This is a genomic window from Pseudomonas proteolytica (assembly GCF_007858275.1).
GTDB lineage: Bacteria > Pseudomonadota > Gammaproteobacteria > Pseudomonadales > Pseudomonadaceae > Aquipseudomonas > Aquipseudomonas proteolytica.
The window spans coordinates 1-115,343 of the sequence record NZ_VFEV01000013.1 but is presented as its reverse complement, the minus strand read 5'-3'; the positions used below and the strand labels follow the sequence as shown (position 1 = coordinate 115,343).

Annotated in this window: 97 protein-coding genes, 1 pseudogene and 1 riboswitch (1 of these 99 running past the window's edge); of the genes and pseudogenes, 63 read left to right on the top strand and 35 right to left on the bottom strand. The window is 61.3% G+C overall.

From position 1 onward, the window contains the following. The 7 genes and pseudogenes from aceK to FIV38_RS11815 all read left to right on the top strand — a co-directional run. On the top strand, window positions 1-451 hold the end of the coding sequence (gene aceK, locus FIV38_RS11845) for a bifunctional isocitrate dehydrogenase kinase/phosphatase (RefSeq protein WP_029292355.1). The gene continues 1,283 nt to the left of window position 1, outside the view; 451 of the gene's 1,734 nt are visible here — the last part of the coding sequence; its start codon lies off the left edge, out of view; the stop codon is at window positions 449-451. Window positions 452-650: 199 nt separating this feature from the next. Next, window positions 651-4,562, top strand: a complete 3,912-nt coding sequence (hrpA, locus tag FIV38_RS11840) for an ATP-dependent RNA helicase HrpA (protein ID WP_092234389.1) — start codon at window positions 651-653, stop codon at window positions 4,560-4,562. Window positions 4,563-4,788: 226 nt separating this feature from the next. Beyond that, window positions 4,789-5,910: a beta-ketoacyl-ACP synthase III gene (locus tag FIV38_RS11835; RefSeq protein ID WP_029292357.1), complete on the top strand. Its 1,122-nt coding sequence runs from the start codon at window positions 4,789-4,791 to the stop codon at window positions 5,908-5,910. A 195-nt stretch (window positions 5,911-6,105) separates the two neighbouring features. Continuing rightward, complete coding sequence (locus tag FIV38_RS11830; RefSeq protein WP_029292358.1) at window positions 6,106-6,720, top strand: RNA polymerase sigma factor; 615 nt, start codon at window positions 6,106-6,108, stop codon at window positions 6,718-6,720. Next, window positions 6,714-6,947 (top strand): anti-sigma factor family protein, encoded by a 234-nt coding sequence (locus FIV38_RS11825; RefSeq protein ID WP_029292359.1) that lies wholly within the window; start codon window positions 6,714-6,716, stop codon window positions 6,945-6,947. Before FIV38_RS11830 ends, FIV38_RS11825 begins: the two co-directional genes overlap by 7 nt. Before the next feature lie 331 nt (window positions 6,948-7,278). After that, window positions 7,279-8,613: pseudogene (locus FIV38_RS11820) on the top strand (OprO/OprP family phosphate-selective porin). A 165-nt stretch (window positions 8,614-8,778) separates the two neighbouring features. Then, complete coding sequence (locus FIV38_RS11815; RefSeq protein WP_092234391.1) at window positions 8,779-9,903, top strand: GNAT family N-acetyltransferase; 1,125 nt, start codon at window positions 8,779-8,781, stop codon at window positions 9,901-9,903. A gap of 128 nt (window positions 9,904-10,031) precedes the next feature. Here FIV38_RS11815 and aqpZ read toward each other — a convergent pair whose 3' ends face one another. From aqpZ to FIV38_RS11790, 5 genes are all read right to left on the bottom strand, one after another. After that, window positions 10,032-10,733, bottom strand: coding sequence for an aquaporin Z (gene aqpZ, locus FIV38_RS11810; RefSeq protein ID WP_092234393.1), 702 nt, complete (start codon window positions 10,731-10,733; stop codon window positions 10,032-10,034). Window positions 10,734-10,900: 167 nt separating this feature from the next. Further along, entirely contained in the window at window positions 10,901-12,733 is a 1,833-nt protein-coding gene (locus tag FIV38_RS11805) for an ABC transporter ATP-binding protein (RefSeq protein ID WP_092234396.1), read from the bottom strand. Window positions 12,734-12,816: 83 nt separating this feature from the next. Further along, window positions 12,817-13,380 carry a peptidylprolyl isomerase gene (locus FIV38_RS11800; protein WP_092234399.1) on the bottom strand — a complete coding sequence of 188 codons (564 nt, stop codon included), beginning with the start codon at window positions 13,378-13,380 and terminating at the stop codon, window positions 12,817-12,819. Between the two features lie 3 nt (window positions 13,381-13,383). Further along, the gene (locus tag FIV38_RS11795) at window positions 13,384-14,187 is read right to left on the bottom strand and encodes an alpha/beta fold hydrolase (protein WP_092234402.1); all 804 of its coding nucleotides are present in this window, start codon (window positions 14,185-14,187) and stop codon (window positions 13,384-13,386) included. A 14-nt stretch (window positions 14,188-14,201) separates the two neighbouring features. Then, window positions 14,202-15,125, bottom strand: coding sequence for a PA3225 family LysR-type transcriptional regulator (locus FIV38_RS11790; protein WP_092234405.1), 924 nt, complete (start codon window positions 15,123-15,125; stop codon window positions 14,202-14,204). A gap of 49 nt (window positions 15,126-15,174) precedes the next feature. On the opposite strand from FIV38_RS11790, the gene FIV38_RS11785 reads away from it, so the two are divergent. The 3 genes from FIV38_RS11785 to FIV38_RS11775 all read left to right on the top strand — a co-directional run bounded on the left by FIV38_RS11785 (window position 15,175) and on the right by FIV38_RS11775 (window position 17,316). After that, window positions 15,175-15,489 (top strand): 3-phosphoglycerate kinase, encoded by a 315-nt coding sequence (locus FIV38_RS11785; RefSeq protein WP_070995119.1) that lies wholly within the window; start codon window positions 15,175-15,177, stop codon window positions 15,487-15,489. Between the two features lie 151 nt (window positions 15,490-15,640). Continuing rightward, window positions 15,641-16,240: an FMN-dependent NADH-azoreductase gene (locus FIV38_RS11780; RefSeq protein WP_092234408.1), complete on the top strand. Its 600-nt coding sequence runs from the start codon at window positions 15,641-15,643 to the stop codon at window positions 16,238-16,240. A gap of 203 nt (window positions 16,241-16,443) precedes the next feature. After that, entirely contained in the window at window positions 16,444-17,316 is an 873-nt protein-coding gene (locus FIV38_RS11775; protein ID WP_092237330.1) for a carboxylate/amino acid/amine transporter, read from the top strand. Between the two features lie 153 nt (window positions 17,317-17,469). Here FIV38_RS11775 and FIV38_RS11770 read toward each other — a convergent pair whose 3' ends face one another. Then, window positions 17,470-18,768, bottom strand: a complete 1,299-nt coding sequence (locus FIV38_RS11770; protein WP_092234415.1) for a mechanosensitive ion channel family protein — start codon at window positions 18,766-18,768, stop codon at window positions 17,470-17,472. Window positions 18,769-18,961: 193 nt separating this feature from the next. Between FIV38_RS11770 and FIV38_RS11765 the strand changes: the two genes are divergently transcribed. Beyond that, the gene (locus FIV38_RS11765; RefSeq protein ID WP_092234417.1) at window positions 18,962-20,308 is read left to right on the top strand and encodes a DEAD/DEAH box helicase; all 1,347 of its coding nucleotides are present in this window, start codon (window positions 18,962-18,964) and stop codon (window positions 20,306-20,308) included. 48 nt (window positions 20,309-20,356) lie between these two features. On the opposite strand, the gene FIV38_RS11760 is transcribed toward FIV38_RS11765, so the two are convergent. After that, window positions 20,357-20,632, bottom strand: a complete 276-nt coding sequence (locus tag FIV38_RS11760; RefSeq protein WP_029292372.1) for a hypothetical protein — start codon at window positions 20,630-20,632, stop codon at window positions 20,357-20,359. Between the two features lie 155 nt (window positions 20,633-20,787). On the opposite strand from FIV38_RS11760, the gene FIV38_RS11755 reads away from it, so the two are divergent. From FIV38_RS11755 to FIV38_RS11735, 5 genes are all read left to right on the top strand, one after another. After that, window positions 20,788-21,177, top strand: coding sequence for a hypothetical protein (locus FIV38_RS11755; protein ID WP_029292373.1), 390 nt, complete (start codon window positions 20,788-20,790; stop codon window positions 21,175-21,177). Between the two features lie 98 nt (window positions 21,178-21,275). Beyond that, window positions 21,276-23,051, top strand: a complete 1,776-nt coding sequence (locus FIV38_RS11750; protein WP_092234420.1) for a copper resistance system multicopper oxidase — start codon at window positions 21,276-21,278, stop codon at window positions 23,049-23,051. Between the two features lie 10 nt (window positions 23,052-23,061). Continuing rightward, window positions 23,062-23,904 carry a copper resistance protein B gene (locus FIV38_RS11745; RefSeq protein ID WP_092234424.1) on the top strand — a complete coding sequence of 281 codons (843 nt, stop codon included), beginning with the start codon at window positions 23,062-23,064 and terminating at the stop codon, window positions 23,902-23,904. Between the two features lie 60 nt (window positions 23,905-23,964). Then, entirely contained in the window at window positions 23,965-24,351 is a 387-nt protein-coding gene (gene copC / locus FIV38_RS11740; protein ID WP_029292376.1) for a copper homeostasis periplasmic binding protein CopC, read from the top strand. Further along, window positions 24,348-24,860: a hypothetical protein gene (locus FIV38_RS11735; RefSeq protein WP_092234425.1), complete on the top strand. Its 513-nt coding sequence runs from the start codon at window positions 24,348-24,350 to the stop codon at window positions 24,858-24,860. The genes copC and FIV38_RS11735 overlap by 4 nt, the downstream gene beginning before the upstream one ends. Here the strand turns inward: FIV38_RS11735 and FIV38_RS11730 are convergent. The 3 genes from FIV38_RS11730 to FIV38_RS11720 all read right to left on the bottom strand — a co-directional run bounded on the left by FIV38_RS11730 (window position 24,857) and on the right by FIV38_RS11720 (window position 26,910). Further along, on the bottom strand, window positions 24,857-25,723 hold the full coding sequence (locus FIV38_RS11730) for a DUF6279 family lipoprotein (RefSeq protein ID WP_092234428.1): 867 nt from the start codon (window positions 25,721-25,723) through the stop codon (window positions 24,857-24,859). The two genes, FIV38_RS11735 and FIV38_RS11730, sit on opposite strands and share 4 nt — an antisense overlap. A 66-nt stretch (window positions 25,724-25,789) precedes the next feature. Next, entirely contained in the window at window positions 25,790-26,512 is a 723-nt protein-coding gene (locus FIV38_RS11725; RefSeq protein WP_029292379.1) for a TorF family putative porin, read from the bottom strand. Between the two features lie 218 nt (window positions 26,513-26,730). Next, window positions 26,731-26,910, bottom strand: a complete 180-nt coding sequence (locus tag FIV38_RS11720; protein ID WP_007946007.1) for a hypothetical protein — start codon at window positions 26,908-26,910, stop codon at window positions 26,731-26,733. A 333-nt stretch (window positions 26,911-27,243) separates the two neighbouring features. On the opposite strand from FIV38_RS11720, the gene FIV38_RS11715 reads away from it, so the two are divergent. Both FIV38_RS11715 and FIV38_RS11710 read left to right on the top strand, forming a co-directional pair. After that, entirely contained in the window at window positions 27,244-28,080 is an 837-nt protein-coding gene (locus FIV38_RS11715; protein WP_029292380.1) for a CvfB family protein, read from the top strand. Between the two features lie 66 nt (window positions 28,081-28,146). After that, complete coding sequence (locus tag FIV38_RS11710; protein ID WP_092234431.1) at window positions 28,147-28,554, top strand: DUF2177 family protein; 408 nt, start codon at window positions 28,147-28,149, stop codon at window positions 28,552-28,554. Here FIV38_RS11710 and FIV38_RS11705 read toward each other — a convergent pair. Continuing rightward, window positions 28,544-29,710 (bottom strand): YbfB/YjiJ family MFS transporter, encoded by a 1,167-nt coding sequence (locus FIV38_RS11705; RefSeq protein WP_092234434.1) that lies wholly within the window; start codon window positions 29,708-29,710, stop codon window positions 28,544-28,546. The two genes, FIV38_RS11710 and FIV38_RS11705, sit on opposite strands and share 11 nt — an antisense overlap. 102 nt (window positions 29,711-29,812) lie before the next feature. On the opposite strand from FIV38_RS11705, the gene ptrR reads away from it, so the two are divergent. The 3 genes from ptrR to FIV38_RS11695 all read left to right on the top strand — a co-directional run bounded on the left by ptrR (window position 29,813) and on the right by FIV38_RS11695 (window position 31,827). Continuing rightward, window positions 29,813-30,706, top strand: coding sequence for a putrescine utilization regulator PtrR (ptrR, locus tag FIV38_RS11700; RefSeq protein ID WP_092237333.1), 894 nt, complete (start codon window positions 29,813-29,815; stop codon window positions 30,704-30,706). A 139-nt stretch (window positions 30,707-30,845) separates the two neighbouring features. After that, window positions 30,846-30,968, top strand: a complete 123-nt coding sequence (locus tag FIV38_RS30690; protein WP_003210728.1) for a PA1414 family protein — start codon at window positions 30,846-30,848, stop codon at window positions 30,966-30,968. 256 nt (window positions 30,969-31,224) lie between these two features. Next, complete coding sequence (locus FIV38_RS11695; protein WP_092234438.1) at window positions 31,225-31,827, top strand: peptidoglycan recognition protein family protein; 603 nt, start codon at window positions 31,225-31,227, stop codon at window positions 31,825-31,827. A gap of 427 nt (window positions 31,828-32,254) precedes the next feature. Here FIV38_RS11695 and FIV38_RS11685 read toward each other — a convergent pair whose 3' ends face one another. Both FIV38_RS11685 and speB read right to left on the bottom strand, forming a co-directional pair. Beyond that, window positions 32,255-33,637, bottom strand: coding sequence for a sodium:solute symporter family protein (locus FIV38_RS11685; protein ID WP_092234441.1), 1,383 nt, complete (start codon window positions 33,635-33,637; stop codon window positions 32,255-32,257). 66 nt (window positions 33,638-33,703) lie between these two features. Beyond that, on the bottom strand, window positions 33,704-34,654 hold the full coding sequence (gene speB, locus FIV38_RS11680; protein ID WP_029292385.1) for an agmatinase: 951 nt from the start codon (window positions 34,652-34,654) through the stop codon (window positions 33,704-33,706). A gap of 287 nt (window positions 34,655-34,941) precedes the next feature. Between speB and FIV38_RS11675 the strand changes: the two genes are divergently transcribed. Both FIV38_RS11675 and FIV38_RS11670 read left to right on the top strand, forming a co-directional pair. Next, window positions 34,942-35,835, top strand: coding sequence for a LysR family transcriptional regulator (locus FIV38_RS11675; protein WP_029292386.1), 894 nt, complete (start codon window positions 34,942-34,944; stop codon window positions 35,833-35,835). 2 nt (window positions 35,836-35,837) lie between these two features. Next, a complete protein-coding gene (locus FIV38_RS11670) occupies window positions 35,838-36,434 on the top strand; it encodes a tRNA-uridine aminocarboxypropyltransferase (protein ID WP_092234444.1) in 597 nt (198 codons plus the stop codon). Window positions 36,435-36,693: 259 nt separating this feature from the next. Here the strand turns inward: FIV38_RS11670 and FIV38_RS11665 are convergent, their stop codons facing one another. Genes FIV38_RS11665 through FIV38_RS11655 form a run of 3 tightly spaced genes read right to left on the bottom strand, consistent with a single transcriptional unit; the run spans window position 36,694 to window position 41,601 of the window. After that, a complete protein-coding gene (locus FIV38_RS11665) occupies window positions 36,694-38,049 on the bottom strand; it encodes an HlyD family type I secretion periplasmic adaptor subunit (RefSeq protein WP_092234447.1) in 1,356 nt (451 codons plus the stop codon). A gap of 10 nt (window positions 38,050-38,059) precedes the next feature. Continuing rightward, entirely contained in the window at window positions 38,060-40,219 is a 2,160-nt protein-coding gene (locus tag FIV38_RS11660; protein WP_070995133.1) for a type I secretion system permease/ATPase, read from the bottom strand. A gap of 23 nt (window positions 40,220-40,242) precedes the next feature. Next, window positions 40,243-41,601 carry a TolC family outer membrane protein gene (locus FIV38_RS11655; protein WP_029292390.1) on the bottom strand — a complete coding sequence of 453 codons (1,359 nt, stop codon included), beginning with the start codon at window positions 41,599-41,601 and terminating at the stop codon, window positions 40,243-40,245. A 477-nt stretch (window positions 41,602-42,078) separates the two neighbouring features. On the opposite strand from FIV38_RS11655, the gene FIV38_RS11650 reads away from it, so the two are divergent. The 6 genes from FIV38_RS11650 to FIV38_RS11625 all read left to right on the top strand — a co-directional run bounded on the left by FIV38_RS11650 (window position 42,079) and on the right by FIV38_RS11625 (window position 58,627). Further along, window positions 42,079-52,146 carry a retention module-containing protein gene (locus FIV38_RS11650; RefSeq protein ID WP_092234450.1) on the top strand — a complete coding sequence of 3,356 codons (10,068 nt, stop codon included), beginning with the start codon at window positions 42,079-42,081 and terminating at the stop codon, window positions 52,144-52,146. A gap of 306 nt (window positions 52,147-52,452) precedes the next feature. After that, window positions 52,453-53,355, top strand: a complete 903-nt coding sequence (gene cysM / locus FIV38_RS11645; protein ID WP_029292392.1) for a cysteine synthase CysM — start codon at window positions 52,453-52,455, stop codon at window positions 53,353-53,355. Then, a complete protein-coding gene (rlmD, locus tag FIV38_RS11640) occupies window positions 53,355-54,707 on the top strand; it encodes a 23S rRNA (uracil(1939)-C(5))-methyltransferase RlmD (protein WP_029292393.1) in 1,353 nt (450 codons plus the stop codon). Before cysM ends, rlmD begins: the two co-directional genes overlap by 1 nt. A gap of 120 nt (window positions 54,708-54,827) precedes the next feature. Then, entirely contained in the window at window positions 54,828-57,071 is a 2,244-nt protein-coding gene (gene relA / locus FIV38_RS11635; protein WP_029292394.1) for a GTP diphosphokinase, read from the top strand. A 151-nt stretch (window positions 57,072-57,222) separates the two neighbouring features. Further along, a complete protein-coding gene (mazG, locus tag FIV38_RS11630; RefSeq protein WP_092234452.1) occupies window positions 57,223-58,056 on the top strand; it encodes a nucleoside triphosphate pyrophosphohydrolase in 834 nt (277 codons plus the stop codon). 25 nt (window positions 58,057-58,081) lie between these two features. Next, window positions 58,082-58,627, top strand: coding sequence for a DUF2058 domain-containing protein (locus FIV38_RS11625; protein ID WP_070995894.1), 546 nt, complete (start codon window positions 58,082-58,084; stop codon window positions 58,625-58,627). Between the two features lie 290 nt (window positions 58,628-58,917). Here the strand turns inward: FIV38_RS11625 and FIV38_RS11620 are convergent, their stop codons facing one another. The 4 genes from FIV38_RS11620 to purM form a co-directional block, all read right to left on the bottom strand. Next, window positions 58,918-59,106 (bottom strand): hypothetical protein, encoded by a 189-nt coding sequence (locus FIV38_RS11620; protein ID WP_029292397.1) that lies wholly within the window; start codon window positions 59,104-59,106, stop codon window positions 58,918-58,920. Between the two features lie 311 nt (window positions 59,107-59,417). Beyond that, a complete protein-coding gene (locus FIV38_RS11615; protein ID WP_092234455.1) occupies window positions 59,418-60,131 on the bottom strand; it encodes a DUF3108 domain-containing protein in 714 nt (237 codons plus the stop codon). Between the two features lie 8 nt (window positions 60,132-60,139). Further along, window positions 60,140-60,790, bottom strand: a complete 651-nt coding sequence (gene purN / locus FIV38_RS11610) for a phosphoribosylglycinamide formyltransferase (protein ID WP_070995892.1) — start codon at window positions 60,788-60,790, stop codon at window positions 60,140-60,142. Further along, window positions 60,790-61,848 carry a phosphoribosylformylglycinamidine cyclo-ligase gene (purM, locus tag FIV38_RS11605; protein ID WP_029292400.1) on the bottom strand — a complete coding sequence of 353 codons (1,059 nt, stop codon included), beginning with the start codon at window positions 61,846-61,848 and terminating at the stop codon, window positions 60,790-60,792. The genes purN and purM overlap by 1 nt, the downstream gene beginning before the upstream one ends. A gap of 358 nt (window positions 61,849-62,206) precedes the next feature. Here purM and FIV38_RS11600 point away from each other — a divergent pair, with 358 nt between their 5' ends. From FIV38_RS11600 to FIV38_RS11580, 5 genes are all read left to right on the top strand, one after another. After that, window positions 62,207-63,265, top strand: a complete 1,059-nt coding sequence (locus FIV38_RS11600) for a DUF2066 domain-containing protein (protein ID WP_029292401.1) — start codon at window positions 62,207-62,209, stop codon at window positions 63,263-63,265. A gap of 43 nt (window positions 63,266-63,308) precedes the next feature. Continuing rightward, a complete protein-coding gene (locus FIV38_RS11595) occupies window positions 63,309-64,382 on the top strand; it encodes an AI-2E family transporter (protein WP_029292402.1) in 1,074 nt (357 codons plus the stop codon). A 215-nt stretch (window positions 64,383-64,597) separates the two neighbouring features. Next, the gene (gene hda, locus FIV38_RS11590) at window positions 64,598-65,302 is read left to right on the top strand and encodes a DnaA regulatory inactivator Hda (protein ID WP_029292403.1); all 705 of its coding nucleotides are present in this window, start codon (window positions 64,598-64,600) and stop codon (window positions 65,300-65,302) included. A gap of 213 nt (window positions 65,303-65,515) precedes the next feature. Beyond that, window positions 65,516-66,145: a C40 family peptidase gene (locus FIV38_RS11585; protein ID WP_029292404.1), complete on the top strand. Its 630-nt coding sequence runs from the start codon at window positions 65,516-65,518 to the stop codon at window positions 66,143-66,145. A 144-nt stretch (window positions 66,146-66,289) separates the two neighbouring features. Further along, window positions 66,290-66,829 carry a C40 family peptidase gene (locus FIV38_RS11580; RefSeq protein ID WP_092234458.1) on the top strand — a complete coding sequence of 180 codons (540 nt, stop codon included), beginning with the start codon at window positions 66,290-66,292 and terminating at the stop codon, window positions 66,827-66,829. A gap of 151 nt (window positions 66,830-66,980) precedes the next feature. On the opposite strand, the gene FIV38_RS11575 is transcribed toward FIV38_RS11580, so the two are convergent. Next, window positions 66,981-68,294, bottom strand: coding sequence for a PQQ-dependent sugar dehydrogenase (locus FIV38_RS11575; protein WP_092234460.1), 1,314 nt, complete (start codon window positions 68,292-68,294; stop codon window positions 66,981-66,983). A 99-nt stretch (window positions 68,295-68,393) separates the two neighbouring features. Then, a riboswitch (cobalamin riboswitch) is annotated at window positions 68,394-68,641 on the top strand. An 80-nt stretch (window positions 68,642-68,721) separates the two neighbouring features. Here FIV38_RS11575 and cobO point away from each other — a divergent pair. The 13 genes from cobO to FIV38_RS11510 all read left to right on the top strand — a co-directional run bounded on the left by cobO (window position 68,722) and on the right by FIV38_RS11510 (window position 80,016). Further along, complete coding sequence (gene cobO / locus FIV38_RS11570; RefSeq protein ID WP_092234464.1) at window positions 68,722-69,333, top strand: cob(I)yrinic acid a,c-diamide adenosyltransferase; 612 nt, start codon at window positions 68,722-68,724, stop codon at window positions 69,331-69,333. Next, window positions 69,330-70,739: a cobyrinic acid a,c-diamide synthase CobB gene (locus FIV38_RS11565; RefSeq protein ID WP_092234467.1), complete on the top strand. Its 1,410-nt coding sequence runs from the start codon at window positions 69,330-69,332 to the stop codon at window positions 70,737-70,739. Before cobO ends, FIV38_RS11565 begins: the two co-directional genes overlap by 4 nt. Next, window positions 70,736-71,386, top strand: a complete 651-nt coding sequence (gene bluB / locus FIV38_RS11560; RefSeq protein WP_029292409.1) for a 5,6-dimethylbenzimidazole synthase — start codon at window positions 70,736-70,738, stop codon at window positions 71,384-71,386. Before FIV38_RS11565 ends, bluB begins: the two co-directional genes overlap by 4 nt. Beyond that, on the top strand, window positions 71,383-72,291 hold the full coding sequence (cbiB, locus tag FIV38_RS11555; protein ID WP_070995886.1) for an adenosylcobinamide-phosphate synthase CbiB: 909 nt from the start codon (window positions 71,383-71,385) through the stop codon (window positions 72,289-72,291). The genes bluB and cbiB overlap by 4 nt, the downstream gene beginning before the upstream one ends. Further along, a complete protein-coding gene (cobD, locus tag FIV38_RS11550) occupies window positions 72,284-73,273 on the top strand; it encodes a threonine-phosphate decarboxylase CobD (RefSeq protein ID WP_029292411.1) in 990 nt (329 codons plus the stop codon). Before cbiB ends, cobD begins: the two co-directional genes overlap by 8 nt. After that, complete coding sequence (locus FIV38_RS11545; RefSeq protein ID WP_092234470.1) at window positions 73,270-74,721, top strand: cobyric acid synthase; 1,452 nt, start codon at window positions 73,270-73,272, stop codon at window positions 74,719-74,721. The genes cobD and FIV38_RS11545 overlap by 4 nt, the downstream gene beginning before the upstream one ends. Before the next feature lie 10 nt (window positions 74,722-74,731). After that, window positions 74,732-75,253 carry a bifunctional adenosylcobinamide kinase/adenosylcobinamide-phosphate guanylyltransferase gene (cobU, locus tag FIV38_RS11540; protein ID WP_092234473.1) on the top strand — a complete coding sequence of 174 codons (522 nt, stop codon included), beginning with the start codon at window positions 74,732-74,734 and terminating at the stop codon, window positions 75,251-75,253. Beyond that, window positions 75,250-76,305: a nicotinate-nucleotide--dimethylbenzimidazole phosphoribosyltransferase gene (cobT, locus tag FIV38_RS11535; RefSeq protein ID WP_029292415.1), complete on the top strand. Its 1,056-nt coding sequence runs from the start codon at window positions 75,250-75,252 to the stop codon at window positions 76,303-76,305. The genes cobU and cobT overlap by 4 nt, the downstream gene beginning before the upstream one ends. Then, window positions 76,302-76,877 (top strand): alpha-ribazole phosphatase family protein, encoded by a 576-nt coding sequence (cobC, locus tag FIV38_RS11530; protein WP_092234476.1) that lies wholly within the window; start codon window positions 76,302-76,304, stop codon window positions 76,875-76,877. The genes cobT and cobC overlap by 4 nt, the downstream gene beginning before the upstream one ends. Further along, on the top strand, window positions 76,877-77,605 hold the full coding sequence (locus FIV38_RS11525) for an adenosylcobinamide-GDP ribazoletransferase (RefSeq protein ID WP_029292419.1): 729 nt from the start codon (window positions 76,877-76,879) through the stop codon (window positions 77,603-77,605). The genes cobC and FIV38_RS11525 overlap by 1 nt, the downstream gene beginning before the upstream one ends. A 42-nt stretch (window positions 77,606-77,647) precedes the next feature. Continuing rightward, window positions 77,648-78,052, top strand: a complete 405-nt coding sequence (locus FIV38_RS11520; protein ID WP_029292421.1) for a MarR family winged helix-turn-helix transcriptional regulator — start codon at window positions 77,648-77,650, stop codon at window positions 78,050-78,052. Window positions 78,053-78,114: 62 nt separating this feature from the next. Continuing rightward, window positions 78,115-79,314, top strand: a complete 1,200-nt coding sequence (locus FIV38_RS11515) for an MFS transporter (RefSeq protein WP_167362642.1) — start codon at window positions 78,115-78,117, stop codon at window positions 79,312-79,314. A 150-nt stretch (window positions 79,315-79,464) separates the two neighbouring features. Next, complete coding sequence (locus FIV38_RS11510) at window positions 79,465-80,016, top strand: glutathione peroxidase (protein WP_029292425.1); 552 nt, start codon at window positions 79,465-79,467, stop codon at window positions 80,014-80,016. A 65-nt stretch (window positions 80,017-80,081) separates the two neighbouring features. Here FIV38_RS11510 and FIV38_RS11505 read toward each other — a convergent pair whose 3' ends face one another. The 4 genes from FIV38_RS11505 to FIV38_RS11485 all read right to left on the bottom strand — a co-directional run bounded on the left by FIV38_RS11505 (window position 80,082) and on the right by FIV38_RS11485 (window position 83,269). Next, window positions 80,082-81,356, bottom strand: coding sequence for an OmpP1/FadL family transporter (locus FIV38_RS11505; protein WP_092234482.1), 1,275 nt, complete (start codon window positions 81,354-81,356; stop codon window positions 80,082-80,084). 146 nt (window positions 81,357-81,502) lie between these two features. Next, window positions 81,503-81,985 carry a hypothetical protein gene (locus FIV38_RS11500; RefSeq protein ID WP_092234485.1) on the bottom strand — a complete coding sequence of 161 codons (483 nt, stop codon included), beginning with the start codon at window positions 81,983-81,985 and terminating at the stop codon, window positions 81,503-81,505. Between the two features lie 278 nt (window positions 81,986-82,263). Further along, a complete protein-coding gene (locus FIV38_RS11495) occupies window positions 82,264-82,488 on the bottom strand; it encodes a hypothetical protein (protein ID WP_007898912.1) in 225 nt (74 codons plus the stop codon). 475 nt (window positions 82,489-82,963) lie between these two features. Continuing rightward, on the bottom strand, window positions 82,964-83,269 hold the full coding sequence (locus FIV38_RS11485; protein ID WP_029292434.1) for a hypothetical protein: 306 nt from the start codon (window positions 83,267-83,269) through the stop codon (window positions 82,964-82,966). Window positions 83,270-83,725: 456 nt separating this feature from the next. Between FIV38_RS11485 and FIV38_RS11480 the strand changes: the two genes are divergently transcribed. Then, window positions 83,726-84,049, top strand: a complete 324-nt coding sequence (locus FIV38_RS11480) for an SEL1-like repeat protein (RefSeq protein ID WP_029292437.1) — start codon at window positions 83,726-83,728, stop codon at window positions 84,047-84,049. 175 nt (window positions 84,050-84,224) lie between these two features. Then, window positions 84,225-85,589 (top strand): DNA recombination protein RmuC, encoded by a 1,365-nt coding sequence (locus FIV38_RS11475; RefSeq protein ID WP_167362643.1) that lies wholly within the window; start codon window positions 84,225-84,227, stop codon window positions 85,587-85,589. Between the two features lie 247 nt (window positions 85,590-85,836). Here FIV38_RS11475 and FIV38_RS11470 read toward each other — a convergent pair whose 3' ends face one another. The 3 genes from FIV38_RS11470 to FIV38_RS11460 all read right to left on the bottom strand — a co-directional run bounded on the left by FIV38_RS11470 (window position 85,837) and on the right by FIV38_RS11460 (window position 90,573). Next, entirely contained in the window at window positions 85,837-89,307 is a 3,471-nt protein-coding gene (locus tag FIV38_RS11470) for a hybrid sensor histidine kinase/response regulator (RefSeq protein ID WP_092234488.1), read from the bottom strand. Window positions 89,308-89,575: 268 nt separating this feature from the next. After that, window positions 89,576-89,965, bottom strand: coding sequence for a YbaN family protein (locus FIV38_RS11465; protein ID WP_070995438.1), 390 nt, complete (start codon window positions 89,963-89,965; stop codon window positions 89,576-89,578). 20 nt (window positions 89,966-89,985) lie between these two features. Further along, a complete protein-coding gene (locus tag FIV38_RS11460; RefSeq protein WP_092234491.1) occupies window positions 89,986-90,573 on the bottom strand; it encodes a UPF0149 family protein in 588 nt (195 codons plus the stop codon). Window positions 90,574-90,847: 274 nt separating this feature from the next. Here FIV38_RS11460 and recQ point away from each other — a divergent pair, with 274 nt between their 5' ends. Then, window positions 90,848-92,977 carry a DNA helicase RecQ gene (gene recQ / locus FIV38_RS11455; protein ID WP_029292447.1) on the top strand — a complete coding sequence of 710 codons (2,130 nt, stop codon included), beginning with the start codon at window positions 90,848-90,850 and terminating at the stop codon, window positions 92,975-92,977. Window positions 92,978-93,098: 121 nt separating this feature from the next. Beyond that, window positions 93,099-93,533 carry a MarR family transcriptional regulator gene (locus FIV38_RS11450; protein WP_029292449.1) on the top strand — a complete coding sequence of 145 codons (435 nt, stop codon included), beginning with the start codon at window positions 93,099-93,101 and terminating at the stop codon, window positions 93,531-93,533. 142 nt (window positions 93,534-93,675) lie between these two features. Here the strand turns inward: FIV38_RS11450 and FIV38_RS11445 are convergent, their stop codons facing one another. Next, entirely contained in the window at window positions 93,676-95,865 is a 2,190-nt protein-coding gene (locus tag FIV38_RS11445) for a patatin-like phospholipase family protein (protein ID WP_029292452.1), read from the bottom strand. A gap of 84 nt (window positions 95,866-95,949) precedes the next feature. On the opposite strand from FIV38_RS11445, the gene FIV38_RS11440 reads away from it, so the two are divergent. Continuing rightward, window positions 95,950-96,237, top strand: coding sequence for an Rdx family protein (locus FIV38_RS11440; RefSeq protein WP_092234494.1), 288 nt, complete (start codon window positions 95,950-95,952; stop codon window positions 96,235-96,237). A 38-nt stretch (window positions 96,238-96,275) separates the two neighbouring features. On the opposite strand, the gene FIV38_RS11435 is transcribed toward FIV38_RS11440, so the two are convergent. The 3 genes from FIV38_RS11435 to FIV38_RS11425 form a co-directional block, all read right to left on the bottom strand. Then, window positions 96,276-96,557 (bottom strand): hypothetical protein, encoded by a 282-nt coding sequence (locus tag FIV38_RS11435; RefSeq protein WP_029292456.1) that lies wholly within the window; start codon window positions 96,555-96,557, stop codon window positions 96,276-96,278. 128 nt (window positions 96,558-96,685) lie between these two features. Next, window positions 96,686-97,567, bottom strand: a complete 882-nt coding sequence (locus tag FIV38_RS11430; RefSeq protein WP_092234497.1) for a DMT family transporter — start codon at window positions 97,565-97,567, stop codon at window positions 96,686-96,688. Between the two features lie 93 nt (window positions 97,568-97,660). After that, window positions 97,661-98,419, bottom strand: a complete 759-nt coding sequence (locus tag FIV38_RS11425; RefSeq protein WP_092234501.1) for a helix-turn-helix transcriptional regulator — start codon at window positions 98,417-98,419, stop codon at window positions 97,661-97,663. 134 nt (window positions 98,420-98,553) lie between these two features. Here FIV38_RS11425 and FIV38_RS11420 point away from each other — a divergent pair, with 134 nt between their 5' ends. Beyond that, entirely contained in the window at window positions 98,554-99,363 is an 810-nt protein-coding gene (locus FIV38_RS11420) for a UDP-2,3-diacylglucosamine diphosphatase (protein ID WP_029292463.1), read from the top strand. A 138-nt stretch (window positions 99,364-99,501) separates the two neighbouring features. Here FIV38_RS11420 and FIV38_RS11415 read toward each other — a convergent pair whose 3' ends face one another. From FIV38_RS11415 to phhA, 3 genes are all read right to left on the bottom strand, one after another. Beyond that, window positions 99,502-100,701: an amino acid aminotransferase gene (locus FIV38_RS11415; protein ID WP_166647835.1), complete on the bottom strand. Its 1,200-nt coding sequence runs from the start codon at window positions 100,699-100,701 to the stop codon at window positions 99,502-99,504. Beyond that, window positions 100,698-101,054, bottom strand: a complete 357-nt coding sequence (locus tag FIV38_RS11410) for a 4a-hydroxytetrahydrobiopterin dehydratase (protein ID WP_017134918.1) — start codon at window positions 101,052-101,054, stop codon at window positions 100,698-100,700. Before FIV38_RS11410 ends, FIV38_RS11415 begins: the two co-directional genes overlap by 4 nt. A 105-nt stretch (window positions 101,055-101,159) precedes the next feature. Beyond that, window positions 101,160-101,951: a phenylalanine 4-monooxygenase gene (gene phhA / locus FIV38_RS11405; protein ID WP_092234504.1), complete on the bottom strand. Its 792-nt coding sequence runs from the start codon at window positions 101,949-101,951 to the stop codon at window positions 101,160-101,162. 277 nt (window positions 101,952-102,228) lie between these two features. Between phhA and FIV38_RS11400 the strand changes: the two genes are divergently transcribed. From FIV38_RS11400 to FIV38_RS11355, 10 genes are all read left to right on the top strand, one after another. Next, the gene (locus FIV38_RS11400) at window positions 102,229-103,791 is read left to right on the top strand and encodes a sigma-54-dependent transcriptional regulator (protein ID WP_092234507.1); all 1,563 of its coding nucleotides are present in this window, start codon (window positions 102,229-102,231) and stop codon (window positions 103,789-103,791) included. 297 nt (window positions 103,792-104,088) lie between these two features. Beyond that, a complete protein-coding gene (locus FIV38_RS11395; RefSeq protein ID WP_029292474.1) occupies window positions 104,089-104,829 on the top strand; it encodes a flagellar basal body rod protein FlgF in 741 nt (246 codons plus the stop codon). Window positions 104,830-104,896: 67 nt separating this feature from the next. Beyond that, complete coding sequence (flgG, locus tag FIV38_RS11390) at window positions 104,897-105,682, top strand: flagellar basal-body rod protein FlgG (RefSeq protein WP_057958870.1); 786 nt, start codon at window positions 104,897-104,899, stop codon at window positions 105,680-105,682. 52 nt (window positions 105,683-105,734) lie between these two features. Then, window positions 105,735-106,430 carry a flagellar basal body L-ring protein FlgH gene (flgH, locus tag FIV38_RS11385; protein WP_070995432.1) on the top strand — a complete coding sequence of 232 codons (696 nt, stop codon included), beginning with the start codon at window positions 105,735-105,737 and terminating at the stop codon, window positions 106,428-106,430. 27 nt (window positions 106,431-106,457) lie between these two features. Beyond that, window positions 106,458-107,546 carry a flagellar basal body P-ring protein FlgI gene (locus tag FIV38_RS11380; RefSeq protein WP_029292480.1) on the top strand — a complete coding sequence of 363 codons (1,089 nt, stop codon included), beginning with the start codon at window positions 106,458-106,460 and terminating at the stop codon, window positions 107,544-107,546. Between the two features lie 10 nt (window positions 107,547-107,556). Beyond that, window positions 107,557-108,813, top strand: a complete 1,257-nt coding sequence (gene flgJ / locus FIV38_RS11375) for a flagellar assembly peptidoglycan hydrolase FlgJ (protein WP_092234510.1) — start codon at window positions 107,557-107,559, stop codon at window positions 108,811-108,813. Window positions 108,814-108,823: 10 nt separating this feature from the next. Beyond that, complete coding sequence (gene flgK / locus FIV38_RS11370) at window positions 108,824-110,848, top strand: flagellar hook-associated protein FlgK (RefSeq protein ID WP_029292484.1); 2,025 nt, start codon at window positions 108,824-108,826, stop codon at window positions 110,846-110,848. 14 nt (window positions 110,849-110,862) lie between these two features. After that, complete coding sequence (locus FIV38_RS11365; RefSeq protein ID WP_092234513.1) at window positions 110,863-112,482, top strand: flagellar hook-associated protein 3; 1,620 nt, start codon at window positions 110,863-110,865, stop codon at window positions 112,480-112,482. Between the two features lie 268 nt (window positions 112,483-112,750). Next, window positions 112,751-113,680 (top strand): ketoacyl-ACP synthase III, encoded by a 930-nt coding sequence (locus FIV38_RS11360; protein WP_092234516.1) that lies wholly within the window; start codon window positions 112,751-112,753, stop codon window positions 113,678-113,680. Between the two features lie 183 nt (window positions 113,681-113,863). Continuing rightward, a partial coding sequence (locus tag FIV38_RS11355) for a flagellin N-terminal helical domain-containing protein (protein WP_146492558.1) occupies window positions 113,864-115,343 on the top strand: 1,480 nt, incomplete at its 3' end.

Genomic DNA, 115,343 nt, shown 5'->3' with positions numbered 1-115,343 from the left:
CAACCTCTACCTGGAAAACGCCAATGAGGCCCAGGTGCGCGAAGCCCTCGAAGATTACGGCCTGGCAATCAAACAGCTGGCGGCGGCGAATATCTTTCCCGGCGACATGCTGCTGAAAAACTTTGGCGTTACCCGCCACGGTCGCGTGGTGTTCTACGACTATGACGAGATCTGCTTCCTCACCGAAGCCAACTTCCGCCATATCCCGGCACCCCGAACCCCGGAAGATGAAATGGCCTCCGAGCCGTGGTATTCCATCGGCCCGCTGGACGTATTCCCCGAGGAGTTCCCGCCGTTCCTGTTTGCTGATGCCGGGCAACGGCGCTTGTTCGATGAGTTGCACGGTGAGCTGTACAACGCCGACTACTGGAAAGGCCTGCAAGAGGCGATTCGGGCGGGGAAAGTGATTGATGTGTTCCCGTACCGGCGCAAGGGCCTGGATAACGAATAAGGGCACTAATCCCTGTAGGAGCGGGCTTGCCCGCGATAGCGGTGGGGCAGGCAACATTGATGCAGGCAGTGCCGCCGTCATCGCAGCCTCGCTGGGGCTCGACAGCTCCCACACGTGATTTACGCGGCCTTTAACGTTGCGGGCGCTTTTCTGCCACAATTGCCGGCCGTGCATAAATAGACGACCTGCAAAGTACCTGATGACTGATCAAGCGCCCGCTATCGACCAACTCCTGAAGAACCTCGATCACGCCATGCTCGCCGACCGCCATCGCTTGCGCCGGCAGTTGCTTGAGCTGCGCAAGAAGCCCGATGAGGAGAAGCTGGCGCAGTGGGTGGCGCGCATGCAGGCGTCCTGTGCCCAGGTCACGGCGCGCGCGGCCAGCGTGCCGCAGGTTCGTTACGACGACAGCCTGCCCATCGCCGCCAAGCGCGATGAAATCAAGGCGGCGCTGCAAAAGCACCAGGTGTTGATCATCGCGGGCGAGACCGGCTCGGGTAAAACCACGCAGTTGCCGAAAATCTGCCTGGAACTCGGTCGCGGCCAGTACGGCTTGATCGGCCATACCCAACCCCGGCGTATTGCGGCGCGCAGTGTGGCGAGTCGGGTTGCCGAAGAACTGGCGACGCCTTTGGGCGCGCTGGTCGGCTATCAGGTGCGGTTCGAGGACCAGAGCGACTCCAACACCCTGATCAAGCTGATGACCGACGGCATCCTGCTGGCCGAGACCCAGAACGACCGCTACCTCGAGCGCTACGACACGATCATCGTCGACGAAGCCCACGAGCGCAGCCTGAACATCGACTTCCTGCTCGGCTATCTGAAGACCCTGCTGCCACGTCGCCCGGACCTCAAAGTCATCATCACGTCGGCCACCATCGACCTGGAGCGCTTCTCCAAGCACTTCGACGATGCGCCGATTGTCGAGGTCTCGGGGCGTACGTTCCCGGTGGAAACCTGGTACCGCCCGCTGACCCTGGAACAGGACGAAGAGGGCAACCGCGTCGAAGACGACTTGACCGTGGACCAGGCGATCCTCGCCACCCTCGATGAAATTGCCGCCTTTGAACGCAGCGAGCGCAAGAGCCCGGGCGATGTGCTGGTGTTCCTGCCCGGTGAGCGCGAGATCCGCGATGCCGCCGACATGCTGCGCAAGGCCCAGCTCAAGCACACGGAAATCCTGCCGTTGTACGCGCGCCTGTCGCCGGCCGAACAGCAGCGCATTTTCCAGTCCCATCCGGGGCGGCGCGTGGTGCTGGCGACCAACGTCGCGGAAACCTCGCTGACCGTGCCGGGCATCCGCTACGTGATCGACAGCGGTACCGCCCGCATCAGCCGCTACAGCTACCGCGCCAAGGTCCAGCGCCTGCCAATCGAGGCGGTTTCCCAGGCCAGCGCCAACCAGCGTAAGGGGCGTTGCGGCCGGGTTGAACCGGGCATTTGCGTGCGCCTGTACAGCGAAGAAGATTTTATCGGGCGCCCGGAATTTACCGATCCGGAAATCCTGCGCACCAACCTGGCGGCAGTGATCCTGCAGATGCTGCACCTGCGCCTGGGCGAAATCACCGACTTCCCGTTTATCGAACCACCGGATGGCAAGGCCATCAGCGATGGCTTCAACCTGCTGCAGGAACTCTCGGCGGTGGACCGCAACAGCCAACTGACGCCTCTGGGCCGGCAACTGGCGCGCCTGCCGGTGGACCCGCGCATGGGCCGCATGTTGCTGGAAGCGGCCAAGCTCGGCAGTTTGCAGGAAGTGCTGATCGTCGCCAGTGCCATGTCGATCCAGGACCCGCGCGAGCGCCCGCCGGAGCGCCAGCAAGCGGCCGACCAGGCCCACGCGCAATGGAAGGATCCCGATTCGGACTTCGCCGGTCTGGTCAACCTGTGGCGCGGCTTTGAAGAGCAGCGCCAGGAATTGACCGCCAGCCCGTTGCGCAACTGGTGTCGCAAGAATTTCCTCAACTACCTGCGCCTGCGCGAGTGGCGTGATTCCCACCGCCAGTTGAGCCTGATCTGCCGTGACATGCAGTTGACGGTCAACAAGGAGCCGGCGGATTTCCCGAAACTGCACAAGGCGGTGTTGTCCGGCCTGCTGAGCCAGATCGGCCAGAAGACCGAAGAGGGCGACTATCTGGGTGCCCGTCAGCGGCGCTTCTGGATTCACCCGTCGTCGGGGATCGGCAAGAAGCGCCCGCAATGGTTGATGACCGCCGAGCTGGTGGAAACCACCAAGCTGTATGCGCGCATGGTGGCCAAGATCGATGCCGATTGGATCGAGCCCCTGGCCGGGCACTTGATCAAGAAAAACCACTTCGAGCCCCATTGGGAGAAGAAGCGCGGCCAGGTCGTGGCCTTCGAGCAGATCACCCTGTTCGGCCTGATTGTGGTGGGGCGCCGGCCGGTGCATTACGGGCCTGTGGACCCGGTGGTGTCGCGCGAGCTGTTTATCCGTGAAGGCCTGGTACGTGGCGAGATCCAGTCCCGGGCCAAGTGCCTGGCCGCCAACCAGCAGTTGCTGGAGCAATTGGACGAACTGGAAGCCAAGGCCCGGCGCCGCGATATCCTGGCCGACGAAGAAACCCTGTACGCCTTCTACGATGCGCGCCTGCCGGCGGAGATCCACCAGACGGCGACCTTCGACAGTTGGTACAAGATCACCAGCCAGAAAGACCCGCAACTGCTGATCATGCGCGAAGAAGACGTGCTGGCGCGCGAGGCCAGTGAAGTCACCGCTGCCCATTATCCGGACACGCTGCACTTGGGTGACCTGGCCCTGGCCTTGAGTTATCACTTTGAACCCAATCACCCGCGCGACGGCGTGACCGTGCGGGTGCCCGCGCCATTGTTGCCGGCCTTGCCTGCCGAGCGCCTGGAGTGGCTGGTGCCCGGGCTGATCGAGGCCAAGTGCATTGCCCTGGTGCGCAACCTGCCCAAGGCCCTGCGCAAGAACTTCGTGCCGGTGCCGGATTTCGTCAAGGCTGCGCTGCAACGTATCGAATTTGCCCAGGGCTCGCTGCCCCAGGCGCTGGGGCGCGAGCTGCTGCGCATGACCGGTGCGCGGGTCAGCGATGAAGCCTGGAGCGAAGCCGCGCAGCAGGTGGAAAACCATCTGAAAATGAACCTGGAAGTGGTGGACGCCCAGGGCAAGTTCCTCGGCGAGGGCCGCGACCTGGCCGCGCTGACAGCACGTTTTGTCGAAGCCAGCCAGGCCGCCCTGGCGGTGCCGCAGACTGCCAAAAGCCAGTTGCCGGTGGAGGCCAAGGTCTTTGCCGCCGTGGCCGAGACCACCCAGCAAAAGATCGCCGGGCTGTCGATGACGGTGTATCCGGCGTTGGTGGAGGAAAACGGGACGGTCAAGGAAGGGCGCTTCTCCACCGCTGCCGAAGCCGAGTTCCAGCATCGCCGTGCCTTGCAGCGTCTGTTGATGCAGCAACTGGCCGAGCCGGCAAAATTCCTGCGCGGCAAGTTGCCCGGTCTTACCGAGCTGGGGCTGATGTACCGCGAGCTGGGACGTATCGACGCCCTGGTGGAAGACATTCTGCTGGCCAGCCTCGACAGTTGCGTACTGGAAGGCGAGGCCAGCCTGCCGAGGGATGGCGCTGGTTTGGCGGCCCTGGCCGAGCGCAAACGCGGCAGTTGGACCGAACATGCCGAACGCCTGGCGCGCCTGACCCTGGAAGTATTGAAGCTGTGGCACGGCCTGCAAAAGCGCTTCAAGGGCAAGATCGACCTGGCCCAGGCCGTGGCACTCAACGATATCAAGCAACAACTGAGCAACTTGGTGTACCCAGGCTTTGTGCGCGAAACCCCGGCGCAGTGGTTCAAGGAACTGCCGCGTTATCTCAAGGCCATCGAACTGCGCCTGGAAAAACTGCCCAGCCAGGTGCAGAAGGATCGGGTCTGGAGCGGCGAGTTGAGCGGCCTGTGGAGCCAGTACCAGACGCGGCTGAACAAGCACACTCAGGAAGGCAAGCGCGATCCGCAGTTGGAGCTTTACCGCTGGTGGCTGGAGGAATACCGGGTGTCGCTGTTTGCCCAGCAGTTGGGCACCAAGGTACCGATTTCCGACAAGCGTTTGAGCAAACAGTGGAGCCAGGTCGAGCCTTGACCTGCAATCCCGGGGGCAGGTGCGCGTGTGACAGGCGCCAAACCCCCCGGTTTATGGCAAACTTCGCCGTTATAAATGCCAGGATCGTCTAGATTGGCTGTATCAGCCTCGACGCGCCGGGACAAAGCGTTTCCCCGTTTGATGTCCGCGCGGCGGACTAGAGCGACTTACGGTTTGGTACGAAGGTACCAATCCCTTCTGCCTGAACAGATTTAGAGGAACGACCGTGCATAACGTCGTCATCAGCGGCACAGGCCTGTACACCCCGGCCAACAGCATCTCCAACGAAGAGCTGGTGCAGTCTTTCAATGCTTACGTTCAACAGTTCAATGCCGACAACGCCGTGGCTATCGAGCAGGGTGACGTTCAGGCGTTGACCGAATCCAGCGCCGCCTTTATCGAAAAGGCTTCGGGTATCAAGAGCCGGTTTGTCATGGACAAGGAAGGCATTCTGGACCCCACGCGCATGACCCCGCGCCTGCCCGAGCGCTCCAACGACGAGTGGTCGATCCTCTGCCAGATGGCCGTGGGCGCCGCCGAGCAAGCCCTGCAGCGCGCCGGCAAGACTGCGGCCGATATCGACGGGGTGATCGTTGCCTGCTCCAACCTGCAACGCGCCTATCCGGCCATCGCCATCGAAGTCCAGGAAGCCCTGGGTATCCAGGGGTTCGGTTTTGACATGAACGTGGCCTGTTCTTCGGCGACCTTCGGCATCCAGAACGCCTGCAACAGCATCCAACTGGGCCAGGCCCGGGCGATCCTGATGGTCAACCCGGAGATCTGCACCGGCCACCTGAACTTCCGTGACCGCGACAGCCACTTCATCTTTGGCGATGCGGCCACCGCGGTGATTCTGGAGCGTGCCGACCTGGCCACTTCCGAGCACCAGTTCGACGTTGTCAGCACCAAGTTGCTGACCAAGTTCTCCAATACCATCCGCAACAACTTCGGCTTTCTCAACCGCGCTGCGGAAGAGGGCATTGGTGCACCGGATAAACTTTTCGTACAGGAAGGCCGCAAAGTCTTCCGTGATGTCTGCCCGATGGTTGCAGAGTTGATCGGCCAGCACCTGGTTGAAAACCAGTTGAGCGTGACCGACGTGAAGCGCTTCTGGCTGCACCAGGCCAACCTGAGCATGAACCACCTGATCGTCAAGAAACTGCTGGGCCGTGAAGCCGAGATCGAAGAGGCACCGGTGATCCTCGATACCTACGCCAACACCAGTTCGGCGGGTTCGGTGATTGCGTTCCACACCTACCAGGACGACCTGCCCAAGGGCGCGCTGGCGGTACTCAGCTCGTTTGGCGCCGGGTATTCGATTGGCAGCGTGATCCTGCGCAAGCGCTGAGTGGCCAAGAGGCCTATCGGTGGAGGCTTGTTGTGGCGAGGGGGCTTGTCCCCCGCTGGGCTGCGCAGCAGCCCCAAAACCACCCCCTCGGTCTGCCTGACACTACTCAGTGGGTTTTATGGGGGCTGCTGCGCAGCCCAGCGGGGGACAAGCCCCCTCGCCACAACGGCTCCCCTCAACACAGTGAGATTCTGAATGGCAGCAGCCGACGACGCGCACTTGCTTGAGCGCCTGCTCAAGGGCGAGCAGCAGGCCTATAAGGAGTTAGTCACCCAGTACCAGAGCGCCATGCGTGCGGTGGCCTACGCCATCGTTGGCCAGCGCCACGCTGACGAAGTGGTCCAGGACGCCTGGCTTTCGGTGGTACGCAGCCTCGCCAAGTTCGAAGGGCGCTCCAGCCTCAAGACCTGGCTGCTGACCATCACCGCCAACTCGGCCAAGGGGCGTTACAAACAGAACCGCCGGGAAGTGTTGCTCGACGACTTGCCGTCGCCCCACGGGACCATTGGTGATGAGCGCTTTGCCGCCGGCGACGAGCATTGGCTGATCGCGCCCTTTGCCTGGCATCAGGACACCCCCGAGGCGCTGCTCACCGAAAACGAGCTGCGTGAATGCCTGGAGCACACGCTGCTCAGTCTGTCCGAGCTGCAAAGCAGCGTGCTGCTGCTGCGCGAACGCCAGGGCCTGGAGTTGGAAGAAATTTGTAATCTTCTGGAAATCTCGCTCTCCAATGTGCGTGTACTGCTGCATCGGGCGCGGCTTAAAGTCTTCGCCACGGTGGAGCATTTCGAGGAAACCGGCGAATGTTGACCTGCAAAGAACAAGTGGCACGCTCCAGTGATTATCTCGATGGGCAACTGACCTTTCGCGAGCGCCTGCTGATGCGCCATCACCTGATGTTCTGTGCCAACTGCCGGCGCTTCATTCGCCAGATGCGGCTGATGCAAGCCACCTTGCGCATCCTGCCCGAACCCGAGGTGCCGGATGCACAAGGGTTGGCCGAACGCCTGGCCTCGGAGCTCAAGCGCAACTCCTGACCGCCTTCCGCTGGACCCAACGCCCGCGACGTCGCCATCGCGGGCTTTTTTGTGTCGGCGAAAAGCCCTGCGCTGAAAAACATTGCAGGTTCGTAAGTTTTTTTCACCTTTTTTTCACCTGGCATTTCTCGTACTTTTTTTGCTCAAGCCCGCGCCGGCTCTAGCTTTGCGCTTATTCCCAGTGGTTGTAAGAAAGTTCCCCTGTAATAAAATATTTATCTTGCAGCAACTTGCCTGAAATATCCCCTCGCCAAGATCCCCTCCCAACACCAGCGGGGCAGAACCCGTGTGTTTTCCAACGCAAAAGACCACCGATTAGGGGAATTCTTCGATGATCCGTAAGCACTTCGCCGGTTTCGCGGCCAGCGCCCTGGCCCTGGCCGTTACCGCCCAGGCTTTCGCTGGTACTGTCACTACTGACGGCGCCGATATCGTTGTCAAAACCAAGGGCGGCCTTGAGGTTGCTACTACCGACCAGAACTTCAGCTTCAAGCTGGGTGGTCGCCTGCAAGCCGATTACGGCTCATTTGACGGCTTCTACACCAAGAACGGTGACTCGGGCGACGCCGCTTACTTCCGTCGCGCCTTCCTGGAGCTGGGTGGCACCGTCTACAAGGATTTCAAATACTAGCTCAACTACGACTTCTCCCACAACTCGGGTAACTCCGACGACGGCTACTTCGACGAAGCGTCCATGTCCTATGTGGGCTTCAAGCCAGTAACCATCCGCGTCGGTCGTTTTGACCCGGATTTCGGCCTGGAAAAAGCCACCAGCTCCAAGTGGATCACCGCCATGGAGCGTAACTCCGCCTACGAGGTTGCGGACTGGGTCAACACCCACGAAAACGGCATGGGCATCCAGGTCAGCGGCACTGCGGCGGACATGTTCTACGGCTCCGCCAGCCTGGCCTCCAAGGACATCAACGACGAAGACGGCAAGGGCGTGAAGCAATTCAACGGCCGTATCGTGTTGGCACCGATGAACAAAGGCGGCGACGTCCTGCACTTCGGCTTGAACGTGGCGGCACGTGATCTGAACGATGCAGCCTTCGACTCGCGGATTCGTCCTCGTCTCGGCGCTCGTGGCGTAGCGACCACCGGTGGCAACGATGCCGGCTCCAACGGCAACCGCGCTACTTTCGGCGGTGGTCTGGGCCTGAACGCCAGCAACCTGACCGCAGTGGGCGCCTATGACACCGACACCGTGTTCGGTGGTGAGTTTGCCTTCGCAACCGGCCCATTCTCGGTGCAGGCTGAAGCCCTGAGCCGCAAGATGAAAGCTGACAGCAATGCCTACCAGGACGTGAAAACCAGCGGTTTCTACGGCCAACTGGCCTACACCCTGACCGGCGAGTCCCGTGCCTACAAGCTCGACGGCGGCAAGTTCGACGCGATCAAGCCCGAGAACAAGCAATTCGGCGCCTGGGAAGTGTTCTACCGCTACGACAGCATCAAGGTTGACGACAAGAACATCGTCGTCAGCAGCGCTACCCGCGAAACCGGCGACGCCAAGGCCAACGTGAACACCCTGGGTGTGAACTGGTACGCCAACGAAGCGGTCAAGCTGTCGCTGAACTACAGCAAGGTCAGCACCGACAAGATCACCAACGCCAATGGCGATGACAGCGGTGATTCCATCGTCGGTCGTGTGCAGTACGTGTTCTAAGCAACTGTAATACCGCTCCAACGCGCTCTTTCTTCATCCGTTAAAGCGCGATCCTCTTTTTCACCCCGCCATTTGGCGGGGTTTTTTTTTGCTGCCCGCGCAGGCAGTGGGTTCTGTCAGAATGGCCTGAATATCGTGAGTGAGCGTTTACCGTCGGGGAATGGCATGCCGTTGAAACGTTTGAATAGCCTGTCCGAAATATCGCCTGATGAGTGGAACGTGTTGGTCCCCGAGGATCAGCCGTTTCTGCGCCATGCGTTCCTCAGTGCGCTGGAGGACAGTGCCAGCCTTGGTCGGCATTCTGGCTGGCAGCCCGAGCACTTGCTGCACTACGAGGGTGAGCGGCTGGTCGCGGCGCTGCCCAGCTACCGCAAATGGCACTCCTATGGCGAATACGTGTTTGACCATGGTTGGGCGGACGCCTGCGCGCGCGCCGGCATCGATTACTACCCCAAGTTGCTGACAGCCGTGCCCTTCAGCCCGGTCAGCGGGCCGCGCCTGCTGGCGGCCAATGGTGCGGATGGCCCGGAGCTGCTGCAGAGCTTGCCTGGCTACCTGGAGATCGAAGGGCTTTCCAGCGCCCATATCAACTTCACCGATGCCATGGCCGATGCGGCACTGGGCCAGCAACCCGGTTGGCTTGCGCGTCTGGGTTGCCAGTTCCACTGGCAGAACCGTGGTTATCGCGATTTCCAGGACTTCCTCGACGCCCTGAGTTCGCGCAAGCGCAAGCAGATGCGCAAGGAGCGCGAGCAAGTGGCGGGGCAGGGGATTGAGTTCCAATGGTTGCAAGGCCATGAGTTGAGCGAGGCCCAGTGGGATTTTGTCTACGCCTGTTACGCCAACACCTATGCCGTGCGCCGCCAGTCGCCGTACCTGACGCGGGCGTTTTTCAGCCTGTTGGCCGAGCGCATGCCGCAGGCCATCCGGGTGGTGCTGGCCAAGCAAGGGGCGCGGCCGGTGGCCATGGCGTTCAGCCTGGTGGGTGGCGATAGCCTGTACGGTCGCTATTGGGGCTGCCTGGGTGAGTTCGACCGGCTACATTTCGAAACCTGTTTCTATCAAGGCATGGATTACGCGATCGCCAATGGACTGCAACGTTTCGATGCCGGTGCCCAGGGCGAGCACAAGTTGATCCGGGGGTTTGAGCCGGTGATTACCCGCTCCTGGCATTACTTGCGCCATCCGGGCCTGAAAACCGCCGTGGCAGACTTCCTGGAGCGCGAGCGGGTAGGGATTCTGGCGTATGCCGAAGAGGCGCGGTCGGCGTTGCCGTATCGGCAGGCATAACGCTCAGGGAACTCGACCGGTTCCCCTGTAGGAGCTTGCTCGCGAAGAACTCAAGTACAGCGCGTTCATTCTGGATAAACGCGGCGCCCTCAGGTTTTTCGCGAGCAAGCTCACTCCTACAGGGTGGATCAGGCGTTTTCTTCCTTGCCCAGCCAACGGTAGGTGATGCCACCGATTACCGCGCCAAGGATCGGCGCCAGCCAGAACAGCCACAACTGCTGGATCGCCCAGCCGCCGACAATCAGCGCGGGGCCGGTGCTGCGGGCCGGGTTGACCGAGGTGTTGGTGACCGGGATGGAGATCAGGTGGATCAGCGTCAGCCCCAGGCCGATGGCGATGGGTGCCAGGCCCGCCGGTGCACGACGGTCAGTGGCGCCGAGGATGATCAGCAGGAACATCGCCGTCATCACCAGTTCGGTGACAAACCCCGCCGCCATCGAGTACCCGCCCGGCGAATGTTCGCCGTAACCATTGGAGGCCAGCCCAGAAGCCAGTTCAAAGCCCGGCTTGCCGCTGGCAATGAAATACAACAGGGCCGCCGCGACGACGCCACCTATGACCTGCGCGACGATATACGCTGGCAACTCCTTGACCGGAAACCGGCCGCCGACCACCAGGCCCACGGTGACTGCCGGGTTGAGGTGACAGCCGCTGATATGGCCAATGGCGAACGCCATGGTCAGCACCGTCAGTCCAAATGCCAGGGATACCCCCAGTAGACCAATTCCGACATCGGGGAACGCTGCGGCCAGAACCGCACTCCCGCAACCACCCAACACCAGCCAAAACGTACCTAACCCTTCTGTAACGGAACGTTTGAACAGAGACATGAACGCGTCCTTCTAAATCAACTGGTCGGTGAGGCTTCCCTGCAGTCTGATGTCAGGGCCCTCCCTGGGCCCTGATTGCAGTACAGCAGGATTGTGATACACGGCCAGCGAGTTAGAAAAAACTGTCAGAATTGTTCGGAATTGATAGCGCCGTTAGTAGTCCAGAATCAGTCGATACCGACGAATCCGCCGGTCTGGTGTTGCCACAATCGCGAGTACAGGCCGCCCTGTGCCAGTAGTTGGGCGTGGCTGCCGCTCTCGGCGATCTGGCCTTTTTCCAGGACGACCAACCTGTCCATTCGAGCAATCGTGGACAGACGGTGAGCGATGGCAATCACCGTCTTGCCTTGCATCAGGGTTTCCAGGCTTTCCTGGATGGCCGCTTCCACTTCCGAGTCCAGGGCCGACGTGGCTTCGTCCATGATCAGGATCGGCGCGTCCTTGAGCAGGACCCGGGCGATGGCGATGCGTTGGCGTTGCCCGCCGGAGAGTTTCACCCCGCGCTCACCCACATGGGCGTCCAGGCCGACACGGCCCTCGGCGTCTGAGAGCAGCGGGATAAATTCATCGGCACGCGCCTTGCGGATGGCCTCCCAAAGTTCCTGGTCGGTGGCGTCGGGCTTGCCATACAGCAGGTTGTCGCGGATCGAACGGTGCAGCAGCGAGGTGTCCTGGGTAATCATGCCGATGCGTTCGCGCAGGCTTTCCTGGGCCACTTCGGCGATGTTCTGGTCGTCGATCAGGATGCGCCCGCCCTGCAGATCGTAGAGGCGCAGCAGCAGGTTGACCAGGGTCGACTTGCCGGCACCGGAAGGGCCGATCAGACCGATCTTTTCCCCTGGCTTGATCACCAGGTTCAGGCCCCCGATGATGCCGCTGCTCTTGCCGTAGTGGAAATCCACTTGCTCGAAGCGCACTTCGCCGTGGGGCACGCGCAGGCGCGGGGCGTTCTCGCGGTCGATCACCGCCAGTGGCTGGGCGATGGTCTTCAGGCCGTCCTGGACCATGCCGATGTTCTCGAAAATGCCGTTGACCACCCACATGATCCAACCCGACATATTGACGATGCGGATCACCAGGCCGGTGGCCAGGGCAATGGCGCCCACCGAAATCAGCGACTGGGTCCACAGCCACAGGGCCAGGCCGGTGGTGGTGACGATCAGCAGGCCGTTCATGGTGGTGATCACCACGTCCATGCTGGTCACCACGCGGCTGGCCAGCTGGGTTTTTTCGGTCTGCTCGATGATTGCTTCCTTGGCGTACTCCTGCTCGGACTGCGTGTGGGCGAACAGTTTCAAGGTGGTGATGTTGGTGTAGCCATCGACGATGCGCCCCATCAACTTGGAGCGCGCCTCGGAGGAGATCACCGAGCGTTCCTTGACCCGTGGCACGAAGTAGCGCAGCGCCAGGCTGTAGGCGATGATCCAGGTGACCAGCGGGATCATCAGGCGCCAGTCGGCCTCGGCAAACAGCACCAGGGAACTGATGGCGTAGATCGCCACGTGCCAGATGGCATCGACAGCGGCGACGGCTGAGTCGCGCAGCGAGTTGCCGGTTTGCATGATGCGCTGGGCAATGCGCCCGGCAAAATCGTTCTGGAAAAAGTTCAGGCTCTGCTTGAGCACATAGCTGTGGTTCTGCCAGCGGATCAGGCTGGTCATGCCGGGGCTGATGGTCTGGTGTACCAGCAGGTCGTGCAGGGCGCCGAAGATCGGGCGTAGCAGCAGGGCGACCACGGCCATCCAGATCAACTCGGTGGCGTGGACCTGGAAGAAATTGGCCGGCGGTGTGCCCTGGGCCAGGTCGATGATGCGGCTCAGGTAGCTGAACAGCGCTACTTCGATCAGCGCGCCAATCAGGCCGACCACCAATAGCGCGGCAAAGCACGGCCACACCTGGCGCAGGTAATAGAGGTAGAAGGGCAGGACTTTATCGGGAGGTGCCGCGCTGGGAGCGTCGCGGAAGATATCGATCAGTTGTTCAAAGCGACGATAGAGCATTAGGTCTGACGCCCGCCGGGCGGGCTCTCCTTTTCAAATACACGCGCCGCCTTGTGGGCGGCGCGCGAAACGCCCTGTGGACCTTAGTCGATACGCTTGGCCGACTTGATCAGGACAGGATCGATAGGCACGTTTTGCATGCCTTGCTTGGTGGTGGTCTGCGAGTTGACGATGATATCGACTACGTCCATACCCTTGACCACTTTGGCAAATACCGCGTAGCCAGCATCACGGCCCGGGTCGAGGAAGGCGTTGTCGGCTACGTTGATGAAGAACTGGCTGGTGGCCGAATTCGGGTTACTGGTACGCGCCATGGACAAGGTGCCACGCACGTTATGCAGGCCGTTGCTGGCTTCGTTCTTGATCGGCGCTTCAGTTGGCTTTTGCGACATTTGCTGGGTGAACCCGCCGCCTTGCACCATAAAACCCGGGATCACCCGATGAAAAATGGTGTTGGTGTAGAAGCCTTTGTCGACATAGGACAGGAAGTTCTTGGTACTGATGGGCGCCTTGACCGGATCCAACTCGATTTCGATCTCGCCATTGGTGGTGGTGATCAATACGTGTGGTGCCTTGGCCGGCGTGGCCGCCATCAGGTTGGCAGCAAACAGAACAGAACCGGCAAAAACGGCGATTTTTTTCAGCATGGGTCAGTGATCCTGGGAAGTGCTTTCGACTGTCTTCAGAAAATCGAGCAGGGTTGTATTGAAGGTTTCGGGTTGGTCCAGCGGTGTGGCGTGACGCGAATCCTCGATCACCACCAACCGCGCATCGGGCAGCAGTTTTACATAGATTTGTTTCTGCGCCACCGGGGTGTAGTCATGGTCGGCGCTGATGACCAGGGTTGGACAGGTGATTTTCGAAAGTCGTTCCTGCACGCCCCAGCCCACAATCGCGTCGAAGCTCTCGAGGTAAGCACGTTTGTCGTTTCTTGCCCAGCGCTCCGCCATCTTGCGCCGCAGGTCGGCCTGTTCGGGTTTGGGAAACAGCCTGTCACCGAGGGCCTTGCCGATGGTCTTCAAGCTCAGCACACGTGCCAGGGTCCAGCGCTTGGCCCATTGCCAATAGTCATCGGCGCTGCGCACCTTGACCTCGGGTGCGCTGTTGACGATACACAGGCTCTTGAGCAGTTGCGGTTGGTCGACCGTCAGTTGAAAGGCGATCATCGCGCCCATCGACAGGCCCACCACATGGGCGGCGGGCAGTTGCAGGTGTTCGATCAAGGCCACCAGGTCGGCGGTAAATCCTTCGATGCTGTAGCGCTCCCGAGGCTTGTCGGAGCGGCCGTGACCGCGCACGTCCAGCACCACCAGGCGGTAATGCCGGGACAATACCGGTATTTGCAGTTCCCAATCCTGGCAACTGGAGCCCAGGCCATGGATCAGGATCAGCGGCTCGCCGTGGCCATATTCCTCGTAATGCAGGGTGCAACCTTCATGTTCGAAATAGGCCATGGGTGAACTCCGTTTCAGGCTTGCCGGGGGGCGGCAAAGGGGGCGTCCAGCGGTGCGGTGTCGAAGGTGCGTAGCAGTTCGACGAGAATCTGCGTCGCCGGGCCCAGGGGCTTGTCCTTGTTGGAGTACAGGTAGAACGTCGGGTGGCGGCTGCCGCCTTGCTCCAGGGGCAGTTGCTTGAGCACGCCTTCTTTAAGCTCGCGCTCGATCAGGTGCCGGGGCAGCCAGGCAAACCCCAGGCCGCTGCCGACGAAGGTGGCGGCGGTGGCCAAGCTGCCCACGGTCCAGCGCTGTTCGGCGCCGAGCCAGCCGACGTCCCGTGGTTGCTGGCGGCCGGAGTCGCGGATCACCACTTGCATCTGGCTTTCCAGGTCCTGGAAGCTCAACTCGCGGTTAAGCCGGTGCAGGGGGTGTTCGGGGTGGGCCACGGCGACAAATTCCACATCGCTCATTTCCGTGCCCAGGTAGCCTGGGATGCTGAAGCTGCTGATCGCCAGGTCGGCGACGCCTTCAATCAGCAGTTCCTCGACACCCGACAGCACTTCTTCACGCAGGCGCACGCGGCAGCCACGGCTTTGCGGCATGAAGGCGGTGAGGGCGCGTACCAGGCGGGCGTTGGGGTAGGCGGCATCGACCACCAGGCGTACTTCGGCTTCCCAACCTTGCTCCATATGATGGGCCAGGTCTTCGAGCTGGCTGGCGTTTTTCACCAGTTGCCGGGAGCGGCGCAGCAGCACTTCGCCGGCCTCGGTGAGCACGGCCTTGCGCCCGTCGATGCGCAGCAGGGGCACGCCCAACTGGTCTTGCATGCGGGCGACGGTGTAGCTCACCGAGGATTGCGAGCGGTGCAGTACTTCGGCCGCCTGGGCGAAGCCACCATGGTCGACCACGGCTTGCAACGTGCGCCATTGATCAAGGGTCACGCGGGGCGCTTTCAAGATGAGCTCCTCTTGTCCTAAGCTGGCGGTCCTTATTGGAGACTGCCGAATGAGAAAATTCTGTTGTGTAGTGCTGGCACTGTTGCCGCTGAGCGCGTTTGCCTATCCGATCGACGTGTCAAAATCGATCAAGGGGGTGAGCATCGATTACATGGCGTCCGATGTGGACAGTGAGATCAGCTCCATCCAACTCAGTAACTTCGGCAGCAACGACGCTGCGTGCAGGGTCGCATTTACCAATGGTCCGGAGCCTGCGCGGGTACGCAATGTCACGGTTCCTGCCGGCAAAAGCACCAACACCACGGTCAAGTTCAGCCGCGCGATTATCAAGATGCGCATCAAACTGACCTGCGAGCCTAAATAAGGCACAAGCGGGGCGCGGCCAGCGCTATGCTCCGCTTATAAACAACTTTATAGATGGGTTATAGCAGTTTTTTACGCTTTTTTATCGAACGGGCTCTGTTTAACCTTCACTCCATCGACTTACAGCAATTACCGATGGAGCCTACAAAGCCATGTCCAATGTTCTGATCATCGAAAGCAGCGCCCGCCAGCAGGATTCCATCTCCCGCCAGTTGACCCAACAGTTCATCAGCCAATGGCAGGCGGCCCACCCGGCCGATCAGATCACCGTGCGTGACCTGGCCATCAACCCGGTGCCGCACCTGGACGCCAATCTGTTGGGCGGCTGGATGAAGCCGGTCGAGCAGCGCAACGCAGATGAGCAGGCTTCCCTGGACCGTTCCAACCAACTGACCGACGAACTGCTGGCCGCCGACGTGCTGGTAATGGCCGCGCCGATGTACAACTTTGCCATCCCCAGCACCCTCAAAGCCTGGCTTGACCATGTGTTGCGCGCTGGTGTGACGTTCAAGTACACCGCCACCGGGCCACAGGGCCTGTTGACCGGCAAGCGCGCCGTCGTGTTGACCGCCCGTGGCGGTATCCATACCGGCGCGAGCAGCGATCACCAGGAACCGTACCTGCGCCAGGTCATGGGCTTTATCGGTATCCATGACGTCACCTTCATTCATGCCGAAGGGGTGAACCTGGGTGGCGACTTCCAGGAAAAGGGCGTCAACCACGCCAAGGCCTTGCTGGCACAGGTTGCCTGAAGCGTTAATCGCCAGATAATCGCGTGGTGTTTTTATAACCCCACGCAACCCTTCAAGTTCGCGTATCGAACCTCCCTTTGCACTTGTTGCTCCTGAGTGCTCCTGCCCGACTGCCGCTTTAGCGAGGTCGGGTTTTTTTTGCCCCGAGTTTCGCCCCGCCGTGAAAAACGCTAATGTCGCGCCCATTCAAATACGAGGCGCACATGGGCTATTTACTGATTGTCACGCTGATCCAGGCGTTTTCCTTCAGCTTGATCGGCGAATACCTGGCCGGTCATGTCGACAGCTATTTCGCCGTGCTGGTGCGCGTGCTGCTGGCCGGGCTGGTGTTTATCCCGCTGACCCGCTGGCGTTCGGTGGAGCCTGCGTTCATGCGCGGCATGCTGCTGATCGGCGCGTTGCAGTTTGGCGTGACATATGTGTGCTTGTACTTGAGCTTTCGCGTGCTGACGGTGCCCGAGGTGTTGTTGTTCACCATCCTCACGCCGTTGCATGTGACGTTGATCGAAGACGCACTGAACCGGCGCTTCAACCCGTGGGCGTTGATTGCTGCGCTGGTGGCGGTGGCGGGCGCGGCGGTGATCCGCTTTGACCAGATCAGCCCGGACTTCTTCATGGGCTTCCTGTTGCTGCAACTGGCCAACTTCACCTACGCCGCCGGGCAAGTGCTGTACCGGCGCCTGGTGGCGCGCCATCCAAGCGACTTGCCGCACTACCGGCGCTTTGGCTATTTCTACCTGGGAGCATTGGCCGTGGTGTTGCCAGCGTTCCTGTTGTTCGGCAAAGCCAACTTCCTGCCCGAAGCGCCATTGCAGTGGGGGGTATTGGTGTTTCTGGGGCTGGTCAGCACCGCGTTGGGCTTGTACTGGTGGAACAAGGGCGCCTGCCTGGTCAACGGCGGCACCCTGGCCGTGATGAACAACCTGCATGTGCCGGTGGGGTTGCTGCTGAACCTGCTGATCTGGAATCAGCATGAACCGTTGGGGCGGTTGTTCCTGGGCGGGGCGGTGATCGTGGCGGCGGTGTGGATCAGCCGGTTGGGTGTGCGCCCGGCTGTTGGACCTGCAACCCAGTAAAAGCTGGCTGATATGGGGCTGTGGTGGCGAGGGGGCTTGTCCCCCGCTGGGCTGCGCAGCAGCCCCAATAAAGCCAACGAGTTCTCTCAGGTAACCCGAGTTGGTTGGTTTTGGGGGACAAGCCCCCTCTCCACAATAGGTCTGCGCAGTGGATTAAAGCGCAGCTTTTTCTGGGGCTGGCAAATAGCTGGCACCCAGCACCGCCGGCAATACCCCGGCCCGCAGGTCATTGCCACTTGGCTGTTGGTACAGGCTCAAGCCAAACTCCGGCAGCACTGCCAACAGGTAGTCAAAAATATCCCCCTGGATCCGCTCGTAATCCGCCCACGCGGTGGTGCGGGTAAAGCAGTAGATTTCCAGGGGCACGCCCTGGGAGGTGGTCTGCATCTGGCGCACCATGCAGGTCATGTTCGGCTGGATATCGGGATGGCTCTTGAGGTACGCCAGGGCGTAGGCACGGAAAGTCCCCAGGTTGGTCATCCGCCGACGGTTGGCCGAGAGTTGCGCGCTGTGGCCCTGGGCTTCGTTCCAGGCTTTGAGTTCCGCCTGCTTGCGGCTGATGTAGTCGGTCAGCAGGTGGACCTGGGTCATGCGCACTTCTTCATCGTCACGCAGGAAGCGCACGCCGGCCGCGTCGATAAACAGGCTGCGTTTGATCCGCCGCCCGCCCGAGGCCTGCATGCCGCGCCAGTTCTTGAACGATTCGGACATCAGGCGCCAGGTGGGGATCGAGACGATGGTCTTGTCGAAGTTCTGCACCTTGACCGTATGCAAGGTGATATCCACCACATCGCCATCGGCGCCGACCTGGGGCATTTCGATCCAGTCGCCGACCCGCAGCATGTCGTTGCTGGTCAATTGCACGCTGGCGACAAACGACAGCAGTGTGTCCTTGTACACCAACAGGATCACCGCCGACATCGCACCCAGGCCGGACAACAGCAACAGCGGCGAGCGGTCGATCAGCGTGGCGACGATGATGATCGCGCCAAACACGAACAACACCATTTTTGCCAATTGCACATAGCCCTTGATCGAGCGCGTGCGGGCGTGTTCGGTGCGGGCGTAGATATCCAGCAGGGCGTTGAGCAGGGCGCTCATGGCCAGGACCTGGAACAGGATGGTGAACGCCAGCGCCACGTTGCCGATGAACAACGCGGCGTTTTTGCTCAGTTCCGGCACCAGGTGCAGGCCGAACTGGATCACCAGGGACGGCGTCATCTGTGCCAGGCGATGGAAGACTTTGTTGTGCCGCAGGTCATTGAGCCAGTGCAGCGCCGGCTGGCGCCCGAGCAGTTTGACGGTGTGCAGGATGAGGTAGCGAGCCACCCGTCCGACAATCAGGGCCACGACCAGCAGCACCAGCAAGGCGATGCTTGAATGCAGCAGCGGATGTTGGTCCAGGGCACCCCAGAGGTCTTGGACGTTGAGCCAGAGCTGTTTGATATCCATGGTTTAAAGCGATTCTTCTGTAAGACATGACGGGGCGATTAGAGCATTTAAGTGCTGCAAAGTTGTGCAGGCAGACAAATCACCTGACAAAAAACCATCTGATTGGCCCACTTCGCGTAAAGAAACTCGGCCTGAGCGCCCGAAACCGTTACCCTATGCAGCTGATTTTTTGTATTTCTTCGAGGTAGCACCCGTGTTTTCCCAATTCGCCCTGCACGAACGCCTGCTCAAAGCCGTGGCCGAGCTTAAATTTGTCGAGCCTACGCCTGTGCAAGCAGCGGCCATCCCGCTCGCGCTCCAAGGGCGTGACCTGCGGGTGACGGCTCAAACCGGGAGTGGCAAGACCGCCGCTTTCGTCCTGCCGATCCTCAATCGTCTGATCGGCCCGGCCAAGATCCGCGTCAGCATCAAGACCCTGATCCTGTTGCCTACCCGTGAGCTGGCCCAGCAGACCTTGAAGGAAGTGGAGCGTTTCTCGCAGTTCACCTTCATCAAGTCCGGTCTGATCACCGGCGGTGAAGACTTCAAGGTGCAGGCCGCCATGCTGCGCAAGGTCCCGGATATCCTGATCGGCACCCCTGGGCGGATGATCGAGCAACTGAACGCCGGCAACCTGGACCTCAAGGAAGTCGAAGTACTGGTGCTCGACGAAGCCGACCGCATGCTCGACATGGGTTTTGCCGACGACGTGCAGCGCCTGGTCGAAGAGTGCGTCAACCGCCAGCAGACCATGCTGTTCTCCGCCACCACTGGCGGTTCGACCCTGCGCGAGATGGTCGCCAAGGTCCTGAACAACCCTGAGCACCTGCAGGTCAACAACGTCAGCGACCTGAACTCGACCACCCGTCAGCAGATCATCACCGCTGACCACAATGTGCACAAAGAGCAGATCCTCAACTGGCTGTTGGCCAACGAGACGTATCAGAAGGCCATTGTGTTCACCAACACCCGGGCCATGGCCGACCGCATCTACGGGCGCCTGGTGGCTCAGGAGTACAAGGCGTTTGTCTTGCACGGTGAGAAGGACCAGAAGGACCGCAAGCTGGCCATCGACCGCCTCAAGCAGGGCGGCGTGAAGATCCTGGTAGCCACCGACGTCGCCGCGCGCGGCCTGGACGTGGACGGCCTGGATATGGTGATCAACTTCGATATGCCGCGCAGCGGCGACGAGTACGTGCACCGTATCGGCCGTACCGGGCGTGCCGGCAGCGATGGCCTGGCCATTTCGCTGATCTGCCATGGCGACTGGAACCTGATGTCGAGCATCGAGCGCTACCTCAAGCAGTCGTTTGAGCGGCGCACCATCAAGGAAGTCAAAGGCACCTACACCGGGCCGAAGAAGGTCAAGGCCTCGGGCAAGGCCGTGGGCGTGAAGAAGAAAAAGGTCGACGCCAAGGGCGACAAGAAGAAAGCCGGCGCCAAGTCGCCGACCAAGCGCAAGATCGCCAACCGGCCGAAGACCGACAACCTGTCGTTGGTCAGCAAGGACGGCATGGCACCGCTCAAGCGCCGCAAGCCAGAAGCACCGGCTGCCGAATAATACGGCGGCGCACAAAAAAACCGGACAATGTCCGGTTTTTTTATGCCTTCAGTTTTTTGCCTTGGCCGCCGCTTCCTTCAATTCCTTGAGCCGCGCCTCGATCAACTGGCACTTGTCGGGGAACTTCGCGCTTTCGGTATCCAGGTCCATTTGCTGCAGTTCATCGTTGATTTCCTTGGCCTTGGTCGGGTTCTGCTGGGTGAGGGTGCTGACTTCCTTGGCCAGTTGCTCACGTTTTTCCGTGGCCTCTTCCGGGGTACAGGCCCAGGCGGGCAGGGCGCTCAACAGGGTGGCGGCGACGGCCAGTTGCATCAGGGTTTTCATGGGTAGACCTCCTTGGCGGTGATACTCGGTTGAGGGCTACGGCCCGCGAAAAGTTCAGTGCAATCACGCTCGTCCATCCGGCTGAACGGCGCCCGCACACGCCGGTCACAACCTTTGAAGGCCGCCAGTCGGTGTGCCTGCAGGAGGGATTCAGGATGAGTACTTACAATTGGGATCTGATCGAGCGTCTGTTACATGAAGTGCAAAATGGCGAGGGCAGCTTTGCCCCGCGCAAGTATGCCGAGCAAGAAGCCGCCGAGAAGGCCACGGCCGGCGACTTCAACGGCGACCTCGATGCGCTGAAAAAGACCGCAGCCGACTATGAGGCGCTGTTGTTCAAGCGCGGCTTTATCGAGTCCCGTCCAGAGGATCAGGGCGGCAATGGCGAGAACTTCATTTTGACGCCGCTGGGGGCCCGCCTGCTGGCGCTGATCGACAGTTCCATCCCGGGCAACGATCACCCGCGCCAGGTTTTGGACGAGCAGGCCGATGCGCTGGATCCGGCGACGTTCGAGGTCGTGGCCTCCAAGGCGCAAATCGCCTGAGCCGGCTGAAACTGTCAAATCGGTAATCTGGCGCTAAGCCAACTGACAGGCGCCGATTCCTATTCTTGGGTCATTCAATTGACGGGAATGGAATCGGCATGCACTCCAACACTTCTCGACGAACCTTCGTCAAAGGCTTGGCTGCGGCCGGCCTGCTGGGCGGCGCAGGCCTGTGGCGGCCGCCGGTCTGGGCCCTGGCCAGTCCCGGGCAACCGGGCGTGCTGGCAGGCAGCGATTTTGAACTGTCCATTGGCCAGACCCCGGTCAACCTCACCGGCAACGTGCGCACCGCCTTGACCATCAACGGCAGTTTGCCGGGGCCGCTGCTGCGCTGGCGCGAAGGCGATACCGTGACCTTGCGCGTGCGTAACCGCCTGGCAGAGCCGACGTCGATCCACTGGCACGGGATTATCCTGCCGGCCAATATGGACGGCGTGCCGGGCCTGAGTTTCAAGGGGATCGAGCCGGGTGGGGTGTATGTCTATCAGTTCAAGGTCAATCAGCACGGCACCTACTGGTACCACAGCCACTCCGGGCTCCAGGAGCAACAAGGGGTCTATGGCCCGCTGGTGATCGATCCGCGGGAGCCGGAACCCTTCACTTACCAGCGCGACTATGTGGTGATGCTGACGGACTGGACCGACGAAGATCCCGTCAGCCTGATGAAGACCCTGAAGAAACAGTCCGACTACTACAACTTCCATAAACCCACCGTGGGCGACTTCATCAAGGATGTGGCCGACAAGGGCTGGTCGGCCACCGCTGCCGACCGTCTGATGTGGGCGAAAATGAAGATGAATCCCACGGACCTGGCGGATGTCAGCGGCGCGACCTACACCTTCTTGATGAACGGCCAGCCACCTGCGCAAAACTGGACCGGGCTGTTTCGCGCCGGTGAGAAGATCCGCCTGCGCTTGATCAACGGCTCGGCCATGACCTACTTCGATGTGCGTATTCCGGGCCTGAAGATGACGGTTGTGGCTGCCGACGGCCAGCCGGTGAAACCGGTCAGCGTGGACGAGTTGCGCATCGCCGTGGCCGAGACCTACGACGTGCTCGTCGAGCCGAGCGAGGCGGCCTACACCCTGTTCGCCCAATCCATGGACCGCACCGGCTACGCACGCGGCACACTCAGCCGTGAGCCGGGCTTGCTGGCGCCGGTCCCGGCGCTGGACGCCCGCCCCTGGTTGACCATGGATGACATGGGAATGGGCGGTATGGACCACGGTGCAATGGATCACGGGGCCATGGCAGATATGCCGGCCATGGATCACAGTCAGATGGCCGGCATGGACGGTGGGGCGATGCAGGGCATGGACCACAGCGCCATGGCGGGGATGGCGATGCCAATGCAAAGCCATCCGGCCAGCGAAACCAATAACCCGTTGGTAGACATGCAGGCGATGAGCACCTCACCCAAGCTCGACGACCCTGGCATCGGCTTGCGCAACAACGGGCGCAAGGTCCTGACCTATGCCGATTTGCGCAGCACCTTTGAAGACCCCGACGGCCGCGAGCCCAGCCGCACCATCGAGTTGCACCTGACCGGGCATATGGAGAAGTTCGCCTGGTCCTTCGACGGGGTGAAGTTCTCCGATGCCGAGCCGATCAGGTTGACCTATGGCGAGCGGGTGCGGGTGGTGCTGGTCAACGACACCATGATGACGCACCCGATTCACCTGCATGGCATGTGGAGTGACCTGGAGGACGAAAACGGCCAGTTCATGGTGCGCAAACACACCATCGACATGCCGCCGGGATCGCGTCGCAGTTACCGGGTGACCGCCGATGCCCTGGGGCGCTGGGCCTATCACTGCCATCTGCTGTACCACATGGAAATGGGCATGTTCCGTGAAGTCCGGGTGCAAGAATGAGGAACCGAGCATGAGCCATCTATTTCGCCCCGCTGCGCTACTGATCGCGACATTTGCCCCCGTAGCGCTGGTTAGCGCCGAAACCAAGGACCACAGCCAGATGCAGGGCATGACGCCAGCAACACCTGCGGCCAGCAGTCAGAGTCGTACACCAATTCCACCGCTGACCGACGCCGATCGCGCCGCGGTCTACAACGCCCCGGGCGGGCATGTGGTGCATGACAGTGGCATCAACTCGTTGTTTGTGATCGACCAACTGGAATGGCAAGGCTCTGACGATGGCCGCGCCGTGGGCTGGGATGCCAAGGGCTGGATGGGCGGTGATATCGACCGCTTGTGGTTGCGCACCGAAGGTGAGCGCGCCAAGGGCAAGACTGAAAAGGCCGAGGTCCAGGCGTTATGGGGCCACGCCATCAGCCCGTGGTGGGACGTGGTGGCCGGTATGCGCCAGGACTTCAAGCCCGGTGACAGCCAGAGTTGGGCGGCGTTCGGCCTGCAAGGCATGGCCCTGTACAACTTCGAGGCCGAGGCCACGCTGTTTGTCGGTGAAGGTGGGCAGACCGCGGCGCGCCTCGAAGGGGACTACGATATTTTGCTGACCAATCGGCTGGTGCTGCAGCCTACCGCCGAGGCCAACTTTTACGGGAAAAACGATCCGGGGCGCGGGATTGGCTCAGGCCTTGCGCAAACTGAGGTTGGGGTGCGGCTGCGTTACGAAATCCGTCGCGAGTTTGCGCCTTACGTCGGGGTGACCTGGAATCGTGCCTACGGCCAGACGGCCGAGTACGCCAGGGACGAGGGCGAGGACCGCAGCGAGGTGCGCTGGGTACTGGGTGTACGCCTGTGGTTTTGATGGATGCTGATTAAAAAACTCTACCTATAACCTGTCGCCATGAGCGGCCAGGAGCCTTGCATGTCTGTGTTTAAAACCACGTGGGTGGCGGTTGCGCTGTGTTCCGGATTATTGCTCAGTGGGCCTTCCTGGGCCCATCCGAAGTTGCTGTCTTCACTGCCTGCGGCCGGGGCAAGCGGGCCGGCCCCCGAGACCATTGAGCTGCACTTTTCGGAAAACCTGCTGACCCAATTTTCGGGCGCCAAGCTGATCATGACCGCGATGCCCGGCATGGCCCATTCGCCCATGCCCATCAAGGCCAGCGTGTCGGGCAGCAGCGACCCCAAGGTGATGCTGATCAAGCCTGCGGCGCCGCTGCCGGCCGGGACCTACCGGGTGGACTGGCGCGCGGTGTCGTCAGACACCCACCCCATTACCGGCGATGTGGTGTTCAGCGTCCGGCCATGAGTGAGTCTGTGGGCATTGCCTTGCGGTTTGCGCTGTACCTGGACCTGATGCTGCTGTTCGGCATGGGCTTGTTTGGTCTGTATGGGCTGAAGGCATCGGAGCGGCTATCCGGCGCCGTGTTGAATTTCAAAGGCTGGCTGGCAGGGACCGCGCTGCTTGGCATGTTGCTCTCGATGGCTTCGCTGCTGGTCATGACCCGGGCCATGAGCGGTGAGCAAGAGTGGCAGGCACTTGGGCCGCATCTGCAGATGATGCTGTGGCAGACCGAGTTTGGCTTGACCTGGATGCTGCGTATCGGCGTATTGCTGGTGGTCGCTCTGGTTGCCTTGACCGGTGCAATGTGGCCTAGCGCCAGTCTGTGGCTGGCGACCTGGGCGGTGGAGGCTGGCCAATACACGCTGGCCTGTCGCGCCCTGCGGCGTAGCCTGAGCGTGGAATTCGGTGCGGTGCTGCTGATCCTGGGGCTGGTCGCGTGGTTGGGGACGCTGGGCCCAATGGCGTCGGGCTAGGCTGGGCTGCCCTTGAGGCACTTGAGGGACTGGAAGTCGCTGCGCACTTTATCGATCTTCTGCACCAGCTTCTGTCGTTGTTGCACCGTGCTTTCGGCCATCAAATCCACCAGCAGACTGCGGGCCGCCGCTTCGGTCTGGGCATAGGCCTGGCGATAATCTGCGGTCCACAGGCTTTCACGGTCCACCAGCAGTTGCTCCATCTTGCGCGGGAAGTCGCTGCTAGCCCGTTGGTTGACGGCCGCGATGAACTGCGCCTGCCAATGGGCGCGGTTGCCGATCCATTGCTGGTTCTGCGCCCCCAGGGCGGTGGACCAGGCCAGCACACGCTCTTGCTGGCTGGCGCTCAACGGGCCGAGCCAGGCGTCCAGGCGTTTGTTCATGCGCTCGCTACGGTCCTTGATCTGTTGCGCCAGGGGAGGCTTGAGGTATTCGTCCTGGCGTTTACGCAGGTCCTTGGCCAGCGCTTGATCCATCTCCCGTACCTGTTGCTCGTCCAGCCCGCGTAGCAATTGGATGGCGGATGGAGTGACCTGCCGGGCGACATCGGCGATGGCCTGCTTGGCTTCGAGGGTGCGGGTTTGCAGGGCTGCATCACTGACCTGATGGTTGTCGACCATCTGTTGCAGGCGGTCGAGCCAGTCGAGGTAGCCGGGCAATTGGGTGGTGCAGTGCCAGGCCAGGTGGTCCTTGAGGGTGTCGTTGAACCAGCTTTTCTGCCCGGCGTTCATGTCCAGGTAGTCGTTGAGGGTCCAGGGGATGATCACGTCGAGGTTGCGATAGGCCAGGCCCACGCGGTTGCAGCCGGCAAGCAGCACGCTCAGGGCCAGCAAGGCCACCAGGATTCTTAACCGATACAGCATGGGCGAGTCCTTGCGCAGTCCAGGGATGTTCATCTGAACTCGCCGGGGGCGTGACAGTTCAGCCCATCAATAAAACGATCGCTCGGCCTTGAGGGTCAACAGGCCATCACATTGCGAATTGTGTCCGGAGTAGGCCGAGCAGTCGCTGCCGCTGAGGCTGGAGTCGCTGTAGATCAGGTCCAGGTCGACGCCCATCCACGGCCGGGAGAACTTCACCGACCAGTCGCTGAAACTACGGATCGAGCCGCCCTCCACCGATGCCGGAGCGCCTAACTGATGAGTGGTGTACTTCATGCTCACGCCAATGCCAAACGGTTGGGTGCCGCCCAGGTCGGCAAACAGGGTGCTGTCGCGACGATCGGGATCGTTGCCCAATGACACGCCAAAGCGATTGCCCAGCAAGTTCAGGCCGCCGTAGAACTCCTGGCTGTCGAGCGGGCTCAACTTGGGGTAGCTGTAGTGGATCATCCCCAGTTCATAGCCCAGGGTCTGGTCGAACGGGCGCTTGAAGCCCAAATAGGAATCGACTTCCAGGTTACTGGCGGGTGACAGGCCCATGCTCGGCGAAAACTGGCCGAAATACAGACCGCTGGCGTGGCTCAGGTCGAGGCCGCCGTGGAACGAGTTGCTGCCCGGAGAGGTGGGTTTGACCAGGCCCTGGGCCATGCTGCGGCTGGGCGTAGTCCCCAGTTTCAAGTCGAAGTCGCCCAGTTCACGCTGGAAAACCTGCGCGTCGGCGAGGGGGCTGGCGAGCAGGGCGCTGACCAGGAAAATGCACGGCTTGAGCATGCGTCACTCCATGAAAAGCGAGGAGCAGTAACAGAAGGAATCGGGCAAACGCCCGATCTAGACGTGTGCAAGCATACCGGCGAAAGTCAGGGGCTGAGGCCCGTTCGTCGATTGGCGGGGTTGAAAGTGTGTCGGGGGGGAGGGTGCGGGCTCTAGTCCTAGCGCCTTGATAGGCAAGACGCTTAGGGACCAGGTGGGAGGCGTAGGCGGCTTCGCGCTTACTTCTTACCCAGGGTGATCTGCTTGGACGGGCCGAAAGTCTGGCCGCTCACGCCCTTGGCGATCTGCTGGATTTCGCCACCGGACTTGAGGAACGCGGCGATTTGGTTGTTGATCGATTCGCTGGTTTCAACGGCGGGAGCTGGCTTTGCTTTGCTGTTGGATGCTTTTACGCGCATGGCGGCCACTAACCTGTAGAAAATTAACTTGGCCAGGCATCGTACATGAAATGCTTGACAATTGCTTGGTAAATATCTCCCAGGAATAAGCTGCGTTATTATAAAAACCTAAGTTGATCTATGGTTGAGGGCCCTAACTCGCTGTTTTAAATAGAAACCCGAGGGGAAAACTCCAGCCGCCCATCGATGCCAGCACCCAGCCCGACCTGACGAGCGGAGCGGTTGCCTGAAATCCCCTGGCAAACCCGCGATTTTTCAGGGTTGCGCGCCTGGACACGGGACCGCTGCCTTCAACTCGGGTAGAATGCCGCCCACGCAATGAGGGTATTGGAAATGGCTTTAGTCGGGCGCTACAACAGTTTGCAAGTGGTTAAACACACTAACTTTGGTTTGTATCTGGATGGTGAGCAAGAGGGCGAAATCCTCTTGCCTAATCGTTATATTCCCAAAGATATTCCCAGTGAAGATGAAGACTGGCTTAACGTTTTTATTTATCTGGACAGCGATGACAAACTTATCGCCACCACTGAAAAACCAAAAGTGCAGGTGGGTGAGTTTGCCAGCCTGAAAGTGGTAGAAGTCAACAGCATCGGGGTATTCCTCGACTGGGGCCTGCCCAAGGACCTGCTGCTGCCTTACTCCGAGGAAAAGCGCCAACTGACTGCCGGTGAATACTGCGTGGTGCATGTCTACCTCGACAAGCACACCAAGCGCATCACCGCCACTGCGCGCCTGGACCGTTACCTGGACAAGACCCCGGCCAACTACACCGTGGGCCAGGAAGTTGATTTGCTGGTTGCCGAAGCCACTGATATGGGGTTCAAGGCGATCATCAACAACAAGCACTGGGGCCTGATCCACAAGAACGAAGTGTTCAAGTTCCTGCGTCCGGGCAAGGAAGAGAAGGGGTTCATCAAGGAGATCCGCGCCGACGGCAATATCAGCCTGAGCCTGCAACCGGTCGGCGAGCAAGCGGCGTCCAGCCTGAACTCGAAGATCCTCGCCAAGTTGCGTGAAAACAACGGCAGCCTGCCGGTCAGCGACAAGAGCGACCCGACCGTGATCAGCAACTTGTTTGGCGTGAGCAAGGGCAACTTCAAGAAGGCCATTGGTGCGCTGTACAAGCAGGGCCAGATCGTGATTCACGCTGATCGTATTGAACTAAGCTGACTGCAACCTGCTCTTGTGTAGGAGTCGCTATCGCCGGCATGCCGGCTCCTACAGTAGGGTGTCGTCATGGGCAAAAAAGTCGTGTTTGCTTACCTCGGTACGTTATTGGCTTTTTTAGTGCTCGATGGCCTCTGGCTTGGCGTGTTGATGGGGTCGACCTACAAGGCCCTGCTGGGGCCGCTGATGCTTGAACAACCGCGATTGCTGCCGGCGGCACTGTTCTACTTCCTTTATGTATTCGGCTGTGTGGCTTTTGTGGTGCTGCCGGCGCTGGCCAGTGGTGGCTGGCAACGGGCCGCCCGCCTGGGCGCCTTGCTCGGGTTGGTGGCCTATGGCACCTATGACCTGAGCAACTGGGCGACCTTGCAAGGCTGGTCGGCGGGCCTGGCATTGATGGACATGGCGTGGGGCACCTGCCTCACGGCTGCGTGCTGCTTGCTGGGGTACGGGGCGGCGCACCGCGTCAGGGGCTGAGCCGCGCCCGGCAATCAATCGGTGCCGGGGCCGGTCGTAGCAGCAATGCACCGGCCAGTATCAGGCCGGTGCCCGCCACTATCAGCGCCGGCTGCAAGCCGCCGCTAAGGTGGCTACTCAACGAGGCCAGCAGTGGGCCACTTAACTGGCCCAGGGCAAAACATGCCGTCAGCAGCCCCGTGCTGCGTTGCGCACCGTGGGGTGCGATTTCCCGCAGGCGCTGCATCACCAGTTGCATGCACGCCAGGAACGGCAGACCGCACAGCACTACGCCCAATGCCAAACCCACACCATTGCCCAGCAAACAAGCGAAGACGCCGGCCGCTTGCAGCCATAGGGTGGCCATCAACCAATAGCGTGTAGTGTCGGGGTTGGGCTTGCGCAGGCTGACCAGCAACACACCCAGGGCTGCCGCGAGGCCAAAGCACGGCCAGAACAGGTCCGCCTGCCAGGCGCCCTTGAACTGCGCGCTGGCCATTTGTGACAGGAACGTGGCGGGGATGATGTAGCCCAAGCCAAACAACAGGTAAACCCAGCCCAGATGCGCGATGCTGCCATTGCTCCCGGTAGTGGCGCTGCTGCTCTGCGGCTGCCCTCTGTCAGGCTGGGGCAGTAACGGCAGGATCACCAGCAACATGCCCAGGGCGACCACGCCATACACCAGCCACAACGTCGCCGAATCCTCGCCCAGCAGGTTCGAGCCCAATGCCAACAATCCCGTGAGCAGGATCCCCAGCCCAGGCCCGGCAAATACCAATGCTCCGAATCGCGGGCGCCCGGCGGCAATCGCCAGGGGTTGGCTCAGGCCGGTAATCATCACCAGCACCCAGGCGCTGGCCACGCCCGTGCCAAAGCGCAACATCAGGTGCGACCAGAAGCCGCTGGCCCAGAACGATGCCAGGGTCAGCAGCACACACAACCACAACCCGCCGAGCAGCCGCCCGCGTATGTGGTGATGACTGCGCGCGAACATCGAGTCCACGGCCCCCACGAAATAGCCCAGGTAGTTGGCTGCGGCGATCAGCCCGGCCTCGGTCAGGTCGATTTGCCCTTCGCTGAGCAAGTGTGGCATTTGCGGGGTGAGGGCAAAGCGGCCAATGCCCATGGCCATCATCAGGGCGATAAAGCTGGCGAGTAAGCGAATCAGGGGAGACATGGGGCAAATTCCTGCAAGAAGCGATGACCCCAGGTTAAGGTGGATTGTTATTCAGTAAAAATGAATAATACTGAGCAACTTGTTCAGTTAAGGAGAATGGTCGTGGAGTTCAGCCAACTGCGTATTTTCCAGGCTGTGGCCGAAGAGGGCTCTATCACCCGTGCGGCAGAGCGCCTGCACCGGGTGCCGTCGAACCTCTCGACCCGGCTCAAGCAAATGGAAGAGCAATTGGGTGTCGAGTTGTTCGTGCGCGAGCGCCAGCGCCTGCAATTGTCGCCTGCTGGCAAGGTGCTGCTCGACTACAGCACGCGGCTTCTGGCGCTGCACGACGAAGCGCACGGCGCCGTACAGGGCGGGCAACCAGCCGGGGACTTTGTGCTGGGCAGCATGTACAGCACCGCCGCGATCCATTTGCCGAAGCTGCTGGCGCAATATCACAAGGCTTACCCGATGGTGAACCTGCAAGTGCAGTCGGCGCCCAGCGGTGAGCTGCTTGAAGGCCTGATCACCGGGCGTCTGGATGCAGCGCTGGTGGATGGCCCATTGACCTTGGCGACCCTGGACGGTGTGCCGTTGTGCGAGGAGCGCTTGCTGCTGATCTGCGAGGCGGACCACCCGCCGGTACGCGGCCCGCAGGATGTGGCCGGGCGCTCGGTGTTCACCTTCCGACGCAGTTGTTCGTATCGGGCGCGCCTGGAAGCGTGGTTTTCCCACGACCGCGTAGCCATGGGGCGGGCCATCGAGATCGAGTCGTATCAAGGCATGCTGGCGTGTGTGATCGCCGGTTCCGGGGTGGCGTTGATGTCCGAATCGATGCTCGACAGCCTGCCCGGCAAGCACAGCGTCTCGATCCACCCCCTGGCCGAGCCGTTTGCCCACGCCACCACCTGGCTGATGTGGCGCAAGGGCATGCTCGGGGCTAATCTCAACGCGTGGATTGACCTGCAGCAACAGGGCAAGACGCGGCCTGAACAAGAGGCGCGAGCGATTGCCTGACCGCATCGTCAGGATTTGTATCAATTCAGTAATGGTTCGTTGCGGTTTCAGGCAAGCATTGCGTGGGACTTAGTACTACTATCTGTAGGAAGCAGCCACAGAATTCCAGCTGCTCGGCACTACCCTCAAAGGGGGCACCATGAAAGAAAAACTGCAAAACTGGCTGCACGACCTCGGCGTCGCACTCGGCTTGATCGAGCCACCGCTGCAACCGGTGCCTATCCGCACCGATGACGAACAGCGCCGCCCGCGTCGCAGGTAAGCCCGGAAAAGCGCTCAGGCATTAGTGTTTGGGCGCGATCACTGGTTACGCTTTCCCAGGAACACAGTGGATGGGCGCGTGCTCGTATGTGATAGAACCGCGCCAGTCGAAGACCACGTTCCTAAATTAAGTTGCGCTCGCTTTGTCTGATCATGGAAGTATTCTGGTCGGACGTTTCCTTTTGTCTGCTCCCTCGACCTTTTCTATATTTGGACGTTTTATATTCCTGCTCTCTTCAAGGAAGGAAGGCAGGGGTATGTCGTTTGTTAACAGTGATGGAATGCTGATCTCCGACAAAGTGATACTGCGTCGATTTAACGCGATTGAGCATGGGGATTTGCACGGTGTACAGGCTTTAGTTGTCCACCAGACGGATGCACCGACGGCGCAACATACGTTCAATGGCTATCTCGCAAAAGGCAGTGGTGCGCACTTTCTGATTGATAAAAATGGTTTTGTTTACCAGACGGCCAGTTTGAAAAAACGCTGTTACCACGTTGGAAAACTCATTCGCTCGAAGTGCTTGGCGATTGATAAAAAAACGTGTGACAGCGCGCAGATGGCCCGCATTCAAACGTTATCGTGGACTGCGCAGATCAAGGCGTTGGACGCGCATGAGCGAGCCAAAAGCTATCCTGAACGCTATCCCGTGAACTCCGACTCTATTGGCATCGAACTGGTGGGCAAGCACTTGGATACCTCTCGGTATGAGAGCGTTACCGCCGCCCAAAACCAATCCCTTCAATGGCTCGTTAACGAGTTGTATGTTCATTTCAACCTATCCTCGGGTGATGTCTACAGGCATCCGCAGATATCCTATAAAAACCCAGGTGAAGCCAGTAGTGCGGTGTGGGAATGATGACGATCAAAGTGTGGCCGATTGGCGCATTACTCGTTCTTGCGGGATGTACGGATCTGCACAACACGCCCGACCTTGAAAGCATTGTTATCTCCAGCTTCCAATCCCAGGAACCCGAGAGTTGCCGGTCTTCTGACGTGCCGCTCGACTCAAGCCGTGTGCGGGCGTTTTTCCAACGGGCGTCGAAGATTGATAGCCGCACCCTGCATGACCGTTACGAGTGGGCACCTTGCTATTTGGAGGGCAGTCTGAAGTACAACGGGCAGGTTTGTACGTGGCAGGTAAGGGCGGGAGCCACTGGGGTCGTCCAGTGTCCGTCGGCAGAGCAGTACTTTACTTGTGAAGAGTGCAGCGACCTGTTTGCAAAACCCGGGGATTAAAAAAACGGATGCGACACCGACGTCGCACCCGCTGAAGAAAGCTTTATTCAAGCGGCGTCGGCCACCGTGACCTGTGGCCGGCGCGACAGCATGCTCACCAGCACAAAACTCACCACACTCACGCCCAGGCTGTAGTAGATCGGTGTGTTTGCCTCCAGACCATCCTTGATCATGAACACCAGCGACGTGGCAAACCCCAGTGCCATGGCGCTGATTGCGCCCGAAGTGGTCGCGCGTTTCCAGTAGATCGCCCCGATCAACGGGATCAACATGCCGCCGACCAGCAGGTTATAGGCCAGGGTCAAGGCACTGATCACATCGGTTACTACCAAAGCGATAGCCAGCACGGCGATGCCGGTCAGCAGGGTGAACAGGCGGTTGATGTTCAGGCTCGACTGTTTGCCGCCGCGCAGGCGTGGCAGCAGGTCTTCGGTGAGCACGGTGGATGCGGCGAGCAGCCCGGCGCTGGCCGTGGACATCATGGCCGCCAGGGCCGCGGCGATCACCAGGCCACGCAGGCCATCGGGCAGCGACAGTTTGACGATGGCGGCGAAGGCGTTGTTGACGTTGTCCAGGTCCGGGATCAGCACATGGGCGGCCATGCCGATCAGGGCACAGGCCAGGCCGTAGAGGATGCAGTAGAAACCGGCGAAAGTGCCTGCATACTTGGCGACCTTTTCGTCCCGGGCGGTAAAGACCCGTTGCCAGATGTCCTGGCCGATCAGGATGCCGAAAAAGTAGATCATGAAGTAGGTGATGATGGTGTCCCAGCCGATGCTGGTGAAGCTGAAACTGGCCGCTGGCAGCTTGGCCACCAGCTCATCCCAGCCGCCCACGCGGTACAGGCAGATCGGCAGCAGGATAAACATCAGGCCGACGGTCTTGATCACGAACTGCACGATATCGGTCAAGGTCAGTGACCACATGCCGCCGATGGTCGAATACACCAGCACCACGCCACCGCCCAGCAGGATGGCGGCCCAGAAGGGCAGGTCAAACATCACCTGCAATACGGTGCCGATCCCCAGGATCGAGGTCACTGCCAGCATCAGCGCGTAGGCCAGCATGATCAACCCGCTGGCCTGGCGGGCCGTGGGGTTGTAGCGCTGCTCCAGGACCTGGGTCACGGTGAAGATTTTCAGCTTGAGCAAGGGCTTGGCGAGGAACAGGTTCAGCGCGATGATCCCCGCGCCCAGCGCTGCGCAGAGCCAGAAGCCGGAAATACCGTGGACATACCCCAGGCGCACGCTGCCCACGGTGGACGCGCCACCGAGTACCGTTGCTGCCATGGTGCCCATGTACAGGGTCGGCCCCAGGTTGCGCCCGGCGACCAGGTAGTCTTCATGGGTCTTGGCCCGGCGCATGCCCAAATAGCCGAGCACGAGCATGCCGGCGGCGTAGATAAGTACGACGAATAGATCCACAGCCATGGTGGCGAATCTCCAATTATTATTTTTATCGGTGTTCAGGCGCGGGACACATGGCCCCGCGCTACATCAGCGGTGCGTGACGCCAGGCAGCACACAGAGCATTTCGTACAGCAGGTTGGCGCCCAGCAACGAGGTGTTGCCGGTGGTGTCGTAGGGCGGCGAAACTTCCACCAGGTCACAACCAATCAGCTCCAGGCCCTGGCAGCCACGGATAATCTCGATCGCCTGGATGGTGGTCAGCCCGCCGATTTCCGGGGTGCCGGTACCGGGGGCCCAGGCCGGGTCGATACCGTCGATGTCGAAACTCAGGTACACCGGCCCGCCGCCGACCTTTTCCCGGACTTCGGCCATCAACGGCGCGAGGGACTGGTGCCAGCACTCTTCGGCCTGGACCACGCGGAACCCCTGTTTACGGCTCCAGTTGAAGTCTTCGGCGGTATAGCCCTGGGCGCGCAGGCCGATTTGCACCACGCGGTCGCAATCGAGCAGGCCCTCTTCGACGGCACGGCGGAAGGTGGTGCCGTGGGCGATTTTCTCGCCGAACATATGGTCATTGACGTCGGCGTGGGCATCGATATGCACCAGCCCGACCTTGCCGTGCTTCTTGTGGATCGCCCGCAGGATCGGCAGGGTGATGGTGTGGTCGCCGCCCAGGGTCAGCGGGATCACGTCGTGCTTGAGGATCTCATCGTAGGATTCTTCGATGATGCGCACGGCGTCCAGCAGGTTGAAGGTGTTGATCGCCACATCGCCGATGTCGGCCACTGACAGCGAGTCGAACGGTGCGGCGCCGGTGGCCATGTTGTAGGGGCGGATCATCACCGACTCGGCGCGGATTTCGCGGGGCCCGAAGCGGGTCCCGGCGCGCAGCGAGGTGCCAATATCCAGGGGCACACCGACGAAGGCCGCATCCAGGCCGGCTGCGGTTTGCAGGTGGGGCAGGCGCATCATGGTGGCGATGCCGGCAAAGCGCGGCATTTCGTTGCCGCCCAGTGGTTGGTGAAAGATCTTGTCCACGGGAGTGCCTCATCGTTGTTGTGGTTATCAGAGGCCGATTCTGCGAAATGTCGGACACGGGAAGAATCGCTGCGGGAAAATACTTAGTTCAGATTTTTCTGAACTAATGCCTGGGGTAGACTCCACCGGTGTGCAAAACCTGTTCCCTGTAGGAGCGAGCTTGCTCGCGAAAAACGTTAACGATGACGCGGGCATTCAGAATGTACGCGGCGCTCTCAGGTTTTTCGCGAGCAAGCTCGCTCCTACAGGGAATGGGCCTGTCAGCCGATTTTTTGCCTGGAGGTTCCATGGCCAGCGCCTTGCCCGACCTGAAACTGTTGCGCATCTTCGTCAGCGTGGTGCGCCACCAAGGGTTTGCCAGTGCCCAGCACGAACTCAACCTGTCGACGTCCGCCATCAGTACCTATATGAGCCAGTTGGAAGGCGCCCTGGGCCTGGTGTTGTGCCATCGTGGGCGGGGCGGTTTCAGCCTGACCAGCAAGGGTGAGCTGTTTCATCAGGAAACCTTGCGCCTGCTGGCCGAGTTGGAGGGCTTCGAGCAGTATGCGGCGGCGCTCAAAGGCGAGCTGCGTGGCACGCTCAAACTGGGCGTGCTCGACTCCACCGTCAGCGACAAGGCCCTGCCATTCGCCGAAGTCATCGGCGCCTACAGCCTTGAGCACCCGGCCGTGCATTTGCATTTGTCGGTCATGAGCCCCTACGAGCTGCAACTCGGGGTCCAGGACAATCGCCTGGACCTGGCCATCGGCGCCTTCTCCAACCGCATGAGCGGCTTGATCTACATGCCGTTGTACCGCGAGCAACACTGGCTTTACTGCAGTTCGCGCCATCCACTGTTCAGCGAGCGGCGCATCCCCGAACAGGTGATCACCCAGCAACGCATGGTCGGGCGCGGGTATTGGAGCCAGGCGGAACTGGCGCGCCACGGCTTCAAACACAGCGCCGCGACGGTAGAAAGTATGGAAGCGCAGTTGATCCTGGTGCTGTCCGGTGCCTACATCGGCTACTTGCCCGAACACTACGCCCAGGCCTGGGCTGACAAGGGCGACTTGCGGGTGCTGCTGCCCGCGACTTTTGGCTACCAGGCGCCGTTTTCGCTGATCATGCGCCGTGGGCGCAGCCGCGAACCGTTGATCCAGACCTTCCGCGACTTACTCAAAGCACAGCTCAATCAGGCCTGAACATGTCCAGACCCCAATGCCCCCGCTGCCTGCGGCCGACCACCCACTGCCTGTGCGCGCTGATCCCGAGCCTGGACAGCCGCACCCGGGTGTTGCTGTTGCAACATCCCAGCGAGGTCAACCATGCCCTCAACACCGCACGTCTGGCCGCGTTGGGCCTGGTGAATGCGCAACTGGTGGTGGGTGAAGTATTCGAAGGCTTGCAGACCTTGCTCAACCCCCCTGGGTATCAGGCGCGGCTGCTGTTTCCCGGCGAGGACGCGCAGCCGCTGCAGGCCTACAGCCCATCCGACGAACCGCTGCTGCTGGTGGTGCCCGACGGCACCTGGCGCAAGGCGCGTAAATTGCTGCACCTCAACCCGCTGCTGGCGGCGTTGCCACGGGTGACGCTGACGGCGGGTGCCGTGTCCCGTTATCGGTTGCGCAAGGCACCGGGGCCGGGGGCGTTGTCGACGGTGGAGGCGATCGTGCAGGCGTTGACGGTGCTGGAGGCGCCGCAGTCATTCGAGCCGTTATTGCGACCGTTCGAGGCGTTGATCGAGGGGCAGATTGCGGCGATGGGGGAAGAGGTTTTCCAGCGCAATCACGGGAGTGACTAGCAGGTTCACCGAGGCGGGGGCATCACAGCGACGCGGCGAAGGGCACAGTTACCTACACAGCTTTTAGAAACTGACGATTTCCCTGTGGCGAGCGGGCTTGCCCCGCGCTGGGCTGCAAAGCAGCCCCAGTCAGTCGAATGCGGTATATCAAATACTCCGTAGCGGTTGGTTTTGGGGCTGCTTTGCAGCCCAGCGCGGGGCAAGCCCGCTCGCCACTGCAGCCCTATCTGGTTGGGTTTAAGCGCCCGCCCAAACACCGCTAACGCTCGCGCATCGCCTCCGTCCTCGCCTTCAGCACCGGCTTGAGCAAGTAATCCAGCACGCTTTTCTCCCCGGTAATAATGTCCACCGTGGCCACCATCCCCGGGATGATCAGCAGCGGTTTTTTCTCCCCGCCCAAATGGTTCTTATCGGTGCGCACCTGGATCAGGTAGAAGCTGTTGCCCTTGTCGTCGGTAATCGTATCGGCGCCGATCAGTTCCAGTTTCGCTGCCAGCCCGCCGTAGATGGTGTAGTCGTAGGCACTGAACTTGACCATCGCCTTCTGCCCCGGATGCAAGAAGGCTACGTCCTGGGGCCGCACTTTGGCCTCGATCAGCAGGTTGTCTTCCAGCGGTACGATTTCCACCATGTCGCTGCCCGGTTGGACCACGCCGCCGATGGTGTTGACCTTCAGTTGCTTGATCACCCCATGGACCGGCGAGACCACGGTGGTGCGGCTGACACGGTCGTCAATGGCGATGCTGGTGGCGGTGATTTTCGATAGATCAGTGCGCTTTTCGTTGAGCTCCTTGGCCGCTTCCGAGCGGAAGGTCTGCACCGATTCGTCGATCTTGCTCTTGATCTCATTGATCGCCGACTCCGCCCGGGGGATCGCCAGGGTGGTGGCGTTCAATGAGCCACGGATCTCCACGGCGCTGCGTTTGAGGCGCAGGATTTCCACTGGCGAGACCGCGCCGGTGCCCACCAGCGGCGCCGACATGTTCATCTCTTGCTGCAGCAGCGCCAGGCTGGAGCTGAATTGGCCCTGCTTGGAGCGGAATTCCGCCAGCTCCTGGGTTTTCTGCCGCAGTTGTTCGCTCAAGGTCCGCTGTTCGCTGCTCAAGCGCCGCTGGCGTTGTTCGAACAACGAGCGTTCGTCCTCGGCCACTTGCGGGGCCTTGGCGATCACTTCATCGGACAATTTGAACGGCCGCCCCTCGGCCTCGGCGGACAGGCGTTCGACCTGGGCGGTGAGGGCATAACGGTCGACTTCGCTTTCGCCCTTGTTCGAGCGAAACCGCGTGTCGTCCAGTTGCAGCAACTTGTCGCCCTTGTCCACCATCTGTCCTTCGCGCACGTAAATCTGGGTGACGATGCCACCCTCCAGGTTCTGGATCACCTGCACTTTGCTCGACGGGATGGCCTTGCCTTCGCCCATGGTCACTTCATCGAGTACCGCAAAGTTGGCCCACAGCAGGGCGCAGACGAGCAGGCCGGCGGTGAGCCACACGATAATCCGTGAACGGCGCGGCGAGTCCTGCAGTGCAGCGCCCGCCAGTTCGGGCATGAATTCGCTGTCGGCGGTTTTGCCAAAACTCTTGAAGTAGCCCGGTGATGAGGGAGTGGCTGACATGATGGGGCTCCTAGACGGCGGCCGAGCCGACGCGGCCCTTGCGCAATGCATCGATCACACTTTCTTTGGGGCCGTCGGCCACGATGCGGCCGTTGTCCAGCACGATCAAACGGTCGACCAGGCTGAGCATCGAGGTGCGGTGCGTGACCAGGAGCAACGTCTTGCCCTTGACCCATAGCTCCAGGCGCTGGCGCAGGGTTTCTTCGCTGCTGTTGTCCATGGCGCTGGTGGGTTCGTCCAGCAACAGGATCGGCGGGTCGAGCAGCAGCGCGCGGGCCAGCAACACCGCCTGGCGTTGGCCGCCGGACAGCAGTTGCCCGCGCTCGCCCACCGGCCGGTCGAAGCCTTGGGGGTGTTGACGGGCCAGCTCGCTGACGCCGGTCAGCTCGGCCACTTCGAGCATCCGCGCATCGCTGATATAGCGCGCGCCCAGGGTCAGGTTGTCGCGCAGGCTACCGGCCAGCAGCGGCAGATCATGGGCCACATAGCCCACTTGCTGGCGCAGGTCGGCCACGTCCAGTTGCCGCAGGTCGAGACCGTCGAGCAGCAATTGGCCCTCTTCTGGGGTGTAAAAACCCATCACCAGCCGGCCCAGGGTGCTTTTGCCCGAGCCGCTGCGCCCGATAATCCCCACGCGCTCGCCCGCCTTGAGCTGGAAACTGACCTGGCTCAGGGCCGGGGCGTTTTGCCCGGCGTAGTGGAAGGTCACCTGGCTGACTTCCAGGGCGCCCGTCAGTTGCGTGCGTTCCAGGGGGCGCTGTTGCGGGTCGCGTTCCTGGGGCAGGGCCATCAGCGCGTCGGTGCTGCGCATGGTCAATTGCGCCTGCTGATAGCGGGTGATCAATCCGGCAATCTGCCCCAGCGGTGCCAGTACCCGGCTGCCGAGCATGTAGGTGGCCACCAGCGCACCGACACTGAGGCTGCCGGCGATGATGCTGTAGACCCCGGCGACAATCGTTGCCATCCCGGAAAACTGCTGGATGAACAGCGTGCCATTGGTGGCCAGCGCCGAGAGGTTGCGCGCGTGGCTATCGAGGCGGGTGAGGGCGCCATGGGTGCTTTCCCACTGGTGCTGGCGCTCGCTTTCGGCGCTGCAGGCCTTGAGGGTTTCCAGGCCGCCGAGGGTCTCGATCAACAGCGCCTGGCGTTCGGCGCCCAGGCTCAGGCTTTTTTGCACGGTGTCGCGCAGGCGGGCCTGGATCAGCATCGCAAAGCCGATGGTCAGCGGGAACGCACACAAAGGAATGATCACCAGCCAACCGCCGAGCAGGCCGATCACCACCAGCATCAGCACGGCGAAGGGCAGGTCGATCAGGCTGGTGAGGGTCACGGCGGTGAGAAACTCGCGCAGGCCCTGGAAGTCATGGATGCTCTGGGCGAAACCGCCGATGGTAGCGGGGCGCGCCTTCATCGACATGCCGGTGATGCGCTCGAACAGGGTGGCCGAAAGAATCACGTCGGTCTTCTTGCCGGCGGTGTCCAGCAAGTGGGCGCGCACCACCCGCAGCACCAGCTCGAAACCCGTGCCGATCAGCAGGCCGATCACCAGGACCCACAAGGTCGACGTGGCCTGGTTCGGCACCACACGGTCGTAGGTCTGCATGACGAACAGCGGCACCATCAGGCCCAGCAGGTTGATCAACAAGCTGGCGAGAATTGCATCGCTGTACAGCCAGCGCGACAGCTTCAAGGTGTCGCGAAACCACGCCTCGACCCGCGGCACCAATGGCGCGCGCAGGTCTTCGATCTCGTGCCGTGGCCGGGCGAACAGGGCCTGGCCGCTGTAGGCCGCGTCGAGCTCCTCGCGGCTGACCCACTGTTCGCCGCCTTCGGCTTCGCTGGGCAGGATCAGCGCCTGGCCATCCTCGCTCCAACGCCGCAGCACCGCGCAGCGGCCTTCGTTGAGCAGCAGCAGCACCGGCAGGTTGAGCGCCGAGATTGCCTTCAAGTCCCGGCGCAATACCCGCGCCTGCAAGCTGGCCCGGGCCGCTGCCCGTGGCAGCAAGTCCAGGCTCAGGCGTTGTTGCGCCAAGGGCAGGCCGGCGCTCAGGCTGGCGCGGCTGACGGTACAGCCATGCAGCTTGCACAGGATCAGCAGGCCGTCGAGCAACGGGTCATCAAAGCTCTGGCGCGGGTCGACACCCGGGTTCAGCGGTTCCATCTGGCTCACGGCGGTCTGCTCCACGTCGTTGGCTACTTCAGGTCAGGCAAGTGGGCTTCGCTTCTGACTTCCGACTGGGCAATGGCTTCGGCCGGCACCACCACGCGCTCCTTGTTCAGCAGCTCGCCCATGTTGGCCAGCACGCGGTACATGGAAAACTCTTCGGTGTAGCGCACTTCGGTGTAGCGCCGGTTGGCGTTGTACAGCTCGTTTTCACTGTCCAGCAGGTCCAGCAGGGTGCGCTGGCCCAGGCCGAACTGATCCTGATAGGCCGCGCGCACCCGTTGGGTGGTTTCGGCATATTCGCGGGCGGTGGGGGTCTGGATGCGTGCGTTGTCCATGGCGTGCCAGGCCAGGTTGAGGTTCTCGTTGAGCATGCGCAGGGCGTTGTTGCGGATGTCCATGGCCTGGTTGATCTTGTGCGAGTCCGACGCCAGTCGGGCCTTGTCGCTGCCGCCACGGAACAGGTTGTAGTTCATCACCACGCCCACCCGCCATTCATTGTCGTGGCCCAGGTCGCCCTGCACATTGTTATTGGCGCCCACCGCAGCCTCGGCGTCGAAGCGGGGGTAGAACGGCGACTTGGCGACTTCGTACTGACTCTCGGCGGCCATCACATCGGACTGGGCGGATTTCAGATAGGGGTTGTTCTCCAGCATGCTGCGCCGCGCACCGAGTTGATCGGCGGGCAACTGACCCTTGATCGAGGCTGGGCTTTCCAGTTCGTCCGGCATGCGCCCGACCACACTATAAAAATTCGATTCGGCGTCTTGCAGGTCGACCATGGCGGTCTGGTAGTTGTTGTCCGCCAGGGCCCGACGGGCGGTGGACTGGTCGCGGTCGGCGGTACTGCCGATGCCACGCTCGGTGCGCAGGCCGATCTGATCGGTGACCCGCAGGTGCGCCTGCAGGTTGTTCTTGGCCAAGGTCAGCAGGTCGCGGCGCTTGAGCACTTCCAAGTACACCTCGACGGTGCGCAGGGCCAGGCTTTCGGCAGTGCCGCGGGTGTAATAGGCACGTGAGTTGACCACGGCGCCGGTGCGTTGCACTTCGTTGGAGGTGTTGAAGCCGTCGAACAGCATCTGGCGCAGGCGCAGTTCCGACTGGGTGTAATTGTCGGTCTCGGTGTGGTGGTTGCCGCCGCGGGCGCGGGTGGTGCTGTTATCGCTGTAGCCGCGGCCATAGGCGGCATTCAGGTCGAGGCTGGGATAGAAGCCACCCTTGGCGACTTTCACATCTTCGTCGGCCGACAGCCGGCTGTTACGGCTTGCATTGAGTTCCGGGTGAGTGTCCAGCGTGCTTTGGATCGCTTGGGTCAGCGACATCGCTTGGGTGTTGGTGCATGCCATGGCGATCAGAATGGCGCTGCAGAGGGGGGTAAAGACGCGCATGGGAACATCTCCTGTGTATCAGTGCTGCTGGTCTGTCGCCATTTATTTGACGAATTTAGGGGGCAAACCGTCTCAGGCTTGTAACAACAGAGCTAAGAACATTTGCAGGAGGACCTAAGAAGAATTTCTCATAACGTTTATGTCCAAAAAAACTTATGCGTTCTGCGTGAAGCAAGACATTGTTCAAAGCACAAGCCTTGAGTTATGTGCGCTTCGGCGCATTTTCAGGGCCTTGTAAAGTTCAATTGCAAGTGCAAGCGGATCGTGGGGTAGCGGAAAAAAGGGAATTTGAGGGTGACGGTTTTTTGTCACTTGGTCCTTGGGAAGGCTCTCTGCAAGCGGGTCGAAGCGCGGTTTGGCGGCTGATTTGAATCAGTTTTGTGCCACTTCCGGGCGAAGGTCCGGGCCACTGGATCCACTGCATTTGTGCACGTAACCGAGGTGCCGACTACTGGGGTCGGACAGGGAGATAAGCACATGGCCAAGTTAATCGGTGTTGTCAGCAAGGTGGTTGGGGAAGTCTTTGCCGTGGCGGGAGATGGCAGCCGCCGGAGCCTGATCGAAGGCGACCGACTGTTTGCCGGCGAGCAACTGCAGACCGGCGCGGCCGGTGCGGTGGCGGTGCAACTGACCAACGGCCATGAGCTGACCCTGGGGCGCGACAGCAGCCTGGGCCTCTCCCCGCAACTGCTGGCCGGCCAGGCGCCGCAAGTTCATGGGTCTGAAGACCTTGCGCCGAGCCAGGCGCAGTTGACCGATGTGCAGCAACTGCAAAAAGCCATTGCTGCCGGTGCCGACCCGACCCAGACCGGTGAAGCCACGGCGGCTGGCCAGACCGGCAGCACAGCGGCGGGTGAGTTGGGCGGTGGGCACTCCTTTGTGCTGCTGACCGAAGTCGCCGGGCGCGTGGAGCCGGTCATCGGCTTTCCGACGGCGGGCTTTGGTGGGATTCCCGAGTTTCCGTTGTTCCAGGTCGCCGGCCAGCCGGATACCGGCAACGACCAGCCGGTGGTGGTGCCTCCCGACAACCCGGTGAGCCTGGGCGGGCTGGAGGTCGAGGGCGGTGAGTTGACGCTCGACGAGGCCAATCTTGCCCAAGGCTCGGCCAGTAATCCGGCGGCGCTGGTGCAAAGCGGCACCTTCAACGTCTCGGCGCCCGATGGCCTGCAAAGCCTGACCGTGGGCGGCATCAGCGTGGTCAGCGGCGGGGTGGCCAGCAGCTTCCCGCAAACCATCACCACCGGGCTGGGCAACACCCTGAGCATCACCGGCTACAACGCGGCCACCGGGGTGATCAGCTACAGCTATACCTTGACCGGCAATGAGGCCCATCCGTCAGGTGGCGGCACCAACAGCCTGGGCGAACAATTTGCGGTGGTTGCCACCGATAGCGACAACGACACCGCCACCGGTTCCCTGGATATCACCGTGATCGATGACGTGCCCAAGGCGCTGGACGACAGCCACGAGGGCAGCGCTTCGGAAAGCCTGTTGACCCTCAGCGGTAACGTATTGGACAACGACACCCAGGGTGCGGACCGTATCGCCACCGGCCCCATCGTCGGCGGTACCTTCACCGGCCAATATGGCACCCTGGTCCTGGCTGCCGATGGCAGCTACACCTACACGCTGAACACCGCCGACCCTGACTTTGTCACGCTGCAGGGCGGTGGCAACGGCACGGAAACCTTCACCTACACCCTGACCGACGCCGATGGCGACAGCAGCACCGCCAACCTGGTGCTGCAAGTGCATAACAACGACGATCCAGTGGTGATCGGTGGCATCAGCATCAATGGTGCCGACCTGACGCTTTATGAAAAGAACCTGGTGGACGGCAGCAGCCCCGACGCTGGCGCGCTGACCCGCACCGGCAGCCTGACCGTGTCGGCAGCGGACGGCTTGCAGAACCTGTCCGTGGGCGGTATCAGCGTAGTGTCCGGTGGTGTTGCCGCCGGCTTCCCGCAATCGATCGCCACCGGCCTGGGCAATACCCTGACCATCACCGGTTTTGACCCGGCCACCGGAGTGATCAGCTACAGCTACACCTTGACCGGCACCGAGGCGCACCCAACGGCGGCGGGGGTGAACGAACTGACCGAAAGCTTCAGCGTGATCGCCAGTGATACCAACAACAGCACGGCCACCAGCACGCTGCATATCAGTGTGGTGGACGACGTACCGACCGCTGCCGATGACAGCAATGCGCAAGTGGCGTCTGAAAGCTTGTTGACCCTGACTGGCAGCGTGCTGGGCAATGACGTGCAAGGCGCGGATCGGGTCGCCACCGGCCCGGTAACTGCGGGTACGTTCACTGGTACTTATGGCACCTTGCAGCTCTTCGCCGACGGCAGCTATGTGTACACCCTCGATAAGACCGACCCACAGTTCATGGCTCTGAATGGTGGCGGCAGCGGCACTGAAACCTTCACTTATCAATTGAACGACAGCGACGGTGATACCAGTACCGCCAGCCTCGTCTTGCAGGTGCATAACAACGACGATCCAGTGGTACTGACGGGCCTTGAGGTGAACGGCGGGGAAGTCACTGTCTACGAGAAAAACCTGCCGTTGGGCAGCGCCAACGATGGGACTGCTTTGACCCAATCCGGCACCTTTACCGTGACCGCATTGGATGGGCTGAAAAACCTGACTGTGGGCGGTATCAGCGTCGTCACCAATGGCGTGGCGGCGACCTTCCCGCAAACGGAACCTACCGGTTTTGGTAACACTCTGACCATCACCGGCTACAACGCCAGTACTGGTGTGATCAGCTATAGCTACACGCTCAACGGTACTGACAGCCACCCAACCGGCGCGGATGCCAATAGCATCAGTGAGTCGTTTGCGGTAACTGCCACCGACAGCAACAACAGCAGTGCCAATGGTTCGTTGGACGTCAACGTGGTCGACGATGTGCCCAAGGCTACTGACGATACCAATGGACAAGTGGCCTCTGAAAGCCAACTCATCCTCAGCGGCAGCGTGCTGGGCAACGATGTGCAAGGCGCTGATCGGGTCGCCACCGGCCCCGTCACGCCAAACACTATTGTTGGCACCTACGGGACCCTGCAACTGTTTGCCGATGGCAGCTACACCTACACCCTCGACAAGACTGATCCACAATTTATCGCCCTGAACGGCGGTGGCAGCGGCACTGAGACTTTCACTTATCAATTGAATGACAGCGACGGCGATACCAGTACCGCCAATCTCGTCTTGCAGGTCCATAACAACGACGATCCAGTGGTACTGACGGGCCTTGAGGTGAACGGCGGGGAAGTCACTGTCTACGAGAAAAACCTGCCGTTGGGCAGCGCCAACGATGGGACTGCTCTGACCCAATCCGGCACCTTCACCGTGACCGCATTGGATGGCCTGAAAAACCTCACTGTGGGCGGTATCAGCGTCGTCACCAATGGCGTCGCCGCGACTTTCCCGCAATCGGAACCCACCGGTTTTGGTAACACTCTGACCATCACCGGCTACAACGCCAGTACTGGTGTGATCAGCTATAGCTACACCCTCAACGGCACTGACAGTCACCCAACGGGCGCGGATGCCAACAGCATCAGTGAGTCGTTTGCGGTGACCGCCACCGACAGTAACAACAGCGGCGCTACGGGCACGTTGGACGTCAATGTGGTCGACGATGTGCCAAAAGCTTTTGACGACAACCCAGGCGGCGTGGCCTCTGAAAGCCAGCTCATCCTCAATGGCAGCGTGCTGGGCAATGACGTACAAGGCGCCGACCGTATCGCCACCGGCCCGGTCACGCCAAACACCATTATTGGCACCTACGGGACCCTGCAACTGTTTGCCGATGGCAGCTACACCTACACCCTCGACAAGACTGATCCACAATTTATCGCCCTGAATGGCGGTGGCAGCGGCACTGAGACTTTCACTTATCAATTGAATGACAGCGACGGCGATACCAGTACCGCCAATCTCGTCTTGCAGGTGCATAACAACGACGACCCAGTAGTACTGACGGGCCTGGAAGTAAACGGCGGCGAAGTCACCGTCTACGAGAAAAACCTGCCGTTGGGCAGCGCTATCGATGGGTCTGCTTTGACCCAATCCGGCACCTTCACCGTGACCGCATTGGATGGACTGAAAAACCTGACGGTGGGCGGCATCAATGTCGTCACCAACGGCGTCGCCGCGACCTTCCCGCAATCGGAGCCCACCGGTTTTGGTAGCACTCTGACCATCACCGGCTACAACGCCAGTACTGGTGTGATCAGCTATAGCTACACCCTCAACGGCACTGACAGTCACCCAACGGGCGCGGATGCCAACAGCATCAGCGAGTCGTTTGCGGTGGTCGCCACGGACAGCAACAACAGCGGCGCCAATGGTTCGCTGGATGTCACTGTGGTCGATGATGTGCCAAAAGCTTTCGACGACAACCCAGGCGGCGTGGCCTCTGAAAGCCAGCTCATCCTCAATGGCAGTGTGCTGGGCAATGACGTACAAGGCGCCGACCGTATCGCCACCGGCCCGGTCACGCCAAACACCATTGTTGGCACCTACGGGACCCTGCAACTGTTTGCCGATGGCAGCTACACCTACACCCTGGACAAGACCGATCCACAGTTCATGGCCCTGAATGGTGGTGGCAGCGGGACTGAGACTTTCACTTACCAACTGAACGACAGCGACGGCGATACCAGTACCGCCAACCTCGTCTTGCAGGTGCATAACAACGACGATCCAGTGGTACTGACGGGCCTGGAAGTAAACGGCGGCGAAGTCACCGTCTACGAGAAAAACCTGCCATTGGGCAGCGCTATCGATGGGCCTGCTCTGACCCAATCCGGCACCTTCACCGTGACCGCATTGGATGGCCTGAAAAACCTCACTGTGGGCGGTATCAGCGTCGTCACCAACGGCGTCGCCGCGACGTTCCCGCAATCGGAACCCACCGGTTTCGGCAACACCCTGACCATCACCGGCTACAACGCCAGCACCGGTGTAATCAGCTACAGCTACACGCTCAACGGTACTGATAGCCACCCAACCGGCGCAGGTACTAACAGCATCAGCGAGTCGTTCACGGTGACTGCCACCGACAGCAACAACAGCGGCGCTACGGGCACGTTGGACGTCAATGTGGTCGACGATGTGCCAAAAGCCTTCGACGACAACCCCGGCGGCGTGGCCTCTGAAAGCCAGCTCATCCTCAATGGCAGCGTGCTGGGCAACGATGTGCAAGGCGCGGATCGAATCGCCACTGGCCCGGTAACTGCCGGTACCTTCACCGGTACTTACGGCACCCTGCAGCTCTTCGCCGACGGCAGCTACACCTACACCCTGGACAAAACCGATCCACAGTTTGTCGCCCTGAACGGCGGTGGCAGCGGCACTGAAACCTTCACCTATCAACTGAACGACAGCGACGGCGACAGCAGCACCGCCAAGCTGGTGCTACAGGTGCATAACAACGACGACCCTGTGGTACTGACCGGCCTGGAAGTAAACGGCGGCGAAGTCACCGTCTACGAGAAAAACCTGCCGTTGGGCAGCGCTATCGATGGGCCTGCTCTGACCCAATCCGGCACCTTCACCGTGACCGCATTGGATGGCCTGAAAAACCTGACGGTGGGCGGCATCAATGTCGTCACCAACGGCGTCGCCGCGACTTTCCCGCAATCGGAGCCAACAGGTTTCGGCAACACCCTGACCATCACCGGCTACAACGCTAGCACTGGTGTAATCAGCTACAGCTACACCCTCAACGGCACTGACAGCCACCCAACCGGCGCAGGCACTAACAGCATCAGCGAGTCGTTCACGGTGACTGCCACCGACAGCAACAACAGCGGCGCTACGGGTACGTTGGACGTCAATGTGGTTGATGACGTGCCAAAAGCCTTCGACGACAACCCCGGCGGCGTGGCCTCTGAAAGCCAGCTCATCCTCAATGGCAGCGTGCTGGGCAACGATGTGCAAGGCGCGGATCGAATCGCCACTGGCCCGGTAACTGCCGGTACCTTCACCGGTACTTACGGCACCCTGCAGCTCTTCGCCGACGGCAGCTACACCTACACCCTGGACAAAACCGATCCACAGTTTGTCGCCCTGAACGGCGGTGGCAGCGGCACTGAAACCTTCACCTATCAATTGAACGACAGCGATGGTGACACCAGCACCGCCAAGCTGGTGCTACAGGTGCATAACAACGACGACCCAGTAGTACTGACCGGCCTGGAAGTAAACGGCGGCGAAGTCACTGTCTACGAGAAAAACCTGCCGTTGGGCAGCGCTATCGATGGGCCTGCTCTGACCCAATCCGGCACCTTCACCGTGACCGCATTGGATGGCCTGAAAAACCTCACTGTGGGCGGTATCAGCGTCGTCACCAACGGCGTCGCCGCGACGTTCCCGCAATCGGAACCCACCGGTTTCGGCAACACCCTGACCATCACCGGCTACAACGCTAGCACCGGTGTAATCAGCTACAGCTACACCCTCAACGGCACTGACAGCCACCCAACCGGCGCAGGCACCAATAGCATCAGTGAGTCGTTCGCGGTAACTGCCACCGACAGCAACAACAGCGGCGCTACGGGCACGTTGGACGTCAATGTGGTCGACGATGTGCCAAAAGCCTTCGACGACAACCCCGGCGGCGTGGCCTCTGAAAGCCAGCTGACCCTGACCGGCAGCGTGCTGGGCAACGATGTGCAAGGTGCTGATCGGGTCGCCACCGGCCCGGTCACGCCCAACACCATCGTCGGTACTTACGGCACACTGCAACTGTTTGCCGACGGCAGCTACACCTACACCCTCGACAAGACCGACCCCCAATTTATCGCCCTGCACGGCGGGGGGAACGGTACCGAGACTTTCACCTACCAGTTGAACGACAGTGACGGCGATACCAGCACCGCCAAGTTGGTGCTCCAGGTGCATAACAACAACGACCCGGTAGTGCTCACCGGCCTGGATCTGACTGGCGGGGAGTTGACCGTCTTTGAAAAAAACCTGGTCGATGGTTCCAACCCGAACACGCCCTTGTTGACTCAGACCGGTACCTTTACCGTGACCGCCCTGGACGGTTTGAAAAACCTCACGGTCGGTGGCCTGAATGTGGTGACCAACGGGGTGGTTGCCACCTTCCCGCTGTCGGAAGGTACCCTGCTGGGCAACAGCTTTGTTGTCACTGGCTACGACCCCAACACCGGGGTGGTCAGCTACCGCTACACCCTGCTCGACAACGAAACGCACCCCAATGCCAGCGGTGCCAACAGCCTGTCCGAGCAAATTCCGGTCACGGCCAGCGATTACGACACCAATACGGCGACGGGCACGATCGATATCAACATCATCGATGACCTGCCCATCGCCAATCCCGATGTGCGCTCGGTAGCAGAGGGCGGTGTGGTCAGCGTCAATGTGTTGGGCAATGATGTCGGCGGTGCCGATAGCCCCACCCTGGCGGGTGCGGTGGTCGGGGTGCGGGCAGGGAGTAATGTCGGTACGCCGGCCAGTGGTGGCCTGGGCGGGAATATCACCGGCAGCTTCGGCTACCTGACCCTGGATGCGAACGGCAACGCCGTGTATCACAGCAACCCCAACTCGGTGAACCCACCGGGAGCCGTGGACACCTTTGTCTACACCGTGCGTGATGCAGACGGTGACTTGAGCACCACGACCTTGACCATCAATGTGGCCGACAGCGGCCTGGTGGCTAGCGTCGATGGCGATGTCACGGTCTACGAAAAAGCCCTGGACCTGAAACTCGATGGCCTCGACCTGGCGCCCGGCACTGTGATCGGCAGCGACCCGACCGCCACCAGCGAAACGGCCACTGGCACCCTGGTGGGCTCGACCACCGGCGGCACTGGCCCGTTGAGTTTCAGCCTGGTCGGCAGTGCGACGGGCAGCTATGGGCAGATCCTGCTCAATGCCAATGGCACCTACACCTACACCCTGACGTCGGCACCGAAGACCTTGCCCAACAGCAATGACGGGCCGAATGTGCTGACCGAGACCTTCACCTACAAGGTCACCGACCAACTGGGCAACTCCACCACCAGCAGCATCGTGGTGAGTATTGTCGACGACATGCCAATAGTGGTGTCCAGCGCGCGTGAGGTCACGGCGACGGAGGTGGACTCCAACCTGCTGCTGATCATCGACATTTCCGGCAGCATGAATGACGCGTCTGGGGCCGGCGGTACGCGGCTCGACCTGGCCAAGGCGTCCATCACCCAGTTGCTTAACCGCTATGACGATATGGGCGACGTGAAGGTGCAGATCGTGACCTTCAACGACAGCTCGCAACAGTTGAGCAGCCAATGGGTCAGCGTCGCCACGGCCAAGACCCTGGTCAACGGCCTCACCGCGTTCAATGGCACCAACTACGACTCGGCCCTGGGCACTGCGCAGACTGCGTACGGCACCGCCGGCAAGCTGGAAGGTGCGCAGAACGTGGCGTACTTCTTCTCGGACGGTAACCCCACCACGTCCAACACCAATAACCCGAACAACCCTGGCAACGTGGTCAACCCGGAGTACGGCGACGGTATCGATGCCACAGAAGAAGGCGTATGGCGGGCCTTCCTCGATGCCAACGGCATCAAGGCCTATGCCATTGGCCTGGGCGCGGGTGTCAACAGCATTTACCTGGACCCGGTGGCCTACGACGGCAGCACCCACACCAATACCAATGCGGTAGTGGTGGCCAACCTGGCGGGCCTGGATGCGGTGCTGGCCGGCACCGTGCAGGGCGCGCCAGTCACGGGGAGCCTGCTGACGGATGGCACATTTGGTGCCGACGGTGGCTTCGTCAAATCCCTGACTGTGGATGGCATCACCTACACCTACAACCCGGCGGCGGGGGGCTCGATGAGCGCCAACCTGCCGGGCGGGCACGGCACGTTCGACACCGTCAGCAACAGTATTACCATCACCACCAACCAGGGCGGCACGCTGATCGTCGACATGGACAACGGCGAGTTCCGCTACAACCCGCCGAAATTGACGGGCTCGCTGGTCACCGAAACCTTTGGCGTGACCGTCAGCGATAACGACGGCGACCTGGCGACCTCCAGCCTGGTGGTCAAGGTCAACCCCAACGTGGCACCGGTGGCCGGTGATGACCATGTGATCACCAATATCCTGTCGGGCAACATTGTGGTGCCTGCGCAGTTGCTGCTGGCCAATGACAGCGATGCCAACCATGACAACCTGACGGCTATCCCCACCAGCTTTCCAACCGGCTGGGTGGCCAAGGGTGCGGCGTTTACCGGGACTGGGGACAGAACGGTCACCGGTACAAGCCTGGGGGATGTACGTACCTCGTTTGCCGATATCGGGGCCCTGACCGCAGTCCTTGCGATCACCGGCAGTCTCGGCAGTGTCGGCAGCGCTACGGCCGACGATCGCGTGACGGTCACACTCAGGGCGGGGGAGACCCTCAACCTGGATCACAACCGGCCGGTCGGTAACATCGTCATGACCTATTCGCTCAACGGTGGCGGAGAACTCCCTCTCGCGGATGGCGCGACGCTGACTGCGTTAACGGGCGGCAGCTATCAGATTCACATTGCCAACACCACCAATCCAGCAGGTGGCAACGCCAATGGCTCAGAAAACTACCAACTGAATATGAAGATCAACTACGCCGGCGCCGAGGACTACACGCCGGACTACCACGGTAACTACTCGGTCAGCGATAACCACGGCGGCAGTGATAGCGCCGCCGTAGACATCACCTACCAGGCCGGCACCACCCTCACCGGTACCAACGGTGATGACATCCTCATGGCCGGGCCCGGTAACAACATCCTCAATGGCGGCGATGGCAATGATGTACTGAGTGCTGGCAATGGCAACAACGAGATGCACGGCGGCAATGGCAATGACCTGCTGTTCAGTGGCATCGGCAATGACCTGCTCGATGGCGGTGCGGGCATCGATACAGTGAGTTACGCCAATGCCACGTCGGGCGTGACCGTCAACCTTGGCACGGAGGGAGGGCAAATCACGGGGGGCGCCGGGACCGATACATTGACGGCCTTGGAGAACCTGATCGGTTCCAACTTCAACGACTTCCTGACCGGCAACGGCAGCAACAACCTGATCTCGGGCGGGCTGGGCAATGACACCCTCAAGGGCGAGGGCGGCGATGACATCCTGATCGGTGGTCCGGGCAACAACACCCTGACCGGCGGCGCGGGTGCCGACACCTTCCAATACCTCACCGGCGGTAGCGGGCACGACGTCATCACCGACTTTACCGTGGGCACCGACAAGCTGGACCTGTCGCAATTGCTGCAAGGGGAGAATGCGACGACGGCGTCCCTGGATGATTACCTGCACTTCAAGGTGGTGAGCGGCACGACCACCATCGACATCAGCTCTGTTGCAGGGGCCACGGCTACCCAGACCATCGACCTGGCCGGCGTCAACCTGGCGACCCAATACGGCGTCACACCGGGGGCGGGTGGCCTGATTGCGGGTGGGGCAGACACGGCGACCATCATTAATGGGATGCTCAACGATCATTCATTGAAGGTGGATACCGTGTAACTCCTGTGGCCAAGGAGCTGTTGTGGCAGAGGGGCTGTCGTGGCGAGGGGGCTTGCACCCCCGTTGGGCTGCGAAGCAGCCCCAATTCCTAAGATCCACTGCGCTTTATCAGATACACCGAAGTGGCATGTTTTGGGGCTGCTGCGCAGCCCAGCGGGGGACAAGCCCCCTCGCCACAACAGTCCCCTCTCCACAACAGCCCTGGCTTTAGTTCATTGAGTTATAAGCACCACACTTTGCGTGATATGGCCCGCCAGCGTTTGCCGGTATGATAGGCGCCCCCGCAGTCTGGATTGCGAATACGCCATGACCTTGCAGTACCCAACCATCGCCGATTGCGTCGGCAACACCCCCCTGGTCCGCTTGCAGCGCATGGCGGGTAACACCAGCAATACCTTGCTGCTCAAGCTCGAGGGTAATAACCCGGCAGGCTCGGTCAAGGACCGCCCGGCGTTGTCGATGATCACCCGCGCCGAGTTGCGTGGGCAGATCAAGCCCGGCGACACCCTGATCGAAGCCACCTCCGGCAATACCGGGATTGCCCTGGCCATGGCCGCGGCGATCAAGGGCTACAAGATGATCCTGATCATGCCCGACAACGGCAGCGCCGAGCGCAAGGCGGCGATGACCGCCTATGGTGCCGAGCTGTTGCTGGTCACCCCGGAAGAAGGCATGGAAGGCGCGCGCGATCTCGCCGAGCGCATGGCCGCCGAAGGCCGTGGCCAGGTCCTGGACCAGTTCGCCAACGGTGACAACCCGGAAGCGCACTACGCCAGCACCGGCCCGGAAATCTGGCGCCAGACCCAGGGCACCATCACCCATTTCGTCAGCTCCATGGGCACCACCGGCACCATCATGGGCAACTCGCGCTACCTCAAGGAGCAGAACCCGGCGATCCAGATCGTTGGCCTGCAACCGATGGAAGGCGCGGCGATCCCTGGCATCCGCCGCTGGCCCGAAGAGTATCTGCCAAAGATCTACAACGCCGCCCGCGTCGATCGCATCATCGACATGGCCCAGCGTGAAGCCGAAGACACCACCCGTCGCCTGGCCCGTGAAGAAGGCATCTTCTGCGGTGTGTCCTCGGGTGGCGCTGTGGCCGGCATGTTGCGCTTGTCTGCAGAACTGGAAAACGCGGTGATCGTCGCGATCATCTGTGACCGAGGCGACCGTTACCTGTCGACCGGCATTTTCGACGCGCCCAACTGATGGCCAAGCAAGAGCGAGGCCTGCGTTTCCAGCCAACGGGCGGTAATCGGGCGCCACAAATCCCGGTCGGTAAAAAACAGCGCCTGACCATCGAACGCCTGGCCAACGATGGCCGGGGTATCGTGTTTTTCGAGGGCCGCACCTGGTTTGTAGTGGGTGCGCTGGCCGGCGAAGAGGTCGAGGCGCGGGTGCTGGGTGCCCATGGCAAAGTGGTCGAGGCCCGCACCGAACGGGTGTTCAAGGCCAGCGAACTGCGTCGCCCGGCGCCGTGCGCCCATGCCGGCCGTTGTGGCGGTTGCAGCCTGCAACACTTGCCCCATGACGAACAGCTTGCCCTGAAACAGCGCATGCTCGCCGAGCAATTGTCCCGTGTTGCCGGGGTCGAGCCCCAGGAATGGGCTGCGCCGTTGAGCGGGCCCGAGTTCGGCTATCGCCGCCGGGCCCGAGTGGCCGTGCGCTATGACGTCAAGGCCAAGCGCCTGGACGTTGGCTTTCGCGCCGTGGCCAGCCAGGACATCGTGGCCATCGATGATTGCCCGGTGCTGGTACAGGCCTTGCAACCGATCATGCAACGCCTGCCCAACATGTTGCGGCGCCTGAGCAAACCTCAGGCCCTGGGGCATGTGGAGTTGTTCAGTGGCTCGTCGATTGCCGTGTTGCTGCGGCATATGGCGCCGCTGTCGGATGCCGACCTGGTGGTGCTGCAAGAATTCTGTGCCTTCCATGATGCCCAGTTGTGGCTGCATGGAGAGGGCGAGCCGCAGCCGTTCGCGGCCGGGGCGGGCCTGGGCTATCGTCTGCAGCAGTGGGACTTGGACCTGGCTTACCGGCCTGGGGATTTTGTACAGGTCAACGCCGGGGTCAACGAAGCGATGGTTGCCCAGGCGCTGGATTGGCTGGCACCACGTTCCGACGAACGGGTGCTGGACCTGTTCTGCGGCCTTGGCAACTTTGCCCTGCCTCTGGCGCGCCAAGTGCGTGAAGTGGTGGCGGTAGAGGGCGTGCAGGCCATGGTGGACCGCGCGGCGCTGAATGCCGCAAGCAACAATTTGCATAATGTGCAGTTTTTTCAGGCCGATTTGTCCCAGCCTTTGAGTGATGCGCAGTGGGCCAAAGCAGGCTTTTCTGCGGTACTCTTGGACCCACCCCGCGATGGTGCCCTGGAGGTTGTGCGCAAGCTCGCCACTCTGGGGGCTGATCGCCTGGTGTATGTGTCCTGCAATCCAGCCACGCTGGCGCGGGACACTGTCGAGTTGGTCAAGCAAGGCTACCGGCTAAAACGTGCCGGGATCCTCGATATGTTTCCGCAAACTGCGCATGTCGAGGCGATGGCGTTATTTGAAGCGAGCTAGGATGCTCGCTTAGTCCGACTGGCCTGCGTTCTCCAGGGCCTGTGACCTGCCAGGGAGTTCGCGTTACAAGGGTCAGCGATTTTGACGCGCTACAGGCGCGTCGTAGGGAAGGTAAGCAAGATGGTACAGGTGAGAGCACACCAGCCGATCAACACCGACGGCAGTATCAATCTCGAGGCATGGCTGGATCATGCCATCAGTGTCGATCCGGCACTGGACCGTGAAGCCTTGAAAGCCGCCTGCGAGTTCGCTCGCGAGGCAGAACAGCAAGACAATGCGGCCAAGAACCTCTGGGCCGAAGGAACATCCAGTTTTCGTACCGGGCTTGAAATCGCCGAGATCCTCGCCGACCTCAAGCTGGACCAGGATTCGCTGATCGCCGCGGTGCTCTATCGCGGTGTGCGCGAAGGGCATATTGCGTTGCCGCTGGTCAGCCAGCGTTTCGGCGCGGTGGTGGCCAAACTGATCGATGGCGTGTTGCGTATGGCTGCGATCAGCGCCAGCCTCAGCCCGCGCCAGTCGATGGTGCTCGGCACCCAGGGCCAGGTGGAAAACCTGCGCAAGATGCTGGTGGCGATGGTCGACGACGTACGCGTCGCGCTGATCAAGCTGGCCGAGCGCACCTGCGCGATCCGTGCGGTGAAAACCGCCGATGACGAAAAGCGTAACCGGGTTGCCCGTGAGGTCTTCGATATCTACGCGCCCCTGGCTCACCGCCTGGGCATCGGCCATATCAAGTGGGAGCTGGAGGACTTGTCCTTCCGCTACCTGGAGCCCGATCAATACAAACAGATCGCGACCCTGCTGCATGAGCGGCGGTTGGATCGTGAGCGTTTCATCAGCGATGTGATGGGCCAGTTGCGCTCGGAATTGCAGGCTACCGGTGTCGAAGCCGATATCAGCGGCCGGGCAAAGCACATCTATTCGATCTGGCGCAAAATGCAGCGCAAGGGCCTGGCCTTCAGCCAGATCTACGACGTGCGCGCCGTGCGTGTGCTGGTGCCTGAAATGCGCGACTGCTACACCGCGCTGGGTATCGTCCATACGCTGTGGCGGCACATTCCCAAAGAGTTCGACGACTACATCGCCAACCCCAAGGAGAACGGCTACCGCTCGCTGCACACGGCGGTGATCGGCCCTGAGGGCAAGGTGCTGGAAGTGCAGATCCGTACCCACGCCATGCACGAAGAGGCAGAGTTGGGCGTGTGCGCGCACTGGCGCTACAAGGGTACCGACGTCAAGTCGGGCTCCAACCAGTACGAAGAGAAAATCTCCTGGCTGCGCCAAGTGCTGGAATGGCACGAAGAACTGGGGGATATCGGTGGCCTGGCCGAGCAACTGCGGGTGGATATCGAGCCCGACCGGGTCTACATCTTCACCCCCGACGGCCACGCCATCGACTTGCCCAAGGGGGCGACGCCGCTGGACTTTGCCTACCGCGTGCACACCGAGATCGGCCACAACTGCCGTGGCGCCAAGATCAACGGGCGCATCGTGCCGCTCAACTACAGCCTGCAGACCGGTGAGCAGGTCGAGATCATCACCAGCAAGCACGGTACGCCGAGCCGCGACTGGCTGAACCCGAACCTGGGCTACATCACCACGTCGCGTGCGCGGGCGAAGATTGTCCACTGGTTCAAGCTGCAGGCGCGGGACCAGAACGTCGCCGCCGGCAAGACCTTGCTCGAGCGCGAACTGGGGCGCCTGGGCCTGCCCCAGGTGGATTTCGACAAGTTGGCCGAAAAGGCCAACATGAAGATTGCCGAAGACATGTTCGCTGCCCTCGGTGCCGGCGACCTGCGCCTGGCGCAGTTGGTCAACCTGGCCCAGCAACTGGTGGAACCGGAGCGTGGCAGCGAGCAACTGGAACTGATCCCACGCAAGGCCACCGGCTACAAGCCGGGCAAGCGCGGCGATATCCAGATCCAGGGCGTAGGCAACCTGATGACCCAGATGGCCGGCTGCTGCCAGCCGTTGCCGGGCGATGCCATCGTCGGCTACATCACCCAGGGCCGTGGGGTGAGCATTCACCGCCAGGACTGCGCCTCGGTGCTGCAGTTGGGCGGGCGTGAGCCGGAGCGGATCATCCAGGTCAGTTGGGGGCCGGTGCCGGTGCTCACCTACCCGGTGGACATCATCATCCGTGCCTACGACCGCTCGGGTCTGCTGCGGGACGTTTCGCAAGTGCTGCTCAATGAGCGGATCAACGTACTGGCAGTCAATACCCGCTCGAACAAAGAGGACAACACTGCACTGATGTCCCTGACCATCGAGATTCCGGGGCTGGACGCGTTGGGGCGGTTGCTGGGGCGTATCTCCCAGTTGCCGAACATCATCGAGACGCGGCGTAACCGCACGCCATAATTCGCTGGATGAGCGCGGTCTAAAATGTGGGAGCGGGCTTGCTCGCGAAAGCGGTGGATCAGTCAATATATTCGGCGACTGACACAACGCCATCGCGAGCAAGCCCGCTCCTACATTTGATCCTCAGCGCTCCCCGAACAGAGATTGACCGATGTATTCACTTGAAGACCTGCTGCACCTGATGAACCGCCTGCGCGACCCGCAATATGGTTGCCCGTGGGACATCAAGCAAACCTACGCCAGCATCGTGCCCCATACCCTGGAAGAAGCCTACGAAGTCGCCGACGCCATCGAGCGCGGGGATTTTGATCATCTGCAAGGCGAGTTGGGCGACCTGTTGTTCCAGGTGGTGTATTACAGCCAATTGGCCCGGGAAGAAGGGCGCTTCGAGTTCGCCGGGGTGGTCGACAGCATCACCCGCAAGCTGATTCGCCGGCATCCCCATGTGTTCCCCACCGGCGACCTGTATGCGCCGCTGGATATCCCTCAGTTAAGTGAAGAACAGGTCAAGGAGCGCTGGGAAGCCATCAAGGCGCAGGAGCGCGCAGAAAAGTCTGACGCCCCCGAGCAACTGTCCCTGCTCGATGACGTGCCCAGCGCCTTGCCGTCACTGTCCCGTGCGGCCAAATTGCAAAAACGCGCGAGCCGGGTAGGCTTTGACTGGCCAGCGGCGTTACCGGTGGTGGATAACGTGCGTGAAGAGCTCGATGAGGTGCTCGAAGCCATGGCCGACAACGACCCGGCAGCGATTGCCGATGAAGTCGGTGACCTGCTGTTTGCGGCGGTCAACCTGGCCCGGCACCTCAAGGTGGACCCGGAAACCGCCCTGCGCGGTGCCAATGCCAAATTCGAAAGGCGATTCCGATTTATCGAACAGGCATTGCGCGACACCCACCGTCCCATGGAAGATTGCACCCTCGAAGAGTTGGACGCCCTGTGGGGTGAAGCCAAACACCAGGAAAAGAATGTGTCCAACTGCGGTTGAGCAGTTGCCTAAGTGAGTAAGCACCATGAGCATTTCCCTTCGCGACCAGTTGCTCAAAGCAGGCCTGGTCAATCAGAAGCAGGCCAAGCAGGTCGGCAAAGACAAGCAGAAGCAGCAGCGCCTGGTTCACAAAGGCCAGGCCCAGGCCGATGACACCCAGCAGCGCCTGGCCCTGGAAGCGCAGGCCGAGAAGGTCAAGCGCGACCAGGAGCTCAACCGTCAGCAGCAGGAAAAGGTCGAGGCCAAGGCCCGTGCCGCGCAGGTCAAGCAATTGATCGAGACCTCGCGCCTGCCCAAGTTGACCACCGAGGACTACTACAACTTTGTTGACGACAAGAAGGTCAAGCGCCTGTCGGTCAACACCTTGATGCGCAACAAGCTGAGCAACGGCTCGTTGGCGATTGTCCACCATGGCGGTAGTTACGAAGTGATTCCACGGGAGGCCGCCCTGAAAATCCAGGAGCGCGCGCCTGAACGCATCGTCCAGCTCAACATCCTCACCGAGACCCAGGTGCCGGATGAGGACGATCCATACGCCGCGTACCAGATCCCTGATGATCTGATGTGGTAACAACCTTGCGGTTGTAAGCGGGGCTATTGTGGCAGGCGGGCTTGTTGTGGCAGGCGGGCTTGTTGTGGCGAGCGGGCTTGCCCCGCGCTGGGCTGCGAAGCGGCCCCAAAACGTAAGCTCACCGTTGTAACTTAAAGATCGCGGCCGGCCTTATTGGGCCTGCTTCGCAGTCCAGCGCGGGGCAAGCCCGCTCGCCACAACAAGCCCGCCTGCCACAACAAGCCCGCTCGCCACAATCACTTCCACCTCCGTGGTCATAGCCACGGAGCGGCCCATAGCACTCCAGTGAGTCAGGAGCTGGATGCCTGGCGTTTCATCTCGAGGGTTTCGAGCTCGTTTTTATAATTGTGGGCGTCGCACTCGTTGTGAAACATGCCTACCAGCAGGTCTTGTTGATGCACATCCCAGATATGAATGCCGTGGGCCAGGGCCTCGTGGGACATATGGGCATCGTCGCGTTCAGTTACTTTTACTGTCATCTGCTTGCTCCAGTCTCTGGTTGATCTGCGGCAAGGCGTCGCAGGCCTTTGTTATATATTTTGTTAGCTTGCTAAGTAAACTGACTTTGCGTGCAACAATTCATTGCAGTAGCCGCAACAATGCTCCAGGCCCCGTAAACCGCGACATTGCGTCGCAGGAGGGGGCGGTTTATGACAAAAGTTTCATGTTGGTTAGGCTGTTTAGACCTGTAGACGCCGGCTTGCCGGCGATAGCGGTATCAGCCATCCATGAAAAAATGCAGGCGAAAAAAAGCCCCGCAGTTAGCGGGGCTCTTTCAATCAATCAACGATCAGCTGCCTTTCACAGCCTTGCCATTGACCGTACCGTCCAACAGCATGATGTTGTATTCCTTACCGTCGGTTTCGACTTGTTGCAGGCGAACCAGCAGGTAGTCCCAATCCTTGGCAAACCACATCACCGTGGTGCGCTTGCTTTGCGTCGGATCGCGCACGCGCTCAACCTTGATGGCGTCGATCTTGCCGGCCTTGGTGTCGACTTTCTCGGTGCCCAGTACGCGGAAGTCATAGGTCTCGACTTCGCCGTCATCCACTACCTGGTAACTCATGGTTTTCTTGCCGGCCGCTACGTCATGCTGCAGGGCCAACTGGTAGGTGGATTTATCGACCATACCGCGGTTCAGTGGGATCTTGACCGCGTCCCCGCGATCGGTACCGGTGACCATCTTGGCGGTCCAGTCGAAGTCCAGGTCGGCCTTCTTGGCTTTGCCCAGGCCACCACGTTCAAAGTGGTAGGACTGCGGCAGCAGGGTGTCCTTGTCCAGGGTCAGGGTGCTTTGTTCCGTCAGGCTGGCGATCATCATCGAGGCCTTGAAGCTGAGCTTCCAGACGCCGTTACCGGTGCTTTCCAGGCTGCGGGAGGCCTGGCCGCTCATGGGCAACTGCTTCCAGTCGGCGGTGTAGCTGGCGGAGAAAGGCTGTAGATCTGCCGCGTGCACGGTAGGCAGGGCAAGCAGAGCAAAAGCGAAGAGCAGGGCACGACGCATAAAATCTCCTAGGTACGAATCAAGTGGCCGCTGGCCGCAAGTAACTGGCCGTCCAACAACGCGCCTTGTTCACCGAGCACCAAGCGTCCTTCGGCAAACCAGCGAACCGCCAGCGGGTAAATCCTGTGTTCCTGGGTGTGAACCCGTTGCGCAAGGCTCTGCGCCGAGTCCGCAGACTCTACCGGAACTACTGCCTGTACGACCAGAGGCCCGCCATCGAGTTCCTCGGTGACAAAGTGCACGCTGCAGCCGTGCTCTGTATCTCCGGCCTCAAGGGCCCGTTGGTGGGTATGTAACCCTTTGTATTTGGGCAGCAGGGAAGGGTGGATATTCAGCAGGCGCCCCTGGTAGTGGCGCACGAAGTCAGCGCTGAGAATGCGCATGAAACCGGCGAGGACCACGAGCTTGGGATTGAAGGCGTCGATCAGTTCGATCAAGGCTGCATCGAAGGCCTCGCGACCGTCGAACGCCTTGTGATCCAGGGAGCGGGTATCGATACCCGCGTCCTGGGCGCGTTGCAGGCCGTAGGCGTCGCTGCGGTTGGAAATCACCGCAGCGATGCGCACCGGGCTGTCGCCGGCGCGCGTGCTATCGATCAGGGCCTGCAAGTTACTGCCGGTGCCGGAAAGCAGCACCACGACATCACAGGTTGCTGGCATCAGTGAGCCTTGAGGTTCTTCAGTTCAACCTGGGCAGCACCTTCGGCAGCGGTGGCGATCTGGCCGATCACCCATGGCTGCTCGCCGGCTTCACGCAGTACGTTCAGCGCAGTTTCCACGTGTTCTTGAGCCACGCAGATGACCATGCCCACGCCGCAGTTCAGCACGCGGTGCATCTCGGTTTCATTGACGTTGCCTTGCTCTTGCAGCCAGTCGAAGACCGCCGGGCGCTGCCAGCTGGCCACGTCGACGATGGCCTGGGCGCCTTTTGGCAGCACGCGCGGGATGTTGTCCAGCAGGCCGCCACCGGTGATGTGGGCCATGGCCTTGACGGCGCCAGTGTCCTTGATCAGCTTGAGCAATGGCTTGACGTAGATGCGGGTCGGGGCCATCAGCAGGTCGGTCAAGGGCTTGCCGTCGAGTTGGGTGTTTTCGATGTCGGCGCCGGACACTTCGATGATCTTGCGGATCAGCGAGTAGCCGTTGGAGTGCGGGCCGGACGATGGCAGGGCCAGCAGGGCGTCGCCAGCGGCCACCTTGGAACCGTCGATGATCTCGGCTTTTTCTACAACGCCGACGCAGAAGCCGGCCAGGTCGTAGTCTTCGCCTTCGTACATGCCCGGCATTTCAGCGGTTTCGCCGCCGACCAGGGAGCAACCCGACAGCTCACAGCCAGCGCCGATACCGGTGACCACTTGTGCAGCGGTCTCCACGTTCAGCTTGCCGGTGGCGTAGTAGTCGAGGAAGAACAGCGGCTCGGCGCCACATACCACCAGGTCGTTGACGCACATGGCTACCAGGTCGATGCCGATGGTGTCGTGCTTGTTCAGGTTCAGCGCCAGGCGCAGCTTGGTGCCCACGCCGTCGGTGCCGGAGACCAGCACAGGCTGCTTGTAGCCGGCCGGGATCTCGCAGAGGGCGCCGAAACCGCCCAGGCCGCCCATGACTTCGGGGCGCGCAGTGCGCTTGGCGACGCTCTTGATGCGTTCGACCAATGCTTCACCGGCGTCGATGTCTACACCGGCGTCCTTGTAGCTCAGGGAGGGTTGCTTGCTCATGATCCAGGCCTTTAGGGGGGGATTCAGGGGTAACGACCGATGCGGTGGGGGTACGGAAGTTGAACACTTCAGGACGCCCAGCCGTTGACGGTCTGCGAAGGCGCGCGATTTTATCAGGCTTGAGGGGCAGCGGCCATCCTCGGGCCGACGGGCAGAGGCATATGGTGCTAAAAAAACCTTATTCGGCGCCGCGATCGCCTGTATTAAGGTATAGCCTTTAACCCGCTATCGTTATGACAGTACGAAAACTTACCGGGGCCTTGTGAATGTTTTGCCGGTCGCTGTGGTCACAGCCTTGCTTAACCTTCTTCACGCGGTCTGTTCCAGCCGCTTTTTTGTCGTTCGGGAATCTTTTTTCATGGGTCTGAGTAGATACTTTTTTGTCGGCTGTTTGTCGTTGGTCAGCCTGGCGAGTCATGCCGAAACCCTCAATGGCCTCTATCAAGTGCTGGAGCCTGTCAGCAGCCAGGCGCCGCAAGAGCGTGAACAAGCCACCCAGCGTGCCCTGCAGACCCTGGTGATCCGCCTGACCGGCGACGCCAAGGCCGCCGAGGGTCCTGGCCTGGCAGCGATCCGCAAGGATCCGCAACAGATCATCAGCCAGTACGGCTACGACGCGGGCCCCCCGGAAAGCCTGCAAGTGGATTTCGACCCGGTCAGCACCGACCGCGCCCTGCGCGATGCCGGCCTGGCGTTGTGGGGCAACAATCGGCCGTCGATCCTTGGCTGGTGGCTGAACGATTCCACTGAAGGCAGCAGCCTGGTGGGTGATGGCCAGTCGGCGGCCGAGCCACTGCGCCGTGCAGCCCAGCATCGCGGCTTGCCGTTGCGCCTGCCATTGGGTGACCTCGATGAGCAGATCGTTGCCACCGCGCCTAATCTTGAAAGTGCAGATCCCGCGCCCCTGCGTTCGGCCTCCGAACGTTATGGCGCCGATGCCCTGCTGGCGGTGCACGCCCGTGAAGAGGCGGGCCAATGGCAAGCCAAATGGCGCCTGTGGCTGGGTGACAAAGCCGAGCAGGGCAGCGTACAGGGCGCCGACACGGCTGCCTTGGCTGATGCCGTGTTGCTGGCGGTCAGTGAGCGCCTTGCTCCCCGTTTTGCGGTAAAAGCCGGGGTGTCCAGCGAGCAGTTGCTGCAAGTGCAAGGCATGACCCTGGAACGCTACGCCGCCCTCGGTCATCTGCTGGAACCTTTTGGCGCGCAGTTGCAGCGGGTGGATGGCGATCGGATCGTCTATCGGGTCAATGGCAGCAGCGAGCAACTGCGCAGCCAGTTGAGCCTGGCCAAGTTGCAGGAAGTGCCCGCCGGTGAGGCACTTGCGCCGCAGCCTGTACAGCCGCCCGTGGCCGAGGGGGCTGCACCTGCGCCGCTGCCGCCAGCCGAGCCTGAGCCGCAACTGCGTTTTCGTTGGTAAATGTTCTTCCTTATATAGAAGCAAATGACAGATGGAGTGGTTTATGGCGGATACGCGTCGTTGGGTGTGGCTTGGCGGGATTGTCCTGCTGTGCGTCTTTGTGTTCTTGCTGCATTCGATCCTGACGCCGTTCCTGGTCGCGTTGCTGTTGGCCTATCTGTTCGATCCGGTGGTGGATCGCCTGGAAAAGGCCGGCTTGTCGCGAACCTGGGGGGTGGTGGCGGTATTTGCGCTGTTCACCCTGATCGTCATGGCGCTGTTGCTGGTGCTGGTGCCGATGCTGGCCAAGCAGCTGGTCCGCCTGTATGAGCTGGCACCGCAGATGCTCGACTGGCTGCAACACACAGCCATGCCCTGGGCGCAGTCCAAGCTGGGCCTGGCCGATGGCTTCTGGAAGTTCGACAAGGTCAAGGCCGCGATCAGCGAGCACATGGGCCAGACCACCGATATTGTCGGGGTAATCCTCAGCCAGGCCACGGCCTCCAGCCTGGCCTTGATCGGCTGGCTGACCAACCTGGTGTTGATCCCGGTGGTGGCGTTCTACCTGCTGCGCGACTGGGACATCATGATCGCCAAGATCCGCAGCCTGCTGCCCCGTGATCGTGAGGAGCGCATCGTGTCCCTGGCCGGGGAGTGCCACGAGGTGCTGGGTGCCTTCGTTCGCGGGCAGTTGTTGGTGATGGTGGCGTTGGGGATCATCTATGCTGGCGGGCTAATGGCGATTGGCCTGGAACTCGGCCTGTTGATCGGCATGATTGCCGGCCTGGCGGCGATTGTGCCGTACATGGGCTTTGTCATCGGGATTGGCGCGGCGCTGGTGGCCGGTCTGTTCCAGTTTGGCGGCGACTTGTACCCGATGCTGGGGATTGTCGCGGTGTTCATGGTCGGTCAGGCGCTGGAAGGCATGGTGTTGACACCGTTGCTGGTGGGCGACCGTATCGGCCTGCACCCGGTGGCCGTGATCTTTGCGATCCTGGCGGGCGGCGAGTTGTTCGGCTTTACCGGCATCCTGCTGGCGCTGCCGGTGGCGGCGGTGATCATGGTGCTGGTGCGCCATGTGCATGATGTTTACAAGGATTCGGACGTGTACACGGGCGCGGATGACCCTCAGTTGTAAGGCAGATCACAAACCCGGCGCAAGGCCGGGTTTGTTGTCTTCAGGGCTTGGCATTTAGCCATCGCGTCAAACAATCTCCAAAAAATCCAATGAGTTAACGCAAACCTTTGATTTTGCTTGTGGTCTGTTGCATTGTGCGCCCGGCGTCACGGGTATAAACTTTGCAAACTTTTCACAGAGGCCACTAACGGTTCGATTGGAGCCGTTCAGTCAGCATGAAACCGATTCAGCTGCCCCTAGGTGTGCGTCTGCGTGACGACGCTACCTTCATCAATTACTACCCAGGCGCCAATGCCGCTGCACTCGGCTATGTCGAGCGGCTCTGCGAAGCCGACGCCGGGTGGACGGAAAGCCTGATCTACCTATGGGGCAAGGACGGCGTGGGGCGTACCCACCTGTTGCAGGCAGCCTGCCTGCGCTTTGAGCAGTTGGGTGAACCGGCGGTGTACCTGCCGTTGGCCGAATTGCTGGACCGTGGCATCGGCATCCTCGACAACCTCGAGCAATACGAACTGGTGTGCCTGGATGACCTGCAAGCGGTCGCCGGCAGGGCGGACTGGGAAGAGGCGCTGTTCCATCTGTTCAACCGCCTGCGCGACAGCGGTCGGCGCCTGTTGATTGCCGCGTCAACCTCGCCTCGGGAACTGCCGGTCAAGCTGGCGGACCTGAAGTCGCGGCTGACCCTGGCGCTGATCTTCCAGATGCGTCCGTTGTCCGATGAAGACAAGCTGCGTGCCTTGCAACTGCGCGCATCGCGCCGTGGCCTGCACCTGACTGATGAAGTCGGGCATTTCATCCTTACCCGTGGCACCCGCAGCATGAGCGCGTTGTTCGACCTGCTCGAACAGCTCGACCAAGCCTCCCTGCAGGCCCAGCGCAAGCTCACCATCCCCTTTCTCAAAGAGACCCTCGGCTGGTAGCCAGCCCTTTGAAACCGGGGCTTTTGGCAAAATTCAGGCGCCAGAAAACCTGCGTTTGGGCCGCTCTGGCCACGCAAAAGGCTCTAAATGGGGTTTAAGGGCTTAGATGACATAGGTCAAACAAGAAGTCACATAGATCACGATTGAATTTGCAAATCGATGTCATAGAAGGCATAGTCTCGACTTCTTTACATATCAGCCACGGTCGTGCCCATGCTAAATCGCTTCGCACCCCTCGTGCCTCTCGCACTCGTTACCCTGTTGTTTGGTTGCGCCACCCACCCCCAGCAGGTGGTCGAGCAGCAAAAGCCACAGCAACAACATCAAGCCAAATTCGTCGCAACACAGTCTTCTTCTGTTTATGAAGAAGAGGTGGCGACCGAAAAAGAACTGGCCCAGTTCGCCGACAGCAAGCCTTATCAGTTGCCACTGCTGGCCGACAGCATCCTCGAACGCGGCATGTCCCTGATCGGTACCCGCTACCGTTTCGGCGGTACTTCCGAAGCCGGTTTCGACTGCAGCGGTTTTATCGGTTATCTGTTTCGTGAAGAGGCCGGCATGAACCTGCCGCGCTCCACCCGCGAAATGATCAACGTGGATGCACCGTTGGTCGCACGGAACAACCTCAAGCCTGGCGATCTGCTTTTCTTCAGTACCAATGGCCGTGGTCGTGTCAGCCACGCCGGTATCTACCTCGGTGATGACCAGTTCATCCACTCCAGCAGCCGCCGCAGCGGTGGGGTGCGGGTCGATAAGCTGGGCGACAGCTACTGGAGCAAAACCTTCATCGAAGCCAAGCGCGCACTGGCGATGGCCCCGACTACCGTTACCGCTCGCAAGTAAACTTAAAGTGATACTTGAAGTTTGACGCGTAACCGCTAGAATCCTGAGATATTGTTGCGAACCTGACCGCGCAAGCTTGCTTGCGCGGTCTAGTTTTCAGCGTTCGGCAGCGAAAGCCGCATCCAGATCAGGATTGTTCTGCCCATGTCGACCTCGGCCCGCCTAATTCTTCTTGTCTGCGCCGCGCTGCTCAGTGCCTGCGCCAGCCGTCTTCCACCTGCGCCTGTGGCCGTCAAGCCCAAGCCGGTATTCAACTACACCACCCAGAACTTTTCGCCGGTTGCCGAAGATGTGCTGTTTCGCGCCTTGGGCCTGGTTGGCACGCCTTATCGCTGGGGCGGCAACACGCCGGACTCGGGGTTTGATTGCAGCGGCCTGATTGGTTTTGTCTACCGCGATGCTGCTGGCATCTCGCTGCCGCGCACCACTCGCGAGTTGATCGTGATGCGTGCCCAGGACGTGCGTGAAGATGCGCTGCAAACCGGCGACCTGCTGTTTTTTGCCACGGGCGGTGGTTCGCAGGTCAGCCATGCCGGCATCTATGTGGGGGAAGGGCGCTTCGTCCATGCGCCACAAACTGGCGGTACAGTGAAGCTTGATACCTTGTCCAAGGCCTATTGGCAGAATGCCTACCTGAGCGCCAAGCGCGTGTTGCCGGCCGAGCACCTGGCGCGTAACCCTTAAGACCTGCACCGATCAAAAATGTGGGAGCGGGCTTGCTCGCGATAGCGGTGAGTCAGTTAGAGATGCACGGGCTGATCTATCGCTTTCGCGAGCAAGCCCGCTCCCACACAAGCCCGCTCCCACATTGGTTTTGTGGTGTTGTCGCGTCCTGCTATTTAGCAGCCGACACCCGCCACACCTTATTCCCCACATCATCCGCCACCAACAACCCGCCTTGCTGGTCGATCACCACACCCACCGGCCGCCCCATGGCTTTCTCATCACTGTTGAGAAACCCGGTCAGCACATCCACCGGTTGCCCCTTCGGCTTGCCGCCTTCGAACGGCACAAAGATCACCTTGTAGCCACTGTGCGGCTTGCGATTCCACGAGCCATGCTGGCCGATAAACGCGCCATGGCTAAATTGTGCCGGTAGCGTGTTGCCTTCTGCGAAGGTCAGGCCCAGGGACGCAGTGTGCGGCCCGACGGCATAGTCCGGCGCGATGGCCTTGGCCACCAGGTCCGGGTCCTGCGGCGTGACCCGTACATCCACATGTTGGCCGTAATAGCTGAACGGCCAGCCATAGAAGCCGCCATCCTTGACCGAGGTGATGTAGTCCGGTACCAGGTCGCTGCCGATTTCATCGCGCTCGTTGACCGCCGTCCACAGCTTGCCGCTTTGCGGCTCCCAGGCCATGCCGTTGGGGTTGCGCAGGCCGGAGGCAAAAATCCGCTGTTTGCCGCTGGCCCGATCGACTTCCCAGATCGCAGCGCGGCCCTGTTCGGCTTCCAGGCCGTTTTCGCCGACGTTGCTGTTAGAGCCCACGCTCACATACAACTTGCTGCCATCCTTGCTGGCCACCACGTTTTTCGTCCAGTGGTGGTTCAGCGGGCCGCCCGGCAGGTCGACGACCTTGGTGCCTGGCGCCTTGATCGCGGTTTCCCCCGGTTGATAAGGGAAGCGCAGCAGCTTGTCCGAATCAGCCACATACAGATCGTTGCCCACCAGGGTCATGCCAAAGGGCGAGTTGAGGTTTTCCAGGAAGACCGTGCGGGTTTCTGCCACGCCATCATGGTCGGTATCGCGCAGCAGGGTGATGCGGTTCGGGCTGGGCACACCCGCGCCGGCGCGGCCCATGACCTTTTCCATGACCCAGCCGCGAATGCCCTTGGAGTCATCCGGCTTGGGCGGCGCGTTGGTCTCGGCCACCAGCACATCGCCATTGGGCAATACATACAGCCAGCGCGGGTGGTCCAGGCCTTCGGCGAAGGCGCCGACCTGGGTACCGGCGGCGGCCTGGGGCTTGGCGCCATCGGGCCAGCCAACGGCCGGGGCGATGTTGACGGTGGGGATCAGGGTTTTGTTCGGTTCCGGCAGCTTGGGCGAAGGCCCGGTGCCGTCGGACACCTGCAACGTTGAGCTTTCCCCGCAGGCGGCGAGTGCGCCTGCGGCCATGATCAGTACGGCGAGTCGGGTCTTGTGCATGTTTTTCTCCTCAATGCCTGTAGTCATAGAGGTACGGCCCGTGGCGATGGTTCAAGTGCGTGGCCGGCTTTAATTGACGCTGTACCCCCAACCCACTAACCTTCGCCGCTTGTTTCAGGTGCTCTGTGGCGTACGCGTCGATCGAGTGAAACAGGGAAGCCGGTGAGGGCGCGCACTTTTCTACAGTGCGGCCACGATCCCGGCGCTGCCCCCGCAACGGTAAATGAGTCAAGACGCTGCTTTTGCCACTGTATCGCGTGCGATATGGGAAGGCGCATCGTCGGCCCGCCCTGGTCAACAGGGCGCCACTCATGAGCCCGGAGACCGGCCTGATTCATCCAACAGCATCACGGTGGGCGATGCTTGGCTTCATAGAGATTGTCTTTTCCTGCCCGCCGTTTTTGTCCAGCCCCAACGGAGAGCTGCCATGACTGATTCCCCTGATCGTGACGAACGCCACCTGGCGCGCATGCTGCGCAAAAAAGCGGTGATTGATGAGCGCATTGCCAATTCACCGAATGAATGCGGTTTGCTGCTGGTATTGACCGGCAATGGCAAAGGCAAGAGCAGTTCGGCGTTTGGCATGCTGGCCCGCGCCATGGGGCACGGCATGCAATGCGGCGTAGTGCAGTTCATCAAGGGCCGTAACAGCACCGGTGAAGAACTGTTCTTCCGCCGTTTCCCCGAGCAGGTGCGGTTTCATGTGATGGGCGAGGGCTTCACCTGGGAAACCCAGGACCGCCAGCGCGATATCGCTGCCGCCGAAGCGGCCTGGAAAGTCTCCCGGGAAATGTTGCAGGACCCGTCCATCGGCCTGGTGGTGCTGGATGAGCTGAACATCGCGCTCAAGCACGGCTATCTCGACCTGGACCAGGTGTTGAGCGACCTGCAAGCTCGCCCACCGATGCAGCATGTGCTGGTCACCGGTCGTGGCGCCAAGCCAGAACTGATTGAAATGGCCGACACCGTGACCGAAATGGGCATGCTCAAGCACGCGTTCCAGGCCGGTATCAAGGCACAGAAAGGCATCGAACTTTGAATCAGCCGCGCCATTGCCCAGCCGTACTGATCGCCGCACCGGCGTCAGGCCAGGGCAAAACCACTGTCACCGCCGCCCTGGCCCGGTTGCACCGCAACCTGGGGCGCAAGGTCCGGGTATTCAAATGCGGTCCGGACTTTCTCGACCCGATGATCCATGAGCGCGCCAGTGGCGCGCCGGTCTATCAATTGGACATGTGGATGGTGGGCGAGCAGGAAAGTCGCCGTTTGTTGTGGGAAGCCGCGGGGGAGGCGGACCTGATCCTGATCGAGGGCGTGATGGGGCTGTTTGACGGCACCCCCTCCAGCGCCGACCTGGCGCGCCACTTTGGCGTGCCGGTACTGGCGGTGATCGACGGCACCGCCATGGCCCAGACCTTTGGCGCCCTGGCGCTGGGGCTGGCGCGTTACCAGGCGGACCTGCCGTTCGCCGGGGTCTTGGCCAACCGCGTCGGGACCGTGCGCCATGCGCAATTGCTTGAAGGCAGCCTGACCGAAGGCCTGCGTTGGTACGGCGCGCTGTCCCGGGAAACCGGGATCGAACTGCCGAGCCGCCACCTGGGCCTGGTGCAGGCCAGCGAGTTGAACGACCTGGACCTGCGTCTGGATGCGGCCGCCGAAGCCCTGGCCGGCAGTTGCGAGGTAGCGCTGCCACCGCCGGTGGAGTTCGCCGCACCCGAGCTGATCGAGGCCGAGCCACTGCTGGCCGGGGTGCGGATTGCCGTGGCCCGTGATGAAGCCTTCGCGTTCACCTATGGCGCGAGCCTCGACTTGCTGCGGGCGATGGGCGCTGAGTTGCGCTTCTTCTCGCCGATCCATGACCAACTGTTGCCCGATGCCGATAGCCTCTATCTGCCCGGTGGTTACCCCGAGCTGCATCATCAGGCGTTGTCGCAAAACACCGCGATGCTGCAGGCGATCCGTGGCCATCACGCTGCCGGTAAGCCGTTGTTGGCCGAATGTGGCGGCATGCTCTATTTGCTCGACTCATTGACCGATGTCGAGGGCACTCGCGCCGAACTGCTGGGGCTGTTGCAAGGCGATGCGGTCATGCAGAAACGCCTGGCGGCCCTGGCCCTGCAAACGGTGGAATTGCCGGAAGGCGTGCTGCGCGGCCATACCTATCATCACTCCCTGACCAGCACGCAATGGCAGCCGATTGCCCGTGGCCTGAGCCCCAATGGCGGGCGCGGTGCCGAGGCGGTGTATCGCCAGGGGCGGATGACGGCCTCCTATGTGCACTTTTATTTCCCCTCGAACCCGGCTGCGGTGGCTGCGCTGTTTGCGCCCGAGCGGGACGCCGCTATCGCCGGCAAGCCAGCTCCTACAGGGGGCCGAGTCCAACAGCCATCCAATGACCACCACCTAACCAATGTGGGAGCGGGCTTGCCCGCGATAGGGCCATGACCGACAACGCCTTCCCCGCAGCCGAGCGCCAGGCCATCTACCGCGCCATCGCCGAACGCCGCGACATGCGCCACTTCAGCGGCGGCACCGTGGCCCCCGAACTGCTCCAGCGCCTGCTGCACGCCGCGCACCAGGCCCCCAGTGTCGGCCTGATGCAGCCTTGGCGCTTTATCCGCATCAGCGACCGGAACCTGCGTGGGCAGATCCAGCAGTTGGTGGAAGCCGAGCGCACCCGCACCGCGGCCGCCTTGGGCGAGCGCTCGGACGACTTTATGAAGCTCAAGGTCGAAGGCATCAACGACTGCGCCGAAGTGTTGGTGGCAGCGTTGATGGATGATCGCGAGCGGCATATCTTCGGCCGGCGCACGTTGCCGGAAATGGACCTGGCCTCGCTGTCCTGCGCGATCCAGAATCTATGGCTGGCCTCCCGCGCCGAAGGCCTGGGCATGGGCTGGGTGTCGTTGTTCGAACCCCGGGACCTGGCCGACCTGCTCGGCCTGCCGCCTGGCGCCAAGCCGCTGGCCGTGCTGTGCCTGGGCCCGGTGACGGAGTTCTACCCGGCACCGATGTTGCAACTCGAAGGCTGGACCGAACCGCGTCCGTTGAGTGACATGCTGTATGAGAATTATTGGGGAGTGAGTCAATGAGTGTGGCCTTGCTGAGTGTCGCGGCAGTGGCGCTGGATGCGCTGCTGGGCGAGCCCAGGCGCTGGCATCCGCTGGTGGCGTTCGGCAATTTTGCCGGGCGCATCGAGCAGCGTTTCAACTCCGCAGGTCGCGGCTGGCGCAGCCATGGCGTGACCGCGTGGTTTATCACCGTGATACCGCTGACCTTGCTGGCCACGGCATTGTCCTGGGCGCCTTACTTCGGCTGGGTGATCGAGATCCTCGCGTTGTACCTGGCCCTTGGCATGCGCAGCCTGGGGGAGCACGTGTTGCCGGTGGCCCAGGCCCTGCGCAGTGGGGACCTGGACGAGGCGCGTACGCGCGTCAGTTACCTGGTCAGTCGCCAGACCAGCGAACTGGACAGCACTGAAGTGGCGCGTGCCGCCACCGAGTCGGTGCTGGAAAACGGCAGCGACGCGGTGTTCGCCGCGCTGTTCTGGTTTGTCGTGGCCGGGGTGCCGGGCGTGGTGTTGTACCGCCTGAGTAATACCCTGGATGCCATGTGGGGCTATCGCAACGAACGCTTTGAACGCTTCGGCTGGGCGGCGGCAAAAATTGACGATCTGCTCAATTACATTCCCGCGCGCCTGGTCGCGTTGACCTACGCTGTGCTCGGCAAGACGCGCCTGGCGCTCACATGCTGGCGCCGCCAGGGCCCGACCTGGGACAGCCCGAATGCCGGCCCGGTGATGGCCGCCGGTGCTGGCGCCCTGGGCGTCGAGTTGGGCGGTGCAGCGATTTATCACGGTGAGTTGCACCAGCGTCCAGTCCTGGGTGAAGGGCCTCCAGCCGATGCCGATTCCATCGAGCGTGGCTGGCAACTGGTGCAGCGCGGCGTGTGGTTGTGGGTATTGATCCTGTGCGCGGGGGCACAATTCTATGCTTGAACATGGTGGCCGGCTGCGCAAAGCCGCGATGCAGTACGGCATCGCCCAGGAGGACTGGTTGGACCTGTCCAGTGGCCTCGCGCCCTGGCCCTGGCCAATCCCACCCATCCCGTTACGGGCCTGGGCGCGCTTGCCAGAGACCGATGACGGCCTGGAACAGGCCGCCTGCGACTACTACGGCGCCGCCCAGGTGTTGCCGGTGGCGGGCTCCCAGGCGGCGATCCAACTGCTGCCGCGCCTGCGCCGAGCGGGCAAGGTCGGCGTATTGTCGCCGTGCTATGCCGAGCATGCCGAAGCCTGGCGCCGCGCCGGTTACATCGTGCGTGAGGTGCTGGAGCAGGAAGTCGACTTCTTCCTCGACAGCCTCGACGTGTTGGTGGTGGTCAATCCCAATAACCCAACCGGCCTGAGCCTTACCCCCCAGCGCCTGCTGGATTGGCATGCGCGGCTGGCCCAGCGCGGTGGTTGGCTGGTGGTGGATGAAGCCTTTATGGACAACACCCCGCACTTGAGCCTGGCAAGCCAGGCTAACCAAGTGGGGTTGATTGTGTTGCGCTCCTTCGGCAAGTTTTTCGGCCTGGCCGGGGTGCGCCTGGGCTTTGTCCTGACCGAGCGCAAGCTGCTCAAGCTGCTGGCCGAACAGGTCGGGCCATGGGCGGTGAGCGGGCCGACCCGGGAGTTGGGCCAGGTCTGCCTGCGTGACAGCGCCGGCCACACCCAGCAGCGCCAGCGCTGCGAGGAAGCCAGCCAGCGTCTGTTCAATCTGCTGGACCAGTATGGCCTGCGCCCGCAAGGCGGGTGTGCGCTGTTCCAGTGGCTGATCGCCGATCGTGCTGAGCAGTTGCATGAGTTCATGGCCCAGCGCGGCATCTTGCTGCGCCTGTTTGTCCACGACAGCAGCCTGCGTTTTGGCCTGCCCGGGACCGACGCTGATTGGCTGCGCCTTGAACAAGCCCTGACTGCCTGGAAACACGCCTCATGACCACCCTGATGGTGCAAGGCACCACCTCCGATGCGGGCAAAAGCACCCTGGTGACCGCACTGTGCCGCTGGGTCGTGCGCCAGGGCGTGGCGGTGGTGCCCTTCAAACCGCAGAACATGGCGCTCAACAGCGCCGTCACGGCAGAAGGTGGCGAGATCGGCCGTGCCCAGGCCGTGCAGGCCCAGGCTGCCAACCTGGCGCCGCACACCGATATGAACCCGGTGCTGCTCAAGCCCAACAGCGACACCGGCTCCCAGGTCATCATCCATGGCCATGCCGTGACCAGCATGAATGCCGTGGCCTATCACGACTACAAGGCCATCGCCATGCAGGCGGTACTGGCTTCCCATGCGCGCTTGAGTGCGGCCTACCCTGTGGTGATGGTCGAAGGCGCGGGCTCGCCGGCCGAGATCAATCTGCGGGCCAACGACATCGCCAACATGGGGTTCGCCGAAGCGGTGGACTGCCCGGTGCTGCTGATTGCCGATATCAATCGCGGCGGGGTATTCGCCCATCTGGTCGGCACGTTGGAGTTGCTATCGCCGTCGGAACAGGCGCGGATCAAGGGTTTTATCATCAACCGCTTTCGCGGCGATATCGCGCTGCTGCAACCGGGCCTCGATTGGCTTGAAGCGCGCACCGGCAAACCGGTGGTCGGCGTGCTGCCCTATGTGATGGACCTGCACCTGGAAGCCGAGGATGGCATCGACCAGCGCCAGATCGACAAGGCGGCGCAGGTGCTCAAAGTGGTGGTGCCGGTATTGCCGCGCATCAGCAATCACACCGACTTTGACCCTTTGCGCCTGCATCCCCAGGTGGATTTGCAGTTTGTCGGGCCGGGGCAGGCGATCCCTGCCGCCGACCTTATCATCCTGCCCGGCTCGAAAAGCGTGCGCAGCGACTTGGCCTACCTGCGCGCCAATGGCTGGGACGGTGCGATCGCCCGGCACTTGCGCTACGGCGGCAAGGTCCTGGGGATCTGCGGCGGCCTGCAGATGTTGGGTGAGCAGGTCCACGATCCGCTCGGCCTGGAAGGCACTGCGGGCTCCAGTGAGGGGCTGGGCCTGCTGGCGTTCAGCACCACCCTGGAAGCCGAAAAACAACTGCGCAACGTGCGTGGCCGGCTGGTGCTGGAAGAGGCGCCGGTCAGCGGTTATGAGATTCATGCGGGCGTGACCCGCGGCACGGCCCTTGAGCAGCCGGCGGTACGCCTGGATGACGGGCGCAGTGATGGCGCCTGTAGCGATGACGGGCAGATCCTCGGCACCTATCTGCACGGCCTGTTCGAAACGCCCGCTGCGTGCAGCGCCTTGTTGCGCTGGGCCGGTTTGCAGGAGGTGCAGGAGGTGGATTACCACGGGCTGCGCGAGCGCGATATCGAGCGCCTGGCGGACCTGGTGGAGCAGCATCTGGACACCCGGTTGCTGCGCCAGTTATGTGGCATTTGAGGGTTTGACCATGTTGCAACTGATCCTCGGCGGCGCCCGTTCCGGCAAGAGCCGCCTGGCGGAAAAACTCGCCAGCGACAGCGCCATGCCTGTCACGTATATCGCCACCAGCCAGCCCCTGGACGGTGAAATGAATGCGCGTGTGGCCCTGCATCGCCAACGTCGCCCAAGCCATTGGGGCCTGATCGAAGAGCCGCTGGAACTGGCGCGGGTCCTGCGCGAACACGCCGCCCCCGGCCAGTGCCTGCTGGTGGATTGCCTGACCTTGTGGCTCACCAACCTATTGATGCTCGACGACCCGCAGCGCCTGGGCGTGGAGCGCGAACAACTGCTGGACTGCCTGGCGTCGCTGCCGGGGGAAATCATTTTTGTCAGCAACGAGACCGGCCTGGGTGTCGTGCCGCTGGGCGAATTGACTCGCCGCTACGTGGATGAAGCCGGTTGGCTGCATCAAGCCCTGGCCGAGCGTTGTCAGCGTGTCGTGCTGACCGTTGCGGGCCTGCCCCTGACTTTGAAAGGTACTGCGTTATGAGCCAATCCTGGTGGCTGGACCCCTGCAAGATGCTGGACGCTGCGGCCTATGAACAAGCGCTGGCCCGCCAGCAACAACTGACCAAACCCGCCGGGTCCCTGGGGCAACTGGAAGCGCTGGCGGTGCAATTGGCCGGTTTGCAGGGCCGGGTCAAGCCGACGGTCGACCACGTGTGGATCAGCATCTTTGCCGGTGATCACGGCGTGGTCGCGGAAGGTGTCTCGGCCTATCCCCAGGAAGTCACCGCGCAGATGCTGCATAACTTCGTCAGTGGTGGCGCGGCGATCAGCGTGTTGGCGCGCCAACTGGATGCGCGGCTGGAAGTGTTGGACCTGGGCACTGTCACGCCATCGCTGGACCTGCCGGGCGTGCGCCACCTGAATATCGCCCCCGGCACGGCCAACTTCGTGCTGGGCGCGGCCATGACCGAGGCCCAGGGACGGCTGGCTTTGGCGGCGGGGCGTGACAGCGTGCAGCGCGCGATCAGCGCCGGTACGCAGCTGTTTATTGGCGGCGAAATGGGCATCGGCAACACCACTGCCGCCAGCGCGCTGGCCTGTGCGCTGCTCGATTGCCAGGTCAGCGACCTGACCGGCCCCGGCACCGGCCTGAATGCCCAGGGCGTGAGCCACAAAGTGGCGGTGATCGAGCGCGCGCTGGCATTACATGCGGGGCAGCGCGGTGACCCGTTGCAGACCCTGTTCAACCTCGGTGGCCTGGAGATTGCCGGGTTGGTGGGGGCTTATCTGGCCTGCGCCCAAGCGGGCGTGGTGGTGTTGGTCGACGGGTTTATCTGCAGCGTCGCGGCGCTGGTCGCCACGCGTCTGAACCCGTCCTGCCGGCCTTGGCTGTTGTTCGGCCACCGGGGCGCCGAGCCGGGCCATCGCCACGTGCTGCAAAGCCTGCAAGCCGAGCCGCTGCTGGAGCTGGGCCTGCGCCTGGGCGAGGGCAGCGGCGCGGCGCTGGCGGTGCCACTGTTGCGCCTGGCTTGTGCGTTGCACGGGCAGATGGCGACGTTTGCTGAGGCGGCAGTGGCTGATCGCCCGGCATGACCTTGCACCTGGACCTGCTGCGCCATGGCGAAACCGAACTGGGCGGCGGCTTGCGCGGCAGCCTGGATGATGCGCTGACTGCCAAGGGCTGGACGCAGATGCGCGAGGCGGTGCTGGCGCGCGGGCCGTGGGATCGCCTGGTCAGTTCGCCGCTGCAGCGTTGCGCGCATTTTGCTGAAGAGTTGGGCGCACGGCTGGATTTGCCGGTGAGCTTGGAGCCGGATCTGCAGGAGCTGCATTTCGGTGCCTGGGAAGGGCAGAGCGCGGCGAAGTTGATGGAAACCGACGCCGAGGCACTGGGGCTGTTCTGGGCTGACCCGTATAGCTTTACGCCGCCGGATGGCGAGCCTGTCGAAGGGTTTTCCCGGCGCGTACACGGTGCGGTCCTGCGCCTGCACCAGCTGTACGCCGGGCAACGGGTGCTGCTGATCAGCCATGGCGGTGTCATGCGTTTATTGCTGGCCCAGGCCCGTGGCTTGCCCCGTGAGCAGTTGTTGAATGTCGAGGTGGGGCACGGCGGCTTGTTCAGCCTGCGGGTCGAGGCCGATGGCGTGTTGAGCGAGGGCGCCTGATGTTGCCATTCTGGATTGCCTTGCAGTTTCTCAGCAGCCTGCCGATCCGCCTGCCAGGCATGCCGCAACCGCAGGAACTGGGGCGTTCGCTGCTGTTTTATCCGTTGGTGGGCCTGCTGTTCGGGCTGCTGCTGTGGGGCTTGAACACGCTGTTGATGGGCGCGCCGTTGCTGTTGCACGCGGCGCTGCTGTTGACGGTGTGGGTGCTGCTCAGTGGCGGCCTGCACCTGGATGGCCTGGCGGACAGTGCCGATGCGTGGCTGGGGGGCTTTGGCGACCGCGAGCGCACCCTGACCATCATGAAGGACCCGCGCAGCGGCCCGATTGCCGTGGTCACCCTGGGCTTGGTGCTGCTGCTCAAATTCACCGCGCTGGTAGCGCTGATCGAGCAACACAACGGCGCTGCGTTGATCCTCGCCCCATTGATCGGTCGCGGTTCGCTGCTGGCGTTGTTCCTCACGACTCGCTATGTGCGTGCCGGGGGGCTGGGCCAGGCGCTGGCCGACCATTTGCCGCGGATTGTCGGGCAACAAGTACTGATCCTTACCGGTCTGGCCTGTGTGTTGATCGGTGGTTTCAGCGGTGGGATCGCCGTCCTGCTCGCTGCCATCTGCTTTATGGGGCTGCGCCAAGTGATGATCAATCGACTGGGCGGCACCACCGGTGACACGGCCGGCGCCTTGCTGGAGCTGCTCGAAGTGGCAGTTTTGATCGGCCTGGCTCTGTAACACTTTCTTGCATTTCCTTAATCGCGGGTATATACACGTTCCATGCTTGCCTCCCAATGTTTATGCACCAACCTGCGTCGTGCCGCTCGTGGCGTCAGCAGGCACTACGACGGCGCCCTCGATGGCTTCGGGATCAACGTCGCCCAGTATTCCTTGCTGTGTAATCTGCAGCGCCTGGACCAGCCGAGCATTTCCAGCCTGGCCGATGCCATGGGCCTGGACCGCAGCACCCTGGGGCGTAACCTGCGGGTGCTGGAAGGTGAAGGCCTGGTACGGTTGGTCGAGGGCGATGACCTGCGCAATCGCCTGGTAGTGCTCACGGAGGAAGGCAAGCAGCGCCTGACGGCCGCGTTACCGGCCTGGGAAGCGGCGCAGCAGAAATTGATCGATAAATTGGGCGTGCAAAAACGCGAAACCCTGTTGGCCTTGCTGGACGAACTCGCTTAAACGCGTGCTTGTTCGAATACAAGCGGGTATATACCCGCAGGCGGAGAATAATAATGACCTCGATGTGGCGTACCAGTGGCTGGATTCTTGTCGGGAGTGCGCTGATCCTGGCTCTTTCCCTGGGCGTACGGCATGGCTTCGGCCTGTTCCTGGCGCCCATGAGCGCCGAGTTCGGCTGGGGCCGTGAAACCTTTGCCTTCGCCATCGCTTTGCAAAACCTGATCTGGGGCCTGGCGCAGCCGTTTACCGGGGCCCTGGCCGACCGCTTTGGTGCGGCCAAAGTGGTGATGATCGGTGGCGTGCTCTATGCCTTGGGCCTGGTGTTCATGGGCTTGTCTGATTCGGCGTGGTCGCTGTCCCTGAGTGCCGGCTTGCTGATTGGTATCGGCCTGTCCGGTACCTCGTTCTCGGTGATCCTCGGCGTGGTAGGGCGTGCCGTGGCCCCGGAAAAGCGCAGCATGGCCATGGGCATCGCCAGTGCTGCCGGCTCTTTCGGCCAGTTCGCCATGTTGCCGGGCACCTTGGGCCTGATCGGCTGGCTGGGCTGGTCCGCGGCCTTGCTGGTGCTGGGCCTGCTGGTGGCGCTGATTGTGCCCTTGGTGACGATGATCAAGGACCGCCCGCTACCGGTCATGGCCGGTCAGCAAACCCTGCGCGAGGCCCTGCAGGAAGCCTGTTCCCATTCCGGGTTCTGGTTGCTGGCCTTTGGTTTTTTTGTCTGCGGTTTCCAGGTGGTGTTTATCGGCGTGCACTTGCCGGCCTACCTGGTGGATCAGCATCTGCCAGCGACTGTCGGCACTACGGTGCTGGCGCTGATCGGCCTGTTCAATATCTTTGGCACCTACACGGCGGGCTGGCTCGGTGGGCGGATGTCCAAGCCACGCTTGCTCACGGTGTTGTACCTGCTGCGGGCGGTGGTGATCGTGCTGTTTCTGTGGGCGCCGGTGACACAGATGAGCGCCTACCTGTTCGGCATGGCCATGGGCTTTTTGTGGTTGTCGACTGTGCCGCTGACCAACGGTACGGTGGCGACCTTGTTCGGGGTCAGAAACCTGTCGATGCTGGGTGGGATTGTGTTCCTGTTTCATCAGCTAGGTTCGTTCCTGGGCGGTTGGCTGGGGGGCGTGGTCTATGATCGAACGGGCAACTACGATTTGATCTGGCAGGTGGCGATTGTCTTGAGCCTGGTCGCGGCCGCCCTGAACTGGCCGGTGCGTGAGCGACCGGTGGCAAGGCTGCAGGCGCAGATGGGGGTAGCATGAATTCGATCGGATACTGGTTTGGTGCAGCCGGGTTGCTGACGCTGTTGTTGCTGGCCTGGTGGGGATGGCAGCGTAGCGGGCTGGCGTTGATGCAACTGGGCATGGCGATCTGTTAAGTTGCTTGCCTGACTTTGTCCAAGGACCCTCGACATGTTGAAGCGCTGGCTTGCAGTACCTGCCCTGATGGTGGCTTTTGGCGGTGTCGCCATGGCCGCCGATTGTCCGTCGTTGCTCGAAGGTCAATTGCCCAAGTTACGCGCCAAGGAGTCCATCGACCTGTGCCAGCGCTTTGCAGGTAAGCCCCTGGTGATCGTCAATACCGCCAGCTTTTGTGGGTTTGCCCCACAGTTCAAAGGCCTGGAGGCGTTGTATCAGCGCTACAAGGGCGACGGCCTGGAAGTGATTGGCGTGCCTTCCGATGACTTCAAGCAGGAAGCCAAGACGGGCGAAGAGACGGCCAAGGTCTGCTATGTGAACTACGGCGTGACCTTCACCATGACCGAGCCACAGAAGGTCAGGGGCCCGGATGCGGCACACCTGTTCAAGGTCCTGGCCGAGCAGAGCAACGCGCCGAAGTGGAATTTCTACAAGTACGTGGTGGACCGCCAGGGCAAGGTGATCGCCAGCTTCTCCAGCCTGACCAAACCCGACAGCCCGGAACTGATCGAGGCCGTGGAGCAGGCGCTGGCTTCCAAGCCCTGATTATCAGCCACTAAAAAGCCCCGCCTCCTTTGTAGGAGTGCGGGGCTTTTTTATGCAGCGTTGGATCAGAACTTGTACGTCATGCCCAGGCCAAAACCGTTGGCGCTGTTTTTGTACTTGGCGTTGTAGCTTGCCAGAGCGTTGGAGCGGTTGACGCTGACTTCTTCTTCCTTGAGGTAGGAGTAGGCCAGGTCGATGGTCATGTTATCCATGACCGCGTAGCCCAGGCCAACACTGAAGATGGTCCGGTCGCCGGTAGGGATACGTGGCGAACGATCAGCGTTGTTGGTTGGCGACTGGTCGAAGGTCAGGCCGGTGCGCAATACAACCTGCTTGGTCAGCTGGTACGAGGTGCCCACGGCATAAGCCCAGGTGTCGTGCCAGTTCTGGTCTTCCTTGATGGTGCCCACAAGACCTGGGGCGAGGCCGCCACCGGCTGCTGTCACGCCTTTGTTGTTGACGGTGATGTCCTTCAGACGGCTCCAGCGAGTCCAGGTAGCACCGGCATACAGCTTCCAGGCGTCGTTCATGTCCTGGGTCACCGACAGATCCCAGGATTCAGGCGTGTCGATTTTCAGCGTCGCGTCATAACGGCCGGTTGCCAGGGCGCTGGAGGTCGCAGTAGGCGCGTTGACTTCGGTGTGGCCTTCAAGCTTGTACTTGACCTTCGAGTGGTAGGTCAGGCCGACGCGGGTGGTATCGGTCGCCTGGACCAATACGCCGGCGTTGAAGCCAATGGCAGTATCGTCACCCTTGATCTTGATCTTGGTATCTGGCACGGCCGGGTTGAGGGTCAGCTCGGATTCCAGGGTGCCGGCAATGCGGTTGAAAGTTGGGCCAAAACCGACGGAAACCCGATCGTTGAAGGCATAGCTGACGGTCGGCTGGAAAGTGATGACTTGCACTTCACTTTTGCTGCCAAAGCCACGGCCCTGATAGCCGCTTTCGTAGTCGGTAATCAGGCCGAACGGTGCGTACACACCAAAACCGACTGCCCACTGGTCATTGAGTTTGTTGGTGTAGAAGCCGAACGGTACCGCCGTGAAGGGGACCATGTCGCCCTTGTTGGTGCCGCGGGAGCGACCGCTGACATCTTTGATATCAGTGGACGCATCAATCGCTGCAACACCGCCGGTGACTTGCTGGCCTTCAAGGCGAGCCATACCGGCAGGGTTACCAAAAACAGTGCTTGCATCATCGGCAGAAGAAGAGCGGCCTGCGAACCCGGTACCCATACCGCTGACGCTTTGTTCGTTGAGGGCAAAGCCGCTGGCGAACAGTTGGGAAGAGGCCATGGCAACGGCGAGGCTAAGTGTGGTCTTGAGCATTACTTTTTTCATTATTAGAACTCCGAGGTGATCACCGCTGCGGAAAGTACCAATAAAATTAACGCAGCGCTATAGGCTGTAATGTAGGAGATAGAGCGGTTTTGTAGGACAATCCGACCAAAATTGCCGATTTTTGCCGAATCTTGCAAAGTGCCCGATCAGCAGGCGACCTGATTCATTGGGTTTACACAGGTTTGCCAGGCCAGGGTGTAATCGCGCAGCCGGCCCTGGGGGTGAAAAATTTCTTTCCAGATACGGGCCATGGCGAGCAAGTCGTCGGGCTGGGGGAGTTCGGGGCGATGTTGCTCCACCAGCAGCCAGGCGATGGCAGTGGCGTAGCGCAGGTTGACCGTCAGCTCCAGTTGCGGCCCGCTGAGGAAAGCATGTTGGCTGGCGAGGCCACGCACCAGGCTGGCGCGCTCTGGGTCGAGGGCCAGATAGTCGTCCCACAGGGCCCTGTGGCGCGGTTCGGTAATGCGATACAGGCCGTGGCCGCGCCTGTCGTGCAAGGCAGAGCCCAGTTCCGATTGGCTGGCGGCGACCCCCAGCAGCAGGGTTTCTGCGGTCTGGCTGTGGCGGCCCAGGTAAATCAACGTGGGTCGGATCACATAACGACACAACTCGCCGGCGGCAATGCCCATAAAACCCTCGAAACCGTAAAAGTGGTCGACGAGGCCTGAGAAGGGGGGCTTGGCAGCGGTGAATCGGATCTCAGGCTCGCCGGAGGCGGGACATGCCGCCTGAGTTGAAGTGTAGTGTCAGATTCACGACGTAAAGGACTGTTTTTAAAATATTTCCGGCTACGGGTTATAAGCGTTATATCTGTTTGGCCTAAGGGGAACCGCTAAAAAAGCCGAATCGCGGGCAATAAAAAACCCTGCCTTGCGGGCAGGGTTTTCGGTGTTCAGCGTCGGGTCAATCAGGCAACCAGTGCCTGACGGGTACGCTCGATCACGGCCTGCAGCGGTTCTGCGCTGGAGTATTGATCGGGGTACAGGCGTTCGCTATGACGAGCGATGCCGTGTTCGTTGACCAGGGTGAAGCTGAAGCAGCCTTTGCGAGCGGCCATGATCAGGCAGTTCATTGGAGCAAAAGCATTGGTTAGGGTGCGAATGGCATCCTGAGTATGGATTTGAGTGGACATATTATTGGTGTTCCTACAAATGACACGGATAAGAACCGTGCAACGTTAAAACGTTCCAGTGACGCTGATCACCATTGATCATGCGAAGAACCCGACTGGAACAAAGCAGCCAGTTTGAAGCGCTAAATAGTTTGGCGCGCTTGGGCTGGCAGGTAGGTACTTAGGAGGGCAGGCAACACAACAGGGGCAAAGGTTCTGGGCCCAGGGTGAAGATCCTGATCAATTTGCAGGTTGGTTCGGTCAGAGTATGGATACTTCGCGACACCCTTTGCATTGTTCAAAGGCAGTGTCGTCGCAAGTGATACCTGGAAACCATCGAGGTGGTCGATCCCATCAAGATTGACAGAACTTCTCTTTAGGGAAGCTACGTCGCGGGGATTAGTTCGACCAGAATTGACTTTCAGCTTGGTACTAACGCTGCGGATACTAATGGCTTGAAACAGCTAAAGCAAGTGTGTTAGCAAAAATACTTCAATCAGCCGCCCATCAGCCCGCGATAAATCAGCACCGTGGACGCTGCGGCCAATGAACAGCCCAGTGCATAGGCGGCGAGGGTCAAGCGCAGGGATTGGCCGGTTTCGATGACTTTCACCACATCGCGCAGGTCGTTGACCCGTCCGTCACCCAGCTCGATACACAAGCTGACCGCCGTGAAAGCGGCCGATAACAGGATGGCGATGGCAAACAGCGCGCCGTCGGGAGATGGCAGCACGGCATTGGTGCCCAGGGAAATCACACAAACGGCGAACAGCAATAACGCGAACACCAGGATTCCTTTCATGAAGTGGCGCACCTCCTTGCTGTAGGGCGAACAGTGTGGCGAGCGCAGGCACGTTTGAAAAGTGGCCCTTGTGTGTCGCCCGTAAAGTTTTGTTGTGCCCTCGGGCCACAAAAGTGCGGGATATAACCGTCAGGCAGGTAGTTGTGCACATTGGTTGCGCAGTGTGTCACCGGGAAGGTGCTGCGCCGGATTGGCCCGTGAATGCCTGCATCGAAAATTTAAGTCAATGAAAAATCTGGCTTTTTTTTATTGGTGAAAAAATCGTCAGTTTAAGCGCGGCCCCCGTTCCATGGGCCTTTGCGCGAGTTAAAGCACGGTTGTCCACTGAGTTATCCACAGCTTCTGTGGATTGTCCCAAGCGCTTGCTCTAGAACGGGCGTGCAGGTTTTTTTCAGCTTTACCCGTACGAAAAAAGGAGTAGAGTGGCGCGCCTTCCGTTCTGCCCTACAGTGCTTTATGAAGTTTCGCTCAGTATCATCTTCTGTTACCGACAACCCTCCAAGTGTTACCGCACCCAAGCGCTTCTCCTTGAAAGTCGCCTTGTGGCTGCTGGATAGCCCGCGCATTGGCGATCACCCCAATATCAAGCATTTTGCCGGGCGTTTGCTCAAGCAGCCGGCCCGTGAAGGGGTGGTTGTGGCACAGAGCCGCCTGGGCCTGTTGATGTGTCGTGAGTGCGGCAATGCCCGAGACCGCCGCATCGGCCACGACCTTCTGCGCCAGGCCGCCCGTGCCGGCGACGTGGGCGCCCAGCGTGAACTGGGCCAGATCAAAGACTGAGCTGTCCACAAAGCGCCCGCTTGGTTAACCTTCCTCTTTTACCGTAATGGCAGGAATGGCTATGGCTTTTGACTGGACCAGTGTTGCACTGGGTCTCGCCGCTGCGGCGTTGCCTCTGTCGGTCCTGTGCTGGCAGATCCAGCGCCGCCTGAATGCACGCAGCGCCGGTTGGGAACTGCTGGAGGAACGCCTGGCGACGGCGCAGATGGCCCAGGAAGGCCTGGCCGCGCAACTGGACGCCAGCCGTGACGAGATCAGCGACCTGAGCCAGGCCAATGCCGCCAAGCAGGCAGATCTGGCCGCCGTCCGCCGGGAAGTCGAGTTGCTGCAGATCGACCGCGACAATGCGCGTGATGCCGCTCATGCCTGGAACATCGAGCGCAGCGCCAAGGAAGGCGAACTGCGCCGCCTGGACGCCTTGTCGGCCTCCCTGCGTGCCGAACTGCGGGAGCAGCAAGACAGCCATCAACAGCGCCTCAACGACCTGCAAGGCTCGCGGGACGAGTTGCGTGCGCAGTTCGCCGAACTGGCCGGGAAAATCTTCGATGAGCGCGAACAGCGGTTTGCCGAGACCAGCCAGCAGCGCCTGGGGCAATTGCTCGATCCGTTGAAAGAACGCATCCAGTCGTTCGAAAAACGTGTGGAAGAAAGCTATCAGAACGAGGCGCGCGAGCGTTTTTCCCTGGCCAAGGAGCTGGAGCGCCTGCAGCAATTGAACCTGCGCCTGTCGGACGAAGCCACCAACCTCACCCGCGCCCTCAAGGGGCAGAAAACCCAGGGTAACTGGGGTGAGTTGATTCTGGAGCGGGTGCTGGAACATGCCGGCCTGGAGAAGGGCCGCGAGTACCAGACCCAAGTCAGCCTCAAGGGCCCGGATGGCGAGCGTTTCCAGCCGGACGTGTTGATCATGTTGCCCGGCGACAAGCAGGTGGTGGTGGACTCCAAGGTCAGCCTGACGGCCTACCAGCAGTACGTGGCGGCCGATGACGAGGTAATCGGCCAGGTGGCTCTCAAGCAGCACGTGCTGTCGTTGCGCAACCATGTAAAAGGCTTGGCCGGCAAGGACTACAAGCGTCTGGAAGGCCTGCATAGCCTGGATTTCGTGTTGTTGTTCGTGCCCATCGAAGCAGCGTTTTCCGCCGCGTTGCAGGCCGAGCCCAACCTGTTCCAGGAAGCCTTCGACCGGCATATCGTGATTGTCAGCCCCACCACCTTGTTGGCGACCCTGCGCGTGATCGACAGCCTGTGGAAGCAGGAGCGGCAAAGCCAGAACGCCCGGGAAATCGCCGAGCGCGCCGGCTGGCTGTACGACAAGTTCGTGCTGTTTATCCAGGACCTGGACGAAGTGGGCAATCGATTACAGCAGCTGGATAAGGCTTACAGTGCAGCGCGCAATAAGCTCACAGATGGTCGCGGCAATCTGGTCAGCCGGGTCGAGCAGTTGAAGCTGCTGGGCGCGCGCGCGAGCAAAGGCTTGCCGTCCGACCTGTTGGAGAAAGCGATGACCGATGAAGATGGCGTCGCACAGTTACCTGACTAAACGCAGAGCCCAAATGTGGCATCGGGTATCTACACAACGTTCAGAAACTGATGACTCTCCCTGTGGCGAGCGGGCTTGCCCCGCGCTGGGCTGCGCAGCAGCCCCACCCCAGGCATCGCGGTTGTTTAAGACATACCGAGCCGGCAGGTTTTGGGGCGGCTGCGCCACCCAACGCGGGCGATACGGCGTTCCGACAAGCCCGCTCGCCACAGCAGCCCTATCGGCTTGGGTTTAAAGCACCCACAAGCTACAGCGGCAAATGCCGATTCAACAGCGCCCGCAACGCAGCAGGCTTGACTGGCTTGGCCAGGTAATCCAAACCCGCTGCATGCACCTCGGCCACCATCTCTGGCCGGCCGTCGGCGCTGATCACCACCCCTGGAATCGGCTCTGCCAGTTGCGCGCGCAACCAGCCCATCAACTCGGTGCCCGTCTCGCCGTGGTCCAGGTGGTAATCCACCAGTGCCAATTGCGGGCGCATGCCCTCGGCCAGCAACGCCGCGCATTGCGCCTGGTCACGTGCGGTCCAGACCTGGCAGCCCCAACGACTCAACAGGCTGCGCATGCCAATCAGGATGCTGTCTTCGTTGTCCACGCACAGCACCTGGGCGCCGCTCAGTGGCAGGCCCTTGTCCGGGGTGACCGGTACCTGCAAGCTGGTTTGCGCCTTGGCCAGTGGCACGCTGACGCTGAACACACTGCCTTTGCCCGGCCATGAGCGCACGCGCAAGCGGTGGCCGAGTACCCGGCACAACCCGTCGGCAATCGCCAGGCCCAGCCCCAGGCCCTTCTCGGCACGGGTCTGGTGGCTGTCCAGGCGCTTGAACTCTTCGAAGATCACTTTCTGCTTATCCAGTGGAATCCCCGGTCCACGGTCCCACACCTCCAGGCGCAGCTCACCGCGACGCCGTCTTACACCCAGCAGCACTGGGCCGTGGGCATAACGGAAGGCGTTGGTCAGGAAATTCTGCAGGATGCGCCGCAGCAGCTTGATATCACTGTCGATGCGCAAGCGGCTGCCACGCAGGCGGAAGCGCAAGCCTTGTTCCTGGGCCAGCACCTTGAACTCCGCGCCCAGGGCATCGAACAGTTCACTCAAGGCAAACGGCTGGCGCTGGGGATTGATCTTGCCGTTTTCCAGGCGCGAGATATCCAGCAAATCGCTGATCAGGTCTTCGGCCGAGCGCAGCGAACTGTCCAAGTGGTGCACCAACTGCCGAGCCTCGCCGGACAATCCTTCGCTCTGGTGGGAGAGGGCGGCCGAGAACAGCCGCGCAGCGTTGAGCGGCTGCATCAGGTCATGGCTGACCGCAGCAAGGAAGCGGGTTTTCGATTGGTTGGCCGATTCGGCCACGCCTTTGGCGTCGGTCAGCGCGACGTTGAGCTGCGACAGCTCATGGGTGCGCTCGGTGACGCGCTGTTCCAGGCCCTCATTGGCCTCGGTCAGGGCCTGTTCGGCCTCGCGGAAGGCGGTGATGTCGGTGAAACTCATGACAAACCCGCCGCCCGGCATCGGGTTGCCGATCAGCTCGATCACGCGGCCGTTGGGAAACAGCCGTTCCGAGGTATGCGCGCGGCCCTGGCGCATCCAGTGCAGGCGCCGCGCCACGTGGACTTCGGCCTCACCGGGGCCGCACAGGCCGCGCTCGGCGTTGTAGCGAATAATGTCGGCAATCGGCCGCCCGACACTGATCAATCCGTCGGGGTAGTTGAACAGTTCCAGGTAGCGGCGGTTCCAGGCCACCAGCTTGAGGGACTGATCCACCACGCTGATGCCCTGGGTGATGTTCTCGATTGCACCTTGCAACAGTGCCCGGTTGAACTGCAGCACTTCGGAGGCTTCGTCAGCGATACGGACTACGTCCTCCAGCTGCATTTCGCGGCCTTCAATCGCTGCTTTCACCACCGCCCGCGTGGATGAGGCACCCAGTACGCCTGCCAGCAGCCGCTCGGTGTGGGCGATCCAGTCGTTGTCGGCATTCTGGTTGGGGTTAAAGCCCTTGCCTTGGCGGTAGGCGAAGCGGATGAAGCTCTGTTGCGCTCTTTCCTCGCCGACAAAGCGCGCCGCCAGGCTCAACAGATCATTGATCTGCACCGACAACATGGAGCGGGCGCTGGCGCGCTGGCTGGTTTCCTGGCCGATAAACCGCCCAGCCTGCCAATGCTCTGATACCCGAGTGCGCGAGAGGACCGAGACCCAGGCAAACAGAGTGAAGTTACCGGCCAGGGACAGCACAACCCCTTGGGTCAGCGGCGTGATTGGCAGCCCCAGCGGGTTGCCGTGCAGCCAGGAGAGGCCAGGGAAGATATTCAGCGACCAACCCAGGCTATGGGCGGCAATTGGCAGCACCAGGGTGTAGAACCACAGGAACGTGCCCGCCGCCAGGCCGGCAAACACGCCGCGACGGTTGGCCTGCTTCCAGTACAGCGCGCCGAGCATTGCAGGCGCCAGTTGGGTCACGGCGGCAAAGGCAATCTGGCCGATGGTCGCCAGGCTCGCGGTGGAGCCGAGCAGGCGATAACTCACATAGGCCAGCAGCAGAATAATCACGATGCTGACCCGGCGTACCGAGAGCATCCAGTGGCGGAAGACTTCGAACGGGCGCTCGGCGTTGGTGCGACGCAGCAGCCAGGGCAACAGCATATCGTTGGAGACCATGGTCGACAGCGCCACGCTCGCGACGATGACCATGCCGGTCGCCGCCGAAGCACCGCCGATAAATGCCAGCAGCGCCAAGGCCGGATGGGCTTCGGCCAGGGGTAGGCTGATCACGTAGGAGTCCGGTAGCACCGAGCTTGGCAGCAGCATCTTGCCGCCGAGGGCAATCGGCACCACAAACAGCGCGGCCAGCACCAGGTAGGCCGGGAACACCCACTTGGCCAGGCGCAGATCCTGGGGCTCGATATTCTCCACCACGGTGACGTGGAACTGCCGGGGCAGGCAGATAATTGCCATCATCGCCACGCCGGTCTGCACCACCATGGATGGCCAGTTGACCGTCTCCTTCCAGTACTCCTCCAGCCTTGGTGCGAGCATCGCCTGGCTGAACAGGTCGTTGAAACCGTCGTACAGGCCGTAGGTGACAAACGCGCCGACGGCAAGAAATGCGAACAGCTTGACCAGGGATTCAAAGGCAATCGCCAGGACCATGCCACGGTGGTGCTCCGTGGCGTCGAGGTTGCGCGTGCCGAACACAATGGTGAACAGCGCCAGCACCAGGGACACAATCAGGGCGGTATCCTGGGCCCGTGTGCCGGTGGCATCGGCGCCGGCGCCAATCAGCAGGTTGACCCCCAGCACGATGCCTTTGAGTTGCAGGGCAATATAAGGCAGCACACCTACCAGGCAGATCAGCGCCACCACCACCGCCAGGGACTGGGATTTGCCATAGCGCGCGGCGATGAAGTCGGCGATGGAGGTGATGTTTTCCTGCTTGCTGATCAGCACCATTTTCTGCAGGACCCAGGGCGCGAGTACCAGCAGCAGTACGGGTCCCAGGTAGATCGGTAAAAAAGCCCATAACTGTTCGGCGGCCTGGCCTACGGCGCCGAAGAAGGTCCAACTGGTGCAGTACACCGCCAGCGACAGGCTATACACCCACGCACGCACCCGTGGCGGCAGCGGCGCGTGGCGGCGGTCACCGTAGAAGGCGATGGCAAACATAATGGCCATATAGGCCAGGGCAACGGCGGCGATCAGCCCGCTGGACAGCGTCATGAGGACTCCGGACATAAGAACACCCAGGCATTCCAGGCCCGGGGCGACAGTCTCGCATGATGCTCGGGGTTAGTCAGTGTCGACGAAGGTCGGGTAGGTGCTGTCATGCAGGGGTGGATGGGCGGTGCTGTCGTGGCGAGGGGGCTTGTCCCCCGTTGGGCTGCGCAGCAGCCCCAGTCAGCCTCACCTCGGCCTTTCAGACACACCGAGGTGACCGGTTTTGGGGCTGCTGCGCAGCCCAACGGGGGACAAGCCCCCTCGCCACGGGTCAGTTGGATCGTGGTGGCAGGGTTTTCTGGCGCAGGATATAGATCGTCACCAGCACCGCACTGGTCAACATGAACCCGCGTGCCCAGGGCAATGGCACCAGGTAGCAGGACAGGCCGATGCTCAGCCACATCAGGCCGATGGCGTACACCTTGCCTTTGAGAGGAATACCGTTGCCATCCAGGTAATCCCGAATCCAGGGACCCAGGCGCGGATGGTTGACCAGCCACGCATAAAAGCGCGGTGAACTACGGGCAAAACAGCCGGCAGCCAGGAGCAGGAAGGGGGTGGTCGGCAAGACTGGCAAGAAGATTCCGATCACGCCGAGCACCACGCTCAACCAGCCAATGGCCAGTAGCGCGTAGCGCACAATCGGCGAGCGGTTGCCCATGGGCGCCACGGGCGGGGGACTCAGTGGTGGCGAGGCTTGAGGATCGCCGGTTTTTCGTCGGGGGCGTTGCACAGCAGGTACAGGGCGGTCAGTGCTTCCGGGATCTGTACGATCATGTCGTCCATCAGGTTGGCGTCGCTGGCGATATCGGCGAACTCAGGCTGGTCGTCGAACAGGCCGGAACCGACCATGATCGGCAGCAGCATTTCGCTGACTTCGTCCTCGGCGGTTTCGAACCAGGCCGCTTCACGCAGGAACACGCCTTCCATGAAGCCAATGCACCAGCCGCGCAGGTCGGAGTCGTCCGGCTCTTCGCCCAGGTCGAGGTCGCATGGCAGCTCGAATTCTTCATCGGATGCCAGTTGGCGGGAGATGTGGGCCTTGAGCTGGACCAGGGTTTCTTCGATCTCGGTGCGCTGGGCCTCGTCCTTGTAGTGAGGCTCTTCGGCGAACAGCGCGTCGATCCATTCACGGTCAGGGACCTGCTCCGAGCAGATCGATAGCGCAGTCAGGTAGCCATGGGCGGCTACGTAGTCCAGCGCCTCGTCATGCAGCTCATCGGCATCGAGGAAGGCTTGCAGGCGGTTTAGTTGCTCAGCGAAGGACATTGAAAGACTACCTTGGGAATAAACGATGCTGAATTCTAGGCCTTCTTGAGCGTGCAGGCCAGCCGCACTGCATATTTGCAAGGTTTTCAGATGGGCCGCTATTCGTCAGTGGCGCCCTTTGCCGGGGAGCGCTCGGGTATACTGCCGCGTTTTGTGATGCCCCTGCAGGCTGGAGGCGGTCGCGGGAAAAGTTCGCTTACGGATTATTTTCCGGCCAAGCGCGCTTTTTCAGCCAGCCTGTACAGAGGGATTTCGGTGGAATTTGGAGTTTTTCATGCTTGAACAGGCTCAACGCGTCCTCAAGGACATCTTCGGCTACGACAGCTTTCGTGGCCGCCAGGGTGCGATCATTGAGCGCGTGGCCAGCGGTGGTGATGCGCTGGTCTTGATGCCTACCGGCGGTGGCAAGTCGTTGTGCTTCCAGGTGCCGGCATTGTTGCGTGAAGGGCTGGCGGTGGTGGTTTCGCCGTTGATCGCACTGATGGACGACCAAGTGGCCACCCTGGAAGAACTGGGTGTCGCCGCCGCTGCGTTGAACTCGACCCTGAGTGCCGAGCAGCAGCGCGACCTGGCGGCGCGGATCCGCCGGGGCGAAGTGAAGATGCTCTATCTTGCGCCCGAGCGTCTGGTGCAGCCGCGCATGCTGGCGTTTTTGCAGAGCCTGGAAATCTCCCTGTTCGCCATCGACGAAGCCCACTGCGTTTCCCAATGGGGTCACGATTTCCGGCGTGAATACCTGCAACTGGGGCAACTGGCCGAGCTGTTCCCCAATGTGCCGCGTATCGCCCTGACGGCCACGGCCGACAAGCGTACCCGCGAAGAAATCGTCGAGCGCCTGCACCTGCAGAACGCCGAGCGCTTTCTCTCCAGCTTCGACCGGCCGAATATCTTTTATCGCATCGTGCCCAAGGAACAGCCGCGCAAGCAATTGCTGGCGTTCCTCTCGGAGCGGCGCAGCGATGCCGGGATTGTGTATTGCCTGTCGCGCAAGAAGGTCGATGAAGTGGCCGCATTCCTCTGCGAGCAGGGCTACCCCGCGCTGCCTTACCACGCTGGCCTGCCCAATGAGTTGCGGGCCTATCATCAGAAGCGCTTCCTCAACGAGGAAGGCCTGATCATGGTGGCGACCATTGCGTTCGGCATGGGCATCGACAAGTCCAACGTGCGCTTCGTTGCGCACATGGACCTGCCTAAGTCCCTCGAGGCGTACTACCAGGAAACCGGACGTGCTGGCCGCGATGGCCTGCCGGCGGATGCCTGGATGGTCTACGGCCTGCAGGATGTGGTGATGCTCAAGCAGATGCTGCAAAACTCCGAAGGCGATGAGCGCCACAAGCGCCTGGAGCAACACAAGCTCGATGCCATGCTGTCGCTGTGTGAAGAGACCCGCTGCCGCCGCCAGACCCTGCTCGCCTATTTTGACGAAGACATGCCCCAGCCGTGCGGGCATTGCGATAACTGTGTGGACGGCGTGCAGACCTGGGATGCCACCGAGCCGGCGCGCCAGGGCCTGTCGGCGATCTTCCGTACTGGCCAGCGTTATGGTGTCGGTCATCTGGTCGATGTGCTGCTGGGCAAGGACAACGAAAAAATCCGCAGTTTCGGTCACCAGCACCTGTCGGTGTATGGCGTGGGCAAGGCGCGGGCTGAAGGCGAATGGCGGTCGTTGTTCCGCCAGATGGTGGCCCGTGGCCTGGTGGATATCGATCTGGAAGGCTATGGCGGCCTGCGCCTGAATGACAGCTGCCGGCCGCTGCTCAAGGGCGAGGTCAGCCTGGAGCTGCGCCGCGACCTCAAGCCGCAGACCACTGCCAAGTCCAGCAGCACCAGCCAGGCCAGCCAACTGGTGCGCGGCGAGGAGCGGGAACAGTGGGAAGCCCTGCGGGCGTTGCGGCGCAAGCTGGCGCAAGAGCACAGCGTGCCGCCCTACGTTATCTTCCCCGACTCCACCCTGCTGGAAATGCTACGCGAGCAGCCCACCACCATGGCTGAAATGGCCCGGGTCAGCGGCGTGGGCGCGCGCAAGCTGGAGCGTTATGGCCAGGCCTTCCTGGAAGTCCTCGGCGGCCAGGCCGAGGCACCGAAGGAAATCGCCGATATTCGCCACGAACTGATCAGCCTGGCCCGTGCGGGCATGACGCCGATCCAGATCGCCGGGCAGTTGCAATGCTCGGAAAAAAACGTCTACACCTTGCTGGCCGAGTCCATTGGCAAGCAGCAGTTGTCTCTGGAGCAGGCTCTAGACCTGCCGGAGGACTTGCTCGGGGAAATCCAGGACGCCTTTCTCGACGGCGAAGGTGAATTGCCACCGGTTAGCGATATAGCGCCGCTGTTTACCGGACGGGTGCCCGAGGGCGTTTTGTACTGTGTGCGGGCCGCTTTGCAGTCGGAATTCGAGATTTAATGTGTCAATTACGACAATGTAACGAATCAGTACATTGCAAACCTTGCCTACTGTCATGGGTCATGCTTAGCTGACTAATAATTAGCCATACTTTATTTTCAGTCTAACCCATGAGTTTTTTATGCCGTTAACCGATCAACACCGTTTTGGCATGCAGTTGGCGCAAATGTCCCGTGGCTGGCGCGCAGAACTGGATCGCCGCCTGGCGGGGCTGGGATTGTCCCAGGCCCGCTGGTTGGTGCTGCTGCATCTGGCCCGTTTTGAAGAAGCACCGACCCAGCGCGAATTGGCGCAGAGTGTCGGCGTTGAAGGGCCTACATTGGCTCGCCTACTCGACAGCCTGGAGAACCAGGGCCTGGTGCAACGCCAGGCTGTGGTGGAAGACCGGCGTGCCAAGCGCATTGTGTTGTGTGATCCCGCCCGCCCGTTGATCGATCAGATCGAGACCATCGCCACGGCCCTGCGCCAGGAGCTGTTTGTGGGTGTCGATGAAGAGGATATGCGGGTGTGCATGCGGGTCCATGGGCACATCCTGGCCAATCTGGAAAAGACCTGAGCCGATTACGTCGCTGATCAAAATGTGGGGGCGGGGTTGCTCGCGAAAGCGGTGTGTCAGTCAATATATTCGGTGACTGAACCACCGCTTTCGCGGGCAAGCCCGCTCCTACACAAGCCTGCTCCGTCTTGGCTAAGTGTCGTTAGAACGTCTGGCCGAGGTTCAGGTACACCGCCTTCTGATTGTCATCATTAAACCCATAGCTGAAATTCAACGGCCCCAGCGGCGTATCGAACCCCAGGAAGATGCTCGCGGCGTTGATGTAGCCACTGTCGAACTCATTGTCGTTGTTCCACGCCCGCCCGCGTTCCAGGGAGGCGCCCAGGTACAGCGGGAAGTCCAGTGGCAAGTACGAGCGTGGGGTCAGGCGACGGTAGTAGACGGCGCGCATCAGGCTGATGTTCTGCCCGGAAATCGCATCCTGGCGGAACCCTGACAACTGCCGCGCGCCGCCCAGCAGGAAGCTGGAAATCACCACGTCGGAATCGTCCAGGGTGCGCCCGTAGCGACCGCCCAGTACCAGGGTGTCCGGGCCGTGGCTCATGGCTTTGTCCAGCTTGAACTCCCATTGCCGGTAGCGCTGGTCGGAGCCTAGGCCCGGTTCGAACTCACGGTAGGCCAGGCCGATGTCCTCACCTGTGTGGGGGAAGTACACGTTGTCCAGGGAGTCGAACGAGTACTTGAGTTCATAGAAACCCTCGCTGAAGCTCACGCTTGGCAAGTCGCGGTCGCCGATGCGCACATCGGCCTTGCCCCACGCCTCGCCGACGCCGAAGCGGATTTCGCCGCTGTTGCCGATCTGCCGACCGACGTTCAGGCCAAACCCGTAGCGCTCAAGGCGGTATTCGGAGATCGGGTCGTTATCCAGGATCAGTTCGACGTTCTGCGCCTGGGCGCTGATGTAGGGGGCGACGAAATAACGTGAGCCGGTATCCATCGGCTGATAGAACTCGCTGTACAGCTCCTGGCGATCACCGATCTGTACCCTTGTCAGCCATTCGGCGCCGAGGCGGTTGATGCCGTTGACCCGGTAGCTGGCGCCGAGGTTGAAGGCGCTGTCGCCGCGCATGTCGTCGGACAGGTTGAGCCCCAGGCGCAGGTAATCGGTGCCGCTGCGTTTGCCACGGGCGCTGATGACCAGGGTGTTGTCCGGGCCTTTTTTCACCACGCGGTATTGCACCTGCTCGAAGTAATCCAGGCCATACAGGGTGCCCATGTCCGATTGCAGGCGGGCCAGGTTCAGGGGTTCGCCGATGGGTTGGCGGATGTAGTAGCGGATCACGTCGTCGCCGACTTTCGAGTCGTTCTCTACCTTGATTGCGGTGATCGTCGGGTTGCGCTGGCCCGGTGTGCGGGCGGCGGTCAGTTCGGCGTCTACCGAGCCGGTGGGGCGCAGGCGTGCCATGCGGGTATCCAGGGCGCGGGTGGCACGGTAGCCGGCGTCGATCATGTCCTTGGCGCGGCCAAAGTCGGTCACACCATAGGCGGCCAACGGTGGCTGGATCAGCACGTCGCCGGGATGCAGGGCCTTGAGTTGCTCCTCGGAATTTCGGCGGGTCATCAGGGTGATGGACTGGTTGAGCACATCCACCACCGTCGCCAGTTGCTTGCGGCTGCGCAGCGGCGTACCGATATCCACCACAATGGCGATATCGACCCCCATCTCACGTGCCACATCCAGGGGGATGTTATCGGTCATGCCGCCATCCACCAGCAGTCGCCCGTCCAGTTCCACCGGGGCGAACACCGCGGGGATCGACATGCTGGCGCGAATCACCTGGGGCAGGTGACCCTTGCGGAACACCACTTTCTCGCCGCTGGTGATATCGGTGGCCACGGCGCGAAATGGAATCGGCAGCTTGTCGAAGTCGCGGGTGTTGCTGCTGTGGGCGAACATGCTCTCCAGCAGCAGCGCCAGGTTCTGACCCTGGATAACGCCAAGAGGCAGGCCGAGGCTGCCGTCGTCGCGAAAGCTCAGTTTCTGCTTGATCAGGAAGTCCCGGTCATCCTGTTTGCGCCGGAACGGCACGTCTTCCCTGGGCGGGGCATCGGACAGCGCCAACTGCCAGTCGATGCTCAGCGCCAGCTTTTCCAGTTCGTCGATCTTGTAGCCCGACGCGTACAGCCCGCCAATCACCGCCCCCATGCTGGTGCCGGCAATCGCATCGATATGGATGCCTTGCTCTTCCAGGGCCTTGAGCACGCCGATGTGCGCCAGGCCACGGGCGGCACCGCCGGACAACACCAGGCCGATTTTCGGGCGGGGGGCTTCCACGGCTTGGGCAAGGACAGGGAGCAGGCACAGCAACAGGCAGGACAACAGGCGGCGCATCATCAATCTCGGGGCTGGACGGCAAAGGCCGGTATTATAGCCATCCGATCCACCTGTCTCGTCATCTCAGGAGTTCTTCATTTCATGTCCGCATCCAGGCCCGAGATTGTCATCACCTATTGCACCCAATGTCAGTGGCTGCTGCGCGCCGCGTGGCTGGCCCAGGAACTGCTGAGCACCTTTGCCGATGGCCTCGGCAAAGTGGCCCTGGAACCGGCGACCGGCGGGGTGTTTCGCATTACATGCGACGGCGTGCAGATCTGGGAGCGCAAGGCCGATGGTGGCTTTCCGGAGGCCAAGGTACTCAAGCAGCGAGTACGTGACCAGATCGATCCAGAGCGAGACCTGGGGCACAACGACCGTACCTCGTAAACGACACTGCCGGCATGCAGCCGGCAGTGACAGTGGGTTTATTTGGCGGCCATTTTATTTTTGATCCAGCCGACGACAAACGTCAGCACCAGGCCGCCGACACCGCCGCCGACGATATTGCTGCCCACCGCCGCGACATCCAGCGCACCGCCAGGAGGCAGGCCGCTGATGGCCGAGACGATCTGCCCCAGCACCAGGCCGCCGACGCCACCGACCACTGTATTGAGCCCGGAGCCCAGGCCTTGTTTGCTCAGGCCGGCCAGGTTGCCGCCGACTGCGCCGCTGATGATCTGAATGATCAGGGTGATGAACATGTCCATGGTGAAACTCCTGCGTAGCGTTAGGGGAGCGACCACTCGCATGCAGCAACTTCAAGGTTCACGGCTGTCGTCGAGGAGTCTGTATCCGTTGAACGACAGCTGACTGTTGCGGATAGGAAAAGTATAGATCAGGCCATGGTTGATGGCTGTTTGACCTTGACGGGGCGGCTCATCAAGCCCGAGACCACGATGGCCGCAATGATCAGTGCGCCGCCCAGCAGCATGCGCAGGGTCGGGGTTTCGCTGAACAGCAGCCAGGCGACGGTGATGCCATACACCGGCTCCATGGCGAACACCACGGCAGCGGTGCGCGCCTTGAGCACTTTGAGGCTGGCGACAAACAAACTGTGGGCCAGGCCAGTACAGAACACTCCCAGCAGGCCGATCCATAGCCAATCCATAGCACGCACTTCGCCCAGGCCAGGAGCGGCGAAGGGCAATAAACACAGGGCCACCACCACGTTTTGACAGAGGGCCGCCTGCACTGGCGGGATGCTGGCGCTGGCTCGATTGTTCAACGACAGCAGCGAGAACAGCAGGCCCGAGACCACGGCCCAGACCAGGCCGCTGGTGGCCTGGCTGGCGAGATCGAAGTCCGGGGTGACCAGCACCAGGCCGATGCTGACCAGCAGCACCAACACCATTTCATTGGCGCGAATCCGCTCGCGGAAGATCAGGCCTTCGAGGATCACCGTAAAAGCCGGGAATGTGGCAAACCCCAAGGTCGCAATCGCCACGCCGGCCACTTTCACCGCAATAAAGAAGCTCACCCAGTGCCCGGCCAGCAGCAGGCCGCTGAGCAGCAGGCGCCGCAGGTCGGTGCTATAGAGTTTTTGCCACGGCGTGCTGCTGGCAAAACGCGCGAACAGCGCCAGGGCGATTACCGCGAAAGCGGCACGGCCAAATACGATGATGCCGGGCGAGGCGGCGGCAAGCTTGCCGAAGACGCCGGTGAGGCCAAACATCAGTGCGCCGATGTGCAGGGCGCCTAAGGCAGTGCGGGGAGTCATGACAGTCCTTAAAACAGTAAGCAGGCAGGCATCCAGTCTAGAGCGCCTGGCGCCTGGGTGTCTGTCGTGGGAATCGCCGGTTTTATCGCAGGACTAGCGCCTGTTGTCGAGCCGGCGCAGGGCTCCGGGCGAGCAGCCGAACTCGCGCAACACGGCCGCGGCAAACGCGCTTTGCGAGCCATAGCCGACCCGCGCGGCAATCTCGCCAATGGGCAGGAGGCTGTCGCGCAACAAGCCGCGGGCCATTTGCAGGCGGCGGGTGCGGATGTAGTCCATGGGGGTCAACCCGCATTCGGCGACAAAGCGGGCGTGCAGGCGGGCGACGGAAATATCTGCCAGCCGTGCCAGATCCGCGACCTGCAGCGGGTAGGCCGCGTGCTGGTCGATATGTGCGTTGAATGCGCCATAGGGCAGGCGTCGCGCGCTGGCTTGAGCAGGCGGCTGGCCATTGAGCGTAGCCAATAACAACACCGCGCCTTGCTGGGCGATCAGTGGGTCATCCAGCGCGCCGCTCGCCAGCCAGTTGACCAATTGGCCCTGGCGGGCATCCAGCTTCACCCGAGCCGGTTGGTCCAGCAGGCGGCGACTGGCATCCGCGTGCTCGCCCAAAGATTGCATCACCCACTGTTCGTCGGGCACATCCAGCACCAGGCATTGGCTGCCCCGGGGGCTGCCACAGCTGTGATGGGTGGAGAAGGGCAGGACCATCACCCCTTGCGGGCAGATTTCGCCGCCGATGCCTTCCACCTCGAAGTCCAGGCGGCCGGCCAGGCCAAACACCAGTTGCGCGTGGTCATGGCTATGGGCGATCAGGTCGTGGGTGTAATGGCGCAGCGTGAGGGTCGGTCTCATCGCAATCTCCCGGGCAGGCCGGCAGTTTACACCGCCCGACGCGCGGCGGGCGTTGTCATCTGACTGACGCAAGACTGTCATGGGCTATTAATTGCCCGGGAGCAAGCTGGCGAAAACACCCTCGAGGTATGCCCATGACCAGCGCCGAGCTCGCCAAACCCAGTCGCAAGCAACGGGTTCGCACCCTGTGGATCTCCGACGTGCACCTGGGCACCCGGGATTGCCAGGCCGAACATTTGTCGCGGTTTCTCAAGGGCTACCACGCCGACAAGGTGTACCTGGTGGGCGATATCATCGATGGCTGGAAAATGCGCGGCGGCATGTATTGGCCCCAGGCCCATACCAACGTGATCCGCCGCCTGCTGACCATGAGCAAGCGCGGCACCGAGGTGATCTACGTCACCGGTAACCATGACGAGTTTCTGCGCCGCTATTCCAAGCTGATCCTGGGCAATATCCAGTTGGTGGACGAAGCGGTGCATGTGACCGCCGATGGCCGGCATCTGCTGGTGATCCACGGCGACCAGTTCGACGTGATCACCCGCTACCATCGCTGGCTGGCGTTTCTTGGCGACTCGGCCTACGAATTCACCCTGACCCTCAACCGCTGGCTGAACCACTGGCGGGCACGCTACGGCTACGGTTATTGGTCGCTGTCGGCGTACCTCAAGCACAAGGTGAAGACGGCAGTGAGCTTTATCAGCGATTTTGAGGAAGCCATCGCCCACGAAGTGACCAAGCGCGAGTTGCACGGCGTGGTGTGCGGGCATATCCACCACGCGGAGATTCGCAAGGTGGGCGAGGTGGACTACCTCAATTGCGGGGATTGGGTGGAGTCGTGCACCGCGTTGATCGAGCACTGGGATGGGCATATCGAGCTGTATCGACTGGCGGATGCCCAGGCCAAGGAGGCGCAGGTCAAGGCCGAGATGGTTGCGGGCTGAAGATCGCCTCGGTCAAAAATGTGGGAGCGGCGGTGCGACGATTCGACTTGCTCGCGAATGCGGTGTATCAGTCAACATATCCATCACTGACCCACCGCATTCGCGAGCAAGCCCGCTCCCACATTTGATTCGGTTTCGTCAGTTGCGGCACACGTCTGCAATGGCCTCGGCCAGCAACCCCAGTCGCGTCTCATCAATCCCGGCGACGTTGGCGCGCCCGGAGCTGACCATGTACACGCTGTGTTTTTCCCGCAGTTGCTTCACCTGTTCGGCGCTCAGGCCGGTATAGGAAAACATCCCGCGCTGCACGCCGACATGGGCGAAACGCTCGGCCAATCCATGGGGCACCAGTGCTTCTACCAAGCCCGAACGCAACTGCGCGATGCGCGAGCGCATGCCTTCGACTTCGGCGCTCCACAGCTGTTTGAGTTCGGCATCACCCAAAATGGTGGCGACTACAGCAGCCCCATGATCCGGCGGTGTCGACCACAGGTTGCGCGCGATAAACGCCAGTTGGCTGCGCACATCCAGCAGCTTCTCGGCATCGTTGGCGCACACGATCAGCGCGCCGACGCGGTCGCTGTACAGGCCAAAATTCTTCGAGCAGGAACTGGTGATCAGCACCTCTGGCAGTTCATCGGCAAACAGGCGTACTGCCCACGCATCTTGCTCCAGGCCATCGCCAAAACCCTGGTAGGCGAAGTCGATCAGCGGCAGGAGGTGGCGTTCGCGCACGATCTGCAGCACCTGGCGCCAGTCGTCCTGGGACAGGTCGAAACCGGTGGGGTTGTGGCAGCAAGCGTGCAGCAGCACCACGTCGCCTTCGGGCACGGTGGCCAGGGTGGCGAGCATGGCCGGCACGTCCAGGCGGTTGTCACTGCCCACGTACGGGTAGTGGCTGACCTTGAGCCCGGCCTTGGCGAAGATGGTTTCGTGGATCGGCCACGTCGGGTTGCTCAGCCACACGCCACGGCCTGGCAGGCTGTGGGCGATGAAGTCGGCGCTCAGGCGCAGGGCACCGGTGCCACCCGGGGTTTGCGTGGCGCCAGCGCGTTGTGCCTTGAGCAGTGCGCTGCCTGCGCCCAGCACCAACTCACTGACCAGCCGGCCGAAAGCCGGGTCGCCATGCCCACCGATATAGGTCTTGGTGGTTTGCTGCTCGACCAGGCGCTGCTCGGCGCGCTTGACTGCCTGCAGGATCGGGGTCAGGCCCTGGGCATCCTTGTAGACGCCCACGCCGAGGTCGAATTTTTGCGGGTTGGCGTCCTTGGCATAGGACTCCATCAGCCCCAGGATCGGATCACCAGGCACCCGGCCAATATCGGCGAAATGCATCACTTGCGGCCCTCGGCATCCTTGGCCACTTCGTCGGTGCGCGCGGCCATGATGAAGTCGTTGCGGTGCAGGCCTTTGATCGAGTGGCTCCACCAGGTCACGGTGACTTTGCCCCATTCGGTCAGCAGGCCTGGGTGGTGGCCTTCAGCCTCGGAGATTTCGCCCATGGCGTTGGTAAAGGCCAGGGCGAATTTGAAGTTCTTGAACAGGAATACTTTTTCCAACTGCATCACACCGTCGCGCACTTCGATGTTCCAGTCGGGGATCTGCTTGATCAGCACCGGCAGTTCTTCGTCGCTGACTTGTGGGGCGTCGGCACGGCAGGCTTCGCAATGGGCTTGGTTCAAGGTGGTCATAAAGGTGTTCCTGAAATCGAGTATGTGGAATTCGGTTGCCAGTGGCGTCACCCTAAAGCAACGCGCGGCCAGGGAACAGACTCACCTGGCCTTTAAAGCATCAGTTCAAGCCGCCTTGGGCTTGGGTGGGAACAGCGGCGCGTGCAGACCCAACTGCATACCGCGCTCGACCATGCCCATGATGTCTTCCTGCGCCACTTCAAACAGGCGCTTGAGGTTGGGCAGGGCGAAATACAGCGGCTGCAGGATGTCGATGCGATAAGGGGTGCGCATGGCTTCCAGCGGATCGAAGGCTTGGTGCTTGGGCTCATCCGAGAGGCAGTACACCGTCTCTTTGGGTGACGACAGAATGCCGCCACCATAGATGCGTCGACCTTCAGGGGTGTCCACCAGGCCGAACTCGATAGTCATCCAGTACAGGCGCGCCAGGTACACGCGCTGCTCCTTGGTGGCGGCGAGGCCGAGCTTGCCGTAGGTGTGGGTGAATTCGGCGAACCAGGGGTTGGTCAGCAGTGGGCAGTGGCCGAAAATCTCGTGGAAAATATCCGGTTCTTGCAGGTAATCCAGCTCTTCACGGGTACGAATAAAGGTCGCCACCGGAAACTGCTTGTTGGCGAGCAATTCAAAGAAGGTCTGGAAGGGGATCAGCGCCGGCACCCGCGCCACTTGCCAGCCGGTGGTTTGGGCTAGCACTTTGTTGATTTCCGCCAGTTGCGGAATACGGTCGTGGGGCAGGTCGAGCTTCTCGATACCGTCCAGGTATTCCTGGCAGGCGCGACCCTCGATCACTTTCAGTTGGCGAGTGATCAGGGTGTTCCACACCGCATGTTCTTCGGGCGGGTAGTGGATAAAACCTTGCGCATCGGGCTCGCGGGCCACGTAGTGCGTCTGCTTCATACGGCTCTCCTGCTAGGCATTCGTTCTTGTTATGTCCTGCTATGGCCTTATTGATACTCCGCCTGGCGGTGGATTCCACCTGTCATTAGGGCAGGGCTGTAGGAAAATGCACCGATTATCGTAAAGTATTCGTTACGGATTAGGCGTGGCGCACGCTGCATTGTGATTTTCGGATGGGAAAAGGTCGTTGGCTGTCACATAATCTTGACGACTATCTGCGTCCGGCGACAAAAAGACGCAGCTCGATCAGCTCTCCTACAACAAACCGGGCCTTTACATGCGTATCAAAGTGCATTGCCAGAACCGCATCGGCATCCTGCGGGACATTCTCAACCTGCTGGTGGAGTACGGCGTCAACGTGGCCAAGGGCGAGGTCGGTGGCGAGCATGGCAATGCCATTTACCTGTACTGCCCGAACCTGGTGAACATGCAGTTCCAGGCCCTGCGCCCGCAGTTCGAGGCAATCGCCGGGGTATTTGGCGTCAAGCGGGTAGGGCTGATGCCCAGCGAGCGTCGGCACATGGAACTCAACGCCTTGCTCGGAGCGTTGGAATTCCCGGTGCTGTCCATCGACATGGGCGGCTCGATTGTCGCGGCCAACCGCGCTGCGGCGCAGTTGCTCGGGGTGCGGGTGGACGAAGTGCCGGGCATTCCCTTGTCACGCTACGCCGAGGACTTCGACCTGCCGGAACTGGTGCGCGCCAGCAAGTCGCGGATCAATGGCCTGCGGGTCAAGGTCAAGGGCGATGTGTTCCTGGCCGATATCGCCCCCTTGCAATCCTCCGAGCATGACGACAGCGAAGCCATGGCTGGCGCCGTGTTGACCTTGCACCGTGCCGACCGCGTCGGTGAGCGTATCTACAATGTGCGCAAGCAGGAGTTGCGCGGCTTCGACAGCATTTTCCAAAGCTCCAAAGTGATGGCAGCGGTGGTGCGTGAAGCCCGGCGCATGGCGCCCCTCGACGCCCCTCTATTAATAGAAGGTGAAACCGGCACCGGCAAGGAGCTGCTGGCACGCGCCTGTCACCTGGCCAGCCCGCGCGGGCAGTCTCCGTTGATGGCGCTCAATTGCGCTGGGTTGCCGGAGTCGATGGCCGAAACCGAGCTGTTTGGCTACGGTCCCGGCGCATTTGAAGGGGCGCGTGCAGAGGGCAAGCTCGGGCTGCTGGAGCTGACGGCAGGCGGTACGTTGTTTTTGGATGGCGTGGGCGAAATGAGCGCGAGGTTGCAGGTGAAATTGCTGCGCTTTCTGCAGGATGGCTGCTTCCGCCGTGTAGGCAGCGATGAAGAGGTCTACCTGGATGTGCGGGTGATCTGCGCGACCCAGGTGGACTTGTCGGAACTGTGTGCCCGCGGGGAGTTTCGCCAGGACCTGTATCACCGGCTCAACGTGTTATCGCTGCATATCCCGCCGCTGCGCGAATGCCTTGACGGTTTACCGCCGCTGGTCGAGCACTTTATCGACCAGGCCAGCCGCCTGATTGGCTGCCCGCTGCCCAAGCTGGCGCCGGCGGCCATGGAGCGGCTCAGTCACTACCATTGGCCGGGTAACGTGCGGCAGTTGGAAAACGTGCTGTTCCAGGCGGTGTCGTTGTGTGAGGGCGGCACAATCAAGGCTGAGCATATTCGCCTGCCGGACTACGGCGTGCGCCAGCCCCTTGGCGATTTCTCCCTGGAGGGTGGGCTGGAGGAGATTGTCGGGCGGTTTGAAAAGGCGGTGCTGGAGAGCCTGTATGTCGAGCATCCCAGCAGTCGGTTGTTGGGTAAGCGCCTGGGTGTATCCCACACCACCATCGCCAATAAACTGCGCGATTACGCAGTGCTCAAGGCCGACAAATAAACCCCTGACACAACGGGATTAAAAATGTGGGAGCGGCGGTGCGACGATTCGACTTGCTCGCTCCCACACAAGCCCACTCCCCATTGAATTTGTATAGCTGCCAAGACCGCTGTTTGCCGCAACCGGCAGAACTCCGCCGTTTTTCCGACTCGTCCTGCCCCTACGATAATCCTCGATACGCCCCAACCCCTTGCCCCGCCTGGCTTTCCCCGGCTTTTAAAAAGTTGGTGCGCAAATTGCTAAAGACTCCTCAGTACATCGGTGGGCGGCAAACGTCCGTCAGTAAGAGGAATGAGCGTGGACAAGTACCTTTATGTGGCAATGACCGGCGCCAGCCAGAATGCACTGGCGCAAAAGGCCCATGCCAACAACCTGGCGAACATTTCCACCAACGGTTTTCAGCGTGACCTGGAGCAGGCCCGCTCGATGCCGGTGTTTGGTGACAGCTTTCCGGCGCGGGCGTTTGCCCTGACCGAGCGGCCGGGCACTGATTTTTCCCCTGGCTCGATGGTCGAGACCGGTCGTGACCTGGACGTTGCCGTCGGCGGCGATGGCTGGATCGCGGTGCAGACCCCCGATGGTGGCGAAGCCTACGTGCGTACCGCCAGCATGAATATCGATGCGCTCGGCGTCCTGCGGGCCGGCAACGGCATGCCGATCATGGGCAATGGCGGGCCGATTTCCGTGCCGCCCGAGCAGAAGGTCGAAATCGGCGAAGACGGCACCATCAGCATCCGCGCCATGGGCGAAGGCCCGCGGGTGATGGCTGAAGTGGACCGCATCAAGCTGGTCAAGCCAGACCTGGCCAACATGACCAAGGGCCTGGACGGCGCGATCCACACCAAGGACGGCCAGCCCGCGGTGGCCGATGCCAGCGTCAAGGTGAATTCGGGCTTTTTGCAGTCGAGCAACGTCAATGCCGTCGAAGAAATGACCGCGGTGCTGGCCTTGTCCAAGCAGTTCGAATTGCACGTGAAAATGATGAACAGCGCCAAAGAAGACGACCAGGCCATGACCCGCGTCATGCAGATGAGCTGATTGCAGCGCCACTGACCACCAATTTCGTAACGCGGCGCCAACAAACAGGCGCACGAAGGAGAACAGCATGCTTCCGGCTCTATGGGTTGCCAAAACCGGTCTGTCCGCCCAGGACACCAACCTGACCGTTATTTCCAACAACCTGGCGAACGTTTCGACCACGGGCTTCAAGCGTGATCGCGCCGAGTTCCAGGACCTGCTCTATCAGATCAAGCGCCAGCCGGGTGCGCAGTCGACCCAGGACAGCGAATTGCCGTCGGGCCTGCAAGTGGGTACGGGTGTGTCCATCGTCGGCACCCAGAAGAACTTCACCGCCGGTAACCTGCAACAGACCGGGCAGCCGCTGGACATGGCGATCAATGGCCGTGGGTTCTTCCAGATCCTGCAACCGGATGGCACTACTTCCTACACCCGTGACGGTACTTTCCACCTGGATTCCAACGGCCAGGTCGTGACCGCCAACGGCTTTGCCCTGGAACCGGCGATTGTCGTGCCCAACGATGCCCAGACCTTCACGGTCGGCGCCGACGGCACCGTGTCGGTCACTATCGCCGGCAACCCGGCGTCGCAAGTGATCGGCAACCTGCAGACCGCCGACTTCATCAACCCGGCCGGCCTGCAAGCCACCGGTAACAACCTGTTCCTGGAAACCGCCGCCAGCGGCGCGCCGCAAGTCGGCACCCCGGGCCTCAACGGGTTTGGCACCACCCTGCAAAGCACCCTGGAAACCTCCAACGTCAGCACCGTGGAAGAGATGGTCAACATGATCACCACCCAGCGTGCCTACGAGATGAACTCCAAGGTGATCTCCACCGCCGACCAGATGCTTTCGTTCGTTACGCAGAATCTGTAATCCAGTCTATGGGGCGCTCATAAGGCGCCTGCAACACCGTGAGGTAAGGGTCATGAGTCGCTTTGTTTCTGTTCTGGCATTGAGTGGGATTGCCGTGCTCGCGGGCTGTGTCGCCCCGGCGCCAAAACCCAATGACCCGTACTACGCGCCGGTGTTGCCGCGCACGCCGCTGCCTGCCGCCGCCAACAACGGTTCGATCTACCAGGCCGGTTTCGAACAGAACCTGTACAGCGACCGCAAGGCATTCCGGGTCGGGGACATCATCACCATCACCCTGAACGAGCGCACCACGGCGAGCAAGAACGCCAACTCCCAGGTGGCCAAGAACAGCAAGACCGGCATCGGCCTGACCTCGCTGTTTGGCGGTGGCTTGAACACCAACAACCCGTTGGGCAGTGGTGACTTGAGCCTGGACGTGGGCTACAGCGGCGACCGCGCCACCAACGGCAGCAGCAAGGCCGGGCAGGGCAACAGCCTGGTGGGCTCGATCACGGTGACGGTGGCCGATGTACTGCCCAACGGCATCATTGCCGTGCGCGGCGAAAAATGGATGACCCTCAACACCGGTGACGAACTGGTGCGCATTGCCGGCATGGTGCGGGCGGACGATATCGCCACCGACAACACCGTGCCGTCCACGCGGATCGCCGATGCACGCATTACCTATTCGGGTACGGGTTCGTTTGCCGACGCCAGTCAGCCGGGTTGGTTTGACCGTTTCTTCCTTAGCCCGCTGTTCCCTTTCTAGGTGATCACTTTGAATCTCAAACAGCTGATGGCAGCGGTGTTGTTGCTCTCCCTGAGCGTCGCTGCCCAGGCCGAACGCCTGAAGGACATCGCCAGTATTTCCGGGGTGCGCACCAACCAGTTGATCGGTTACGGCCTGGTGGTGGGTCTCAACGGTACGGGTGACCAGACCACCCAGACCCCGTTCACCCTGCAGACCTTCAACAACATGCTCTCGCAGTTCGGGATCAAAGTGCCGCCCGGCTCGGGCAACGTGCAGTTGAAAAACGTCGCGGCGGTGTCGATCAGTGCCGATCTGCCGGCGTTCTCCAAGCCAGGGCAGGTGGTGGACATCACCGTGTCGTCGATTGGTAACTCGAAAAGCCTGCGCGGCGGCACCTTGCTGATGACCCCGCTCAAAGGTATCGACGGCAACGTCTACGCCATCGCCCAGGGCAACCTGGTGGTGGGCGGGTTTGATGCTGAAGGTCGCGACGGTTCGAAGATCACCGTCAACGTGCCATCGGCCGGGCGGATTCCTGGCGGCGCCACGGTGGAACGCACCGTGCCCAGCGGATTCAACCAGGGCAACAGCCTGACCCTGAACCTCAACCGTTCGGACTTCACCACCGCCAAGCGCGTGGTGGACAAGATCAACGACATGCTCGGCCCTGGTGTGGCCCAGGCCATCGACGGCGGCTCGATCCGCGTGACCGCGCCGCTGGACCCAAGCCAGCGTGTGGACTACCTGTCGATCCTGGAAAACCTTGAGGTTGATCCGGGTCAGGCGGTGGCCAAGGTCATCATCAACTCGCGTACCGGCACCATCGTGATCGGGCAGAACGTCAAGGTGTCGCCAGCGGCCGTGACCCACGGCAGCTTGACCGTGACCATTACCGAAGACCCGATTGTCAGCCAGCCTGGGGCGTTTTCCAACGGCGAAACCGCCGTGGTCCCACGCTCGCGGGTCAATGCCCAGCAAGAAGCCAAGCCGATGTTCAAGTTCGGCCCCGGTACCACCCTGGATGAAATCGTACGAGCGGTGAACCAGGTGGGCGCGGCGCCCGGCGACTTGATGGCGATCCTTGAAGCCCTGAAACAGGCCGGCGCCTTGCAAGCCGACCTGATCGTGATTTGAGGCCGTAGCCATGGACATGCGCAAGAGCGGTATCGCCAGCACGGCCGACTCGGGGTCTTACTCGGACCTGAACCGGCTTAACCAGCTCAAGTTCGGCGACAAGAACAGCGAAGGCAACATGCGCAAGGTGGCGCAGGAGTTCGAGTCGCTGTTTCTCAACGAGATGCTCAAGTCCATGCGCTCGGCCACCGATGCCCTGGGCAAGGACAACCCGCTGAACACCCCAGCGGCCAAGCAGTACCAGGAAATGTACGACCAGCAACTGGCCGTCTCGCTGTCCCGCGAGGGCGGCGGTATTGGCCTGGCGGACGTGCTGTTGCGCCAGATGCAAAAGAACAAGCCAGTGGAAGGGCAAGCCTCGACGTTGCAGGGGCCGGACGCGGTCGAGAAGAAAGTCGACGTACCGACGCCGATTGCCGCCGGCACCCAGGCGGATGGCCCGCTGGGTCGTTCCAATGGCCAGCGCGCGCTGTGGGCGGCGCGGGTCGAGGTGGCGCCACGGGCCGATGACGGCACCCTGCGCAATGACATGGCGTTGATGAATCAGCGGCGCATTGCCTTGCCAAGCAAACTCACCGATCGCCTGCTGGCCGGTATCGTGCCGGGTGTCGAGGCGCCGGGCGCGGCCAAGGCCGCACCACTGCGCAACAGTGCCGCCGAAGATGGCGTGATCAACGGTGCCGCGCGCACTTTTGCCGCCCGCGATTCGCGCATGCAGATCTACGGCCGTGCCGTGGCCCAGCCACCGCTGGCGCCGGCGAAAAAAGCCTTCAGCTCGCAAGACGAATTTGTCGCCACCATGCTGCCCATGGCCAAGCAGGCGGCCGAACGCATTGGCATCGACCCACGTTACCTGGTGGCCCAGGCTGCCCTGGAAACCGGTTGGGGCAAATCGGTGATGCGCCAGCAAGACGGCAGCAGCAGTCACAACCTGTTTGGCATCAAGGCAGGCCAAAGTTGGCAGGGCGCCCAGGCACGGGCGATCACCAGCGAGTTTCGCAATGGCGAGATGGTCAAGGAAACGGCGCAGTTCCGTTCCTACGACTCTTATCAGGACAGCTTCCACGACCTCGTGACCTTGTTGCAAAGCAATGAAAGATATCAAGAAGTCCTGAAGTCGGCCGATAACCCGGAACAGTTTGTACGCGAGTTGCAAAAAGCCGGTTATGCAACGGATCCGGCGTACGCCAGCAAGATTTCGCAGATCGCCAAAACCATGAACAGCTATCAAAACTACGCTGCCGCTGGCGCATCCACTCATTTATAAGGTTTGAACCATGGGTTTGCTCAATATCGGGATGTCAGGACTCAATGCGGCTCAGGGATCGCTTGCGACCTTGAGTAACAACATTGCCAACGCCAAGACCCCTGGATACTCGCGTCAGCAGACCATGCAGACGGCCAACGGCATGTCCGGGGTCGGCGGGGTCTTTGTCGGCACCGGCACCACGCTGTCGGATGTGCGCCGGGTGTATAACCAGTTTCTTGACACCCAGTTGCAGACCACCACGTCGCTGAACTTCGACGCCAAGGCTTATCTGGACCAGATCGGTTCGGTGGACAAGCTGCTGTCCGACAAGTCCACCGGTGTCGGTGCGGCCTTGAACAGCTTCTTCGCCGCATTGCAGACGTCTTCGGCCAACCCCAGCGACAACTCCGCGCGCCAACTGGTATTGACCATTGCCCAGACCCTGGGCAATCGCTTCAACTCGATTGCCACCGAACTGAACAAGCAGAAAGAAGGCATCAACAGCCAACTGGAGACGATCACCGGCCAGGTCAACCAATTGACCTCTTCGATCGCCTCCCTCAATCAGCAGATTTTCCAGGCCAAGGGCCAGGGCAATGGCGAGCCGGCGAACCTGCTGGATGCGCGCAACGAAGCCGTGCGCTCGCTCAACGAGCTGGTTGGGGTCAAGGTCACTGAGTCGGACGGCCATTTCAATGTCTCCCTGGGCACTGGGCAGACCCTGGTTGCGGACGGTGTGTCGAACAAGCTGTCGGCGGTGCCGAGCAAGGATGACAAGAGCCAGTACTCGGTGGTGCTGACCACCGGCGGGCAAGCGATGGACGTCAGCTCAGTGATCAGCGGTGGCTCCATCGGCGGCTTGCTGCGTTATCGCCAGGACGTGTTGATGCCGGCCATCAATGACCTGGGGCGTACCGCGATGGTTGTCGGTGAAGCGGTCAATACCCAGTTGGGGCAGGGCCTGGACGCCAATGGGCAGTTCGGCGCCGCGCTGTTCAATGACATCAACAGCGTATTTGCCATTGGCCAGCGCAGTGTGGGCGGCTCGAACAACAGCGCGAACTCCGGCAACCTGAACGTCACGATCAAAGACACCAGCAAACTGAGCACCTTTGACTACAAGGTGACCTTCAGTGACGACAAGATGTACAGCGTCCTGCGTTCGGACGGTAAGTCCATGGGGCCCTTCGACGTCACCCAGACCCCTCCGGAAATCGACGGCTTCACCCTGGCCCTCGATGGCAAGGGCCCGGTAGCTGCGGGCGATACGTTCAAGGTCAGCCCGACCGCTGGCGGCGCGATGGACCTGAAGGTGGTGATGACCGACCCCAACAAGCTGGCGTTTTCTGCGCCGCTGCTGGCCGAGGGCAACAAAAACAACAGTGGTACTGGCGTGTTTGAACCGCCGACCCTGACGCTGCCCCTGGACATCCATGGCGGCGCCGATACTGCGCAGCTGGAAGCGGCGATCAAGTCGTCGATGCCGGTCAAGATGACCTTTGGCGAGCGTGCCGCCGATGGCACCCAGAGCTATGTGATCAATAACGCACAGGGCCAGCCCATTGGCACCGGCACCATCGTGCCGGGCCAGGACAACAAACTGACGATCAAGGTGCCCTACGTCGACGCCGGCGGTAATGCGCAGACGTTCGGGGTGGACACCGTGATCCGTGGCGAGCCGAAGCCGGACGACAGCTACACCGTGTCGTTCAACAGCAGCGGCAAGCTCGACAACCGCAATGCCCTGCAATTGCTCGACCTGCAAACCCGCAAGACCGTGGGCGCAACTGATGGCAATGCGGGCGTGAGCATGAGCACCGCGTACAGCCAGTTGGTGTCGAGCGTCGGCGGCAAGGCCAGCCAGGCCAACGTCGACAACAGCGCGACCGGCGCCATGCTCGCGGCCGCCACGTCCAATCGCAGCTCCGTGTCCCAGGTCAACCTGGATGAGGAGGCCGGCGACATGATCCGTTTCCAGCAGTACTACACCGCGTCGTCGCAGATCATTAAAGCTGCGCAAGAAACCTTCAGCACGCTGATCAACAGTCTTTAAGGGAGTTTGAGACGATGCGAATCTCGACCGAACAGTATTTCAATACCACGACTGCGCGTTATACCAACAACTTCTCCAACGTCACCAAGACCCAGCAGCAGATCGACTCCGGCGTACGTATCCAAACTGCGGCGGATGATCCGGTGGGCGCGGCGCGTTTGCTGCTGCTGCAACAGCAGCAGGACATGTTGGGGCAGTATGCGGGCAATATCAGCAGCATGAAGAACTCGCTTAATAGCGAGGAAAGCGTGCTTGACGGTATCAACACGGCCCTGCAACGTGCCGGCGAATTGGCTCTGCAGGTTGGGGGCAAGGGCGGCGGCGGCATTAGCGATGCGGAGCGAAAGGCGGTAGCCGCCGAAATTGGTGAAATCGAGAAGCAGGTTCTGAGCCTGCTCAACAGCAAGGATTCATCCGGCCATTACTTGTTTGCCGGCGGCAAGAGCGATACGCCGCCCTACGCTCGCAACAGCGATGGGACCTACAGCTACAAGGGTGACGAAACTCCCCTGAGCCTGAAGGTTTCGGACACCTTGTCGATGGTGGTCAACGACACCGGCAAGTCGATTCTTGAGGGCACGGTCAACGCCGGTCGTACGCAGGCCACTGGTAGCGTCAACGATGGCAAGGTGCTGGTCTCGAGCGGCATCGTGACCTCGCCTTCTAACTACGACAGCAGCTTCACTGATGGTCAGCCGTATAAGCTGACCTTTATCAGCAGTACGGAGTACACCGTATCGGATGCGGCGGGTAACGACATCACCTCGCAAACCCCGGGTAATGGCAAGTTCGATGCGACCAAGGAAGGAAGTGCGTCGGTCACCGTGCATGGTGTGACCTTTGATATCAGCCAGAAACTAGGGGATACCAAACCCGGTGCCGAGGCTGATGCGGTGTACAAAGACCGGGAATTCACCCTGCAAAGCAAACCGGACAGTTTCAGTATCTCGCGTACTCCGAGCAATACGTCCTCCGCGCAATTGGCGGGAGGTACTATCACCAGCCAAGCGGACTACGGTAGCACCTTCCCGAACAAGGGCGCGGTGATCAAATTTACCTCGAGCACCGCGTACGAGGTGTATGCCCAGCCGATCACGGCCGACAGCAAGCCGGTCTCCAACGGTACTGTGGTGCCTGGCACGCCAGCACAGCCGGGGCCGCCGCCTGTGCTCGCGACGCCAGGCAGCATCACGGCGGCCGGGGTGAAGTTCGACCTCACTGGTGCGCCAGATATTGGTGACCAGTTCGCCGTGGGTTCCAATACCCACAAGACGCAAAATGCGCTGGATACCCTAAGCCAGTTGCGCCAGGCCCTCGAAACGCCTTCCGATGGCGACCCGATTGCTCAGGCCATGGTGACTGACGTGGTCAACTCGGCCATCACCAATATCAAGACCTCTATGGCTCAAGTTGACAGTGTGCGGGGTTCCATTGGTGCTCGATTGAACTCGCTGGCGATTCAGGAAACTGAGAATACCAGCATGGTGTTGGCCAATAAATCGACGACCGCTGCCATTGGTGACACCGACATGGCTACGGCCTCCGTTGATCTGGCGTTCCAGAAGGCAATGCTGGAGGCTTCGCAGTTGGCCTTTGTGAAGATCTCCCAATTAAGCCTGTTCAGCAAGATGTAATTGTCCCGGAAATCCCCGGCGGCCCACCCTGGAAACAGGCTGGGCCGTTGTCGTTTTTGGCGCAGGCTTTTAAACAAAGCGCACAAAAATGAGTGACCTATGAGTCATAAAGCGCATCTTCACTGTATCGTGTGAAAAGGCCAGACCGCTTTCCAGGCTTTGGCTTCGGTAGTTTCGGCGGGTTTTTGCGGGGTTATCCCCTTTATTGTCAGCGCTCCTGAAGGGTTTTCAGGGGTGTTCTCCAGCTATTTTGTATTGGGAAGCCACAATGATTGGCATAAAAAGCATCGCCAGCTACGTGCCGGCAGAAGGGCTGGACAACTACGCCCAGGGTGCCAAATTCGCCAAGGATGAAGAATTCATCATTGGCAAGATCGGCTCGGCATTCCTGCCGCGCAAGGATGCTGCACAGGAAACCTCGGATTTGTGCGTCGAGGCGGTCAATGCCTTGTTTGCCAACAACCCCGAGCTCAAGCGTGAGTCGATTGACGCGCTGATCGTCGTGACCCAGAACGGCGACGAAGAAGGGCTGCCGCACACCGCCGCCATTGTCCAGGACAAGCTGGGCCTGCCGACCCACGTCGCGGCTTTCGATATTTCCCTGGGCTGCTCCGGCTACGTCTACGGTATTTACGCGATGAAGGGCTTCATGGAAGCCGCCGGCCTGAAAAACGGCCTGCTGGTGACCGCCGACCCGTACTCGAAGATCGTCGACCCGGAAGACCGCAACACCACCATGCTGTTCGGCGACGCCGCCACCGCTACCTGGATGGGCGAAGACGCCACCTGGCAGTTGGGCAAGGCCAAGTTCGGTACCGACGGTTCCGGCGCACCGCATTTGAAGGTCAGCGATGGCGTGTTCTTCATGAACGGCCGCCAGGTGTTCAACTTCGCCCTGCTCAAGGTGCCAGCGCACCTGCACGAGCTGCTCAACGAGTCGGACCTGAAGGCCGATGATATTGACGCGTTCTGCATCCACCAGGGCAGTGCGGCGATTGTCGACGCCGTGGCCCGCCGTTTTGAAGATGCGCCGGTGGAGAAGTTCATCAAGGACATGGTCGAGACCGGTAACACCGTGTCATCGAGCATTCCGCTGCTGCTGGAAAAGCACGTGATGGACGCCGAGTGGAAGCGCGTGGCCATCAGTGGCTTTGGTGTTGGCTTGTCCTGGGGATCGGCGATTATATACCGGCTTTAATGTAGAGTTTTGCTTGGTTCCTCAAGCGCCCAAGGTCAATCGCCTTGGGCGTTTTCATTATTCTGTAGGAAATTTCTCAAGAAACTATCAGGCGCGACGATAAGTATGACGAAGGTTTTCTAGGCCGACCCAGGCGCTTGCCCCGGCCGGAAGCCGTAGCACTCAATCCACGAGGGACTCGTCATGGCTTTATCCGTAAACACCAACATCACGTCCTTGGGCGTTCAGAAGAACCTGAACAAGGCTTCCGACGCACTGAGCACCTCGATGAGCCGCTTGTCTTCCGGCCTGAAAATCAACAGCGCCAAAGACGATGCTGCCGGCATGCAGATCGCTAACCGTCTGACCAGCCAGGTCAAAGGCCTGACTGTCGCTGTAGCTAACGCCAACAACGGCGTGTCGATTGCCCAGACTGCTGAAGGCGCGATGCAAGAATCGACCAACATTCTGCAGCGTATGCGTGAACTGGCCCTGCAATCGGCGAACGGTTCGAACAGCGATGACGACCGTACGTCCCTGCAGCAGGAATTCACGGCGCTGACCGGTGAATTGACCCGTATTTCCCAGACTACCAACTTCGGTGGCCGTAAACTTCTGGACGGTTCGTTCGACAACGTAGGCTTCCAGATCGGCGCCAACGCCAACGAAACCATTTCGTTTGGTATGACTGATATCAGTGCTACCGGCCTGAAAGGTTCCTACGGCGAAGCCAAGGCTGCTGGTGTTGCGACCGACCTGTCGGCCAAGGTGACCGGTGGTGAAGGTAGCTTCGACGGTGGCTTCGCTACCTCCACCGCTTACACCACCACTACTGCTGCTCGTGTTCTGACGGTCAATGGTACCGCGATCAACGTTGGTAGTGGTGTTGACCGTGCTGCTGCTATTGGCCTGATCAATGGTCAGACCGGTACTACCGGTGTCAAGGCTGAAGCCGATGGCGCTGGCAACATCAAAATGACCTCCACCGCAGCGTTTGCGATTCAGGGTGATAACGCAGAAGTAGCGCCAACCACGGCTACTAACGCAGCAGCGTTCACTGGTCTGTCTCAGGCTGCTGAAATCAATATCAACGGCACCACTGTGACCATCGCTGCCGGTCAGACGCTGACCCAGGCAGTTGCTACTATCAATACTCCGGCCACCGTAACGGCTACTGGCGTAACTGCTTCGCAGCAGGATGGTCGTCTGGTTCTGACTTCTGCCGATGGCAAGGCTATTAAGCTTGACAACGGTGCTGGTGCTGCCAACGGCCCAGGTGCTCTGGCTCGCTTGGGGCTGCAGTCGGGCACCACTCAGGCCAAACTGACCGCCGATACTTCAGTCGTCCTCAATGGCGTGGAAGTTAAGTTCAAGAAGGGTGACACCGCAGACGCGATCGTTTCTTCGATCAACAGCGCAAGCACCGGTGTGACGGCTAGCAAGAATGCTGACAACACCTTGGCACTGTTCTCCAACAAAACCTTTAGCGTGGCCAACGGCAGTGCTGGTACCGGCCTGGCTCAACTGGGCTTGACGGCGGGTACTTCGACGGCGATCACCGTGGAAACCACCGTTTCCAACCTGAGCATCCAGGATGCAGCTTCGTCGCAGCGATCGGTTCAGGCGCTGAACGATGCGATCCAGCAGATCGACAGCCAGCGTTCCCAGTTGGGTGCAGTGCAAA

What these genes read in the sequence shown, in the direction of transcription:
- FIV38_RS11795 (WP_092234402.1), bottom strand. Translation starts at nt 14,187, where the DNA reads ATGGCCTATTTCGAACATGAAGGTTGCACCCTGCATTACGAGGAATAT.
- FIV38_RS11730 (WP_092234428.1), bottom strand. Translation starts at nt 25,723, where the DNA reads ATGCTGTATCGGTTAAGAATCCTGGTGGCCTTGCTGGCCCTGAGCGTG.
- FIV38_RS11465 (WP_070995438.1), bottom strand. Translation starts at nt 89,965, where the DNA reads ATGGGCAACCGCTCGCCGATTGTGCGCTACGCGCTACTGGCCATTGGC.
- FIV38_RS11655 (WP_029292390.1), bottom strand. Translation starts at nt 41,601, where the DNA reads ATGCGCGTCTTTACCCCCCTCTGCAGCGCCATTCTGATCGCCATGGCA.
- relA (WP_029292394.1), top strand. Translation starts at nt 54,828, where the DNA reads ATGGTACAGGTGAGAGCACACCAGCCGATCAACACCGACGGCAGTATC.
- FIV38_RS11725 (WP_029292379.1), bottom strand. Translation starts at nt 26,512, where the DNA reads ATGCTCAAGCCGTGCATTTTCCTGGTCAGCGCCCTGCTCGCCAGCCCC.
- FIV38_RS11785 (WP_070995119.1), top strand. Translation starts at nt 15,175, where the DNA reads ATGAGAAAATTCTGTTGTGTAGTGCTGGCACTGTTGCCGCTGAGCGCG.
- cobU (WP_092234473.1), top strand. Translation starts at nt 74,732, where the DNA reads ATGTTGCAACTGATCCTCGGCGGCGCCCGTTCCGGCAAGAGCCGCCTG.
- FIV38_RS11425 (WP_092234501.1), bottom strand. Translation starts at nt 98,419, where the DNA reads ATGAGACCGACCCTCACGCTGCGCCATTACACCCACGACCTGATCGCC.
- FIV38_RS11500 (WP_092234485.1), bottom strand. Translation starts at nt 81,985, where the DNA reads ATGGGCATTGCCGCCGGCGAGTTGTGTCGTTATGTGATCCGACCCACG.
- FIV38_RS11585 (WP_029292404.1), top strand. Translation starts at nt 65,516, where the DNA reads ATGCTAAATCGCTTCGCACCCCTCGTGCCTCTCGCACTCGTTACCCTG.
- copC (WP_029292376.1), top strand. Translation starts at nt 23,965, where the DNA reads ATGTCTGTGTTTAAAACCACGTGGGTGGCGGTTGCGCTGTGTTCCGGA.
- FIV38_RS11825 (WP_029292359.1), top strand. Translation starts at nt 6,714, where the DNA reads ATGTTGACCTGCAAAGAACAAGTGGCACGCTCCAGTGATTATCTCGAT.
- flgJ (WP_092234510.1), top strand. Translation starts at nt 107,557, where the DNA reads ATGGACATGCGCAAGAGCGGTATCGCCAGCACGGCCGACTCGGGGTCT.
- FIV38_RS11515 (WP_167362642.1), top strand. Translation starts at nt 78,115, where the DNA reads ATGTGGCGTACCAGTGGCTGGATTCTTGTCGGGAGTGCGCTGATCCTG.
- FIV38_RS11410 (WP_017134918.1), bottom strand. Translation starts at nt 101,054, where the DNA reads ATGACCACCTTGAACCAAGCCCATTGCGAAGCCTGCCGTGCCGACGCC.
- FIV38_RS11710 (WP_092234431.1), top strand. Translation starts at nt 28,147, where the DNA reads ATGGGCAAAAAAGTCGTGTTTGCTTACCTCGGTACGTTATTGGCTTTT.
- FIV38_RS11800 (WP_092234399.1), bottom strand. Translation starts at nt 13,380, where the DNA reads ATGCTGAAAAAAATCGCCGTTTTTGCCGGTTCTGTTCTGTTTGCTGCC.
- aqpZ (WP_092234393.1), bottom strand. Translation starts at nt 10,733, where the DNA reads ATGTCTCTGTTCAAACGTTCCGTTACAGAAGGGTTAGGTACGTTTTGG.
- FIV38_RS11450 (WP_029292449.1), top strand. Translation starts at nt 93,099, where the DNA reads ATGCCGTTAACCGATCAACACCGTTTTGGCATGCAGTTGGCGCAAATG.
- FIV38_RS11615 (WP_092234455.1), bottom strand. Translation starts at nt 60,131, where the DNA reads ATGCGTCGTGCCCTGCTCTTCGCTTTTGCTCTGCTTGCCCTGCCTACC.
- FIV38_RS11735 (WP_092234425.1), top strand. Translation starts at nt 24,348, where the DNA reads ATGAGTGAGTCTGTGGGCATTGCCTTGCGGTTTGCGCTGTACCTGGAC.
- FIV38_RS11695 (WP_092234438.1), top strand. Translation starts at nt 31,225, where the DNA reads ATGTCGTTTGTTAACAGTGATGGAATGCTGATCTCCGACAAAGTGATA.
- FIV38_RS30690 (WP_003210728.1), top strand. Translation starts at nt 30,846, where the DNA reads ATGAAAGAAAAACTGCAAAACTGGCTGCACGACCTCGGCGTCGCACTC.
- FIV38_RS11460 (WP_092234491.1), bottom strand. Translation starts at nt 90,573, where the DNA reads ATGTCCTTCGCTGAGCAACTAAACCGCCTGCAAGCCTTCCTCGATGCC.
- FIV38_RS11525 (WP_029292419.1), top strand. Translation starts at nt 76,877, where the DNA reads ATGTTGCCATTCTGGATTGCCTTGCAGTTTCTCAGCAGCCTGCCGATC.
- FIV38_RS11775 (WP_092237330.1), top strand. Translation starts at nt 16,444, where the DNA reads ATGGGCTATTTACTGATTGTCACGCTGATCCAGGCGTTTTCCTTCAGC.
- FIV38_RS11670 (WP_092234444.1), top strand. Translation starts at nt 35,838, where the DNA reads ATGTCCAGACCCCAATGCCCCCGCTGCCTGCGGCCGACCACCCACTGC.
- FIV38_RS11445 (WP_029292452.1), bottom strand. Translation starts at nt 95,865, where the DNA reads ATGCGCCGCCTGTTGTCCTGCCTGTTGCTGTGCCTGCTCCCTGTCCTT.
- FIV38_RS11400 (WP_092234507.1), top strand. Translation starts at nt 102,229, where the DNA reads ATGCGTATCAAAGTGCATTGCCAGAACCGCATCGGCATCCTGCGGGAC.
- FIV38_RS11520 (WP_029292421.1), top strand. Translation starts at nt 77,648, where the DNA reads ATGCTTGCCTCCCAATGTTTATGCACCAACCTGCGTCGTGCCGCTCGT.
- FIV38_RS11600 (WP_029292401.1), top strand. Translation starts at nt 62,207, where the DNA reads ATGGGTCTGAGTAGATACTTTTTTGTCGGCTGTTTGTCGTTGGTCAGC.
- cobT (WP_029292415.1), top strand. Translation starts at nt 75,250, where the DNA reads ATGAGCCAATCCTGGTGGCTGGACCCCTGCAAGATGCTGGACGCTGCG.
- phhA (WP_092234504.1), bottom strand. Translation starts at nt 101,951, where the DNA reads ATGAAGCAGACGCACTACGTGGCCCGCGAGCCCGATGCGCAAGGTTTT.
- hda (WP_029292403.1), top strand. Translation starts at nt 64,598, where the DNA reads ATGAAACCGATTCAGCTGCCCCTAGGTGTGCGTCTGCGTGACGACGCT.
- hrpA (WP_092234389.1), top strand. Translation starts at nt 651, where the DNA reads ATGACTGATCAAGCGCCCGCTATCGACCAACTCCTGAAGAACCTCGAT.
- FIV38_RS11430 (WP_092234497.1), bottom strand. Translation starts at nt 97,567, where the DNA reads ATGACTCCCCGCACTGCCTTAGGCGCCCTGCACATCGGCGCACTGATG.
- FIV38_RS11485 (WP_029292434.1), bottom strand. Translation starts at nt 83,269, where the DNA reads ATGAAAGGAATCCTGGTGTTCGCGTTATTGCTGTTCGCCGTTTGTGTG.
- cobO (WP_092234464.1), top strand. Translation starts at nt 68,722, where the DNA reads ATGACTGATTCCCCTGATCGTGACGAACGCCACCTGGCGCGCATGCTG.
- mazG (WP_092234452.1), top strand. Translation starts at nt 57,223, where the DNA reads ATGTATTCACTTGAAGACCTGCTGCACCTGATGAACCGCCTGCGCGAC.
- FIV38_RS11575 (WP_092234460.1), bottom strand. Translation starts at nt 68,294, where the DNA reads ATGCACAAGACCCGACTCGCCGTACTGATCATGGCCGCAGGCGCACTC.
- FIV38_RS11580 (WP_092234458.1), top strand. Translation starts at nt 66,290, where the DNA reads ATGTCGACCTCGGCCCGCCTAATTCTTCTTGTCTGCGCCGCGCTGCTC.
- FIV38_RS11720 (WP_007946007.1), bottom strand. Translation starts at nt 26,910, where the DNA reads ATGCGCGTAAAAGCATCCAACAGCAAAGCAAAGCCAGCTCCCGCCGTT.
- FIV38_RS11805 (WP_092234396.1), bottom strand. Translation starts at nt 12,733, where the DNA reads ATGCTCTATCGTCGCTTTGAACAACTGATCGATATCTTCCGCGACGCT.
- FIV38_RS11780 (WP_092234408.1), top strand. Translation starts at nt 15,641, where the DNA reads ATGTCCAATGTTCTGATCATCGAAAGCAGCGCCCGCCAGCAGGATTCC.
- FIV38_RS11830 (WP_029292358.1), top strand. Translation starts at nt 6,106, where the DNA reads ATGGCAGCAGCCGACGACGCGCACTTGCTTGAGCGCCTGCTCAAGGGC.
- FIV38_RS11545 (WP_092234470.1), top strand. Translation starts at nt 73,270, where the DNA reads ATGACCACCCTGATGGTGCAAGGCACCACCTCCGATGCGGGCAAAAGC.
- flgG (WP_057958870.1), top strand. Translation starts at nt 104,897, where the DNA reads ATGCTTCCGGCTCTATGGGTTGCCAAAACCGGTCTGTCCGCCCAGGAC.
- purM (WP_029292400.1), bottom strand. Translation starts at nt 61,848, where the DNA reads ATGAGCAAGCAACCCTCCCTGAGCTACAAGGACGCCGGTGTAGACATC.
- rlmD (WP_029292393.1), top strand. Translation starts at nt 53,355, where the DNA reads ATGGCCAAGCAAGAGCGAGGCCTGCGTTTCCAGCCAACGGGCGGTAAT.
- FIV38_RS11595 (WP_029292402.1), top strand. Translation starts at nt 63,309, where the DNA reads ATGGCGGATACGCGTCGTTGGGTGTGGCTTGGCGGGATTGTCCTGCTG.
- FIV38_RS11505 (WP_092234482.1), bottom strand. Translation starts at nt 81,356, where the DNA reads ATGAAAAAAGTAATGCTCAAGACCACACTTAGCCTCGCCGTTGCCATG.
- FIV38_RS11685 (WP_092234441.1), bottom strand. Translation starts at nt 33,637, where the DNA reads ATGGCTGTGGATCTATTCGTCGTACTTATCTACGCCGCCGGCATGCTC.
- cobC (WP_092234476.1), top strand. Translation starts at nt 76,302, where the DNA reads ATGACCTTGCACCTGGACCTGCTGCGCCATGGCGAAACCGAACTGGGC.
- recQ (WP_029292447.1), top strand. Translation starts at nt 90,848, where the DNA reads ATGCTTGAACAGGCTCAACGCGTCCTCAAGGACATCTTCGGCTACGAC.
- cysM (WP_029292392.1), top strand. Translation starts at nt 52,453, where the DNA reads ATGACCTTGCAGTACCCAACCATCGCCGATTGCGTCGGCAACACCCCC.
- FIV38_RS11665 (WP_092234447.1), bottom strand. Translation starts at nt 38,049, where the DNA reads ATGTCAGCCACTCCCTCATCACCGGGCTACTTCAAGAGTTTTGGCAAA.
- FIV38_RS11495 (WP_007898912.1), bottom strand. Translation starts at nt 82,488, where the DNA reads ATGTCCACTCAAATCCATACTCAGGATGCCATTCGCACCCTAACCAAT.
- FIV38_RS11480 (WP_029292437.1), top strand. Translation starts at nt 83,726, where the DNA reads ATGAAGTTTCGCTCAGTATCATCTTCTGTTACCGACAACCCTCCAAGT.
- FIV38_RS11715 (WP_029292380.1), top strand. Translation starts at nt 27,244, where the DNA reads ATGGCTTTAGTCGGGCGCTACAACAGTTTGCAAGTGGTTAAACACACT.
- FIV38_RS11745 (WP_092234424.1), top strand. Translation starts at nt 23,062, where the DNA reads ATGAGCCATCTATTTCGCCCCGCTGCGCTACTGATCGCGACATTTGCC.
- FIV38_RS11705 (WP_092234434.1), bottom strand. Translation starts at nt 29,710, where the DNA reads ATGTCTCCCCTGATTCGCTTACTCGCCAGCTTTATCGCCCTGATGATG.
- FIV38_RS11420 (WP_029292463.1), top strand. Translation starts at nt 98,554, where the DNA reads ATGACCAGCGCCGAGCTCGCCAAACCCAGTCGCAAGCAACGGGTTCGC.
- FIV38_RS11470 (WP_092234488.1), bottom strand. Translation starts at nt 89,307, where the DNA reads ATGACGCTGTCCAGCGGGCTGATCGCCGCCGTTGCCCTGGCCTATATG.
- flgH (WP_070995432.1), top strand. Translation starts at nt 105,735, where the DNA reads ATGAGTCGCTTTGTTTCTGTTCTGGCATTGAGTGGGATTGCCGTGCTC.
- FIV38_RS11360 (WP_092234516.1), top strand. Translation starts at nt 112,751, where the DNA reads ATGATTGGCATAAAAAGCATCGCCAGCTACGTGCCGGCAGAAGGGCTG.
- FIV38_RS11620 (WP_029292397.1), bottom strand. Translation starts at nt 59,106, where the DNA reads ATGACAGTAAAAGTAACTGAACGCGACGATGCCCATATGTCCCACGAG.
- FIV38_RS11380 (WP_029292480.1), top strand. Translation starts at nt 106,458, where the DNA reads ATGGCAGCGGTGTTGTTGCTCTCCCTGAGCGTCGCTGCCCAGGCCGAA.
- cobD (WP_029292411.1), top strand. Translation starts at nt 72,284, where the DNA reads ATGCTTGAACATGGTGGCCGGCTGCGCAAAGCCGCGATGCAGTACGGC.
- FIV38_RS11815 (WP_092234391.1), top strand. Translation starts at nt 8,779, where the DNA reads ATGCCGTTGAAACGTTTGAATAGCCTGTCCGAAATATCGCCTGATGAG.
- FIV38_RS11365 (WP_092234513.1), top strand. Translation starts at nt 110,863, where the DNA reads ATGCGAATCTCGACCGAACAGTATTTCAATACCACGACTGCGCGTTAT.
- FIV38_RS11625 (WP_070995894.1), top strand. Translation starts at nt 58,082, where the DNA reads ATGAGCATTTCCCTTCGCGACCAGTTGCTCAAAGCAGGCCTGGTCAAT.
- FIV38_RS11440 (WP_092234494.1), top strand. Translation starts at nt 95,950, where the DNA reads ATGTCCGCATCCAGGCCCGAGATTGTCATCACCTATTGCACCCAATGT.
- bluB (WP_029292409.1), top strand. Translation starts at nt 70,736, where the DNA reads ATGACCGACAACGCCTTCCCCGCAGCCGAGCGCCAGGCCATCTACCGC.
- purN (WP_070995892.1), bottom strand. Translation starts at nt 60,790, where the DNA reads ATGCCAGCAACCTGTGATGTCGTGGTGCTGCTTTCCGGCACCGGCAGT.
- flgK (WP_029292484.1), top strand. Translation starts at nt 108,824, where the DNA reads ATGGGTTTGCTCAATATCGGGATGTCAGGACTCAATGCGGCTCAGGGA.
- FIV38_RS11510 (WP_029292425.1), top strand. Translation starts at nt 79,465, where the DNA reads ATGTTGAAGCGCTGGCTTGCAGTACCTGCCCTGATGGTGGCTTTTGGC.
- FIV38_RS11750 (WP_092234420.1), top strand. Translation starts at nt 21,276, where the DNA reads ATGCACTCCAACACTTCTCGACGAACCTTCGTCAAAGGCTTGGCTGCG.
- FIV38_RS11770 (WP_092234415.1), bottom strand. Translation starts at nt 18,768, where the DNA reads ATGGATATCAAACAGCTCTGGCTCAACGTCCAAGACCTCTGGGGTGCC.
- FIV38_RS11755 (WP_029292373.1), top strand. Translation starts at nt 20,788, where the DNA reads ATGAGTACTTACAATTGGGATCTGATCGAGCGTCTGTTACATGAAGTG.
- FIV38_RS11650 (WP_092234450.1), top strand. Translation starts at nt 42,079, where the DNA reads ATGGCCAAGTTAATCGGTGTTGTCAGCAAGGTGGTTGGGGAAGTCTTT.
- FIV38_RS11760 (WP_029292372.1), bottom strand. Translation starts at nt 20,632, where the DNA reads ATGAAAACCCTGATGCAACTGGCCGTCGCCGCCACCCTGTTGAGCGCC.
- cbiB (WP_070995886.1), top strand. Translation starts at nt 71,383, where the DNA reads ATGAGTGTGGCCTTGCTGAGTGTCGCGGCAGTGGCGCTGGATGCGCTG.
- FIV38_RS11435 (WP_029292456.1), bottom strand. Translation starts at nt 96,557, where the DNA reads ATGGACATGTTCATCACCCTGATCATTCAGATCATCAGCGGCGCAGTC.
- FIV38_RS11675 (WP_029292386.1), top strand. Translation starts at nt 34,942, where the DNA reads ATGGCCAGCGCCTTGCCCGACCTGAAACTGTTGCGCATCTTCGTCAGC.